The organism is Ruegeria sp. ABM4_193 (assembly GCF_056158705.1).
On sequence record NZ_JBSWTT010000003.1, the window covers coordinates 57,672 to 173,014 of the forward strand.

The following is a 115,343-nucleotide window of genomic DNA, read 5'->3' on the forward strand; positions in this document are numbered from 1 at the left end:
GTCATGGACGGCACGCGGCGCATGCCACAAAGCGCGCCACCTGAACTGGGGGCTGACAACAATGCGATCTGGTCTGAAATCGGACTGTCCAACGCAGAAATTAAAGCGTTGAACAAGGAGGGGGTCATATGAGCGATGTTTCCGATTGGTGGACGACATCTATCATCGACATGGAGCCCGGCCGGATCGATCTGCGCGGTGAACCAATCCAGAACCTGATCGGAGACCTCAGCTTCGCCGAAATGATCTGGTTCATGGTGCGCGGGGATCGTCCTTCGGACGCTCGGGCCCGATTGTTCGAGGCCGCGTTGGTCGCGGCAGTAGACCATGGGCCTCAGGCACCATCGATTGCAACTGCACGCATGGCAGTGACTTGTGGCTTACCTCTCAACAATGCGATGGCAAGCGCCGTAAATATGTTGGGCGACATTCACGGCGGGGCTGGTGAGCAAGCCGTAACTCTCTACCATTTCGCTGCGGAACATCCCGGTCGCTTGGAACAGGCATTGGACGACTGGATTGAAAGCGAAGGAAAGATATTGCCAGGTTTTGGCCACCGGTTTCACACCCCAACGGATCCGCGCGCTCCGCGTTTGATGGCAATGGTGTCAAACGCGGTACAGGACCAAGCGTGTGATGGTCGGTTCATGCGGATTGGCCAAGCGATCGAGGCAGAATTGGCACGGCGCAAAGGCAAGCCTGTTCCGATGAACATAGATGGCGCAACCGCTGTTATCTACGCCGAACTTGGTTTTGCGCCCCCGCTTGCGCGCGGTCTGTTCTGCCTGTCCCGATCTGTTGGAATTTTGGCCCATGCGTGGGAACAGATGCAGCAAGGGGGCCGGAACAAGGGCCCGACCCCACCCGCCTATCGCTGGACCTATAAGCCTACATGAACTGCCGCTAAGCGGTTTTCAGATGCGGACGGCGAGCCAACAGGTCCGCTGCAGCGCGGGCAATCATCAGTTCTTCATTCGTCGGGATCGCCATGACCACAACCCGGGACAGATCGGTTGAGATGATCAGGTCGTTATCCGCATTCGCATCCGGGTTCAGCTCGATCCCCAGCCACCCCATTCCGGAACACACCCGGTCACGTACCAGGCGAGAGTTCTCTCCGATCCCTCCGGTGAACACCAAGGCATCGATACCGCCCAAAATGGCCGCCATGGCCCCAAGTTCCCGCCGAATACGGAATGTGAAATAGCTGATCGCTTGACGGCTTTCGGGCGTGTCTGCCTTTTCCAAGGTGCGCATATCATTCGATAGCCCCGAAAGGCCCAGCAACCCCGATTTCCGGAACAGAAGGTCGGAGATTTCGTCGGCGCTTAACCCTTCCTGATCCATCAGGTACAGCACCACACCGGGATCAAGCTGGCCACAACGCGAGCCCATCGGCAGCCCATCCAAAGCCGAAAACCCCATGGTCGAACCGACAGATCGGCCCCCGATCATTGCACACATAGATGCACCGTTGCCCAGATGGGCAACGACCACTCGCCCTTCATGCAAAAGCGGTGCAGTCTTTGCCATATGATCCGAGATGTACTCATAGCTCAGCCCGTGAAAGCCATAGCGACGGACGCCCTTGTCGTAGTACTCACGCGGTAGGGCAAAGACGTCATTCTCCCAAGGATGATTGCGGTGAAAAGCTGTGTCGAAACAGGCGATCTGAACGGCATCAGGAAAACGTTCCATCGCCGCCTTCGCCCCGGCCAGATTGTGCGGTTGGTGCAAGGGTGCGAACGGAGACAGCTTGTCCAGCGCTTCTATGGCAGCTTCGGTAAGAGGCAGCGGCGCATCGATATTCGGCCCACCGTGGACAACACGATGCCCAAATGCAGTCACCTCGCTGTTTGGAAATGAACGCGCCAGCAGATTCAGCACCCAATCCAGGGCCGCAGCGTGATCATGGATTTCGCCGGCAGTGCCGGTTGCAAGAACACTACCATCTGAAGATTTCGCCTTAACCAGCGGATCGCCCTCGCCAATCCGTTCAACTGCTCCGGTGCAAACCATAATCGGATCGTCATTGGTCAACTCGAACAGACCAAATTTCATCGAAGACGATCCAGCGTTCAGTGTCACGACATGCGTCATGCGTGTGCTCCGGTTTGCGACATAGTAAATGCATCGTGCAGGGCGGCTACTGCGCAGGATGCCAGCCGCGCCTTGTCGTCATCAGCCCGGCTGGTCAGAATGATGGGCGCTTTGGCCCCCATCACCACCCCTGCCCCTTCGGCATTGGCGATATAGGTCAGTTGCTTGGCCATCATGTTTCCGGCATCCAGATTGGGCACCACCAGAATATCTGTTTTGCCCGCAACGTCCGAGACTATTCCTTTAGATCGCGCAGCGGCGAGGCTGACGGCATTGTCCATGGCCAGGGGGCCATCAACCAACCCACCTGTGATCTGACCGCGTTCTGCCATTTTCGACAGCAAGGCCGCATCCACCGAGGAACGGATCGCCGGGTTGACGGTTTCGATGGCCGACAGAATACCCGCTCTGGGATTCTCAATCCCCAGCGACCGGGCCAGATCGATAGCGTTTTGGACAATATCAATCTTGGTTTCCAGATCCGGTTCGATGTTGATCGCCGCATCCGTCACCAAAAGCGGTCTGGGCTGTCCGGGCACGTCCATGACAAAGACATGGGTGAAACGGCGACCCGTGCGTAAGCCATTTTCACGCCTTAGTGCAGCTTTTAACAATTCGTCCGTATGCAAGTGCCCTTTCATCAAGGCTTTTGCGCGACCCGCAGCCACAAGATCGACTGCAGTGTTGGCCGCACTGAAATGATTGCGCTCTGGCACAATCTCAAACCCGTCCAGTGAAACCTCGATTTCAGCGGCGGCAGCGTGAATTTTGTCCGGGTCTCCGATCAAAATGGGGGTAATGATTGTTTCATGCGACGCCAGCAACGCCCCACCCAGGGAATTCGGCTCTTCCGGGGCTACGATGGCCGTGGGCATGGGGGGAAGCGGGCGGACCTTGTCCAGCATCTCGTCAAAATGGCGATGGCGTTTGACCACAAGCCCGGGCAACTCCAGTTCCGCAAACACCAGCTCTTTGTCCGGCGCGACCACAACGGCCTGCCCACTGACTATTACGGCACCATCGGACGGGCGTGACACGATTGTATCAAAGACAACTTCGCGGTTTGGCCGCTTTTCAACAACCGTGACTTTCGAGACCAGTTCATCCCCAGCATGCGCCCGTTCCACAAAGTCAAAGCTCTGTGATTTGTAGAGCGTCCCGGCCCCCGGCAGTACGTTCCCCAAAACAGCCGAGATCAAAGCCCCCACGAACATGGCAGGCGCAACCGCTTCGTTGATATGGTCGCCGTTACCATTTTCACTGGCCAGATGCAGCGGATTGTGGTTGCCGGAATTGTTGGCGAAGACATAAAAATCGTCGACCGAGCAGGTGCGAACCAGCTCGGCAGTATCGCCGACCTGAAGCTTGTCATAGGGTTTGTTGTGATACTGCATGAAATTTCGTTTCTGTTTCGGCACTTGGGGCGGCGCAGTGAACTCTCTTGCTGATACTCAGTTCAGCACTCAATGAAAACAAATCAATATGGCCGCCCGTGTTGGTCGATACATTATGTCCGGTATGCAACGGCTTCGTGTCGTCGCGCCCGGAAACTGAGCACATTGCTGATCAGGCGCGCCTCTTTCCACCGCCGCCCTGTTTTCGCATCGTCAAACCGATCCGTTTTCTTGGCACATCCACCTCAACAACCCGGACCTTTACAACCTGCCCGGTTTTAACGACCTCATGCGGGTCTTTGACAAAGCGGTCCGCCAACTGGCTGACATGAACCAACCCATCCTGATGTACTCCCACATCCACAAATGCGCCAAACGCTGCCACGTTTGTCACGGTGCCTTCCAATACCATTCCGGGCTTCAGGTCAGTGATCTCTTCAACGCCATCGGCAAAGGAGGCGGTGACGAAACTTGGGCGGGGATCGCGCCCGGGTTTTTCCAGCTCGGCAAAGATATCCCGAACTGTCGGCAGACCGAATTCTTCAGTTACGAACTGCTCGGCCCGCAGCCCCTTCAAAGCGCCATCGTGACCCATGATGCGTCGGATATCGCGCCCACAAGCCGCGACAACGCGTCGGGCGACGTCATATGCCTCGGGATGAACCGAGGACGCATCCAGCGGTTCCGCACCGTCCCGGATACGCAGGAATCCGGCGCATTGTTCAAATGCACGCGGGCCCAGCCGTGCAACGGACAACAGATCCTTGCGAGATTGAAATGGTCCATTCAGATCACGATGGGTGACGATGGCTTCGGCCTGAGCAGTCCCGAGACCAGAAACACGCGACAACAAAGGGGCAGAGGCGGTATTCAGATCGACCCCAACCGCGTTCACCACATCTTCAATCGCGGAATCCAGTGACTGGGAAAGCCGGTGTTGATCTACGTCGTGCTGATATTGCCCAACGCCGATGGATTTGGGCTCGATTTTGACCAGCTCCGCCAATGGGTCCTGCAACCGCCGTGCGATGGAAACGGCCCCGCGCAGCGAAACATCCAGATCCGGAAACTCGCGCGCAGCCAGTTCCGAAGCGGAATAGACCGAAGCCCCGGCCTCGGACACCACCACCTTTGTCGGCGCTTTAACCGTCTTCGGCAGCAGGGAAAGTGTGTCTGCGACCAGTCGCTCGGTCTCGCGGCTGGCGGTCCCGTTCCCGATGGCGATCAGTTCGATCTGGTGGGCCGAGATCAGATTGAGAATGGCCGCCTGCGCCCCGCGCAGATCGTTCTTTGGCTGAAACGGATAAAGCGTATCGGTGGCCACCACTTTCCCGGTTGCATCAACAACGGCTGCCTTAACACCCGTACGAATACCCGGATCAAGGCCCAAAGTCGCCTTGGCCCCCGCCGGAGCGGCAAAGAGCAAATCCTTGAGATTGCGCGAAAAGACCTGAATAGCCTCGTCCTGCGCGCGACTGCGCAGATCCCCCATAAGCTCGACCATCATGGATAGCGAAAGCTTGACCCGCCATGTCCAACCGGCGACCTTGCGCAGCCATGCATCCCCCGGCCCCTTGCCGCGCGTCTGCAGATGTGCGGCGACAATTGTTTCGGCACGCGCCGCGCCGAATTCCGGTTCAGGAGCGATGTCCAACGTGACAATCCCCTCTTTTGACGCGCGCAGCATCGCCAACGCCCGATGCGACGGTACATCGGCCCAAAGCTCGGAATGGTCGAAGTAATCGCTGAATTTTGCACCTTCCTTTTCCTTGCCGTCGATAACCTTGGCACTCAGCATGGCTTCGCGCTGCATGAAGGCCCGCAGTTCCCCCAACAGGCCAGCGTTTTCCGTCAATCGCTCGGTCAGAATATCCCGAGCTCCGTTCAACGCGACGCGCTGGGTCGGTACGGCCTCGGAAAGATATGCCTCGGCTAGCATCTCGGGCTCTGCATTGCGGTCGGCCAGAATAGCATCCGCCAAAGGCTCCAGCCCGTTTTCGCGCGCAATCATCGCCTTGGTGCGCCGCTTGGGTTTGTACGGCAGGTAGATGTCTTCCAATTGCGCTTTGGTCTCGGCCCGCGCGATGGATTTGCTCAGATCCTCGGTCAGCTTTCCCTGATCTCGGATCGAGTTCAGGATGGTTTCGCGTCGCGCCTCAAGTTCGCGCATATAGGTCAGCCGATCAGAAAGTAAGCGCAATTGCGTATCGTCCAACCCGCCGGTGGCTTCTTTCCGGTAACGGGCGACAAACGGCACGGTAGCGCCATCGTCCAGCAGTTTAATCGCGGCCCCGACCTGTTCGGAACCGGCGTTGATCTCGGTAGCAATTGTGTGGGCGATACGGTCCAAGGGGGCCTCCTGAAAGGACGGTGGAAGGGTTTCTTAACCACCCGTTTCAACAAGTGAAAGACCCCAGACCTTTCAAGATCGCAATAATTCGGGCGGTTACTCGCGTCGCAAAACCGAAGCTTCCAAAGTCGCCTTCAGCAATTGCGCGTCAATGGGCTTGTAAAGCAATGGAAGGTCAGCCTGCGCGCAGTAATCGACAATATCCGGGGACCTGTTGGCCGAGATGATGCACCCCGGTAGCGAGCCAAACGCACGGACCAAAGCGTTTACAGCATCGATTCCGGTTTCATCGTTGTTCAACTGATAGTCTGCGACAATGACATCGGGCAGGATGCCTATTTCGTGCAAAAGTTGGACTGCACCCTCGCCACTTTCGGCTTCCAGAACCTCAACGCCCCAGGCCTCAATGGTCATGCGCAAGGCACTGCGCAAGTTCTCGTCGTTTTCAATCAGCAAGGTGACGGTGTTGCAAGGCAAACTGGGATTTGGTGTTTGACGTGCAGATGGAACGCGGGCCCCCGCCGGTTTTGTCTTTGCCAGAGGGGTTTCAACCGAAAAACCGGTGCCCTTACCTACCTCTGACCGCAAGTTGATCGGGTGGTGCAACAGACCGCAGGCCCGTTCGACGATCGCAAGACCCAAACCCATACCTTCCGCGGCGCTGGCATCTGAGTGTAAACGCCGGAACTCCTGAAAAACGGTGTCTCTGTGATCAGGCGCGATCCCAATACCGGTATCCCAAACTTCAAGAGACACAGTTTTCTTGCGCCGCCTGACACCGACCAGAACCTTTCCCGTTTCAGTATAACGGATCGCATTCGACAACAGGTTTTGCAGGATGCGTCGCAGATAGCTGGCATCGCTGGTCACAACGGCGCTTGTGTCCACAAAACGCAAATCCAAACCTTTGGCCTGCGCAATCGGGCGAAATGCATCTTCGATTTGAGAAAACATCTGCCCTAGTGAAACCGGCGACAAATGTACACGTGCCCGTCCCGAATCCAGCTTCGAGATGTCCAGCAAAGCCTCGAGAATGTGTTCCACGCTGTTCAAGGCGCTCTCTGCTTTTGCGGCAACCGTCTGAGCATCCACTTGGTTCAATCCACTGCCCAGTGAAGCGACGTAAAGTTTTGCAGCCGACAAAGGTTGCAGCAAATCGTGGCTGGCGGCGGCCACAAATCGCGACTTTGATGCGTTTGCTCGTTCGGCCTCGTTTAGTGCATCCGCCAGCTCCATCGTGCGCGAAGCCACGCGCTGTTCCAGCAGTTCCTTTGCCTCATAAAGCGCCTCGGCTGATTTTCGTTCTGCCGTAACGTCGGTGAACGAGATCACAAACCCTCGGTCCGGCATTTCCTGAGCAAAAACAGATAGGATTTTGGAACGACCCCGATGCATCTGAAACTGCAGCGGCCGTCGTGAGGTTCTTCGGCGAACCCAATTCAGCAGATCTTGTTCATTTATTCCCTTTTGAAAGGAAATATTCGCGCTAAGGCGTTGAGACAGCGTGTCAAAACGTGTTCCCATCTGAAACTGGGTCATTGGAATAGCCAGCAATTCGCTCGCACGATTGTTCCAACCGATCAGGCGGTGTTTGTTGTCAAAAATACAAACGCCCTGTTCGATGTGTTCCAAGGTTGCCCGGATCAGCCGGGCCTTGTCATCCAGAATCCGATCCCTCTCCTGCCGTTCGATGCGCATAATGTCGGTCACATCGGTCTGCAGGATCACAGTTCCACCATCCGGGGTGCGGTGTTCGGACACCTGCACCCAGCGATTGCCAACCAGCCGGACGTTGAAGACCACATGATCTTCGCTGTGCCGGTCCAGACGGGCTTGACCCCAATCATCTGGGGTTACCCCTTCCGGCAATGACAAGAATTTGGACTGGCTTAACAGCTGGACATAGTCAGCAAAACCGAGCCCCGGGTTCAGCCATTTTTGAATGTCAGGCATGTGCGACCCGAAACGGCTATTGCAAAGCACCAGCTGCTCATCCCGATTGAACAGGGCAAACCCTTCCTGCACCGTTTCGATTGCATTGGCGAGGTCGGCCCGCGCGGCTTCGGTTTCCTTGTTGGCTTGTGCCAACCTCGCGTTGGAGTCGTTCAACAGCTCAAGCGCGCGCTCAAGATCATCCGTTCGGGCGCGGACCTCTTGTTCCAGAACGGCCGCACGTTGGAACTGCGCATAAGCGGCCCCAGATGCGTCAGTCGACTCTTCCACGCGTCGCATTAACGCCTCGACGATTTTGCGCAGCTTCTCATTCTGACGCTCTATGGAGTCCGAAGGATCCGTAAGATGCTCGATCATGGGTTACTCTTTCTCGGGCGGATAGATCGCAACACCTGTAAGGGTCTGGTTCACATGGATCGAATTGTATTGTTCGCCGTAGGTCGAGAACCCAAACAAATGGTTGCGCGCCAGGATGTCCGAGATGTCCCGCGTTTTCTGTTTTTCCTGCGCTTCCAATCGGCGCAGGATACAGTCGCAGCCCAGAATCGTGTCGGGTTGTTGCCTTTCGGACAGCGCCCCGATTTCCTCCTCCAGATGTTCAACCATGTCCCGCGGCTCTGCCAGTGTCAGAACGAGACCTTCATCGATGGCCGAGAAAAACACCAAATCCCCATTACCCGCCACCTGCTGAATCGCACGCACATGGTGCTGCCCGCCAATTTGGACGACCACAGGATGCGCGGCAAATGTAAAGGTTGTCAGTTGCTCTGGGTCTTTGCCCAGTATGCGCGCATATTCGCGGGCGGCCGGCTCGGCGTTGATCTCTTGCACAATCCGCTTGCCCGGATCAGCCTTGGTCACGACCATGCGCCGCTGGGCAGGTACAAGGTGATCGGTTTTGAACACCCTGATCGGACAGCGCGTGCGGACCTGTGTCAGAATGGCAGCATTGCTTCGCGCGCGGCCCTCGTGCAGCACATAAGTTTGCCCAAACCGCGTGCCATCACCGGCAGAACCACCAAACAGAGGCACAGGCCCCAAGCCAACTGCAAGCTCAGAAGTCAGTGCATCCTCTTTGGTCGACAATCCATCAATCATCAGGAATGTGAACTCATGTGGCCAGTCGGGCGAGGACTCCATCATGGAATGACGGTTGTTGATCATCTGGTTGATGATGTTCTCTGCATCGAAATCGTCCAGGTCGGGAACCAGGACAGTGCGGGTTTCAAAATGACTCTTTGGCAAGGCGATTGCGACGATCTTGCCTTCACTATAGCCATCATCGGCAAGCTCTCCGGCGGTGGTGCAACCCACGACGGGTGTTGGGGCAAAAACCTCCTCAGCCTCTGATATGACGGCAGACGCATCCGCATTTGAACTCACGAAAAGAATGACAAGCGCAAAAGGCCCGTCACCCAGGTTACGTTCAAGCGTTTTGATTGCCTGAGCGCTGTCGTATTGGACGAAAGCCGTTTTGACGATGCCTGGCGCACGGGCCGGGGCCTCTGCCCACCCGAAAGCTTGGTCCATCGTGCCTCCTCCCTCAAAGCGCGACGATGGGGCGAGACTATGACGCTTAACCCTGTTCTTGCAAGACACTGGCAAAAGACGCTTTCTTGGCAATCAAAACCGCTTGCGTACGGCTTTGCACGCCCAGTTTCCGCATAATTGCAGTCACATGCGCCTTTACTGTGGTCTCAGCAATTGAAAGATCATAGGCGATTTGTTTGTTCAGCTTACCTTCGCAGATCAGTTGCAGAATACGCGATTGCTGATTTGTCAGCGTTGCCAAACGGTTGACCGCATCGCTGTGTTCATCGTCGTCTTCCGTTTCGATCAGCACGCAGCCGTCAGGTACAAAGATATTGCCGGATTGCACCGTCTCGATTGCGGTACGAAACACATCGCGTTGACTGTGCTTGGGCACATAGCCGGACGCCCCGGCCTGTATTACCTGACTGACGACGCGGCTGTCCGTCAGTGAAGATACGACAATAACCGGAACACTCGCGGCCGCTTTCAGGCGGACCAGCCCGTCCAGCCCATCCACGTCCGGCAGGTTAAGGTCCAGCATGACGGCATCCGGCTTCAACCCCTGCGCCAGCAGGTCCATGGCCCCTTCCAGCCTGTCTGCTGTGTGGATGTCGCCGATTTGCGCAACAGTTTGCAACGTCATCGAAAGCGCGTCGCAGAACAGGGGATGGTCATCAACAATCAGTACGTTCTTGAAATCTGCCCGGCGGGCGGAATCGGCAAGCATTTGGTATCGCCTTTTGTAATCGGGTTGGCTCCAGCCTAAACAATCCTAACACTCAATGAAAACCACCCCTACTGGGCGAAGGTAGTAGATGACAAATGCGTTGCCTGCGGCGCAATGGGGCGTCAGAGTGGTTAACATTGCCCCCGCGCACGGCGGTGACTACGCCCAAGGTCTTATAGGCAGGGCAGCCAACACCGCGTAGCGTAACAAAAAATGTTCGGAGACGTTCAATGGAACTCAGTGACAGTCGCGTCATAGCCGCGCCACGATCCAAGGTCTGGGATGCGCTTTTGTCGGCAGACGTTCTGAAGGAATGTGTGCCGGGGTGTCAGGAAATGACAGGCTCGGTAGAAGAAGGTTTCGAAGCGACAGTCGTGCAGAAAGTTGGACCTGTCAAAGCGACCTTCAAAGGGGCCGTTACCCTTTCTGATCTCGTGGCGCTTGAAAGCGTGAAGCTCTCGGGTGAAGGTAAGGGCGGAGCAGCAGGGTTCGCCAAAGGATCTGCAGAGGTCAGTCTGGCAGACGCCCCCGAAGGCACTTTGCTGACATACAACGTCGACGCGCGTGTTGGCGGAAAGCTGGCCCAGTTGGGAGGACGGGTCATCGACGGCGTTGCCAGAAAACTGGCTGATCAGTTTTTTGAGAACTTTCAGAACGCTGTCGAACCTCAACCAGAGCCCGAGGCGGAAACTTCGGATGACGGTGAGGAAAAGGAAGAAAAGAAAGGCTGGTTCAAACGCGTATTGGGCGATTGAACCAAAAGAATTCAGGGAGGAGAAATTCATGAAGATTTCAATGACCGTGAACGGCAAAGCCGTAAGCGGAGACGTCGAAGGGCGGACTTTGCTGTCCGGTTTTCTGCGCGAGCATCTGTCTTTGACAGGCACCCACGTGGGTTGCGACACCGCGCAATGTGGCGCTTGCGTCGTGCATGTGAACGGCGAGGCTGTAAAGTCGTGCAACATGCTGGCGGCTGAAGCCGACGGGGCCGACGTGGGCACGATCGAAGGTCAGGCCAATGCGGATGGGTCATTGAACGTGATCCAGCAAGCGTTTCAGGACCATCATGGACTTCAGTGCGGGTTCTGCACTCCGGGGATGGTAATGAGCGCTGCCGCGCTGTTGAAGGACAACCCGCGTCCCACCGAGGCTGAAATCCGGAAATATCTGGAAGGCAACCTGTGCCGCTGCACCGGCTACCACAACATTGTCAAAGCGATAATGGCCGCATCCGGCCAGGACGTTTCCAGTATCGCAGCTGAATAGCTTGAAGCGAATGAAGATCATTTTCCCTCTCTTCGTTTTTGCAGTGGTTTGCATGCTGCTTCTTCAGGGATGGACCATGTTTGTGGATTGGATCAATCCAGCTCCGCATCAGCTGCAAGCGTGGATGGTTTTGGGAAAATTGATCGTTTTGGCCTTTGCTCTCTCAGCCTTTTTCTTGGCTAGGAAGCGCACGGTCAGAAGGGGCGGGAGTGACTGACACCTCCGCCGTTCGAGATTTATGGGAGGAGAACAAGCAATGCCCAAAGACAGTGGCATCGGAGCCAGTTCCAAGCGGCGTGAGGACGTACGCTTTCTGACCGGAGCAGGTAACTACACCGACGATATCAACGTACATGGTCAGGCCTATGTACATTTCCTGCGGTCCGACATTGCGCATGGTCGGATCAAATCAATAGACACCTCTGCCGCCGAAGCCATACCCGGTGTAGTCAAGGTATTCACCGGCAAGGATTTCGAAGGCGTGGGCGGGATGCCCTGCGGTTGGGAGGTGACCGACAAGCACGGCGCACCCATGCAAGAGCCTCCGCACCCCATTCTGGCACAAGGCAAGGTGCGCCATGTGGGCGATCCGATTGCCGCAGTTGTGGCCGACAGCCTTGAGCAGGCGCGTGACGCTGCCGAAGCTATCGATCTGGACATCGAAGAACTGCCCGCTGTGATCCACATGAAGGCTGCAGCGCAGGATGGTGCAACGCTGGTTCATGACGATCTGAAGAACAACATCTGTTACGATTGGCAGTTGGGTGAAACTGACGACGCCAAGGTCGATGAAGTCTTTGCCAATGCCGCGCATGTGACAACGCTGGATCTGGTCAACAACCGTCTGGTCGCGAACCCGATGGAACCGCGCGTCGCCGTTGGTGAATACAAGCGTGGAACGGACGAATATACGCTCTATACCACGTCGCAAAACCCACATGTGATCCGCTTGTTGATGTGTGCTTTTGTTCTGGGCCTGCCCGAGCATAAGGTGCGCGTTGTAGCCCCTGATGTAGGCGGTGGTTTTGGCACGAAGATCTTCCATTATGCGGAAGAAGCGTTCTGCACCTTTGCTGCCAAGGCCTGTGGTCGTCCGGTCAAATGGACCTCCAGCCGGTCCGAAGCGTTCATGTCAGATGCCCATGGCCGTGACCATGTCAGCACTATCGAACTGGCGCTGGATGCAGATAACAATTTCATCGGTCTGCGAACCAACACCTTTGCCAATTTGGGCGCGTATCTGTCGACCTTCTCAAGCTCGGTTCCAACCTGGCTGCATGGGACACTGATGGCGGGCAACTACAAGACGCCGGTCATTCAGGTGAATGTGAAAGCAATGTTCACCAACACAGTGCCCGTGGATGCCTATCGTGGTGCAGGTCGCCCCGAAGCGACGTTCCAGTTGGAGCGCGTAGTGGATAAGGCGGCGCGCGAGTTGGGCGTCGACCCGATAGCGCTGCGTCGTCAGAACTTTGTCACTCAGTTCCCCTATGACACACCGGTGGCGCTGACCTATGACACCGGGGACTATAACGGGACGATGGACAAGCTTGAGGCTGCTGCTGATCTGGCAGGCTTTGCCGCGCGTCGCTCGCAAAGCGAAGCCAACGGCAAACTGCGGGGCTTGGGCATCAACTGCTACATCGAAGCGTGTGGCATCGCGCCATCCAACATTGTCGGGATGCTCGGGGCCCGCGCGGGTCTTTATGATGCAGCCACTGTTCGCGTGAACGCCACCGGTTCAATCAGCGTCATGGTAGGGGCACACAGCCACGGACAAGGGCACGAGACCGCCTTCCCGCAGGTTGTGGCCGACATGATCGGCATCGATGAATCGATGGTCGAAATCGTACATGGCGATACGTCGAAGATTCCGTTTGGCATGGGCACATATGGTTCTCGTTCGTTGGCTGTCTGCGGCTCGGCTATGGTCAAGGCAACTGAGAAGGTGATCGAAAAAGCCAAAAAGATCGCCGCACACCTGTTGGAAGCGTCCGAGGCCGATATCGAGCTGAAAGACGGTCAATTCAGTGTGGCAGGCACCGACAAGTCAGTGGCCTGGGGTGACGTGACCTTGACAGCGTACGTCCCGCATAACTTCCCGCTGGAAGTCGAACCAGGACTGGAAGAAACTGCCTTCTATGATCCGGCCAATTTCACCTTCCCAGCTGGTGCTTATGCTTGTGAGGTCGAGATCGATCCGGACACCGGTCAGGTCAGCATCGAGAAGTTCACGGCAGCCGATGATTTCGGCAACATCATCAACCCGATGATTGTTGACGGTCAGGTACATGGAGGCATCGGCCAGGGTATCGGTCAGGCCCTGCTTGAGAATTGCGCCTATGATGAGAACGGCCAACTGCTCAGTGCGTCCTATATGGATTATGCGATGCCACGCGCGGATGATGTACCGTTTTATGGTGTCGACCATTCCAGCCAGACACCCTGCACGCACAATCCACTTGGGGTGAAGGGTTGCGGTGAAGCTGGTGCAATTGGCTCACCACCTGCGGTGGTCAATGCGGTACTGGATGCGTTGAACTCGGGCGGCAAGGCGGTGGATCACATCGATATGCCAATGAGCCCGTCTCGCGTCTGGTCGGCGATGAACAGCTGAGGTGTTGGAGTGCGAGGGGCCAGCCCCTCGCGCTCCCCGGAGTATTTCCAAAAAGATGAAGGCCAAAGAGCGCCTTTCGGAAAGGAAAACGAAATGTACAATTTCGAGTTTGAAAAACCCTCGACCATTGCCGACGCCGTGGCTGCGTTGGGGGCTGAGGACGCGCAAGCGTTGGGAGGTGGGCAAACCCTGATCCCGACGCTGAAACAGCGGCTTGCCGCGCCGTCCAAACTGGTGTCGATGAGTGGCATTGTCGAAATGCAGGGTGTCTGCGTTGAAGATGACGGGTCTGTCTCGATCGGTGGGGCAACGACACACGCCACTGTGGCGCGCGAGGCCGCGGGGACTTATCCCGCGCTTGCGGCGTTGGCCGGGCAGATCGGTGATCCTGCGGTGCGTAACCGCGGTACCGTCGGTGGGTCGGTGGCCAACAACGATCCGGCGGCCTGTTATCCGGCCGGGGTTCTTGGGTCTGCGGCAACCATTGTGACCAACACACGCCAGATCGCGGCGGATGCGTTCTTTGAGGGCATGTTCAGCACCGCACTTGAAGAAGGTGAAATCATCACCTCGATCCGGTTCCCTGTGCCGCAGGCTGCAAGCTATCAAAAGTTCCTGCAACCTGCGTCTCGGTTTGCGCTGGTCGGCGTTTACCTTGCCCGTTTTGCCGACGGCGTGCGGGTGGCTGTCACTGGCGCAAGTGAGGATGGCGTGTTCCGTTGGTCCGAGGCCGAAGACGCATTAGGTAAGGAATTCCGCCCGGACGCGTTGATGGATCTTCGGGTCAACCCAGCCAACATGATCTCGGACTTGCATGGTAGCAAAGCGTATCGCGCGCATCTTGTATCTGTGATGACTAAACGCGCCGTTGAAGCCTGCATGTAAGTCTTTACACCTAAACCCGAAAGGCCCCGGTTCTGCCGGGGCTTTTTTCATGCCAGGCTAAAAACTTATCACCTTCGTTCTTACAAACTATCAGGCCGCCCATTTGGACGGCCTGACTAATCTGAGGATAACTGGCGTGACTATTCAGCCGCCTGCGTGCTCACTGATCCGTGTTTGTCACGCTGACTGTCGCGGAACAGGGCTTTACCCAACGCAAGGCACATAAGACCCATCACCATGGTAAACGGCAGCGCGCCGATGATCATGGCGTTGCGCAATGCGTCCAGTGGGTTGTTCGCACCGGCTGCCAGAATAAGCGCACCGATCACTGCAGTCAGGATCACGCCCCAGATTATCCGATGCTTGACGCCGGTTTCCTGGCTGCCACCAGACATGATGGTGTTCATCACCAAAATGCCTGAGTCAGCTGAAGTGACCAGAAAGGTCAGGATCAGGATCACGCACATCACGTTCAGCATGGACAGGAGCCCACCGTCGATCATGTAAGACAGCGTCACGAACAGTTTGTTGGTGTTCGAAGCGCCAATGATCGCACCTTCGGCCGCGCCAGCCAGTTCAAGGTCAATTGCCGTGCCGCCCAGAACAGTCATCCAGGCAAAGCAGACAAGCGCAGGGGCGAACACACAGCCCAAGATAAATTCACGCACGGACCGGCCTTTGGAGATACGCGCAAGGAACAGACCCACAAAGGGCGAGAACGCGATCCACCAGGCCCAGTAGAACGTGGTCCAACCGGCCTGCCAACCAAATTGACGCCCTTGTTCACCTGCAGCGTATGCCGCCTCAAGGGTTGCTTCGTCCAACTGCGCGGCAGCGCCTTCCAAGCCACTTTTGAAGCCGTCAAAGCTGCCCCAAGCGTTGGTCGCACCACCCATGAGGTCTTTTGCGTGAGCCTGCGCTTCGGCAGGCAAAGCTGCTGCAAAGGCTTCCGCCGATAGCGGGCCATAAGCGTTAAAGCTAAGCGACAGGAAGTGCAGGATGTAATCGACCATTGCCGACCCATAGGTGGTCATGGCGAAAACGAACGAGCCAAAAACGATGAACGTACCCAGCAAGATGACCGAGAGAACAAGGTTCAAGTTCGACAGATATTTGACACCGCGCCCAACGCCCGACACAGCAGACAGGATCGACAAGGTCATTATCACGACAAGCCCAGTGATCAAACCTACTTTGCTTGGGGTTGGCACCTCGCCGCTCAGGTCCATGATCCAATCCATACCAGTGATGGCGTACAGACCGTCAATGAATTGGCTGACGCCGTATCCAATGGTGACTGAAACACCAAGGATCGTAGCAACAACGCCCAGTACATCGACAACATGACCGAAAAAGCCGTTGACGAAGCGACCGAACAGCGGGGTCAGGGCCGAGCGAATAGTCAGTGGCATATCACGGGTGTAAGCGTAATAAGCCAGCGACAAGCCGGTCACGACGTAGATTGCCCAGGCATGGAAGCCATAGTGCAGGTAAGTGAAGCGGTAAGCCGATTGCAGAGCTTCGGGCGAGTTTCCTTCGACCGCGCCGGATACCACCACCGGGTTCGACCCCCATAGCCCGAGGGGTTCAGCCGTGGCAAATACCATAAGCCCCACGCCCAGACCTGCGCCAAACATCATGGAAAACCAAGAAAAGTTTGAAAACTCGGGCTTTTCACCCGGCGTTCCCATAATCCGGCGCCCCGTTGCCGGAATAATTGCGACGATGGCGAGAAAAAAGAAAAACAGGCCTACAATGATGACGTAGAAACTGTTGAAAATTTCAAGCAGCTTTCCATTCAAACTGCCCAGAGTGCTGTTTGCATTGGCAGGGAAAACCAAGGCCCACAAAACCAGGCCGACCATGATCGCCTTGCTGAGCAGAGCAATCGGGACGCTGTAGTTTTCATAGAAACCGGCATTCGCCGTTTCTATTTCAACGTCCGTAAAGGGTTCAGGTATCGACATGTTGCTTGCTCCTCCTTGCATATGCCGTTTTTTTGGTGTGTGAACTGAGAGGCGGAAGGGCACAGAGCGAAACGCTCTGTGGCACCAACCATACCATGAACGGGCTCTGCCCACTTTGGTTTGAGCTACGGTAATTTCACCACGTCTCCCGGCATGGCGTACCGTTGGATTCCTCCCGCTTTTTTCACCACTTGCGATGCTTCCGGTTCCTGGGGGCGGACTAAAAAGCCGCTGGACCAGCACTTAAAGCTGCAAGAGATTTTGCGTGTTTCGATTGGAGGACCCTATAAACGAGGTGGGAACAGGTCATTCAAAAAACCGACGCTTACGTCGATCGAAGCGACCAACACATTCACACACCCTAGTGTTAGCGGAACCAAATGGGATTGGAGCACACCGAGGTTTAGAACTGACCAAAGCGGCCGGTCTGGCGCCGGGGTGGACGCGTCATGTTCAGCCCGTGCTGGCCGCGGGTTAGTTAACGGCACATGGCACATTCAGCGTATCAAACCGGGAGAGTTTTTCCTTGTCGCGCCGTGTTGCGCTTAAGCACGCACCCGAACAGCCTCAGGCGTCTATGCCTCAGGCGCTTGGTGACCGAGCCTCATAAGCCCTTTGCTACTTCTGTCAACGCATGGTGAACCGAGATCGCGTAGCTGCGCGGTGCATAGACAGAAAAGGCCGTCCCCGCCTGATTGCAACGTAGCAGGCATCCCACGTGATGAATTGCGGTGCGGGTGAATGCGCCCGCCGACATCTCTTCGACATCAAGGACGGTAAGGCGTTGAAACAGGTCGACAACACCTTGTCCGGACACATCAATCCGAACAAAGGCATCCGTTTGATCCGTGATTGACGCGATGCCTGCCAGTGCATCTGCAAGGCGACGGGCCAAAACCAACGGGCCAGACAACGGTTCTTCACACAGATATTGATCTGCGCCAAGCCAGTGCAAACTGTTGGCTGTACCGTTTTCGCTGCATCCAGGCGCGGGGATTGCGACAGAGCACAGGCTTCCCAACTTGGCTTTCAGCGCCTCCTCCTGACCCAAACGGGCTGAGATCGACGCCAAAGCGATGTCGTCACGCTCTTGAAAGGTCAGCGCTCCAATCACGTCCTTCCGAGGTTCGGTACCGCCCAATGCGGCCTTGGCAACAAAATCACGCACGGAGCCTGTCTCCTTCAGGGTCAACGAAGTGAGCGCTGACAAGGGTTGCTTGGATGTTCACGTTGTCCACCGGGCTCACGATCTGAACCGTCTCGCCCAGACGCTCGGCGCCGCGCTGGACAAACGCAAGGCCGATGCTGCTGGACAAGTGTGGCGAATAGCCGGCCGAAGTGACATAGCCCTGATCGTTCTGCGGCAGATGTGACGCGCCTTCCGCAAAGACATGCGACCCGGCCAACACAGTATCTGAGGTATCAACGGGTTGGATGCCGACCAAAGCCAATCCATCAGGGTCAACCAAGGCCTCTCGTGCGCTGAGCGGTGCGCCGATACTGTCTTTTTTTGTCGAAACCATACGGCCCATACCCAAGTTATGAGCGCTAACAGTTCCGTTGAGCTCATTCCCTGTCACATGACCTTTTTCGATCCGCAACACACCCAGCGCTTCCATCCCGTATGGGGTGACCCCCAAAGGCTGACCAAGCTCCATCAGGTGCCGGATCAACGCATCGCCATACCGCGTGGGCACTGCAAGTTCAAAAGCCAACTCACCCGAGAACGAGATGCGGAACAACCGCGCCGGGATGCCGCCTGCAATGGTGATTTCGGCGCACCCCATGAAGGGAAAGGCCTCGTTGCTGATGTCAAAATCTCGATCAACGACCTGCTGCAACAGCTCACGAGATTTCGGGCCGGCAACGGCAAACTGCGCCCAGGCGTCGGTGGCCGAAATCAACTGCACGTCCATGTCCGGGAACAAGCATTGATGTACAAATTCCATATGACGATAGACGCCCACCGCGTTGGCTGTGGTTGTGGTGACCACAAAGTGATCCTCGGCCAGACGCGCTGCAGTGCCGTCATCCATGACAAGGCCGTCTTCTCGCAGCATGAGCCCATAGCGGGTTTTGCCCACGGGCAGCTTGGCAAAACCGTTGCAATAGACCTTGTTCAGGAAGGCGGCTGCATCTGCACCCTGAACGTCGATCTTACCCAATGTGGTGACGTCGCAGACACCCACACTGCTGCGCACGGACAAGACCTCGCGGTCCACCGATTGACGCCAATGGTTTTCACCTGGCTGGGGGAACCATTGCGCACGCAGCCACGGGCCAACTTCGACAAACACAGCGCCCTGTTCTTCAGCCCAATGGTGGCTGGGCGTCAGACGGGTGGGTTTGAAATCTTTCCCGACCGAGCGTCCTGCCCATGCGCCCATCGACACCGGCGAATACGGCGGTCGGAAGATGGTGGTGCCTGTTTCAGGTATGCTCTTGCCCGTAATCTCGGCCATAACGGCCAGCGCGCCTACGTTTGCTGTCTTGCCCTGATCGGTCGCCATACCCAGCGTGGTATAGCGTTTCAGGTGCTCGACACTTCGGAACCCTTCCTGCTCTGCCAGCTTGACGTCCTTGACTGTCACATCGTTCTGAAAATCCAGCCAGACGCGGCCCTTACCAGGCACATGCCAGAGCGGAGATATCTGGTATTCTTCGTCTTTGCTTTCCGGCAAATCGATCCGTTTGGCTTTGATCCCCAAATCTTTCAAGGCAGCAAGCGCCGCATCCTGGCCGGACGCAAGCGCGCCGGAATTGGTAAGCTCACCCGCCGCGGCCCCTGCAACACACATACCCGTTGGCAGATCTGCCGACGGCACGAAAGCTGCAAGCGTGTCTGACCATTGCGGACGACCGCGTTGGTGACACGTCAGTTGCACATTCGGGTTCCACCCACCCGACACACCCAATCCGCTTACCTCAATCGGTCGGGTCTGACCGTCGGACAATTGCACGGTGATCATTTTCAACCCTAGACGACCCTGCGCATCCGTGACCTGCGCGCCCGCCAGCAATTCACACTCGGCAATGCGTTGCACGTCATGACGAGGGTCGATCACAGCGACAACTTTTACCCCTGCGCGGATCAAGTCTTGCGCGGCAAAGTGGCCTTCGTCGTTGTTGGTGAAGATCGCAACGCGCTGACCCGGTGTAACCGCCCAACGGTTTGCATATTCGCGCATCGCACCTGCCAGCATGATGCCCGGTCGATCATTGTTGGCGAACGCGATGGGCCGTTCCGTCGCCCCGGCACACAATACCGAACGCTTGGCGTAAACGCGCCACAGAATCTGCCGCGGCTTGCCCGCTTCGGGCACCGCGAGGTGATCTGACACGCGCTCGAGCGCACCAAAGATGCCATGGTCGTACACACCAAACACAGTGGTGCGTGTCAGCAGGCGGACATTGTCCATCGACGCCAGCTCGCCCAACGTCTGGGCAACCCAATCGGCATTCGATACACCCTCGAACCGGTCACTGTCGGCCAACAAGCGACCGCCCATCTGGCTGTCTTCGTCCGCCAGAATGACTCGTGCCCCGGACCGGGCTGCCGTCAATGCGGCGATCAATCCCGATGGACCCGCCCCGATCACAAGTATATCGCAATGCAGGTAACCTTTGTCGTAGATGTCCGGATCGTCTTCTTGTGACAGACTGCCCAAACCCGCGGCCTTGCGGATCATTGGCTCGTACAGCTTTTCCCAGAACGCTTTGGGCCACATAAAGGTCTTGTAATAAAACCCTGCCGTCAGAAACGGCGACAACCGGTCGTTGACCGACATCGCATCAAACGCCAATGAGGGCCAGCGGTTCTGCGATTTCGCGTCAAGCCCATCAAACAGTTCGATCGTCGTCGCGCGCGTGTTCGGTTCCTGCCTGTTGCCCGTCCGCAATTCGACAAGCGCGTTGGGTTCTTCCGAACCCGCAGCCAGAACGCCGCGCGGACGGTGATACTTGAAGGAACGACCAACCAGCCGCACGTCATTGGCAAGAAGGGCCGAAGCCAGCGTGTCGCCCTGATAGCCTTCGTATGACTTCCCATCGAAGGTAAAACGCAGCTTTTTCGAGCGGTCGACCAAGCCCCCTTGCAAGCGGTTTTTCTGAGTCATTTCCCGCGCCCCATCTTGCGGGCAACGTCCCGCGCCAGTTCCGTTGCCAGGATTTCATGCGTCAATGTATTGCGGGTAACCACCAGCCAGGACCGGTCCCCCTGTTCATGAAACCAAAGCTCGCGATGCGTGCCCGCAGGGTTGTCCCGCAGGTAGACATAGTCGTGAAATTCGTCTTGCGCCGTTTCTGACTGCCAATCTGGCCGTTCGATCAACGAGGCGTCGCCCAGATAGGTGAACTCGGATGCATCACGCGGGCCAAGCAATGGGTGATTGATAATCATGTCCTGGCTTCCTCAGTGCAGATTCGGTTGCGCGCCTGCGCCTCTTTCGTCAATCATCCGACCGGTTTTGAAGCGGTCGAGGCGATATCCGGTGGCGACCTCATGCGGGCGATCAGTGGCCATCAAATGCGCAAAGCAAAAGCCCGAAGCGGGGGTTGCCTTGAAGCCGCCGTAGCACCAACCCCCATTGAAATAGAGGCCCTCGATGCCCGTGTGATCGATAAAGGGTGATCCGTCCATCGACATGTCCATCACACCGCCCCACATCCGAAGCAGGCGCGTTCGGCCAATCATCGGCATGACAGCCATGCCCCCTTCAACAACATCCTCTACCACCGGCAAATTGCCCCTTTGGGCATAGGTGTTGTAGCCGTCGATATCGCCACCAAACACCAGCCCGCCTTTGTCGGACTGGCTGATGTAAAAATGCCCGGCCCCATAGGTGATTACACCGTCCAAAACAGGCTTTAGACCTTCAGACACAAAAGCCTGCAAAACATGACTTTCGATAGGCAGACGCATTCCCGCCTGCCCCATCACGCGACCAGACGAACCTGCAACAGCAACGCCCACCTTTTTGGCTCCGATGTAACCTCGGGTGGTTTCAACGCCCAGAACTTTGCCGTTTTCGATACGAAACCCGGTGACTTCACAGTTCTGAATGATGTCGACGCCCCGCTGGTCCGCCGCGCGTGCATAGCCCCAGGCCACCCCGTCATGTCGCGCCGTGCCACCACGCCGATGCAGCAAACCGCCAAGGATCGGGAACCGCGCGTTGTCAAAATTCAGGAAGGGATACATCGCGCGCACGCCCTCTGCATCCAGGAGTTCGGCGCCGGAGTCGGTGAACATCATCGCGTTGCCCCGACGACGGTAAGCGTCGCGCTGCGAATCCGTGTGACAAAGGTTAAGAATACCGCGTTGGCTGACCATCGCGTTATAGTTCAGGTCCTGTTCAAGGTTTTCCCATAGCTTGAGTGAGAGCTCATAAAACGGCTGGTTGCCGTCCAGCAGATAGTTGGCCCGGATGATCGTTGTGTTCCGACCGACGTTACCACCACCGATCCAACCTTTTTCCAAGACCGCGATTTTGGCTGCACCATGCTCTTTCGCCAGATAGTAGGCCGTTGCCAGACCGTGACCGCCGCCGCCGATAACGATGAAATCATAGTCTGATTGCGGCTCGGGATCTCGCCACGCGGGGCCCCAACCCCTGTGACCATTCAGAACCTGTCGCAAAATAGCGAGAGCCGAATACCGCATCTGGATGTGTTCCTAACTGTCTGTGCACCGGCGCATATTGAGGCAGGCGAATGGCCGCGTCAGTGCTTATTCCGTCATGCACTTTAACAAGAGCGACAAATTGCAGACGAGTATGTGACTGTTCTGATGAGATGTGAATGCAAGAAGCCTTTTGTTTTTCTCAGAAGCGGGAAACTATCGAGTTGAAAATCTACCAAACCGTTCATGCCCCAGATAACGCTTAGCGGATCGTTTGCCTGACCGGCTTTACGATTCAAACTCCGGATTTCCGCACGTTTGCGGCGAAACAGTATCCGATTCCATGAACCGTCTTGATAAAAGTCGGCTGGGTCGGGTCGGGTTCGATTTTTTTGCGAAGCCGTAATACGTGGACGTCAATTGTGCGGTCGCCGACTACGGTCTCGCGCCCCCGCGCCTTGTCCAGCAACTGATCGCGTGAAAAAACCATATGCGGGCTTGTGACAAAAGCTTGCAATACGTCAAACTCAGTCGTTGTCAGGGGCGTTTGCTGTCCACTATCTTTGGAGGTCAGCGTCCGTTCATGAGGGTTCAAAACCCAATTACCGAATGTGATTAGCGCAGATTCAGACCCGTTTTCAGAGGTTGCGCTCTCTTCAGTTCGGCTTCTGCGCAGTACGGTTCTGATACGCGCCAGAACCTCACGTGCTTCAAAGGGTTTGGTGATGTAATCGTCGGCCCCGAATTCCAGGCCGACAACCCGATCAAATATGTCATCGCGGCCCGACAAAACGATAATCGGGATATTGGATTCAACGCGAAGCTCACGCGTAATGTCAAAGCCATTGCGCCCCGGCAAGCCGATATCCAGCAGGATCAGATCCACGCCCCCATGGGCCAGAACCGCATCCATTGCAGTGCCGTCCGCCGCGCATGTGACCTGGCAACCCTGTTTCTCAAGATACCTCTGCAAGAACGAGGTGATCTGTGGATCATCATCAACAACAAGAATATGTTCTTTGACCATAAGGGTTTCCGGGCGGGCGTTACTGGCTGGCGCAGACCTGTTGTAACCGCGCGCGCTTGGATCGTGCAAGCCGCGAGCGGTAACAGTTTTCAGCATAACGTGCGACATCAGAACCTTAGAAAGCCCAGCCCCTGCCCTGGGGACATTGTTTCGGTTTCGGCCGGGATGACCGCCAAGCCGTCGGCCTGCGCCAGCAACGCGACCCGCCCGCTATAGGACGGGGCCATCAGCCGCAGGCGCGGTGCGCCATCTGCCGAAAAGCCTTCGATCTGGACCGGTCGGTATTCTTGCCGGCCAGCGCGGCGTTGCAGCGGTTCCGCCAGAACCGCTTGTTCCGGCACTTGAGGTGCGCGATGCAATCCGGCTCGTCTTGCCATCATTTGCGATCCGATAATTTGCCAGGTCACATAGGCCGACACTGGATTGCCTGGCAACCCGACATAAAGAGCATCCCCGCGCCGTCCGAACATGATCGGTTTGCCGGGCTTCATCGCAACCTTCATCACTTCGGTCCGGCCGCCGATCGCCTCAAACAAGCGTGGCATGTGGTCTTCATCCCCAACCGAAACACCGCCGGTCGTGATGATCAGATCAGATGTCTCACACGCATCACGCAAAACCTGCTCCAACAAGGCCGGGTCATCTTCGACCGGGCCGTTATCGGTCAAATCGATCCAGGGCTTGTCCAACAACGCCCGTAGCATATAGCGGTTCGAGTTGTAGATCTGACCGGGCCCGAGATCGTCACCCGGCTGTTTCAACTCGCTTCCCGTTGAAAAGATCGTAACCTTCAGCTTGCGCACCACATTCACCGCACCATACCCGGCAGAGGCCAGGGCTGCGGCTTCTCGTGCAGTAATCTCGCATCCCCGACGCAGGATCGGGGCGCCTGCCTTCAGATCTTCGCCCACCCTGCGGATATGCTGCCCCGGTTTCGGCCGGCGGGCGAACCGGATGCCGTTCTCTGTGACGTCGCAATCTTCCTGCATCAACACCGCGTCGAAATCGCTTGGAACCGGCGCGCCGGTGAAGATACGCAGGGCACTGCCCAGCGGGGCCGAATGCGCACCGCTGTCTCCCGCTGCAATGCGCCCGCCAACCGGCAAATCGAACAGCGGACCGTCGCCCAGATCATGAGTCCGAACCGCATAGCCGTCCATTGCCGAATTATCGAAGGCTGGCATGTCGACCTTGCTGGTACAGTCCTCTGCCAGCACCCGTCCGATCGCTTGGATCAACGGTAATGTTTCCGTGTCGGTCAACGGATCAGAGACGGCCAAGCCGCGATTCAGTGCCTGCTCGACGGACAGGTACATATGAGCGTGGCGGTCACAAGCGCATCCATCAGCCATTTTGGTTCTCCAATTGTTCGAACAGCGCTTCAAATCCAGCCTGCTCAGCCTCACCGAGCTTGGGCAGATAGGCGCGCGCTTCTTCCAGGTTCGAGTTGGGATCGCCAACAACTAGCAGCATCACCATTCCGTGTCGGCCATGCACGCGGCAGCGAATACCATAGACGCCCTCTTTCTCGAAGGTCAGGTCCATCTCGGGCTTGCCCCTGATCTCGAAACTACGGGCTCCGACGGGGATCATTCGGATAATCGACGTTACCGTGTGACGCCCGGTCGACCCCTTGAAACGCACGGTTGCACCGGCGGGTACACGCAACAGGTTCGGCTCAAACCGAAAGGTATGCGCCGGGGTATCGGCGTTCAAATCGATGATCTGATGCACAACGGCAACCTCGGGAACATCCTCGGCCTGCGCGACAGGAGCAAATGCCAATGCCAATGCCAATATCGCTGCACATGGTTTCAGCGAAAGTGTCATGTGTCCCTCCGGGTTCAGGCCGCCCGTGAAGGTTCCCCCAACAAATCGGCCAGCGCGCTTATCATCACCGGCCATTCGGCGCGGTGGTCTTCGTCGCGCAACTCGGTCAGCAATTGGCGACCAATGGACATCACCGCAGGGGCGTCGTCTTTGACATAGGTCAGGATTCGCTGCTCGGGGTTGGCCAGAAGGAACGGCACAATGGCAGCGCCTGCCTGATCCGGTGCTGTCACCGACAAAAGACGCATCGCTGCTTGCCGTACCGGGGCCGAGATGTCATCCAGCAGGCTACGCGCCACGTCCGGGGTGCCATCCCATTGGGTTAGGACGTGCATGGCGTCGATACGAAAGGCAGTATCTCCGGTTTTTATCATCGCCCGCAACTTACCTCTCAGCGCGTCTTGCGGTGACAGATCGGCCTTTTGCAGCAATTTCAACGCTTGCAGTGAAAGGGTGGAATCTGTGTGCGAAAGCCCCTGAGTGATCAGGTCGACCAGTTGCGCTTCGCCCAGCTCTAGCCCGTTGCGCACAATTGAAACGCCAAGCGCTGCAAAGGCGTGTTGTGCTATGTCGGTTTCGGGGTCCTTGGCAATCTGAGCAAGCATGATCTGCATCCCGCGAATTTCGCCCAACAGGCGGATGGCAGACATGCGAGTTTCCCTTTCTAACGCCTCGGCATCGTCGTCCAACGCCACGCGACGGCGTTTGGGATGACGGGTCGCCTTGGCCAACAGAGCTTGTTCGCGCGGGCTAAGCGGCTGGACGTCGTCTTCCGCGGCCTCTTGTGTCATTTCAGCAGCAATAGCATCATGACCCAAGATCGCACCGAGGCTGGATGTCGGGCCATTCTCACCGCCTTCTGACACATCAAGACCCGCGTCTTGCAACGCGGCGATGTCGGTTAGCGGAGCGTCTTTTTCTTCCTCTTCTATTGCAACCGGCATAGGCGCCAATGCGTAGGACAACAGCAACTCGCGTCCCTGTTGTTGATTTACATGCGGGCGATCCATGTCAGTAACGATCAAGGCAAGAGACGCCACAGCCTTGAGCCGAACGGACCGGAAGGGCGAGCGACATGCACGCTGCAACCATTCAGCCGCTTCGCGCAGGGGCGAAGTCGCAAGAGCATCCACGATAGCCCATTGCAGGCGCTCAGCCTTGAGGTCATCGCTTTCAACAGAAAAAAGCGCATTCAGGCGATCCGCCACCAAAGTCGGCGCCAAAGCTGACAACAGGCCCAACGCCTGCGCCGAGACCTCGGGCTGTTGACCGGTGGCAAGGAAGTCCAGCACTTGCCAGCGCAAGTCTTCCTGATCCGCGATAGGCTGGCTACGATCCAGTCGATCGATCAGCGCCATTTGAACCTTGGCGCCGGGGTCACGCATCATACGATCCAGCAGTTCGGGTTCCGACAAACCGGACTGATTGAGCGCGGCAATCCGAATTTCTTCCACAGAGTCCGTCAATGCCTGCTCGACCAGAACCGGATCGTTGGGCATCAGTGACTCATAGGCAATCAAACGAACAGCGCCATCCTTATCATTCAAAGCCTTGCGCAGAAGACCTTCGGCTTCTTCACCACCAATCGTCGCCAGGGTACGTAGGGCGCGGTGGCGCAAGCGGCGGTTTGAAGACTGTGTGAAAACGCCCAGAGTTGGCACGGCTGGTACGCCAATCCGTCCCAAAGCCTCGCAGGCAACATCGCCCAACTCCTGCCCATCTTCGTCCATCAAGGCTACGACAATGGGTTCAATCGCGGCTGCATCCCCCATCTGGCCCAACGCCTTGATGGCTGCGATTTGGGTGTCCAGCCAGTCGTCCCACTCATCCTGATGCAGCTCGTCTTCGTCCCACGTGATCTCGTCGCCTCGTCCGGTTACGAGCGTACGCAGATAGGGCGCGGCATCCGCTGCCTTCAACTCGGCCAGAGCGGTAACGCAGGCCAGTTTGACCTCACCACACGGGTCGTGGATCAGGTTTTCAAGCAATTGCGGGGCTGCTTCTTTCACACCCAATGCCCCTAAGGCTTGGGCGGCATCCTGTCGGACGTCCTCATCGTCGTCCAGCAGTGCTTCGATCAGGGCCGGGCTATTGCTGGCGCCTATGGTGGTCAGGGCCTGAATCGCGCGCAGGCGAATAACGTCATATTCGGATTTTGCATATTCGGAAAACAGGCCGGTGGCCTCGTCTCTCAGGGCGGTATTGGTCTGAATGTTCATATCAAGCTGCCATGTTTGTGTTGGGAAGGTTGGGAAGTGGAAGGCAGGTTTCCCAACCGATACCTGCCTTCCAGGTGGTCCCTTCTGCAGTGGGACCGAACCAGAGGGGCGGCATGGCGTCCGCCCCCCGGCATGCTGTCATCAGGCGATGTCACGCGGTGCAAAGGACATCGTGCGGAACGACGTTTTGTAGGGGCTGGGCCCCAGTTTGCGGACTTTGGCAACACCCATCTTGTAGTTGTAGTTGCCGCTGATCCAGTCGACGATCCGGCCCTCAAGCGCGTTTGCGGGCTGCTGCATGTGCAGGAAGTCCATGTAGACCACGCTTTTCTTGATGGCGGGCGTGACCATGGCCACGGCGGTGATCGCCGCTTTGGTCAGCTCGATATGCCCGTTCTCCATCAGCTTCGAGAACTGGAAGTCATCGCCTTCCACACCCAGCAGCGTGTGTTTGTTGCCCGGAACGCGTTCCGAATACACCATCACATAGTCGCCGCTTTCGATGCCGCGCTCAGCCGCATCGTCGGGATGGATTTCGACCCAGTTTTCCGGCCAGCGCTGCACGATATACGGGCGACGGCGGTCGTCAAAACCGGATTGCCAACGCTCGTTGATCCGACCCGAGGTGGCCCAAAGCTCGCCTTCTTCCTTGTTCGGGCTGAGCCATTCCCAATAGTCCGAGAACAGGTTCCAGGGCGATTTCTGGATGTTGCACTTGCCGGTCTGGCTGTTGAAATGCGTCAGCTTTTTGTTGAACACATCCGCACCTGCCGCTCCGGTATCGGGCAACGTGCGGGTTGTGTCGTGCAAGCGCTTGGTTTCAATCAGCGTGACGCCATCGGCATCCAGCATGACCGGGCATTGTACACCATCGGTGCCGAACTCACGGACCTTCTGGTGCAGGCCTTTGCCCTCTTTCTTGGCCAAACGGTAAACAGCGTGGAAATCCTTGCGCGACCCTCGGGTAAAGCGCACGGCCTCTTCCGCTACCTCGTTCGAGTTCTGCCAGTCGAACCCGTCAAAGCCCATCCGCTGCGCCAGTTGCCCAACAATCCACCAGTCAGGTTTCGCTGAACCGGGCGCATCATAGAACTTCTGATACAGACGCAGGCGGCGTTCGCCATTGGCACGCAGAAAGTCCTCTTCACCCCAGGTCGCTGCGGGGAACACGATGTCGGCATAGCGGTTGCCGATTGGGTCCTGCAGATAGATGTCCTGGTTGATCACCACCATGCCACCGCTGTCGGCGCGGGCCTTCAGCGTGTCGATCATCTCTTGCTTGTCGAAAGAGGCGATCTGGTGCGGGTTGCGGACAGTGAGTTCTTCGAACTTGTCAGCCAGCTGCTGGCTGCCGCACATGGACTGGATCCAGGTGGTGCCAATCACGTGGGCCATACGGGTATGGCCTGCGATCAGATACCGGTCAGTATCCATGGCACGGCGACGACGACCCGGCAGTTTCTCAGGCGATTTGTTGCGCGGGTATTTCCCGCCCTTCACGCCGCCCCGCTGGTGGCCACCGGCCCGGCCAATGACCTGACCCGGACGTCCGCCACACCCACAGATGATACCCAGAGCGGAGATCGCCTGCGTGTTGCCGGTATTGTTGGACCAATAGAACCCTTTCTCGATCATGATCGAGGTTTTCGGGCGCGAACCGTCCTCTTTAGGTTTGGCGAGCCATTCGGCGGCAGTGTAAATCTTCTGCACGTCGATCTCGGCCATGGCCGCAGCGGTCTCAGGCGCGAATTCGTCCTGCGACAGCAGCCACTCTTTCCAGTCTTCAAAGCCCTTGGTCTGGAACTTGCCCCAGGTTGTCCGCCACTGCCATGGCGTGTTCCGGGTGCCCTGACCAAAGCCGGATGAGCTTTCCCATTTGTTGTTGACCCATTTCTTGATCCAGTCGCTGTCTTCCCAGCCATTTTCCACGATGACACGGGCAATGGCGTTGACGACAAGCAGGTCAGTGCCCGGCAGAACGTCGATATGCAGACCGCCCATTTTCTCGGCATGGGCAACACCGGCAGACCGGCGTGGGATCAGATAAATCTCCTTCTGACCGTTCTGCATCCCCTTCATCATCCATTGGGTATAGAGGATGGTCTTGGTCTCATACGGGTCGGTGCCGCAAACCAGCAAGGTTTCCGCATCGCGCCAGTCCTCATAGGAGGGGCCAAAGTTGTCAAAGCCCGCATCCCTGAAACCGGGGGTCGAGGTCACATCGGACGGCGTGTCGTGGAAAGTGAAGTTGGCGGTGTTGATATGGCGCAGCGCGTATTTCGAGATCGCATAGGTGTTCTCGATATACTGATAGCTGAAGGTTTTCACGCCATAAGCGTTGGTGCCGTGCTTGGCGATGACGTGGTTGCCCACCTCGGCCGCCACATCCAGCGCCAGATCCCACGGAACTGGCATCAATGTTCCATAGATCCGCATCAGCGGTGTCTTCAGACGGTCGCGTGTCGGTGTCTGCGGGTTATAGCATTTCTGCGCGATACACCCGCCTCGCAAGGAACTGTCGCCGTCAGTGTTGACGTATTGCGTGTCCTTGTCAGGAATGATCACCACATGGTGCGGCTGGCCTTTGTGCAGCACGATATTGTGCTGGTTCGGCGCAACCCAGGCACCCAGAGGTGCAACAGGGAAATCCTCGCCAAACGCGTTTTCGTCCGCAGTTGGGCCACCGGGTTCGGCCGTCACGGGCCAGCGGTAGACTTTGTAACCACAGGCCACGATGCAGTAATCGCAGGCGGTCGAGATGACCTCGGCACCTTTGGGCGGCAGCGGAACGTTGGTTTCGGGTACGTAATACGGGGTTGCCATGATACCGTCTCCCCTTATGCAATCAGGTTGTCGTAGCGGCCGTAGATCAGGCCGAACATGCCAACGGCGTAAATGTCATCACCGTCCAGTTCCAAAAGAACCTGAGGCAAAGACTGGTAGGCTTGCCCCGAAACGAGGATACCGTGCCGTGTCACGTCATAGGTGGACAGGTGCAGCGGGCATGGGCCCAGCACCTTATGTTCGGGTTTGTAGCTGTCGTACATCGACCCGCCCTGGTGGGTGCAGGTGAGGTTGAAAGCCACAACATCCTTTTGCGGACCGATGCCACCGCCGCTTTCCACGCCGGTCTTGACCAGGATCGAGTCCGAATAATCGCCCTCATCCGGGTAGTAGAATTCGACCGGAACATCCTGTTCCAGCTCGGACAGTTTGCCGATCAGCTTGCGCGGATAGGTGGATACTAGGGCGGGAACCTGTTCGGCCTGGCCGTGACGGGTGGGCATGGCCACCATCACGGCAAAGGTCGTGGCCCCCGAGGCGAACAGGAACTGACGGCGGTTCACGGTGCAGGCCTTTTTGGCCTCGCCCGAACAGCTGCATCCGGTTGCGTTATGATCTGTCATGACGCTTACTCCTCTGCTGCCGCAGGAAGCGGCTGGTAATCCGGCAGATCAGGTTCTTCGACCAGGATCTCGTCACCGGACAGGGATTTCAGGAAGGCCACCAGATCCGCCTTTTCCTGATCATTCAGGCCAAGGGGTTGGATCAGCTGGGTTTTGTTGGCCGAGAACTCATTCTCGCCACCGCCCTGGTTGTAGAATTCGACCACATCCTCAAGCGTCTCTAACATGCCATTGTGCATGTAAGGTTCGGTATAGAGGGTGTAGCGCAGGCTTGGTGTTCGGAACTTGCCCTTGTCAGCCTTTTCCTTGGTGCGGAAATAAAAGCCGGGGTCGTCCTTGGTGTGGCGATACATCTCTTCGGTCGAGCCTTTGGCATAAAGCTCATACCGGAAAGTGACTTGAGCCAAACCATCATCCTGCCAACCGTCATAGGGGGGCACGCCGGTGTTGTAATATTTCTCATCCGACAGCAGCGCACCGTTGTGGCATTCGGAACATTGCGCCTTGCCGGTGAACAACTCCAACCCGCGCTTTTGCTCGTCCGTCAGTGCCGCATCATCCCCGCGCAGATAATTGTCGAAGGGCGTGTCGGTCTGAACAATGGTGCGCTCAAACGCGGCGATGGCGCGCCATGCGTTGCTGATGCGCGGCCATTGATCACCGAAGACATCGTTAAAGCGTTCGACATATTCGGGAACAAAAGCCAGACGCGCCTCCATCATGTCGGCCTCGCCATTGCCGGCGACTGCACCGCCTGCGGCGGATTTGGCTTGGCTCTCAAGGCTCTTGGACGAACCCGCCCAGAACAGTTTCCCATAGTAAGCCGAGTTCACAACGGTCTGGCTGTTGCGCCAGTGGGTTGTACCCGGATAGCCAAACGAGATCGGTGCCTCGACATCCCAGCCCACTTCAGGCAGGTGACAGGCTGAACACGGGGTCGACGGGTTACCGCCCAGACGCGGATCGAAGAACAGCATTTTGCCCAGTTCGATCTTGGCGTCGGTCTGGGGGTTGTCCAGCGGGATGGGTGGTTCACCCAGCGCTACCAATGGCGCATCAGGGTCGGGGTCTGCCCCGCCGATACCGGCCTCAATCTCCATACTGGTTTCCGCGATGGCCTGCGAACCAAGGACGGCAAACAGGGCAGCGGTGGCGATTGTGCCTGAAAGGTAAGACTTAAGGTCTTTCATGGGTCCACTCCTCAGTTTGTTGCGTCTTGCCAGTTTTCGATCGGCGCATAGTCCGTATCGATCTCTTCGGCGACGAATTCGGGGCCGGTCAGTGGCTCGCCGGACAATGCCTTGAGGAAGGCCACCAGTTGTGCTTGCTCGGTCTCGTTCAGGTTCAGCGGTTTGATGCGCGGATCCTTGTTTTCGTCGTCACCGCCACCGGCGTTGTAGAATGCGACCACATCCTCCAGCGTCGCAATCGACCCGTTATGCATATACGGTGCCGTATAGGTCAGCTCGCGCAGCGTTGGGGTCATGAAGGTGCCGAACGTGTCAGTGGTGTGGGTGCGGATATACGCACCAGGATCGGCGCGCAGGTTCATGTAGTTCTCGACGCCGAGGAACTTCATCATGGTCACGAAAGTGATGTGACGTTCCGGAGTTGCCCAGATATCGAGATTGTCGCCAACACCGATATTGTGCGGCAGGTCATCGGTGAACCGCTCGCCCGAGTGGCACGAGTTACAGCCGCTTGCGTTGAACAACTCGTACCCCGCTTTGGCCTCATCCGACATCTCACCCGAGTCAAAAGGTGCCCCGCGCGAAATCAGCGTTTTCAGGTATTCCGGGATCGCATTGCGGACACCGCCGTTCGAAGGTTCGCCAAATCCGGCGGCTTCGAACATCTCGACGTAGACCGGGTCCTGCTTGATGCGTTCCTGCATCAGGCGCATGTCCATATTCATCGAGTATGTCTCGGTGATGCTTTCGCGGGTCACATCGTTGAGGTTGGTGCCTATGCGACCGTCGTGGAACCACGCTGCGCGCTTGGCGCTGTTTATCAGCGTCGGCACGTTGCGGAAATGCAGGCTGCCCGCATATGCGTCTGACAGCGCTTGTCCGTCGGTGAACCCGTTTTCCGGCTGGTGGCAGCTGGCACAAGACAGCTCGGTGTCGCCAGACAGTCGTGGATCAAAAAACAGTCGTTTGCCAAGGGCCGCCTTGGCTGGGTCGAACTCTATGGCTTCTACCGGGCCCGGCTCATCCGCCTGGGCCTGGTGAACCGGGAACGTGACGCCCATCGTCAGCAGCGAAACTGTCGATAGCGCCGAGAACCATGTTCTGGCTTTGGTCATCATCTAAAAGCCCCTTTTTCGCTATTCCGATCTCTCGGCTTGGCCAAGGACCGGCTAAGCAAATACTAAGGAGCAGTTGTTTCGTGAGAATTTGAGCTTTGTTAAACTATGAGAAGAGATGTTAAATTATGTTACAAGCTCAGGTCATTTGAGATCGGATGATCCGGGCAAGCGACTGAACTTCCAGTGGTTTTTGAACCATGATGGGTGAAGCTCCTGCAACCGTTACCTCGGCATCGTCGAAATAACTGCTGATCAAAATCGCAGGCAAATCAGACCGCACCGCGCGTACGGATTCGATCAGATCTGTACCCCGAAGGCCAGGCATCATCAGGTCGCTGATCAGGATGTCATAGCCGTCGGGGTTCTCGCGAAACGCATCACGCGCTTTTAGCGGATCGGAATACGCCTCGACCCGATAGCCATATCTCGTCAGCAATCGACGGGTCACGTAAAGGATATTCTCATCATCGTCGACCAACAGGACATGTTCGTCACCGGCTACGGCTTCGACCTCGGCCTGATCTTCAAGGCTGAGCGCAGGCATCAACGGATAGTACAGTCTGAAACAGGTGCCTTTGCCAGGCTCAGAATGCAGTTCAACACGACCATGGCATTCCTCAACCGTGTTGTGCACGATAGTCAGGCCCAGACCGGTGCCTTTGCCAACAGGCTTCGTGGAAAAAAAGGGTTGGAACACCTGTTCCTGCAGGTCCTGGGCAATGCCCGGGCCCGTGTCACTGACATCCAGACGGATTACGCCGATGGCGCCGTCTGGCCGGTCATCCAGCGCATCCTTTTCGGCCAAGCCTATACGCAACACAACTTCGCCGGGCTGATCGCCGATAGCTTCAAACGCATTGTGACACAGGTTCAAAAGAGTTCTGGAAGAACAGGGTGCCATCAAAATCGGAAAAAGCAGTTTCGATCTCTACATCGAAGCGTGTTTGGACACTGGGTGGTGCAGACACCCGAATAAGGTCCAGTGCTTCCTGGGTGGCTTTGACCATATCGCCACGGCGCGGGTTACGTGGTCTTTGCCGGGCGAAGGTCAACATCTTGCGGACCAACGCTTGCGCGCGGCGCGCAGCAATTCGAATATGGTTGACCGAGGTCTGGATATCGTCATTCCCATCCGCATCCAGTTCGATCAAATCGGCATTCCCGGTGATACTCATCAACACGTTGTTGAAATCATGCGCAACTGAGCCTGCCAGAATGCCCACTGCTTCCATCTTCTGCACTTGGGCAAATTGCTCATGCGTGCGCCGGGTTTCGGTGATGTCTTCGCCAATCCCAATGTAGTGGGTAACTTTGCCGTTTTGATCGACCAAAGGAAAAATCGCGGTCGACACCCAGAAATGATTGCCGTCTTTGCTGAGGTTCCGAAAGATGCCGTACCAGCTTTGCCCGCGTTGCAGTTTCTGCCTTAGATCGGTGTAAACCCCCTGCCCTGAATGTCCTGATTGCAGCATTTTGGGGGTGCGCCCATAGATCTCGTCGGCTTCGTATCCACTGAGATCAAAGAACTTGCGATTGGCATATTCGATCTTCAGTTCCGTGTCCGTGATAATGATCGAGGCCGGGCTTTGCTCGACTGCCCGTGCAAGTTTGCGCTCGGCCAGTTCCACCTGTTCACGCAACTCCAATTCGGCTTTCAGACGACGATTGGTACGTAAGATGTTGGCGATAAGCAACGTGGTCAGGATCGCGATCACGCCGACAACAACAATTAAGCCAACCAGCAGGACAGAAAAACGCCGCACCAGCTGTTCCCCTTCCGAGAACGCCTGAACCATATCTGACAAGCTTTGATCCCGCTCGGTGATCCAAAGCGCCTCGAGCTGGGACAGCGCTTCTAGTGCGTCGCTGTCATCGACCCGCACCAGAGCATCTATTTCTTCGGCACGCAGGCCGTCGGCTATGCCCGCTTCGATCTTGGGAATATTCCCGATATACTCGCGCGCCACCTTTTCGATCCGCTGCAACGCATCCAGTTCGATCTGCGAAGGAGCAGCATTCCGATAGGTCTCAATCGTTGTAAGCAGGTTCTGCGACTGCGTTTGCAAGATCGGACTGTATTCGGCGTCAAGCCGCAAGACGTAGTTCTTGAAGTTGTGGATCAGCCCACCATAGCCAAAATATCCCCGGATTTCCGATATCCAATATCCGCGTGGGGTCGTCTCGACGGAATAACCCTGCCAAACCTTTCGCATCTCGCCGATACGGTCCGTTGTTTCTCGGGACATGTACAGAAATACCGAGAGTATAAATGCAAGCGCGACACCCATCGCGATGGCCACACCAAGCGGTGCGGTCAAAGATTTTTCTGGTGGGGCACCTTTGGTTGTCGCGGGTTGGCTCTTTGTGAACACCATTGTTCCTCCGACCTGATCCTTGCCGTTTGGACTTACCCTTGGTACCCGGACGACACACTTTTTGCGAAGCGCTTTAAGCGCGGCAAATCGTGCCGTCTTTGGGATATGCGGATTTGCTTAGACAATCTTGGCTGAGTGCCAGACGTTTTTGACCGTCATGTAATTCTCAAGCCCTTCGGTTCCGCCCTCACGACCGGACCCGCTGGACTTGACCCCTCCGAAGGGTGTTTCCGGCATCGATGCTTCAAGAGTGTTAATCGACAGGTTGCCAACCTCAACCTCATCGACAAGTCGGTCGATGTAGTCTGCCCTGTTGGTATAGGCGTATCCGGCCAGACCATAGGGAACAGAATTTGCCTGTTCGATTGCTTCGTCCAACGACGACACAGGGTTGATGACGGCCACCGGACCAAATGGTTCTTCCTGCATGATCCGCGCAGTCTCAGGAACGTTCAACAAAACCGTAGGTTGGAAGAAATAACCCTGGTTTCCCAAAGGCGCACCTCCTGTAGCGACAATCGCGCCTTTGGCGCGCGCGTCTTCAACCAATTCACTCAGCGCGGGCACGCGGCGATCGTTGGCAAGCGGTCCCATCTCGACCTCAGCATCCAAACCGTCACCAACAACGGTGTCAGCGGCTCGCTGCACAAAATCATGGGCATAGGTCTCGAAAATGCTTTGATGCACAAAGAAGCGAGTGGGCGAGGTACAGACCTGCCCCGCGTTGCGCATCTTGCGCACCGCGCCAGAGATAGCTGCAGCTTGTACGTCCGTGTCTTCGCACACAATGACCGGTGCATGCCCGCCCAACTCCATCAGAACGCGTGTGTCACTTTGCGCTGCCAGAGCAGTCAGGTGTCGCCCAACAGTTGTAGATCCGGTAAATGCCACAAGGCGCACAGGGTCCTGAGGGATCAGATGCCCGGAAATTTCCGCCGGTTCCCCAAATACCAAATTCAGAACACCCGGCGGTAACCCGGCATCTTCAAACGCCTTGGCGATATGTAAGGCCCCTGCGGGGGTTTCTTCTGCGGCTTTCAAAATCACCGAACACCCCGAAGCCAATGCACCGGCAATTTTCCGGGCCGGTTGGCTCATGGGAAAATTCCACGGTGAAAACGCGGCGACAACGCCAATTGGCTGGTGATGTACGGCGAATTTGTGACCCCAGGCCGCCGGAATGATCCGCCCATAGGTTCGCATGGCCTCGCCCGCGTCCCATTCAAAAAACTCGGCCCCACGGATCACTTCAAGCCGGGCTTGCTTGAAGGGTTTGCCATGTTCCAGGGTCATTGAATGCGCAATCATGTCGATACGTTCGCGCATCAGGGCCGCAGCACGCAGGATTGTATCCGCGCGTTCGCGAGGAGACGTGCGGCTCCAGACGCGGAATCCCTTGACGGCAGCTTCCAGCGCATCGTCCAGGTCCTTGACCGACGCGCAGGGCAGCCGTCCAAGCTCTTCTTCGGTCGCCGGGTTAATCACCGGGATGTCACGTCCGGTCTTTCGCCACGCGCCATCTATGAACAGTTTAAGCTCTGGATACATGAAGCTGACACCTTTTCTTGCCTCGTTTTCAAATCGCGCGACGCCTCGTATTACATCAAGTGAATTGAACAAATACGGGTATCACTTTGGTGAATAGCTGATCGGTTTACCCTGCGCCGCCCTGTGCAATGCTGTCTTAAAGGCACGGCCGGCGGGCGACAGATCATCGTCTGCTCGGAAAGACACACCAATCGGTCCCTGCCCGAACGGAACCGCCCAGGCTAGCTGGGCAAGGTGCCCGTTTTCGATATCCTGCGCGACGACTTCTGCGGGCATAAGGCCGATCAAGTCGCGTGATTGCAACAGCGCACGGTTCGTCAGATATGACACCGACTCGATCATAACTGGCGGCACATATTGCTGCTGGCCAACAAAGAAATGATCGACCTGACGCCGCAACGTGGTCTCTTGCGGGGGAAGTATCCAGCCGAATGGTTTGGTTTGGGCAAATGTCACGTCGTCCCAAGCGGCCAGCGGGTGCTGCGGACCGACAATGGCCAATATTCGATCCTCAAACAGTTTTTCCTGCCGGATCTTGTCGCGATGCCGATGCGAGGGCAGACGGCCCACAACCATGTCGATCTCTCCTGAAAGCAGCCGGGGCATAAGGACCTCGTTGGTGCCTTCGCTGATCTTGACCGCCACATTCGGGCGGTCTTTCAGCAGCAGTTCAATGGCCGCAGGCAAAAGACTGGTCGACGCTGCAAGCAACGTGCCAACCACAACGCGACCCGAATTCCCTTCGTTTAAGTCATCAAGTTCCTGCGCAGCGTTCGAAACCTGGGCAAAGATCAGCTTCCCATGACGGATCAGGGTCTCTCCGAAAACAGTTGGGACCACCCCACGATTGGTGCGCGTGAACAGTTTAACCTCGAAGTCCAGCTCAAGATCCTGAATCATCTTGGTGGCAGCGGGTTGAGAGATTCCCAACTCGCGCGCAGCATTCTGGATGTTTCCATGCGCACCCACCGCGACCAGCAGACGCAGTTGGCGCAGCTTCAGCCGGGTCAACGCACGATCCACGATGCGGGAATGACGCCCAACCATGGCTAGAGAACAATCGGTTTGCAAAGCTGATCCAGCTTGGACAGCACGCTCATCGCCGCAAGCGCCGAGCTTCGCGGATTGTCGGGCAGAGCTGTGCCACTGATCCGAAACTGAAAGGTGCCAAAGTCGCCTTCGGCCTCGACCTCGTGAATGTTCTTCTGAATTGTCGGATCGGCGATCAACCGAACTTGTGTTTTGTCAAATCCAACACCCGCCAATGCAACGGCAGCTGCGACATTGGCATTCTTGGGATAGGCCAACGCTGCTTCTCGGGCAGGACCCTGAAAATGCGTTTCGGCCTTGCTGATATTGCCCAAATCAAGAGATTGCTCAGCAAGCGACCCTTTCCACCCCGCAGGTGGTTTGCGCCCCACATAGGTAACGGACTTAAGCGGACCAACTGCAGCAGCGCTAAGGCAGTCCAACCCTCCAATAGCGCCACTAGCCAAATGCAAGCGGCCCCCACCTTGTCGCGCGGCCCTGTCCAACCGGTCGGCAACCTGCTGATCCGCCAGCGCCCCGACTGAGACACTGATTATATCGGTACCCCGTGCCAGAATGTCTGGCCCCAAACCGGCCAAAGCCTCGTGCCCTGCGCAGTCAAGAACCATATCAACCCCATCCGGCAGATCCTCAACCGAGCCGACTGACAGGGGCGATTTTGAATCGACACGATGCGGCCTGACCATAATGGCCGCCAACTCGTGCCCATGTTCTGACAAGGCGTGCTGTACATATTGCGCTATTGCGCCGGTTCCGATGACTGCAATTTTCATGCCTGAACCCTAGACCAGCACTGAAAAAATCTGAATTGGTAAGTTTGTGATATAAATAATTCCGATAGCCATTTCCCTGAAATTGCTCTGGATCGACTGTCGCGTTGTGCTTTTCATAAGCTCAAAGCCACTGGGACTGCGCAAAAAATGAAATACTCAAAACACGACGCCAAAGCCTACGCTCGCGAAAACATGACGGGGATCTGGGCCGCGGCGTTGAATCCATTCAACGAAGACCTGACGCTGGACGAGGATGGACTGCGCGCCAACATTCGCCATTGGATCGGCGATCTGGACATTCAGGGCCTGTTCATTGCCGGAAAACAAGGCGAGTTCTTTTCGATGAGCCTTGAGGAACGCAAGCGGAACTTCGAAATTGCCGTCGAAGAATGCGCGGGCAAGGCCGGCGTGATTGTCTCGGTCTCAGATCAGAACATGAATACGGCGTTGGAGCTGGCGCATCACGCGCAGAATTGCGGAGCGGACTACATCGTGCTGCACGCGCCAGTTCTGAGCTTTGTGCAGGATCGCGGTGAGGTTTTGTATCAGTATTACAAACGCTTTTGTGACGAACTGGATATTGGCATCGCCATGTGGAGCCACCCTGACAGCGGTTATCTGATGCAGCCTGAAGAATGCGCGCGCATAGCGGACTTGCCGAATATCGTGGCCATCAAATACTCGGTCCCACGCGAGATGTATGTGAAACTGACACATATGGTCGGAGACAAGATCCATGTCTCGACCTCGGCCGAGCATGAATGGCTGGACAATATCCTGGAACTCGACTGGAAGCTCTATCTCTGTTCCTCCCCGCCTTATCAGCTGCAAAGCAAGGTCGATCAGCGGATGAACGAATACACGCAACTGGCCTTTGCCGGAAAGGCGGATGAAGCGCGACGTGTGTTTGACAGCCTGAACCCTGTTCGGGATGCCATGAAACGCGCGCGTCCGGCGGGCAAGCCCACCGCATTTGGAAAACATTGGCAGGAGTTACTGGGTCAGGTCGGTGGCCATGTGCGTCCACCGATGCTGGAACTAACCGAGGCTGAAAAGACGATCATTCGCAAAGCCTTCGACGAATGCGGCCTGCGCGTCTAAAACGGTTACGCGCTGAGCTTTATAAAGAAATCTGATAGCTAGATGCTGATAATTTCTTTGCTGTTATGGAAAAACGCGCCAAACTTTCGGGGATAGGGATTGGGACATGTCAAAACTGAAAGCATTCAACTTCAAAGCCTGGATCGACGAACACCGCCATCTGCTCAAGCCACCTGTAGGCAACCGACAGGTCTGGGAAGATGCCGATCTGATGGTCACGGTTGTTGGTGGGCCGAACAAGCGGACCGATTATCATGACGATCCTGTGGAAGAGTTTTTCTATCAGCTGGAAGGCGACATGGTTCTGAAAATCTTTGACGGCGAGGAATTCTATGACGTTCCGATCCGCGAAGGTGAAGTGTTCCTGCTGCCACCGCATGTGCGCCATTCTCCGCAACGCCCACAGGAAGGCTCGATTGGGCTTGTGATCGAACCAAAACGCCAGACGGGTGAGCTGGATGCCATCGAATGGTACTGCTTCGAATGCGGATCACTGGTGCATCGTGCGGAAATGCAGCTAAAGTCCATCGTTGATGACCTGCCTCCGGTTTATCAGAAGTTCTATACCTCGGAAGAAGATCGTACTTGCCCGAACTGTCAGGCTGTGCATCCAGGCAAAGAACCGCCCGAGGGCTGGGTTACATTGTGAAATAAGATCAAAACAGGGGAAGTCATGAAACATATCGCAAAAATTGCCGCCTCTGCGGCTGTGCTGGCAATGTCATCCGTCGCCGCTCAGGCCGAAGAGTTCCGGTTGGGCCTGATCACGCCGCCACCGCATATCTGGACCAAAGCCGCCGATGCGTTTGGGGCTGAATTGAATGAGGCCAGTGGTGGCGCGCATTCAGTGTCGGTTTTCCCCGCGCGCCAGCTGGGGAACGAAGCTGAAATGTTGCAGCAATTGCAAACCGGTGCTTTAGACATGGCTTTCATGACGGTGGCCGAGGTTTCTAACCGCGCGCCCGAGTTAGGGGCATTTTACGCTCCCTATCTGGCAGATGACATTGGTCACGCGGGTCGCATCCTGCGATCCGACACGGCTAAATCCATGCTGGAACCGCTGCCGGGACAAGTCGGCGTCGTGGGCTTGGGATATGGTATGGCCGGGCTGCGCCAGATCGTCAGCCGCGGCGATGTTTCATCCGCCGAAGATCTGTCAGGCCTCAAGCTGCGGATCACGCCATTCACGCCTATCCTCGACTTCTACAACGCAGTAGGTGCCGCGCCTACACCAATGCCCTTGCCAGCGGTCTATGATGCGCTGGCCAACGGCCAGGTCGACGCCATCGACATGGATGCCGAGCTGATCTGGGTTCTGAAGTATTATGAACACGCTGACACCATCGTGCAGTCGGATCATATGATGTTCCCGATGGTTGGTCTGGTATCGGCCAAGGTCTGGGCGAGTTTGTCCGAAGAAGACCGAGCGATGATTTCTGAACTGATGGCCAAACATGTCGACAGCACCATCGACGCCTATGTCGAAAACGATTCTAAATGGCTGGAGCAGATCGAAGGCACGGGCAAAGCCTACAAAAAGGTTGACGCTGCGTTCTTTGGCGACGCGATTGAAGAGTGGAACGGGATCTGGTCCGAGAAGACCTCCTCCCTTGACGCTTTGCGGCAGACTGCGGCAGAAACAAAATAACGCAAACGGCATGACGAAAAGGGCGCAGGTCGAACCTGCGCCCTTTCTTACGGGAGAACAGCGATGTTGTATCGGCTGTCGGCTGGCTTGGCGCGGGTCGAATTGTGGTGCGCTGCCTTTCTGGCGGTCTGCATAACCGTTCTGATTTTGCTGAATGTCGTTACACGTACAGCGGGCAACGCGCTGTTCTGGGTCGATGAACTGGCAATTTATGCCATGGTTTGGATGACGTTTTTGGGGGCATCTGCAGCGTTGCATCATCGCAGTTCGGTGTCGATTTCCATTCTCTCCGACAATGTGCCGGATCACGCTAAACGGGTAATCCGCAAGACGGTCGATGTGGTTGTGTTTGCCTTCTCCGTTGCGATGCTGTGGTTCTGTTGGCGCTGGTTTCTGCCGCTGGACATCGCGCGCAGCGGCTTTGACACCCTCGCTTTTCAGGGTCAGACCTTCAATTTCATCTATGCCGAGCCGACACTGACCCTGGGCCTGCCAAAATACCTGTTCTGGCTTGTCATGTGGCTGTTTGCGCTTGGTGCAACTTTGCATTCCACCATGCACTTGCTGCACGCTCCGGCGAAGGGATCGCACCCATGAGTCCCATCGTCTTTCTGGCCACCCTTCTTCTGTCTGTTCCTGTGGCGATCGTACTGGCCATCACGGCCATCTGGTACATTTGGGAAAGCGGAAACACGGTCCTTTACGACAGCTTCGCGCAGAAAATGTTCGGGGGCCTTGAGAACTATGGCCTTCTGGCTATTCCGCTGTTCATGCTGACCGGCGAGCTTATGAATGAGGGCGGCATGACCCGACGCCTTGTCGCGCTGGCGCGGGTATTTGTTGGCGGATTTCGTGGCGGGTTGGCTTATATCAACCTGCTGGCCAATATGTTCATGGCGGCGATCATTGGCTCTGCCACAGCGCAGATCGCGGTGATGTCGCGCGCCATGGTCCCTGCGATGGATGAAGAAGGCTATGACAAAGGCTTTGCCGCCGCGACCACAGCCGCTGGTGGCCTATTGGCCCCGGTCATTCCGCCATCGATGATGTTTGTGATCTTTGGTGTGCTGGCCCAGATCCCCATAGGTGATATGTTCATTGCGGGTATTTTGCCGGGCTTAATTCTGGCTGGTGCTTTCGCGCTGGTCATCACTTTGATCGGTTGGAAGCAACAGTTTCCCAAAGGCCGCTGGATGACGCGGGCCGAGGCTTTCAGGTCCCTGATCAGCGCAGCTCCGGCCCTGCTGATCCCGCTTTCGATCATCGGCGGCATCCTGTTCGGGATCGCCACCCCGACCGAGTCCGCCGCGGTTGCCTCCTTGATCGCCTTTCTTGTGGGCTGGCTGGTTTATGGCGACCTGAAGCCGCAAAACCTGGCCGAGATGTTCAAACGCACCGCTGCTAATGCCTCGATGATCCTGTTCATGATTGCGGCCGCCAGTGTGTTTGGTTGGGTCATCATCTACGAAGAGATACCGCAGCATCTGGCCGGGTTGATCACATCCGTCACCTCGAACCCCTTTGTATTTCTGCTGATTGTAAATCTGGCTTTGTTGCTGGTTGGAATGGTGATTGATGGCATTGCAGCGATTATCCTGATCACGCCTATCCTGCTGCCCATTGCAACCGGGTCCTATGACATCAGCCCGTATCAATTCGGCATCGTCGCCTGCCTGAACCTTGTGCTTGGTTTGCTGACCCCGCCTGTGGGGATCGGATTGTACATCGCCTCATCCATGAGTGGCACAACACCCGGTTCGATCCTCAGATCGCTGTGGCCTTTCCTGATCGCGGTGGCGTTGGTTCTGCTTTTGCTCAGCTATTTCCCCAGCCTGTCGACGGTGTTGATCTAAGGTTGATCCCAAAAGCCCACCAACCCAAGCAAATTGACAGGAAACATCCTGTCCTCGCACCACGCTCTTGACCCGCCCTGTCCTGTCGTTCTTGATGAGATCAAATACTCTTGTCGGCTCGCAAGCCGAGCTTAAGGGTTAAACGAAAAAGCGGAGAGCGTGGCACCGCATCGACGATGTCACGCGCAAGGTCAAATGGCTGATATTGCAAACTGGCTGAGCGAACATGGCTTGTCCAAATATGCAGATGCCTTTGCCAGGCATGAGATCGAGTTGGGTGATCTCTCGGAACTCAGCGATGATGACCTTGTAACCATTGGCCTGCCCCTTGGGCCAAGACGCCGTTTCCTGAAAGCTGTTCGCCAAGGTGCTCAAGGTCGATCCGGCACAGAGGCCAATATCATTGCTGAACGCAGACAGCTGACAGTGATGTTTATTGACCTCGTGGGCTCTACACCGCTGTCGCAACAGCTAGACCCCGAAGATCTGGCCGAAGTTCTGAGATTGTTCAAAGAAACTTGCGCAGCAGCCGTTGCAGCCTATGACGGCCACATCGCCAGCTATTATGGCGATGGCATCATGGTGTTTTTTGGATTTCCGCACGCGCACGAAGATGATCCCGAACGTGCCATACACGCAGGTCTTCGAATTATTCGCGAAATCCCTGCCTTGCGAACGCATGCCCAGCTTCAGGTGCGGATCGGCATCGCAACCGGATTGGTCGTTGTGGGCGATTTGCGTGGCGAAAAGATGTTCGAGGATGGCACGGCAATGGGGGAAACTCCCAACCTTGCCGCGCGGCTGCAGTCCATGGCGGATCCGGGCACGCTTATTGTCGCGCCGACAACCCACGAACTTGCGGGTGACACGTTTGAATATGTGCGTCGTGGGACGTTTCAGCTGAAAGGCTTCGCCAAGGAAGTCGAAGCTTGGCAAGTCACCGGAACGCGCCAAACCCTAAGTCGGTTCATAGCGTCCGGTGACATCGCGATGAACTCTCTTGTTGGCAGAACGCTAGAGTTCAAAACGCTGCACAGCAAATGGGATTTGGCCCGCCAGGGGCATGGTCAGGTGGCGTTGGTGTCAGGCGAGGCGGGTATCGGTAAATCGCGTCTGATTGAAGAGCTGAGCCGAACGATCCCCGAAGCCTCTTTCCGGCAAATCCGTTTCCAATGCTCACCTTACCATGATGCAAGTGCGTTGTATCCCGTTATTCGCCAACTTGAGTCCGCCGCAGGGTTACGAGCGGACGACAGCGCGACCCAGAAATTGGACAAGCTAAAACGCGTTTTGGGCACACAGTCCGAAAGTGCGTTGAAATTGGCCGCGTCGCTTCTGTCAGTTCCGTTTGAGCATCAGTTGGGCCCGCTAGATCTGACCCCTGAGCAGGTCATGAAACAGACCCTGGATATGCTGGTGGACCATCTGGTCACAATGTCCCGAAAGGCCCCGATTTTGGTGCTTTTTGAAGACGCGCATTGGGTCGACCCGACGACAAAGACGCTGCTGGACCTTTTTGTCGATCAGATCGGTGACGCATCAGTTCTTATGGTGATGAGTTTTCGCACAGGTTTTGACCCGGATTGGTCATTTACCTCAAATCTCACTCATATTGATTTGAAGCAGTTGGGCTTTGCAGAGATCAAGGAGATTGTAGACGAAGTCGCCTTCGGCACAACCGTTCCAAATGCAGCCTATGACCTGATCGCGGCGCGCTCGAATGGGGTTCCGCTTTATGTTGAAGAAGTCACCAAGGATCTGCTGGAAGCCAGTTTCCGGCCAGATAGCACGGATGACTATGTGCCTGACCAAACCTCAGCGTCGTCATCAGTCCCGAAAACTCTTCATGACGCCTTAATGGCCCGACTTGATCGATTGAGCTCGGCCAAGGAGGTCGCCCAGATCGGAGCGGTCATTGGCCCGCAATTCTCGTATCCATTAATCGCGCAGGTTTCGCGTTTTGATGAAACGGCCTTGCGGGCAGGTCTGGATTTGTTGGTGGACGCAGGGATCATGACGCTGTCGGGAACAGAATACGAAGAAACCTTTAGTTATCGGCACGCGCTGATCCGCGACACAGCGTACAATAGCCTTTTAAAGCGAGAGCGCCGAACGCTGCACGCCCGCGTGGTTGAAACACTGAACGAGGCGGAACACCAAGACACCGCTGTTGGACCTGAAATTCTGGCCCATCACTACACGATGGCGGAAATGCCAGAACAGGCGATCGATCACTGGTATCTGGCGGGTCAACGCTCTGTGGAACGATCAGCGGGGGTGGAAGCTGTGACACAGCTGGGCAGAGCTATCTCTTTACTGGAAAAGCTGGATGAATCCGTTGACAGGGATCGCAAAGAAACGCGGATACAAATTTTGCAGGCTGGCGTTCTTCGTTCAACCGCAGGCATAGCGGCGGATGAAACAGGGGCGGCTTACGCACGAATTCGCGACCTGTGCAACCGGCTAGGTGAAACCGAGCAGCTGTTTCCCGTACTAAACGGCCTTTACGCGTATCACCTTGTAAGGGGCGAGTACAATTTGGCCAGAGACACGGCTTCACAATTGCTGGACCTGGCACAGCTGACCAAGGAAACGCACCATATCATGATCGCCCATCGGGCCATGGGTGCGGTCTTGCTGCACATCGGGGATTTGGAACCGGCCTGCGATCACCTGAAACAGGCGCTGGAGTTATATGAACCGGAACAACACGGCCGCCTTGCTTATGTGTATGGCACCGATCACGCAGCCATCACATCGTGTTTTCTGAGCATCGCAGTCTGGATGCGCGGCGAACCGGATCGCGCGCTCGAGATTCAACAGCAAGCGGTTTCGGCAGCGCAAGAGTTGAACCATGCGCACAGCCTGGCGCAGTCTTTGACCTATCTTTGCATGCTGCACCTGCTCCGGCGCGAGCCTGAACAGGTTTATGATGTTGTGGCGCGGCTGGAAGCTCTGGCCATAAAGCACGCTTTTCCGTTCATGACGTTGACGGCAAATGTCTGGCGCAGCTGGGCGGATGCGTTGCTTCATCCGGACCAGAAAACTTTCGGCGCATTCCGCAACGCTGCCGAAGCGTGGTGGGCCAGTGGGGCGGGAAATTACAAACCCCTGTTCCTGACTGCATTGGCCGAGGTCTCATTGAACGCAGAGGATGTAAAAACAGCGCAAGATCTTCTGGGCGAGGCACGCATGCAGCAAGATTTGACCAACGAAGGGTGGGCGCAGGCTGAAACTGACCGAGTCGAGGCAATGGTGCAGTCTTCGGATCAACCTGCCGACGCCCTTTTTGCGCGCGCTCTGAAAACAGCGCGCGAACAGCAAGCCAGAATGTTGGAACTGCGAACTGCGGTGGAGTATTTGCGGACCTGCGAGCGCTGCGATTTTGCACCACAGTTTCCACCAGACGTGGACGGCATTCTAAGCACGATCACGGGGGGGGCACAGAACCGAGATATCGCAGACGCTTTGGCCGTGCTCGAACATGCGAAAACGTCGTAAGTGTATTTTCAAGCTGGAGGGTAAGTGGACCAGTTCAAAGTCTTCCAGGCTGAATTTTTACCGTTCAATTTGTCTATACGTGCCTTCGACTTACGAGTCTCCGAGGTTATCTCTCGCTCGGGTCGCTTTCCGCATAATCGCGCAAAACGTCAATATCCGCGATATCGGCATGATTTCTGTTAATCTTGACACCGACAGACTTCAAACGTGAAAACGCGCGGCTCAGGCTTTCGGGTTTCATTCCCAGACGGCCAGCAATCAACATCTTGTCGTAGGGCAGCTCTACTTCGCACGCACCGCTTTCGATTTCACAAAGATTAAGCAGGAACTCTGCAACGCGCTGCGCGCCCGTTTGCGCCTTGAGCTGCTCGAGCTGCGCAACAAGTGAATGCAGGTGTGTAAAGGTAGACGCCAGGATCGATACACCTATTTCCGCGTCTTCCCGCATCAGCGCCAACAGTACGGGGCTGGGAATGTGCATCACTTCGCAAGGTGACACTGCTTCGGCCGAGACTGGGTACGGTACATCCCGAAGGGCCACGGCCTCACCAAAACTATCGCCGCGCGTGAAAACACTGACGACCGCTTCCGCACCCGTAGGTGTAACCCGAAACAGCTTGACCCAACCGGCCAGAACGACGTGAACGGCTTTAGCTTCTTCCTCTTGAAGAAAAATCGTCTCGCCCCGGTCATATTTTCGCCAGACGGCCTGACGCAACAAAGTATCGACATGCTGCTCGGGCAAGCTGCGCAATAGCAGTGATTGGCGTGCGATTGCCTTTTGTGCCTCATGCGACATGCAGGCATCCCCCTGTTAGTCCGTTCCGGGCCGACCCCGGGTTATCATCCCTGGGCAAAGCTATGCCAAAGCACGCTTAGTGTTGCCAGCCCTATTCTTGCGCCGAAACTTGACAATTGTCATGTCACGACCAAGTCGACTGCCTTAAATTCAGCTCAAAGCCAGTTATCCGGGGAGTACGTCAGATGGACTTCGAGCGTTTTTTCAGCCAGAGCCTCGACACTTTGAAAGATGAAGGCAATTATCGCGTTTTCATCGATTTGCAACGACGTTGTGGGGCGTTTCCGAATGCGCGGCAGACGGATGGACCGGTTCAGCGGGACGTTCGAATCTGGTGTTCGAACGATTATCTGGGCATGGGTCAGCACCCCTCGGTGATCGCCGCCATGCACGATGCGCTGGAGCGCTGCGGTGCTGGAGCAGGTGGAACCCGCAACATTTCAGGCACCACCCATGACCATGTGGTACTGGAGGCTGAACTGGCTGATCTGCATGGCAAAGAAGCGGCGCTACTGTTTACCTCGGGTTATGTTTCAAATTGGGCCGCGTTGGGGACGCTGGCTGCGAAGATTCCGGGTCTGATAGTTTTCTCTGATGCGTTGAACCATGCCTCGATGATCGAAGGCATCCGCCACTCACGGGCGCAGAAGGTGATCTGGAAACACAACGACCTTGCGGATCTGGAAGCCAAACTGGCCGCTGCTGACCCCAACGCGCCCAAGATGATCGCATTCGAGTCTGTCTATTCGATGGATGGCGACATTGCTCCGATCAAAGAGATTTGCGATCTGGCCGACAAATTCGGCGCAATGACCTATCTGGACGAAGTCCACGCCGTCGGTCTTTACGGCCCACGCGGAGGCGGTATTGCCGAACGTGAAGGGCTTATGGATCGTCTGACAGTTATTGAAGGTACGCTGGGTAAGGCTTTTGGTGTGGTGGGTGGGTATATCGCTGCCTCTGCCGCACTGTGCGATTTCGTGCGCAGCTTTGCCAGCGGGTTCATTTTCACCACCGCGTTGCCCCCATCAATCGCGGCGGGCGCTGCGGCTTCGATTCAGCATCTGAAACAATCGACCACGGAACGTGACTTGCAAAAACAACGGGTAGCACAGGTTCGGGCCCGGCTGGACGCCGAAGGCATTCCGCATTTGCCCAACCCCAGCCACATCATCCCGGTGATGGTTGGCGATCCGGTGAAATGCAAGTTCATCTCGGACACCCTGCTGGAAGAATTCGGCATCTACATCCAACCCATCAACTATCCCACCGTTCCCAAAGGCACCGAGCGGTTGCGGATTACGCCGTCTCCGGTTCATACGGACGAAGATATCGACCACCTGGTCGGTGCGCTGTCAGCCCTATGGCAGCGCTGTCAGATCGCGCGCATGCCAATGGCCGCACAATAGTTCAAAGCACCCCTTTGCTTGAAAAACTGCCGCCCTTCGGGGCGGCACATTTTTGTTCAGAGCAGATAGAGGACGAAGACGATCAGTGCAAAGCCTGTCAGCGCAACGGAAAACCCTCGCAGCCAGGCCGGGCTGGTTGCAAGGTCGAGGTACTGCGCCAGGATGATGCGGCATTTGAGAAGCGCAAGGACCAGAATACCTGCACCAACGATTGTAGGTCCAAGCGGTAACATGGTCAGCAGCGCCGACGTTATGCTGAGCGCCAACAGGTTGAACCACGCGCGTGTAAGTGCGTTCGGGAGCCTCCGGCGGGAGTATTTGTGAAAAGATGAAGACGCGGGCATCTTTTTATCCCAACAGGTAGATCACGGGGAACAACATGATCCAGACCAGATCGACCATGTGCCAGAACTGCGCGCCTGCCTCGATGTTGCGCGGGTCGTCGCGCCAGGCCACCAAGAGAAGGAGTCCGACCCCGGCCAAGACATGGGCGGCGTGGAAGCCAGTCAAAAGGTAATAGAACAGAAAGAAGGGATGGGTTTCATACGTGATGACTTGTTCAGCCTTTCCAGCGTATTCCGCGCCTTTGATAACAAGGAATACAACCCCCAGCGCAGCCGCGAACACAAGTGCAAACCGTGCTTTGAACCGTTCCGCAGCGCGGCGCCAGTGCAGAGCTTGCGCGGCAAGGTAACCTGACGTAACCAGCACCGCAGTGTTGAAGGCAGCTCCGGTGCGGTAGAGATGCGATTGCGCCTCGGCAAAGCCCACAGGATCGGTCAGCCGCACGCCCATAAAGGCAATAAGGCCCGTACCGAAGACCAGCAGTTCCGATATGATCAGAACCCACATCAGCAACTCGCCGGGAAGCTCGTCGATCAAGGAAGCGTCGCTCATGCCCCGACCAGTTGGCGGTAGATCTGTGGCAGAGCCATGGTCAGGCGGTGTGGATCGGGAATGACGGCGAAACCGCCCTGACCGAACATGCGTGGGAACCAGCTTTTGCCAGTTTTGTCGATGGTGACGCCAAAAACCGATTGCCCGGCGCGGCGCGCCTCACGTACCGCCATGCAGGTGTCTTCAATACCGTGGCGACCTTCGTAATGGTCGAGATCGTTGGGTTTGCCGTCTGTAATAACCAGCAGCAAACGGCGCTTGCGGGATTGGCTGGCCAGATCGGCAGAGCAATGGCGGATCGCCGCGCCGAGCCGGGTGTAGTGACCGGGTCGCAGTGAGGCAATGCGTTGCTCGACCTTAGCCCCCATTGGTTCATCGAACCGTTTGCAGCGTTGTACATAGACACGTTGACGTTTCAGCGAACTGAACGCGTGGATGGAGAAGTCGTCGCCACAGGCGTTCAGACCCCAGGCAAGCGCGGCCAAAGCTTCGCGTTCGATGTCAATCACGGCGCGACCTGTGACCGCGCTTTCGGTCGAGCGGCTGACATCCAACAGAATCGACACCGCCAGATCACGGGCTTCGGGGCGCGATTGCATCCAGATGCGTTCGTTTCCTTCACCGCTCGCCCTTCGCTCGGTCTCGGCGCGTACCGCAGCCTCAATGTCCAGCTGGTCTCCGTCCAGATGGCCGCGGGTCATCACCCGTCCGGGGCGGAGAGCCTCGAACTGGCGTTTCACAGCTCGGATACGGCGGGCCGTGGCGGGATCCTTGCCAAACTCAGCCGCGTCTTCTCGGATGTCGGCATCTGAAAGCAGGACATTGACGTGATCCGGCAGGTATTGCCCGGTCCGCACGTCCCATTCAGGGTACAGGATCCGACCTGACAAGCGTTCGCGGTTCACATCCTCGGGCGCAAGGTCCAGATGCAATTTCAATTTGGTCGGCGTCGCTTTTGAGATCTGGCCCAAGCCGATCTCTTCCTGATCGTCAGCGGCTTTCTTGGCATTGTCAGGATCGTCGTCATCGATGCGGCGGTTGATATTCAGGAACTCGGCCCAGCTGAGGATCGCTTCGAATTTGTGCAGGATGAAACTGTCGCTGCGCTCGGCCTGATCGGATTTTCGGCGGCGGGCCCGATGGGTTTTCTCACCAGATTCTTCAGGTTCGCCCTCGGTCTCGGGGTTTTCCACCTCGTTATGTTCTGAAAACCCAACCGCCCGCAATTCGGGCCACAGGGGAACCGGTCGGAAGTGTTGATAGCCCCGCGGCGCAGCCAGTTCGTCATCATCCAGCGCCAGAAGATGCTCTGCCCTTGAAGACAGAAGGGCAGGATCGCCAAGCATATGACGGACAAGCTCTTCCACTGCTGCTTCATCGGGCGGCAGGTCGGGAACGTCACGGTGATGCAGAACGCCTTTGCACAGCTCGATATAAAGCGGACGTAGTCCGGGCGCATTTCCCAGTGTTGCCTCCACCATGTGGCGGGCTGCGATCAGGGCGCGCAGGTCAGCGCGTAATGGGTCATCTTCGTCGATGCGGGTTCCGGCATGAGCCGCAGCCGCGGCCAGCCAGACATAAAGTGCGCCATTTGCTTCACGCGCAGGGAACACAGCCAGGCGATCCGGTAGCCGAAGCACTTCACCGTCAAACGATGCGCGGGGCATTAGTTCGGCCTCAGTCGCCAATCGGCGCCGCCAACTTAAACGGTGGTGCGAAACCTCGGGTGAGACCGGGCGCAATTCAACGCCCGGACTACCCCCAAGTCCTCGAAAGAGGACAGCCAGCCGCCCCGCGACCTGAGACAGATCGACCGCGGCTCCTTCATGCACCTGGGGTGCATCGAGGCGGCTGGCAAGGGTGTGCCACAGTTTCCCGATCGTTTCTTCGGGTTCCCATGGCTCAAAGTCGATCTTGACCATCGGCCGGCCTCACCCAAAGACAGCCGTGACAAGATCGAGGAGCCCGCGTTTGATGTCCTCGTCATCTGTCAGAGGTTCAACCATAGCGGCGAGGATGGCGCGGTCGGTGGACATGCCTTGCGCGATCAGCGTCGCGGCATAAACGACCAGACGGGTGGAAACGCCTTCCTCAAGGTCCTGACCCTTGAGCCCGCGCAGCTTGTTCGCCAGTCGCACCAGTGGTTTGCAGCGTTCCAGCGGCAAACCACTTTCCTGAGCGACGACTTGCGCTTCCATTTCAGGCGAAGGGAAGTCGAACTCGAGCGAGATAAACCTCTGACGGGTCGAGGGTTTCAGGGTTTTCAGGATATTCTGGTATCCGGGGTTGTAAGAGGCGACGAGCATAAAGCCGGGCACGGCCTCAAGCTCTTCACCTGTGCGGTCAATCGGCAGGATGCGCCGGTCGTCGGTCAGCGGGTGTAGGACGACGGTGACGTCCTTACGGGCCTCGACCACCTCATCAAGATAGCAGATCGCGCCTTCGCGCACCGCCCGGGTCAGGGGGCCATCGACCCAGACGGTTTCGCCACCTTTCAGCAAGTAGCGCCCGATCAGGTCGGCTGCGGCCAAATCATCATGACAGGCCACGGTGTAAAGCGGGCGGCCGAGTTTAGCCGCCATGTGGGCCACAAAGCGGGTCTTTCCGCATCCTGTCGGACCTTTCAGCAGAACCGGCAGGTCGTTGTTATACGCGGCGCAGAACACATCGCATTCATCGCCTTGGGGCAGGTAGAAGGGGGCGTTCGCCGCCCCCTCATTCAGTTTCATGGAGCCGTCCATATCCATCACTCCGCAGGGGTTTCGGCTGCGCCGGGTTCAATGACCTCTTTCCGGGGCACCCAGATCGAGTAAATGAACAACAGTGCTCCAAGAACAACAACCACACCGGAACCAAGACGCATCCAGTAGAAGACTGCGATTTGGTCCTGCACATCCATGAAGTAGTCACCAACCACGCGCTGCATGTGCGTTTGCACGGTACCACCGAAGGTCAGCACGAAGGTCATGAAGACCATGCCGCTGGTCATCAGCCAGAACGAGCCCATGTTCAGCACCTGGTTATACGGATCCCGGTTTTTAAGGATTGGCATCGCGTAGGTGAAGATCGCCAGGTTGAGGCAGACATAGGCGCCGTAGAAGGCCAGGTGACCGTGTGCGGCAGTGATCTGCGTGCCGTGGGTATAATAGTTCACCCCGTGCAGCGTGTGCAGGAAGCCCCAGACACCGGCACCAAAGAAGGCAAGCGTGGCACAGCCCAGCGACCACAGCAGCGCAGCCTTGTTGGGGTGGTCGCGGCGGCCCTTCCAAACCATGACGAAGGCAAAGGCCATCATTGCAAAGAACGGGATCACCTCAAGGCTGGAGAAGATCGACCCGATCCACTGCCAGTATGCAGGTGTACCGATCCAGTAATAGTGGTGCCCTGTGCCAAGGATGCCCGAGAACAGCGCGGCGGCGACGATGACATACAGCCATTTTTCGACGATCTCACGGTCCACACCGGTCAGCTTCAGCATCAGGTAGGCCAGGATCGAAGCCATGATAAGCTCCCAGACGCCTTCCACCCACAGGTGGACAACATACCACCAGTACTGCTTGTCCAGGGACAGGTTGCCGGGGTTGTAGAAGGCAAACAGGAACAGCAAAGCCAGCCCCCAAAGGCCCAACAGAAGGATGTTGGAGATGGCCGTCTTTTTGCCCTTCAAAACGGTCATCGACACGTTGTAGAGGAACATCAGCGCGGCCACGACGATGCCCGCCTTGACCCATTTGGGTTGTTCAAGGAACTCGCGCCCCTCTTTGCCCAGAAGCCAGTTGCCTTCAAACAGGTTGAAGACATAAGTTACGACCACACCTAATGTACCGACCACAAGAATGATCAGCTGAAGGTAGGCCAGCGTTGGCGAATGGATTTCGCGCTCGGTCTCTTCCGGGATCAGGAAGTACGCCGCACCGAAGAAGCCCAGCAACAACCAGACGATCAGAGAGTTGGTGTGCAGCATCCGAACGATGTTGAATGGCAGAAGCTCACTCAGGAAGTTTGGGAATACATAGATGAAACCGGCCAGCAGGCCGCCGATCACCTGTATTGCGAACAAGGCCATGGCTACCGCAAAGTAGGCATAGGCGATTTTTTGGGATTCGTATTTCATTGCTCCGTTCCCTTTCTCAGCCTGCCTCGTTGGGCGGCCAGTCCTGAGCGTCGATATTGTCCGTCCAGATCAGGAAGTTGGTCAGGTCGCGGATTTCTTCGTCGCTGAGGTTGAAATTGGGCATCTGCCGGCGGCCGGGAATGCCGGTCGGTTGTGCTTCCATCCAGCCTTTGAGGGATTCAAAGGCTGATTCCGGGTCATCCAGCACACCCCAGCGGGTCATCACATTGCCCACTTCGGGGGCATAGTAAGCACCTTCCCCAAGGATCGTATGGCAGTTGATACAGGCGTGTTTTTCCCAGACATGCTTGCCGCGGATCACGCTTTCATCAAGTTTGGCGGCGTTTTCCGAATTAACGATATACAGGTGCGAATGGGCCGACAGGGCCAGAAAGATGAGGATGAAGAACAGTGACCCGCCATAGAATATGTTGCGAGCCATGCTCTTTGTCATGACTTCTCGCATCGCGCTCTCCTTTGCGCAGATTAGCTAGTGTTGTCAGCATGGCGGGCGGCGCGCATCCATGCCTTAACGAAAGTCAAGACATTGGATGTGACGCGATGATGTCTCTAAAGTTCTTTATGAGCACCCAAATCGCGCCCAGAAATTGACTTAAAATCACACGATGTTAACTGATATCGCGTGAGAGTAGCCGGAGAGTGTGCCAACGCTTCGGATCAGCAGTAAAATAGTGACGGGTTAATCGATGGCGAACTATTCATATATCGGCTACGAGCCGGGGGTTATTTCACTAAACTTCACTGGGTTTAACACCGGCAATATCACGCTTTCGGGGACTTACGATGCCGCGACAGATCGACGGGTCTTTGATGTAACTGACGCGGCCGGGGGTACGCTGGTCAATGGCGCCCCCGACAATGGGACAGACTTTAACGGCGATCGGTTCAATAACGAATTTGGCGATGACCTGACCCAGACCGGTGTTGTGACCAACCTTGATGGTTCTGTCACGATCGACTCAGGTGCGATCTATCTCGAGGAATCGTACAGCCTCAGCAAGCCGGGTGGCGGCACCATAGACGTATTCCGTGTCGAGGTTGAAGGTAATCTGGTCGGATACATCACCTCAGAACCTCTGGTGGCAGGAACGACTTATTCCTTTGTCAGGTCAAACGTAACACCGACCAACGCACCAGACACATCAGACCCTACCGCAATTATCGATGTTCCCTGCTTCGTGGCCGGAACACGGATCACGACACCAGATGGCCCTGTTTCCATAGAAGATCTGCGTGTCGGGGATTTTGTTGTGACAGCCGATAACGGGCCGCAAGAAATACGCTGGATTGGTTCGCGTCTGTTGGATGCGACCGACTTGGCCGCGCGCCCAAAACTTCTGCCCATTCGGATAGCAGCCGGAAGCCTTGGCAAAGGGCTGCCGGAACGGGACCTCTTGGTCTCGCCTCAACATCGGATGATGCTTCGTTCGCCCATCGCCGTTCGTATGTTCGACAGCGCAGAAGTTCTGGTTCCGGCGCACAAACTGGTTGGCATTCCGGGCATAAATGTGGACGTGATGGCGCAAGACGTCGTCTATTTTCATATTCTGTTCGACCAGCACGAGATCATCTATTCCGAAGGCGCCCCATCCGAGAGCCTGTTCACCGGTGCCCAGGCCATGGCCAGTATCCACTCGGACGCGCGCGCTGAAATCCTCGAACTATTTCCAGAGCTTGCGCAACCAAACTACATCCCACAGCCAGCAAGACAAATCCCGGATAAGGGCAGGCGCGCACGCGCTCTAGTCTCTCGGCATATCAAGAATGAGCGCCCGCTGATTTCCGAATGCTAGGTCTCGGAGAGCCAGTTGGGCTCAAAGCGCCTTTGCCACCCGAGGTCCTGTCAAAGCAGGCCACATTGCGAAGACATACAGCCCAACAGCTGCAATCCAAAGGCCGTCAGCCATCAACATGGCGGTCATATAGCCGCCTGTCAGCTCTGACCCCAACCAACGCACCAAAGCCGCAGCGGCCATCAACCCATAAGCAATCACCATCGGAGACGGTGCAACAATCGGGCGGCCACTGTGACCCAGAGCAGCGCGGCTCATGACCGCGAGGGTCATGCCGCCCACGCAACCGATCCCCAGCAGGTGAATCGCACCAACCTCGTTGCCAAACCCAATAGCTGCCAGCCCCCAAAGAATCAGTCCAAGAGCCAACATTCCGAGACCTAAAAACAAAGCCAGAAGGATTGGCTGGCGCATAGCCCATCGTGCTCTCCAACGGGCCATGCGCGATAGTTGCACGCAGCCCAACACCAGAGCAACAACACCTGCCACCGGGCTTGTTTGCAGCGTCAGCACAAGCAAAGGCAGAAGCAGCGCCAGAAACATCGCCGCCTTGTCTAGCTGCGGCACCGAAACAGGCCAGGACGCCTCTGGCTGACCCGCGCGTTTCATTGCATTGCGGGTAAAAGCTGGTGTGATCCGGCCGCCCAGAATCGCGATCATCGAGCAAAGAGCAAGCAACCCCGCCCGGACCCCTGTGTTCAACGTATCAGCGGTTACTCCGATCCATTCCAGATGGACCATCAGATTGGCGATCCAGATCAAACCCAGAAGATACACAAACACCATGTTTTGCGGCTTGGGTCGACGGAACAACTGACTCGCAACTTTAAGTGCCAGAATTGGCACAAAAATCAGATCCAAAAAGGCCACGAGCAAGGGCGACAATGAACCTGAAAACCAGACGGCCACCCGCCCGGCAATCCACAGAAACGCGACAACAGTAATAAAGCGTGCCCGCGCCTCGGGGGCACCGGTCCAATTTGGAACAGCGGTCAGGAAAAACCCACCCAAGGCCGCTGTCGCATAGCCAAATATCATTTCATGGGCGTGCCACATAACCGGTGGCATGGCATAGCTTTGATCCCAAAATGGCAACAGACCGTCCAGCGAAGCCAACCATGCGCCCCAAGCTAACCCTGCGAACACACCATAAAGACCCGCCAAGAGGAAAAAGACACGAAATCCCTCACTGAAAACGCGTTTTATCACAGATGCCATGACCGCTCTCCATAGCCTCACCAGTGGTTACGCAAGCTCTATCGCGGCGGGTCTTACGCGGCCTTAACCGAAATCAAGCATCGCTTAAACATGTGCGAAATTCTCAAGTTTTATTGGTGTTTCAACAGTTGAATTATTGCCTTTAAGTCTCAGTTTGCGCCCCTGCCGTTGACTTTGGTCAAGGATGACATCTCCGTGATGGCTCAGTCTCTGCCTTGCCTCACCACGCAAATGGAGAGTGATCATGTCACTTGGAATCAGCTACAACAAAACTGGCCGCGCATTGGGGGTCGGATTGGCAATGTTGTTGGGCAGCGTCGCTGCTCCAACCTTCGCCGAAGAGCCAACTCTCAGCAAGGAAGCCTTTGAATCATCCAAACAACTGTACTTTGAACGCTGCGCCGGCTGTCACGGCGTGCTGCGCAAAGGGGCAACAGGTAAAAGCCTTGAGCCATTGGTGGAAACCAAAAACGCCGACGGTACCGTAACCGAATCCGGCACCCTGAAGCTGGGTCAGGAACGGCTTGAAAAGATCATCGCCTGGGGGACCGAAGGCGGGATGAACAACTTCTCGGACGTTATGTCCGAAGAAGAAATCCGCGATATGGCAACCTACATCCAGATGGAGCCGCCCCAGCCACCGGAAATGTCGCTTGAACAGATGATGGCGACACGCAAGGTCTATGTTGAACCCGAGGACTACCCGACCGAGCCACTACATGGCCGCAACTGGGAAAACTTCTTCGTTGTCATCGAGCGTGACGTGGGCAAGGTGGCCGTGATCGACGGTGACACCAAGGAAGTCCTGGCGCACATCCCGACGGGTTACGCCGTGCACGTTCTGAAAGCCTCCGAACACCATAAACTGGAAGAACCCGAAAACCCGGGCCGCTTCTGGTACACGATGGGTCGCGACGGCAAGATGACCAAGATCGACCTGTGGCAGAACCCCGAGAACATGTTGGTGGCCGAAGTGACCATTGGCTATGACGCCCGCGATGTGGCCGTTTCGGGCGACGGTAAATACGTGATCGGTGGGGCCTATTGGCCGCCGCACTTCGCCATTGTCGACGCCGAAACCATGGAGCCTAAGAAGGTTGTCTCGACCCGCGGCTACAACGTCGATGGGGACTATGTGGAAGAGGCCCGCGTGGCTGCGATCTACACTACGCCAAACGAACCCACCTGGATCGTTGCCGTGAAAGAACTGGGTCAGTTGTGGCAGGTCGATTACACTGATCTGGAAAACCTGCGGATCGACAAGATCGACAGCGCCAAGTTCCTGCATGACGGTTTCTTTGACCCGACCGGCCGTTACTTCCAGATCGCCGCAAACGCGTCGAACAAGATGGTTGTGGTCGACACCGAAACCCACAAGCTGGAAGCTCTGATCGACACCGCGCCGCTGCCGCACCCCGGCCCGGGCGCCAACTGGGATGATCCAAATTGCGGCCCTGTTGCCGGTACAACCCACTTGGGTGAAGGCACCGTGACCGTTTGGAGCAACGACCCCGAAGGTCGCCCGGATGATGCCTGGAAGGTCTGCTACGAAGTCGAAACTGACGGACCCGGTCTGTTCATCCGGACACACCCGGAATCAGACTACATCTGGGCTGACCAGACCAAGCACCCCGAGCCTGAGATCCAGCAATCGGTGCAGGTCATCGACAAGGCATCCGGTGAGATCGTGAAAACGATCCAGATCACTGAAGAGGAAGGCAACGTCGCCGTCCACTTCGAGTTCAACCAGGATGGGTCCGAGGTCTGGGTTTCCAAGTGGAACCGTTCGACCTCGAAAGAACCAAACGGTGAGATTGTGATCTTCGACGCCAAGACGCTGGAAGAGATCGGTCGCGTGAAGGGACTGTTTGCGCCCACCGGCAAGTTCAACGTCTACAACCGGTCGAACCACGTCACCTGACGGGTTTGACACTAGAACCAGAAAGGGCGGGCCCCTCGCCCGCCCTTTCTTCGTTTTCCCCATCAGCTAATCGCGTCGGCCTGACACGCCGCGCCAGTCAAGACAGCCAAGACGGAGCCCGGATATGACCTCCGAACCTGATAAAAAACCACCGATCTGGCGCCGGTATTTCCTATGGGGGATGCCCGTGGCCGGCATTGCCGCAGCCTTTGCTGCCGGTATCATCTTCTGGGGTGGGTTCAACACCGCCATGGAAGCCACAAACACCAAGGAATTCTGCGTCTCGTGCCACGAGATGCGCGATTTCGTCTACGAGGAATACACCGGCACGATCCACGATGTGAACCGGTCCGGCGTAGGGGCTGTCTGTTCAGATTGCCACGTTCCCAAAGACTGGACCCACAAGATGATCCGCAAGATAAAGGCGTCCAGAGAACTGTACGGCAAGATGGTCGGATCCATCAACACCCGCGAGAAGTTCGAGGCCAAACGTGTTCATCTGGCCATGAACGAATGGGAACGGATGAAAGCCACCGACTCGCGCGAATGCCGCAACTGTCACGATTTTGAATCGATGATGCCCGAGTTTCAGAAACCCCGCGCGCGTCAGCAGCACCTGAACGCAATGACGGTCGGTCAAACCTGTATCGACTGTCACAAGGGGATTGCGCATTCGGACGCCCGTGATCGGGCTGACGAGGAATATTTGGAAGAGCTTGAAGCCCCAAACCCAGCGTTCATTCGCGAGATCCCCGCCGAGTATCTGGCAAGCCTCGAGAAGATTGAAACTCAGGAAGCTGCAGAAGCCGAAGCAGAAAAAGCTGCCAAAAAAGTACAGCAAGAGGCCGTTCAGGCTCAGATCGCAGCCGCTGTTGACGCTGCTGTCGCAGAAGAACGAGCTAAAGCAGCTGGAGAAGAAGCCGCGGCCCCTTCAGGCGGTGGTGGAGATGTCGCAACCAACATCGACTGGAACGCGGTTGCCAGTGCAGATCTGAAACTGTTCTACCCCGGTCAGGCTTCGTTTGAGTGGGTACAGAACGGCAAGTTCCACGGCGGGGCGCGGCCCCTGACCAAAGGTGGCGATCAGTGCACCACATGCCACGCCAAGGAACTGGACGCGATCGGCAACAAGATCGTTGCAGGCGGCGATCTTGAACCAACTCCAATCCCCGGAAAACGCGGTGTGATCGACGCAACTGTTCAGGCGGCGCATGACGACGAAAACCTGTATATCCGCCTGCAATGGCCGGATGCGGGCCACAACCCTGCCCCGTTTGTGGACGGCGGCAAGATGGATCCCGACAACCAGATCAAGGTCGCCATGATGATCACCGGCACAGGTATCGAACTGGGCGAACAAGTGGGCTGCTGGGCGTCTTGCCACGCGGACAACTCTTATATGCCGTTTGATCCCGGTGCCGAGGCAATCGCCGCCAATGGTGACGTGGCCGGTCGTCTAAATACGCAGGACACTGTGACCAAATACATAAGCGAAAGCCGCACGGATGTCGAAATCAAAGGTCGACGTGGCAAGGCACTGGGCGGTTGGGACAAGCTGAAGGCTGCGGAACAGATCGAGCAGTATCTGGCCGATGGCACCTATCTTGACCTGATGCGCGTCTATGCAGATGGCAGCGCCACTAACGGCTATCTGCTGGAACAGCGCGTGGTCAATGACGGTGAAATCGCCGCGTCGGCTGAATTGTCCGGCGGTATGTGGACGGTGGTCTTCACTCGCCCGCTGAACTCTGGCGCGCCCGGTGATGTACCGCTGGAAGCAGGTCAGACTTATACCGTTGGCTTTGCGATCCACGACGACTTCAGCGCTGCCCGGTTCCACCATGTGACGCTGAACACCAGTCTCGCGCTGGACGACGACAGTGCATTCATCAACGTGGTTAAACAATAACGGATCGGGGCCGGGTCATCCGGCCCCCGTCACTTTGGAAGGGAGACATGGACTATGAAACCCCAACGCCTTCTTCCCGCGCTGCTGCTTTTGGCCGCGCCCGCCTGGGCGGATGAAACCGCCGAACTGTGTGCCGAGGCGGAAGACCGTTATGTCGAGCTGTTTGGTCAGCCTTCATCCGCCGTCGAGGATGCCGAAGTGGTGCTGATGTATAAATATAATTTCTGCCCGTTTGAGCTGACCGTGAAGGCAGGCACAACTGTCCGCTGGGTGAATGTCGACAAACGCACCAGCCATTCGGTTCTTTTGAAAGACGGCAGCGAACCCGAAAGCGACCGTTTGTTCCCTGAGGAAACGGTCGACCTGACGTTTCTCACACCCGGCCCGCAGGAATATCTGTGCGGCCCACACTGGGAAACACAGAACATGATCGGAATGATCACCGTCGAACCCTAAAGCAATAAAATACAGGCAAGAAAACAGGAGCGCGGGCGCAAATCCCGCGCTCCTTAACTTATGTCAAGGAGGTCGGTTTGCGATTGCGCCACCTTGCTCTCATGACACGCCCGGCAGGCCCAGCGACGTCCCGTTTACGCAAGGCTGATCCGGGTTTCGATGACATTCAGACCAAGCGAGTTTGCACATGAGCGGTAAGGTTTTTCTGATTGGCGCAGGCCCTGGCGATCCCGAGCTGATGACCCTGCGCGCATTGCGGATGCTGCAAGAAGCAGATGTAGTGGTCTATGATCGGCTGGTGTCTGCCGACATTCTAAATTTGCACACCGAGGGGGCACGGCTGATCCCGGTTGGCAAAGCACCTAAATGCCACACGGTTCCACAAGACCGCATCAACGAAATTCTGCTGGAAGAGTCCAGTGCGGGTCACACGGTTGCCCGTCTCAAAGGCGGCGATCCGATGATATTTGGCCGCGGCTCAGAGGAGGCCGCTTATCTGATGGCCCACGGTGTCGCTGTCGAATATGCGCCGGGCATTACGGCGGCACAGGGTGCGTCCGCTTCAACCGGCGTTCCGCTGACCCATCGCGGGTTGGCGACCTCGGTGCAGTATGTCACTGGGCACCGCCAGGCCGACAAGGTGCTGGACCTCGACTGGAAACGTCTAGCCGATCCGGACTCGACGCTGGTGGTCTATATGGGTGTCGCCAACATAGGCCAGATCGCCATGGGTCTGATGACGGAAAATCTGCCGGGGTCTACCCCGGTTCTTGCCGTCGGCAAAGCGACCACACCGGATGAAAGCCGCATGGTATCTCGGTTGGACCAATTAGCCACTGACGTGCGCGAGGCCGGGTTAAAAGCACCCACGCTCTTTATAATTGGCAAGGTCGTATCGCTTTATGCCGAACGGCCCGTGGCCGAGCTTTTGGAGCAAGCCAATGGCTAAGCTGGGACGCAGAACAGTTGCGACAGGATGTAGCGCGCAGCGCCCTGTCGCGCGACGGCATTCGATGCCGTCGGTGTTGCTGACAACGGCTGTGCTCATCGCAACATCCGCCTTCGCCGCTGACACCCTCGACCCCAACGCCCTGAAACGCCTTGTCCATCAGGATTGCGGATCTTGCCACGGTTTGTCGCTTAAAGGCGGTCTCGGCCCCGATCTGCGCAGCGAGACGTTGAAGCATTATGATGCGGACGTCCTGACCGGCGTCATCCTTGATGGCATCCCAGACACCGCGATGCCCCCATGGCGACCTCTGATCAGCGAGGAAGAGGCCGAATGGATTGCCCGCTACCTGCTGGAACAGGAGGCACAATGAAACACCTCATACTCGGCCTTGCAGCCTCATTGATGTTGACCACCGCACACGCCGAACCCACAGCGACCGGCGATCTTGGTCTTGTGATCGAACGCGCCAATGGATCGGTCCTGTTGGTCGATCAATCGGACCGGGCAGCTCTGGCTCGTATCGAAGGTTTGGGCGATTTGTCCCATGCCTCGCTGGTCTATTCGCCTGATGAACGCTTTGCCTATGTCTTTGGCCGTGACGGCGGGCTGACCAAGGTTGACATCGTCACGCGCCAGATCGTGAACCGCGTTGTTCAAGCGGGGAACGCCATTGGCGGTGCCATCTCGGACGACGGTACACTTGTTGCCGTGTCGAATTATGAGCCCGGTGGTGTGCGGGTGTTTGATGCTGACACGTTGGAAATGGTTGCGGACATCCCCACCGACAGCAAAACCATCGGTCTTGTGGACGCGCCAGGACGTCGGTTTGTCTTCACCATGTGGGATACAGGCGAGACCTGGATTGCCAACTTCGCCGAAGGCGAACCCGCGATCACCAAGATACCTGACATGGGCAAGAACCCCTATGACGCGCTGATCACCGCCAATGGCCGCACCTATATCACGGGCCTGTTTGGCGAAGACGGTCTGACCGCGCTTGATTTATGGGCCGACACTCCGGAGCCCATCCGTGTGCTGCCCAACTATGGGCGCGGGCAAGAAGAAATGCCGGTCTACAAGATGCCCCATCTGGAAGGCTGGGCGCTGACGGGGCGCGAATTCGTGCTGCCCGCGGTTGGTCATCACCAGGTGCTCTGGGTCGATGCCGACACTTTGTCCGAAACCGGGCGCACCAAAACGCACGGCCAGCCGGTTTTTGCCATGGCGCGCCCGGACGGGCGACAGGTTTGGGTCAATTTCGCCCACCCGCTGAACGACACCATTCAAGTGATCGATAGCGTCAGCAAAGAGATCATTCACGAATTCAAGCCCGGCCCTGCGGTACTGCATATGGAATTCACACCACGCGGGCATGAAGTCTGGATCAGCGTGCGCGACGCCAACAAGGTGATGGTCTACGACACGCAAACGTTTGAGAAATTGCGCGAAATCGACGCCGACAGCCCTTCGGGCATCTTCTTCACGGCCCGCGCGCACAAAACGGGGCTTTGATGGATGCAGCATATCACCGACCCGATTGATTGCCGCCTGTTGGACGACTTTCAGCGCGATTTCCCGATCACAGAGCGCCCATTTCAAGTGCTGGGAGACGCGCTTGGGCTGGACGAAACCGAAGTACTTGACCGTCTGACCCGGATGCGTGCCACCGGTCGCATCACGCGGGTTGGTGCAACCATCACGCCCGGCGCGGTGACAGCCAGCACTCTGGCAGCTGTGTCTGCACCGGAAAATCGGTTGGAAGAAGTTGCCGCCCTGATCGATGCCGAACCTGGGGTGAACCACAATTATCAGCGTGAAGATGTATGGAACCTCTGGTTTGTCGCAACAGGCCCGGACCGCGCACACGTCAACGAGACACTGGCCCGGATCAGCCGGACCTCGGGGTTGCGGGTGCTGGATCTGCGCCTGGTCCGACCGTTCAACGTGGACCTTGGGTTTCGCATGACTGCTGGCGCCAAGAACGTTCCTGGTGCGCGCAAAGTAGACGCATCAGCCATGCGCGATGGGGATCGTTGTTTGCTGCAGACACTCAGCTCGGGCCTTTCACTGGTCGCAGAGCCCTATGAGGCTCTGGCTCGTTCCTTGAACCGGAACGTGGATGACGTGATGGCACGGATCGCCGCCTTGCACACTGCCGGTATCATTTCTCGGCTCGGCGTTATCGTGCGCCACCGGGCACTGGGTTGGTCTGCCAATGCGATGGTTGTTTGGGACTTGCCTGCGGAACAAATTGACACTGCCGGTCCGGCGCTGGCCGCCTATCCCGGTGTCACGCTGTGTTATGAGCGCAATCCGGTTGAAGATGTCTGGCCCTATCGCCTCTATTCGATGATCCACGCCCGGACCCGGAACGAGGCTATGGACGTGCTGGCCGGTGCAATGGAGCTGCCCGAACTGGCTGGCGCGCGGAACAAGGTGCTGTTTTCGACCCGTTGCTTCAAGCAGACCGGAGCCTTGATTCAAGCGCGGGAGGTTGCCGCATGACTCTGGACGACAAAGACCGCGCGATCCTGAACCGGATGCAGGACGATCTGCCGCTCACCTCTCATCCTTTTGCGGCAGTGGCCGACGAGCTTGGCCTGTCCGAAACCGAGCTGCTGGAGCGTCTGACACGGCTGAAGAAAGACCGCGTTATCACGCGCTTTGGCCCGTTTTTCGACGCAGCCGCCATGGGCGGGGCCTTCTGCTTGTGCGCCATGGCTGTTCCGACTGAAAATTTCGAAACCGTCCTGACCAAAGTCAATGCGCACCCTGAGGTCGCCCATAATTATGAACGTACGCACCGGCTGAACATGTGGTTCGTGCTGGCCACCGAAACACCTGAGGGGATCGAGGCCGCCGCCGATGCCATCGAACGGGAAACGGGGATCGATGTTCTCCGTTTCCCCAAACTCCAGGAATTTTTCATTGGCTTCCGGGTGGCAGCATGATCGATGCAACCGACAGACAGATTATCGAGGCGTTGCAAGGGGGCTTACCCTTGTCGCCGACCCCGTATGCGCGGGTTGCCAAGGATCTTGGGCTTCAGGAAACCGATCTGCTTGAACGGCTGACAGCCCTGAAAGCACGCGGTGTGATCCGTCGCATTGCTGCGGCCCCAAATCACTACAAACTTGGCATGACATCGAACGGCATGACTGTTTGGGATGTAGACGATGCCAGCATCACCAAGTTGGGTGCACAGATCGGCGCCCTGCCCTTTGTGACCCATTGTTATGAACGGCCCCGCGCCCTGCCCGACTGGCCCTATAACTTGTTTGCCATGGTGCATGGTGCCAACCCTGATGAGGTTGAACAAAAGCGCGCCGAAATCGCTGCAATTCTGGGCGATGCCTGCCGGGCCAAGGACATCCTCTATTCCACGCGCATCCTGAAAAAGACCGGTCTGCGCCTGAAAAAGAAAGGCTGAGACATGTTCCGCCTGACAGAATACATGCACCAACTCGTCACCCCGACTCCGGTGCGCAAACGCCGCCCTGGCCCAGTGAAACCTGTGGTGATCTGGAACCTGACGCGACGCTGCAACCTGAAATGCCGCCATTGCTATACCGTCTCGGCGGATGTGGCGTTCCCCGGTGAGCTCAGCCATGAGCAAGCCATGGTAACCCTTGAGGATCTTGGCCAGTTTCGCGTCCCGGCCTTGATCCTCTCGGGTGGGGAGCCGCTGGACCGGTTCGATTTCTTTGACATCGCGAAACGCGCCCGTGATCTGGTGCCGATGCTGGCTTTGTCGACCAACGGCACGCGGGTTTATGATGAAACCGCCGACATGATTGCCGATGTGGGTTTCAACTACGTCGGCATATCGCTGGATGGAATTGGAGCGACGAATGACTGGTTTCGTGGCGTCGAGGGCGCTTTTGCCGACGCCTTGCGCGGCGTGCGAGAGTGCAAAAAGCGCGGCATCAAGGTCGGCCTGCGGTTCTGCCTGACCGAAGGCACGCAGCATCACTTGCCTGACTTGCTAAAGCTCTGTGATGATGAAGGGGTCGATAAGTTCTACTTGTCTCACCTCGTCTATGCTGGGCGGGGAGACAAGAACCGGGGCGAAGACGCCGAACACCAGCGCACGCGCAAGGGATTGGACCTGCTGCTGGAGCGCGCGTGGGAGGCCGCGTCAGGCGGGCGACCGTTGGATATCGTGACCGGCAACAATGACGCCGATGCAGGGTATTTCCTGAACTGGATCCGCGCGCATTTCGATGCCGAAAAGGCCGCGCATGTCCGCGAGCATCTGGCCGCATGGGGTGGAAACTCCAGCGGTTTAGGCGTCGCCAATATCGACAATCTGGGTCGGGTTCATCCGGACACATATTGGTCCGACTACACGGTCGGCAATGTAAAAACCAAACCGTTTTCAGAGCTTTGGACCAGCAATGACCCGATGCTGGCCATGTTACGAACTCGCCCACGCCCCTTAAAAGGTCGCTGCGGTGCGTGTGAGCTGAAGGACGTCTGCGGTGGCAACACGCGCATTCGCGCCTTGCAACTGACCGGCGATCCCTGGGCCGAAGATCCGGCCTGTTACCTGTCCAATGAAGAAATCGGCGTGGATGACGCGGGAGAGCGCCTGCAGGTCACGCCTTTCCGGGGGAAAAGCCATGATCCGGCGCATCAGTTCTTTGGATAACCCCTCCCTGTTCCGGCAAATCGTGCCACCTGTGGAGCCTGCGGGAGCCTCCGGCGGGAGTATTTGGAAAAAGATGAAGATCGGACTGTTGTGTTCCGTTCTGACGGCTGGTTCGGCATGGGCCGACGCGCCAGCGGATTACGCTGAGCACTGCGCGTCATGCCATGGCGAGAACCGCTTGGGCGGCGTTGGGCCAGCTTTGATCCCCGAGACGTTAAAGCGAATGCGGGGGCCGCGGGTTGCAGCGGTGATCGCCGAGGGCCGCACCGCGACACAGATGCCTGCGTTTTCACATGAGCTCGACGCTTTGCAGATCGAAGAACTGGCGGGGTGGCTAAAATCTCCGCTTGAGAGCGACCCGGAATGGGGTAAAGCTGACATCATGGCCAGCCGTATTCTGGACGAGGATTACACCCCGGTCGAAGCACCCGTGTGGGATAGTGACCCGATGAACATCACGCTGGCGGTGGAGACCGGTGATCATCACGTCAGCGTTCTGGATGGCGACACGTTTGAAGTGCTGGACCGGTTCGAGACCCCTTTTGCCGTTCATGGCGGGCCAAAATTCAGCCCAGATGGCCGATACGTTTTCATCATGTCCCGCGATGGCTGGGTTCAGAAATACGACATCTGGGCGTTGAAGCAGGTTGGACGCGTTCGCGCGGGCCTCAACAGTCGCAACATCGCCATGTCAGGCGACGGAAAATGGGTGGCCGTTGCAAATTACTTGCCCAACAGCCTGTCCCTGCTGTCGACCGCGGACCTCTCGGTTGCCACTGTCATTGAAGTCAAAAGCAAGAAAGGCGTGCCCAGCAGGGTGTCTGCCGTCTATCAGGCCCCACCGCGGGAGAGCTTTGTTTTGGCCCTGAAGGACGTGCCCGAAATTTGGGAGGTGTTCTACGGGGCCAACCCGCCACAATTTGGTATCGGGCATGATTTCCGCATTGAAGGTCAGTTCAAGAATCCCAACCCCTTCCCCGTGCGCAAGATCACCACGCCCGACTATCTGGACGATTTCTTTTTCGACCAGAGCTATGAGTTTGTCATGGGGGCGTCACGTGATGGCAAAGGCGGTCAGGTGATTGATCTGGTGATCGGTCACAAGGTGGCCGATCTTGACCTGCCGGGGATGCCGCATCTTGGGTCCGGTATTACATGGAAGCATGGCGATACGACCGTGATGGCCACGCCCCATCTGACCGATGGTACCGTATCCGTGATCGACATGGAAAGCTGGGAAACCATCCAGCGGATCAAGACGGAAGGACCGGGGTTCTTCATGCGCAGTCATGAAAATTCACCTTATGTCTGGGCCGACGTGTTCTTTGGCCCGAACAAGGATGCGATGCATGTGATCGACAAGCAGAGCCTTGAAATCGTGAAAACTCTGCGCCCCGCGCCAGGCAAAACCGTGGCTCATGTGGAGTTCACCAAAGATGGTAGCCACGCGCTGGTTTCGATCTGGGAAGATGATGGCGCGGTGATCGTCTATGACGCGCAAACGCTGGAAGAAGTCCGTCGCCTGCCGATGCGAAAACCATCTGGAAAGTACAATGTCTGGAACAAAATCACCTTCTCGGAAGGCACCAGCCACTGACGGCAAATGGCCGGTTTGGAAGCTGGCCATTCTGCTTTATCCCGCCACGGCACTGACCGTGGCTATCAATCTGTTTTTGCTGGGTTTAATTTTACACAGCGCCGGGTTTGGAGCGATTGAACCTGTTCCCGCACTTCTGTGGTCCGTCCCTTTGGGCATTCCAGCGACATGGCTGGCAGGGCGCTGGATACGCGGATTGATGGACGAGGCAGACGGCTAAGCAAAGAATCTGTCTGCCTAACCAAAGTCAAGTATCGGCTAGTAGGAATCCCATACGGTTCAGGAAAGACTTCCGAGTTGGATTCTCCATGTCCGCCTTTCACTTTCTCCACATCCTCCCTGACCGCGTCTTGCGTGCGGCATGTGGAGTGGCGGGCATCCTTCTTCTGTTGTTGCAAATGCTTGCTCCGGCGCTGGCGAGTCCCGGACAAAGCATGTGGGTGGAGATCTGCTCGGAGGCAGGCGCGGTTTGGGTTGAGGTCGACCTTGAGGAGGAAAGCACCGATCCAACCGCGCCCTGCCCGAAATGCGCCGACTGTGCGCTATGCGCGGTAACGACGGCAGGACCTGTGCCAGACACTCCGCTGCTGATCGCGGACCGCACCCTGCAAATTGCACGCCCTGGGATTGGTGATCCGTGTATTTACTATAACTCGAAACGACTGTGGCCCGAAACCCGAGGCCCCCCGTTTGCGACCGAAGAAGAATCTGAACGCGCCCTGCGCGCGTCCATGGCGTCCACCCAAATAATCGGAGGTGCGCCGTGGTCGTAAGTCGCGCAATCCATTTTCTGCTGGCGTTCTCCCTGTCCTGCCTGATTGCGATCAGCGCCCATGCCGACAGTCTGGCCAGTTTCCTGCGTGAGATTGAACCCGCCGATCTGGCCCCCGGTGCCGATGCATTTGGTCCGGTGCGCGATGACATTCCGGTCGCGCCGATCACGAAGGATGGCGAGACCATTGCCTGGGCATTCCTGACGTCTGATTTTGTGGGCACGACGGGATATTCCGGCAAACCCATCCATGTGGTTGCCGGAATCGATGAGAATGCGGTGCTGACGGGCGTGCAACTGGTCAAGCATTCGGAACCCATCGTTCTGATCGGGATCCCCAATTCCCGCATGGTCGAGCTGACCGAAGGCTATGCCGGTCTGGACCTGAAGGTCGAGGCCGAAACCGGTGGCGAGGGGCATGACCTCGACATCATCTCGGGCGCGACGGTCACGATCATGGTCATCGACGACAGCCTTGTGCGCGGCGGCATTAAGGTGGCGCGCGCGCTGGGGTTGGGCGGGCTGTCTCCGCTACAAGCTGATGGGCCGAAACGCGAAGTCGATATGGCACAGGACGAGGTCTTTGACTGGACCACCCTGTCCGGGGACGGATCGGTACGGCGGTTGACGCTGGATATCGGGCAGGTCAACGCAGCGTTTGAAGCAACCGGCGATCAACGGGCGATCAAACGCCCAGAACCGGGCGAACCCGATGACACCTTCATCGACATGCATATGGCGCTGGTTTCGGTCCCATCGATCGGCAAGTCGCTGCTGGGTGCGGCAGAATACCAGAACCTTGTAAACTGGCTGGAAGAAGGCGAGCAGGCCATTCTGGTGCTGGGTCGCGGAGCTTACAGCTTCAAGGGTTCAGGCTATGTGCGGGGCGGTATATTTGACCGAATCCAGCTGATCCAGGACGACAGCTCGGTTCGGTTCTTTGACAAGCAACAGCGCCGTTTGGGCACAGTTGCCGCGTCGGATGCGCCGAGTTTCACGGAATTGGACATCTTCAAAATCCCTGCTGATGCCGAGTTTGATCCGGCTGAGCCGTTCCGCCTTCAACTGCTGGTACAGCGCGCGATTGGTGCTGTCGAAAAGACGTTCTTAACCTTTGACCTGGGCTACAAGCTGCCGGAACAGTACCTGCTGCCGGTCGCCGCGCCCGTGGTGGTCGATGACGCCACCGGCGAAGCTGCCGCCAAAGCTGCCCTGTGGCAGCGCATCTGGAAGGACCGCACAATCGAGATCGCGGTTCTGGGTGCAATGCTTCTGGTGCTGACTGCGACATTCTTCTTCCAGTTCCACGCCACTATGAACGCGCGCGTCTTCTACTGGTTCCGCATCGGATACCTGACCCTAACGCTGTTCTTCATCGGCTGGTACGCCAATGCGCAGCTGAGCGTGGTCAACCTGATGGCACTGGCAGGCAGCCTGCGTACCGGTTTCAGCTGGGATGCCTTCCTTCTGGACCCACTGGTTTTCATCCAATGGTTCGCCGTTGCCGCAGCGCTGCTGTTTTGGGGGCGCGGTGCCTATTGCGGCTGGCTGTGCCCGTTCGGCGCGCTGCAGGAACTGACCAACAAGATCGCGAGGGCGCTGAAGGTCCCGCAATGGACCCTGCCCTGGGGCCTGAACGAACGGTTATGGCCCGCGAAATACATGATCTTCCTTGGCCTCTTTGGCCTAAGCTTTGTGTCGATCCCGCTGGCAGAAACCTATGCCGAGATTGAACCGTTCAAGACCGCGATCATTCTGAAATTCATGCGCGACTGGCCTTTTGTGGTCTTTGCACTGGCTCTGCTGGGGATCGGGCTGTTCATCGAACGGTTTTACTGCCGCTACCTCTGCCCGCTGGGCGGGGCGCTCGCGATCCCCGCTCGTATCCGCATGTTCGACTGGCTGCGCCGTTACAAGGATTGCGGCACCCCTTGTCAGACCTGCGCCAACGAATGCCCCGTTCAGGCGATCCACCCCACAGGCGAGATCAATCCGAACGAGTGCGTCACCTGCCTGCATTGTCAGGTGCTCTACCAGTCCGAGGACAAATGTCCCGTCGTTATCCGCCAGTTGAAACGGCGGGCCAAGACAGGGTCGGTCACACCTAAGGCCCCCCTCGGGCAACCACCGGCGAACCATCCGAACGCCAAACCGCAATCCGTTTCCTAAAAGGAGGAACGATCATGTCGGAACACGATAAGAAACTGAACATCACACGCCGCGGGATGCTGGGGGCAACCGCCACCGGCGCGGTGATTGCCGGGACCGGTCTGGGATCAACCCTGATGACCGCGCGCGAGGCAAGTGCTGCTGCGAACGCGCATCTGGAACCGGGCGAGCTGGACGAATATTACGGCTTCTGGTCCTCGGGCCAGACCGGTGAGCTGCGTATCCTCGGTGTGCCGTCCATGCGCGAACTGATGCGCGTTCCGGTGTTCAACCGCTGCTCGGCCACCGGCTGGGGCCAGACCAATGAATTGCTGAAAATCCTGACCGAGGGCCTGCTGCCCGAAACCAAGGAATATCTGGCCGCAAACGGCAAAGTCACTTATGACAACGGCGACCTGCACCACCCGCATATGTCTTTCACCGATGGCACCTATGACGGTCGCTATTTGTTCATGAACGACAAGGCGAACACCCGTGTTGCCCGTGTGCGCTGTGACGTGATGAAATGCGACAAGATCATCGAGATCCCGAACGCACATGACATCCACGGCCTGCGCCCGCAGAAATACCCGCGCACCGGCTACATCTTCGCTAACGGTGAGCACGAAGCACCACTGGTTAATGACGGCCAGATTCTCGACGATCCGTCGCAATACGTGAACATCTTCACCGCCATCGACGGTGATACGATGGAAATCGCATGGCAGGTGATGGTGTCGGGCAACCTCGACAACACCGATTGCGACTATCAGGGCAAATATGCCTTCTCGACCTCATATAACTCTGAAATGGGGATGAACCTGGCCGAGATGACCGAGAACGAGTTGGACCACGTGGTCGTGTTCAACCTCAAAGGCATCGAAGAGGCTGTGGCTGCCGGGAACTATCAGGAACTGAACGGCGTCAAGGTCGTGGACGGGCGCAAAGAGGCCGGTGGCAACCTGACCCGCTATATCCCGATCCCGAACTCGCCACACGGTGTGAACGCAGCACCCGACAAGAAACACATCATGATCAACGGGAAACTGTCGCCGACCGTGTCCGTGATTGATGTGGAAAAAGTCGACGCTCTGTTTGCTGACAACGCTGATCCACGCTCGGCCATCGTTGCGGAACCGCAGCTGGGTCTTGGCCCGCTTCACACTGCGTTCGACGGTAAGGGCAACGCCTATACCACCCTGTTCCTGGACAGCCAGGTGGTGAAATGGGACATCGCCAAGGCCATCGAAGCCTATGGTGGTTCGGACGTTGATCCGATCCTCGACAAAGTGGATGTGCAGTATCAGCCCGGCCACAACTCGACATCGATGGGTGAGACCGCCGAAGCAGATGGCAAGTGGCTGATTTCGATGAACAAGTTCTCGAAGGACCGCTTCCTGAACGTAGGTCCGCTGAAGCCGGAAAACGAGCAGTTGATCGACATCTCAGGTGACAAGATGAAGGTGGTTCATGATGGCCCGACCTTCGCGGAACCGCACGACTCGATCCTCGTGCACCGGTCCAAGGTGAACCCCGTCAATGTCTGGGATCGCAATGATCCGATGTGGGAAGATGCCCGCAAACAGGCCGAGGCAGATGGTGTCGATCTGGACGAAGGTGCCGAAGAACCCATCCGGGACGGCAACAAGGTCCGCGTCTACATGACCTCGACCGCACCCGTGTTCAGCATGGAGAAGTTCACCGTCAAACAGGGTGACGAGGTTACGATCTATGTCACCAACCTGGATGATGTGGACGACGTGACCCACGGGCTGTGTCTGTCGAACTTTGGCATCGCGATGGAGATCGGGCCGCAGGCCACCGCCTCGGTCACCTTCATCGCCGACCGTCCAGGTGTGCACTGGTACTATTGCCAGTGGTTCTGCCACGCGCTGCACATGGAAATGCGCGGCCGGATGTTTGTTGAACCCCGGAGTGCATAAAATGCGTTGGTCCCTGCTCATACCGCTCCTGCTCGGCTCGCCTCTTTGGGCGGCGGATTGGGATGTGCCCAACCGGGCGGGGGCCATCAACGAGATACTGGCGCAGGCGGCGGATGGAGATACCCTCCGCCTGCGCCCCGGTGTCTACACTGAAACGCTGGTTCTAGACCGGCCCGTTACCCTTGACGGGCTGGGACAAGCCACCATTGACGGTCAAGGCGAAGGCAGCGTCATCACCGTGACCGGGCCTGGCGTGACAGTGCGCGGACTAACGGTGATCGGCTCAGGCTCGAACCATGACGGGATCGACAGCGGCATTCAGTTGACCAAGACGGCCTACGCGCCGGTGGTCGAGGATAACGTGCTGTTGGGCAATCTCTACGGGATCGACATCCACGGGGCAAAGGACAGCATCGTGCGCAGCAACCGCATCGAAGGGCGGCAGGACCAGCGTATGAACGAACGCGGCAACGGGGTTTATGTCTGGAATGCGCCGGGTGCGCGGGTCGAAGACAATGACATCCGGTACGGTCGCGACGGAATCTTTGTGAACTCGTCCAAGAAGAACACCTTTACAGGAAACCTGTTTCGCGACCTGCGTTTTGCCGTGCATTACATGTATGCCGACAATTCGGTGGTCAGTGACAATGTCTCGATCGGTAACGATCTGGGCTTCGCGGTGATGTTCACGACCAATGTGACCGTGGCCAACAATGTCTCGATTGGTGATCGCGAACACGGGGTGATGCTGAACTATGCCAACAAGAGCGTCATCACCGGCAACGTTGTGAAAGGCGCGAAAGAGAAATGCACCTTCTTGTATAACTCGAACAAGAACGAATTCACCGACAACTGGTTCCAGGGATGCGGCATCGGCATCCATTTCACCGCTGGCAGCGAGCGCAACCGCATCGTTGGCAATTCTTTCATCGGAAACCGGACGCAGGTAAAATACGTCTCGACCAAATGGGTCGAGTGGTCTGAAGACGGGCGCGGAAATTACTGGTCCGATTTCGCTGCCTATGATGTGGATGGCAACGGCATCGCCGATGCCCCTTATCGCCCCAATGACTCGATGGACCATGTGCTGTGGACCCAACCCGCAGCCAAATTGTTGCTCGGCTCACCCGCCGTGCAGCTGGTGCGCTGGTCTCAATCGGCCTTCCCGGCACTGCTGCCGGGGGGTGTGATGGACAGCAATCCACTGATGCAAGCCCCTGAACCCCCAGCTATGAAAAAGGTGCCTCATGACGGATAAGGCCCTGACGATTGACCATGTTCTCAAGGATCGAGGGAAAACCCGCGTTCTTGACGATATCACCCTGTCTCTTGCCCCCGGTCAGCGCGTCGCGCTGCTGGGCCACAACGGCGCGGGCAAGTCGACTCTGATCAAATCCATCCTCGGCCTGACTCCGATCAACGGTGGAACAATCCGGATTGGAGAAGCCGCCCCCGGTAGCGCCCAAGCGCGGCGCGAGACGGCGTATCTGCCCGAGGCGGTGTCGTTTCACCCGGCCCTGACAGGCCGCGAGCAACTGACTCTGTTTGCGAAACTGTCCGGCGCAAAAGCTGATGTGCCCGGCCTTCTGGAACGCGTTGGCCTGAGCGACGCGCTGGACCAGCGGATCGGAGCCTATTCCAAAGGCATGCGGCAGCGTCTGGGCCTGGCGCAGGTGCTACTGGGCCAGCCAAAAGTGGCGTTGCTGGATGAGCCGACAAGCGGGCTGGACCCGATTTCTCGGCAGGACCTTTATGCCATCATCGACGAGCTGGCTGCCCAAGGCACCGCCGTGCTGATCGCATCCCACGCGCTGACCGAGGTCGAGGCTCGCACCGACCGGATCGCCATCATGCGCAAAGGCCGGATGGTGGCTGACGACACGCTGAACAACCTTTCGGCGCTGGCCGGTCTACCGATCCGCTTGAAAGTACGCGCCAGCGTCAATGCTGATGCCTTGGCCGCCGAATTGAGCGGCAGCCGCATCAACGGCGCGTCGGTGGAACTACTCTGTAGCCCAGCCGACAAGATGGAAGCCCTGCGCCGCATCGCTGGTATGGGCGACGCGGTGGCGGATGTCGAGATGACACCGCCGAAACTGGAAGACCTCTATCGCCATTACGCACAGGAGGAATTGAAATGACCCGTTTCCTCGCCATCACCCGCACCGAAATGTTGATCCTGCGCCGCAACCGCTGGCTGCTGGTCGCCACACTGATCATGGTGCTGTTCGCTTTGGCGCTGACTTTCGCAGGCAGCGCTCCAACTGGCACACTGGGCGTTGACATGCTGACCGTCTCGGTCGCGTCTATGACTACGCTGTCGGTCTATCTTGCCCCCTTGCTGGCGCTTATGATCTCGTTCGACGCCATTGCGGGCGACGTGGACCGGGGCAGCCTGTCGCTGCTTTTGTCCTACCCGGCAGGACGTGGAGAAATCCTGTTGGGTAAGTTCACAGCACATCTGGCCGCATTGTCCTTTGCCATGGCCGTAGGCTTCGGCACCGCTGGCGCTGTAGCCGCGTTCTTTGGTGGCGCTGGGCCAGAAAGCCTATTGGCTCTGGCGCGTCTGATCCTCACATCCATCCTGCTGGGCGCTGTCTTTCTGGCGCTGGGATACCTGCTGTCCGCCCTGGCAAAAGGGGCCACGGCGGCGGCGGGTCTGTCGGCCGGGCTTTGGCTGGTTTTTGTCGTCCTCTATGATCTGGGCCTGTTGGGGGCTGTCGTCATGGACAAGGGCGGCAGCTTCACCCAATCCGTCTTTCCATGGGTGATGGTGGCCAACCCGGCGGACGCATTCCGACTGTGGAACATCGCCGCGACTGAGGGCGTGGCCATGGCATCCGGCATGACCGGGGCTGCGCAGGCCCTTCCCGTCTGGGCAGCACCTGCGTCACTGCTGATCTGGCCCGTGGTGGCTTTCGCCCTCGCGCGGCTTGCATTTCGGAGGGTTGAACCATGAAACATCTCGCCCTAATCGCGCTGGTCGCGCTGGCGGCCTGCAAAGAAGAGGTCGCAGAGGCCCCCAATCCGGTTGATCTGACACCAGACGCGCTGAGCTATTTCTGCCAGATGAACATTGCCAAGCATGGCGGCCCTAAGGGTCAGATCCATCTGGAAGGCTACCCCGCTCCGCTGTTTTTTGCGCAGGTGCGTGACATGGTGGCATACCTCAAAAGCCCCGAACGTGATGCAGAAATAACGGCTGTATACGTCAGCGACATGGGCGTCGCGCCAAGCTGGCGTCAGCCTGGAATTTCGAACTGGATCGCCGCAGATGGTGCGACCTTTGTTGTCGGTGCCAATGTCGCTGGCGGCATGGGTGCGCGAGAGGTGGTGCCGTTTGCCAGTCCTACAGACGCCGAATCCTTCATCACTATTTACGGCGGCGCGGCAATGAGCCTGTCAGACATCCCGGATGCCGAAGTGCTTGGTCCTGTTGATCTTGATCTACCGCTGGAGACACCCGTATGACTGCCCTGACACGCCGCCGGTTTTTGTTCATCTCAGCTGCCTGTTCTGTGTCCGGCCCGGCGTGGGCGTCGGATGCACGGTGGAATGGAACTGCGCTTGGTGCCGCCGCAAGTCTGCGGCTGGTCGGACTGTCTCATACCGACGCTGCGCCAATCATTAAGGCCGTGGAATCCGAGATAACTCGGTTAGAGGACATCTTCAGCCTCTATCGTCCTGACTCGCAGATCTACCAATTAAACAGGCATGGTGTACTGAACGCACCGGCTCCTGAGTTTTTGAGTGTACTGGGCTTATGCACAGCTTTGCATCGGGCTTCGGAAGGTGCGTTTGATCCAAGCGTACAACCTCTGTGGTCGGCAATGGCGACGCAGCCCCCTTCTGAAAATCTGGATGAAGTTCAACAGCTAATCGGTTGGGAAAAAGTCTATTTCGATACTTCAGTAGTGCGCCTGCCTGTACCCGGTCAGTCAGCGCTGACGCTGAACGGCATCGCACAGGGCGCAATTACAGATCGGATCGCAGCACTTCTGCGTGGATTTGGTTTGCGCGATGTTCTGGTAAACATGGGAGAGGTCGCCGCTTTGGGCACGCGAGGCGATGGCACCCCCTGGAACGTCGGTATCGCCGCACCGGATCAAAGAGTGTTGAAACGCATTTCGTTGCAGAACCGTGCAGTTGCCACATCGTCGTCCTTAAGCTCAGAACTGGGCCCTGGACTTGGCCACATCATCACCCCAAACGGGCCAGCGCGCGACAACAGGACGGTTTCGATTTCTGCCCCGGACGCCAGTCTGGCGGATGGTCTATCGACCGCACTTTGTGCCGCTCCATACCGGCAAGCGAACAAAATCGCGCGGCAGTTTCCAGGCGCCCGGATCGAATTAGACGCATGAAAATCCCCCTTCAAGTCTCAAAGTGATCAATAAAATTTCTGAACAAATATGACTTAGGTCAAATCGCGACCACGATGGGGCGGTTATGAAAACAAACACGCGAACGAAATTATCCAACTTCGAGTCACCAGCAATGAGCCAGATGACGAGTAGACGCGCTTTCCTAAGCGCGCGCATCCTTCTGGAAGATCGCAACGCGATCCGACCGCCGGGCGCTGCCGTGTCGGACTTTGCGGAACTGTGCACACGGTGTGAGGATTGCGCCGAAGCCTGCCCCGAAGACGTCATCACTTTCGACGACAGTGGTTTTCCGGTTCTGGATCTTTCCGCAGGCGGCTGCACCCTGTGTGGTGAATGCGCTGGCGCGTGCCCGACACCGGCGCTTTTGCCCGAGCTTGTCGCCGAGTGGCCTTGGCGCGCGCAGATTGAGGCCGAAAACTGCCTGTCTATGAACGGGGTGAGCTGCCGTTTGTGCCAGGACAATTGCGAGCAAGACGCCATCCGCTTTCGCCTACAACTGGGCGGACGTGCGGAACCTGCGCTTGATACCGAAGTCTGTATCGGTTGCGGCAGCTGTTCCGCCGCATGTCCCGCCGGGGCCATAGCGCTTCACCGTCCCACCCCACAACACCCGGAGGTGACCCAATGAACATCTGTGGCTGTCTCGTCCACATCGCCCCCGATCACACCGACGCCGCGCGCGCGGCCATGACCGGCACCCAAGGCGTCGAGGTTCATGCCGAAGCCGAAGATGGTCGGTTTGTGGTGGTTGTCGAGGATACCGCCGACCGGCTGGCCTCGGAAACCATCATGGATCTGCATCAGATTCCCGGCGTTATCTCACTGTCGCTGACCTATCACCATTTCGAAGATCTCGCGGAGGCATCTCCGCAATCCAATGCCCAAAGCCAACCGACCAGCAGGAGGCCCATGCAATGACTGTTTCTGAATCCCGCCGCACTTTCCTGAAGGCATCTGCCGCTGCCGCAACGGCATCGGCCGCCGGCATTCCCATGGCGGCCGGCCAGGCCAATGCTCAGACCGGTGCACCCGATATTCGCTGGGATAAGGCCGCCTGCCGGTTCTGCGGCACAGGCTGCTCGGTTCTGGTCGGCACAAAAGATGGCCGTGTGGTCGCCACCCAAGGGGACCCGGACGCGCCGGTGAACCGGGGTCTGAACTGTATCAAGGGCTACTTCCTCTCCAAGATCATGTACGGCAAGGATCGCCTGACCACCCCACTGCTGCGCAAAACCAACGGCGAATACGACAAGAACGGTGAATTCGAGCCCGTCAGCTGGGATGAAGCCTTTGATGTCATGGCCGCCAAATGGAAAGAGGCCCTGGCCAAGAAAGGCCCGACCAGCGTCGGCATGTTCGGCTCAGGTCAGTGGACGGTGTGGGAAGGCTATGCCGCCGCCAAGATGATGAAGGCGGGCTTCCGTTCGAACAACATCGACCCCAACGCACGTCACTGCATGGCCTCGGCCGTTGTGGGTTTCATGCGCACATTCGGCATCGATGAGCCGATGGGCTGCTATGACGACCTCGAACACGCGGACACCTTCGTGCTGTGGGGTTCGAACATGGCTGAGATGCACCCGATCCTGTGGTCGCGCCTGACAGATACCCGCCTGACCAAGCCGGGATGCGAGGTGCATGTGCTGTCGACCTTCGAGCATCGCTCGTTCGAATTGGCCGATAACGGCATGGTGTTCGAGCCACAGACAGACCTGGCAATCCTGAATTATATCGCCAACTACATCATTCAGAATGGTGCGGTGAACGAGTATTTCGTGCGAAACCACGTCAATATCACCAAAACCGCAACGGATATCGGCTATGGCCTGCGTGAAACCAATGCGTTGCAGCAGGAAGCCGCGAACCCGAACTCGGGCAAGCTGGAAACCATCAGTTTCGAGGAATACGCCGAGGCTGTCGCGCCCTACACGCTGGAATACACTTCTGAATTGTCGGGCGTCCCTGCCGACAAGCTGGAGAAACTGGCGCAGCAATATGCAGACCCAACCCGCAAGGTCATGAGCCTGTGGACCATGGGCTTCAACCAGCACACACGCGGGTCCTGGGTGAACTCGCTTATGTACAACGTTCACCTGCTGGTGGGTAAGATATCGGAACCCGGAAACTCGCCCTTCTCGCTGACCGGCCAGCCCTCGGCTTGTGGTACCGCGCGCGAGGTCGGCACCTTTGCCCATCGCCTACCCGCCGACATGGTCGTCGCAAATGATGAGCACCGGAAGATTTGCGAGACTGCTTGGAACATCCCGGAAGGGACAATTCCTCCCAAGCCCGGCTTCCACGCCGTGCTGCAGCACCGCAAGCTAAAAGATGGTGAGCTGAACGCTTACTGGGTTCAGTGCAACAACAACATGCAAGCCGCACCCAACATCAACGAAGAAGGTTATCCCGGTTACCGCAACCCGGAAAACTTCATCACCGTGTCTGATCCCTATCCGACAGTTACAGCGGTGTCCGCCGACCTGATCTTGCCCACCGCGATGTGGGTCGAGAAGGAAGGCGCGTATGGCAATGCAGAACGCCGCACACAGTTCTGGCGGCAACAAGTACCAGCACCGGGTGAGGCCAAATCAGACCTGTGGCAGTTGATGGAGTTTTCGAAACGCTTCACCGTCGAAGAGGTTTGGGGCGAAGAGCTGTTGGCCAAGATGCCCGAACATCGCGGCAAGACCATGTATGACGTGCTGTTCGCCAATGGCAAGGTTGACCAATTCCCGCTGTCCGAAACCGCGGAAGGCTTCGACAACGACGATGCCGAGCATTTCGGTTACTACGTCCAGAAAGGCTTGTTCGAGGAATATGCCGATTTCGGACGTGGCCACGCGCACGATTTGGCTCCGTTCGACATGTACCATCAGGCGCGCGGCATGCGTTGGCCGGTCGTGGACGGTAAGGAAACGCTCTATCGCTTCCGCGAAGGCTATGACCCCTACGTACCCGAAGGCGCGGATGTGAAGTTCTACGGTCACAAAGACGGCAAGGCCAAGATCATCTTTGCACCGTACGAACCTGCCGCCGAAGTGCCCGATGAGGAGTACGATCTGTGGCTGTCAACGGGTCGCGTTTTGGAGCATTGGCACTCGGGCTCGATGACACGCCGGGTTCCCGAACTGCACCGCGCTTATCCGTCGGCTGTGGTGTATATGCACCCTGAAGACGCCAAGGATCGCGGTTTGCGCCGTGGGCAAGAAATTGTTCTGTCTACCCGCCGAGGCGAGGTCACCAGCCGCGTCGAAACACGGGGTCGGAACAAAGTGCCGCGTGGTCTGGTGTTCATGCCCTGGTTCGATGAACACCAGCTGACCAACAAGCTGACGCTGGACGCGACCTGCCCGCTGTCGAAAGAGACCGACTTCAAGAAGTGCGCCTGCAAGGTCGAGCGTGCGTAACCAGCAAGGATTGTACGGGTAATTCCCATGCCTCTTGTCGACACACCCCTTTCGCCGCAACGGCGCCGGTTCCTGCAGGACTCGGCCCGCGCGGCGGGCGGCTGCGTTGTCGCCGGGTCGGTGCTGGCCTATCTGGCCCGCGACGCCCGCGCGCTGCCAGCCGAGGCTTTGCGCCCGCCCGGCGCATTGCCGGAAAAGGAGTTTCTGTCGGCCTGCATCCGCTGCGGTCTGTGTGTGCGGGATTGCCCCTACGACACCCTGAAACTGGCCGAGCTTGGATCGGATGCGGTAGCAACCGGGACGCCGTTTTTCACCGCGCGGGATATTCCCTGCGAAATGTGCGACGACATTCCTTGCGTCGCCGCATGCCCAACAGGGGCATTGGACCCCGGGTTGGACAATATCGACGATGCCAAAATGGGCGTCGCGGTGCTGGTCGATCAGGAGAACTGCCTGAACTTCCTCGGCCTGCGTTGCGATGTCTGTTACCGCGTTTGTCCAGTGATTGATGAGGCGATCACGCTCGAGACCGAGCATAATACTCGATCCGGTCATCACGCGCTGTTCATTCCGACCGTCCATTCCGATCGCTGCACTGGCTGCGGCATGTGCGAAAAAAGCTGCGTTCTACCCGAAGCCGCCATAAAGGTTCTGCCTACGCGCCTGGCGCGTGGTCGTTCGGCAGAACACTACCGCAAAGGCTGGGAAGAAAAGGCTACCAAGGGCGCGCCGGTGGTCGAAGGGATCATCGATCTACCCGACCGCTTGCCAGGACCCGGTACCGACAACTTAGTCGCTCCGGGCGGGTTTGCACCCGGCTATGATTTGCCCGGGGTCGGGCAATGAGTACCCGTACACATATGCCTGTCGGTCAGGAGGCTGTCGACAGCAAAGGCTGGATCGGCGCACATCGCCATCTGTTATTGCGCCGCGCAAGTCAGCTGTTCTTTCTGATCCTATTTCTGCTGGGCCCATGGTTTGGCATCTGGATCGTGGAAGGAAACCTGGCGGGATCACTGACGCTGGGCGTGTTACCTCTGACTGACCCATTCATCCTGTTACAAAGCTTCATTGCGGGTCATTGGCCCGAGATGACTGCGTTGATTGGCGGGCTGATCGTCCTGGCCATTTATGGGCTGATTGGTGGCAGGGTCTATTGTTCCTGGGTCTGCCCTATCAACCCTGTGACCGATGCCGCGAACTGGCTGCATCGAAAGCTGGACCTGCCCAAAGGTTGGCAGCCCAAGCGCAGCACGCGCCTGTGGATCCTTGCGACTGTCCTGCTTGTGTCGGGCCTGAGCGGTGTGATCGCGTGGGAGCTGGTAAACCCAATCACCATGCTCCATCGCGGGCTGGTTTTCGGCATGGGCTTTGTTTGGGCCATGATTGCCGCGATCTTTATCTTTGACGTGATTGTCTCACGTCATGGCTGGTGTGGTCATCTGTGCCCAGTCGGTGCGTTCTATGGCCTGATCGGGTCAAAAAGCCTGCTACGTGTCAGCGCCACCAATCGCGCCGCCTGTGACGACTGCATGGATTGCTATGCGGTCTGTCCGGAAAATCAGGTGATCTCACCGGCGCTGAAGGGCAAGCCCGGAAGTACGCCAGTAATCCTATCGCCCGACTGCACAAACTGCGGACGCTGCATCGATGTCTGCGCAGTCGACGTCTTTAACTTTACTCACCGGTTCGACGACCACCTCGTCCAACCTTCCGATCCAGTTGCCGCGCCTGAGACGCGCGCTGCCAGACCTATCTAGGGGAGTGCCAAGATGAAAAGATCAATCGTTACAGGCGGAATTGCCCTTCTACCCGTATTGTTGCTAAGCGGATGGGCCCTTGCCCAATCCGCTCAGGTCGAAACTCTGCGAGGTGCGGAAGTCGATGAGCCAATCCCGCTGGATCAAATACACAAAACTGTGGAAGGGCGCATGCAGCGCAACTATCGTCAGCAGCCGCCTTTGATTCCGCACTCGATCGAGCAATATCAGATCGACGTGCGAACCAATCAATGCCTGTCCTGCCATGACTGGTCCAAGGCGGGTGAGCGTAACGCGCCGACACTTTCAATGACCCATTATCTGGATCGCGAAGGGCGCGAATTGGATCGCATCGCCGGGACCCGTTACTTCTGCAACCAATGCCACGTCCCACAAGCTGACGCGCCACCGCTGGTCGAAAACGTGTTCCAGCCCTCCACCGGCAACTGATCCAACGCAAGACTGAAAGGAGCACCAACATGGCAGACTCCCCTGAAAAACGCGGCATGCTGGGTCGCCTGTGGAACGCGATATGGACACCGGCAGTAATGTTCAGCTCGGGTTTTCTGATCCTGGCCGGCTTTCTGGCCGGTATCCTGTTCTGGGGTGGATTTCACTGGACGCTGGAACTGACCAACACTGAAGAGTTCTGTGTCTCGTGCCACACGATGGAAACCAACCTGGGCGAATACCGCGAAACGATCCACTACAACAACCACTCTGGTGTGCGTGCGATCTGTTCCGATTGCCACGTTCCGGATGAGTGGAACCACAAGATCAAAGCCAAGATCATGGCCGTGAAAGACGTTTATCACGAGTTGGCTGGCACCATCAGCACGCCCGAGAAATACGAGGATCACCGTCTGGCAATGGCCTCTGCCGTGTGGAAAAAGATGAAGGCGTCCGACAGCCGCGAATGCCGAAACTGCCACAACTTCGACTATATGGACTTTACCATTCAGGAAACCCGCGCCGCATCAGAACACCAGCGCGCCATCGATACCGGCATGACCTGCATCGATTGCCATCAGGGCATTGCGCACAGCCTGCCGCCGAACTACCTGGAAACATATGAGAATGTGACCGCGGGACTTGAAGGCGAAGTTCTGGAAGAACATGCGAATGCGTCGGGTGACGATATCCGCGACTTCCTGAACAACAGCTCGAATTGATGGGGGAGCGGAGATGCTAGAAATACTGGGAACCATTGGCGGCAACATTCTGAGCCTGCCCGGCATTCTGGGGCTGGCCCTTGGCATGATGACCCGCAAATTGTGGCTTGGGGCGGCATTGGGCGGTGCGGTTGGTGTGTTTGAAACGCTGGTTTTTGCTGGCTTTCAATTCGCGCACGTCGAAGCGTTGGAACTGATGATCGCTATTGTGGTCGGCCTCTGCGCAGGCAGTTTGGGCACAGCCATTCGTCTCAAGGGAGCTACGGCCTGACACTGGTCCGGTTCCGCCACTCTGGCGGGACCGACGCACGCAAGGTTCAATCAGGTTTCAATGCAAAGAAGTTAAAAAGGTCGGGAAACGGAAAATCCTGCCTGTCGGCATCAGCCCCAAAAGCAAGAATGCCGGATTGGCGATCCGCAAAAGTACCGTCTGAAAAGTAGGGCAAGCTTTTGTCGTATCTGGACAGGGTGTTTCCTGAAATACCATGTGTTCTTTTCATGTAATGCGTCAGGCGTTTCTTCGGATAATTCTCGACCGTCATCGCATTGTGTACATCTTCCAGTCCGAAATGCTTTAGAAAGGCCAATAGGGACAGGGTATAGATCTCTTCTATTTCTCGGGTCGTGTTAGCCCAGGGTTTGACCGGTCCCGTAAAGTGGACATAGCGAGGGTTCAGTAAGGCTATGATCTTGCCCGGCAGGTATGAGTGCTGCCAATTCCACGATGGTGACAACTCCAGCCAGTTTCCGTCCACAGCAATGTTAAGTGCGCTTTGATCGGCCAAAGGCAAAGGATCAGCCGCATTGGTTAACGCTTCAAGCGCCTTTTCAAAGGTGTTTTCCGCGATCAAAGCCATGCTGTTGACGAACAACATACCGGCATTGAAATACTTTTGCTGCGCGCCTGCAGGTAACACGTTGAAATCCGCATTTTTCCAGAACCTACCCTGCGTCCAGCGTGTGTTATCGGCCACGGCCGCAATGGGCTGTTCGAAACCCTTCAACCGCATCAGATCAGCCGGCGACCCCCAGCGCTGCACGATGTCGTTATCGAGATACAGCACAAATTCGTGCAATTGAGACAGATCGCCCAGTGCTTTTAGCCTGAGCAAAGTCGCCTGGGACACATAACCATGCGATTTGAATTTTTCGGGTGGGACAATGTCGTCCAGACAATAGACGATCCTAAAATATCTTGAAAACAGGGCGTCCAACCGCGGATCGACCTGAGCCGAGACATAAAGGTAATGCTGAATCTCGTTGGTGGTGTCGAGCAAGAAAGATCGCACCAACGCATAGGCCGCCTGCCAAATCTGGTTTTCGTCCGTGCACAGCACCACGGCCATTTTTTTATCGCTGATCATCGGGAACAATCCCGTGGGCCACAACTTGAACGCACAATCGGGCCGGACTCTACCGCAAGCGGTGGGTTATCAGTCATACTGGCCAAGAATTTTTTGCATCGCCAGAATTTTGGGTGCGCCGCGTCGCTTGAACTTGTCGGGGAAGACGAAGGCAAATCCAATTTCATCCGCAAGGGCGTTCAGGTCGCGCTCGATCTCCTGATCCGAATGCGCAAACCTGCGGGTGCGTTGGAAGTCATGGAATAGATCTCCCGTCTTGGGAAAATCCGGGTTCTCGAACGTGCCCGGTTGCCAGTGGAGGTCCTCGATGATGTAAATCCCACCATCCTTGAGTTTTGGCCACATCTCCAATAGCGCGAATTGCTGATGATGCGAGGCGTGCGAAGCGTCGTCGATGATCACGTCAAAGGGCTGTTCAAACTGAGCGGCCGCAGCTTGGATGTTTTCACGTTTGTCCATATCGCATTGGACGAACTCAAACCTAGGCCCTCTGCGCCAGGAAAAATCCGAGATATCCAGACCCGTGATATGCGCATGTTCAAAATACTCCAGCCACATATCGACCGATGGTACGCGGTCCGTTTGACGGTCTGCCTGCCTTCCACGCACCTCTGGGCCACCACGCAACAACCCCATTTCCAAAAGCCGAATTGGTTTATCCCGAAGCGGGTGAAATAGAAGCTGGTACAGCCGTGTGTAACCATGAGCCAGATCTGTCAGCCCTTTGTCAGTACCGTGTTTTTTGGCCAGTTGGGTGAGATTGGGCATTTTGGGGCCGCGCTCCGTGAATTCAGACTTGCGATCATCCCTACCGCATTGAGCGAGGGTTATGAAATTGTCAATTGGCGAAACTGCTGGTTTTGAACGCAATCAAGGTGGATCATCAACAGCGACGGGTAGAGCGCGCATGCAGCCTTCTTTCCGTGCAATCAGGCAGGATGAGTTCATTTCTTAATCTGAACCCTTTTGGGAAGCCAAGAAGTTAAAACTGGATAGAAGAAAGTGATATGAACCTCGAAAGATCACATTGAAACTTAAATTCAGGGTTTCTACGCAAAGCAAACCAAAGAGTATTGAAATCTCAAAAGGAATTCTTCAAACAAGGTAACACGTTAACGAATGCGCCGCCGCGTAAGATGGATTCCATAAAAATTCCTCTCTATTTTTGCCTATGCAAATACAATATATACGTGTGGAGCGATGAGGGGAAAAATATGAGCAGGATCGCAAAACAATGACGCGGGTCCTTGAGGCAAAACGTATATCCAAAATACTTAATCTGGCCGGCCTGAAGGATCATCTTTCGATGTTCCGGCAAGAAGGTGTCGACGACCTGCTTCTGGACGAATTGACAGACCCGGAACTGCGCGACCTTGGATTAAGTGTTGGGGAAAGAAAACGGTTTCGCAAAGCGCAAGCGGAACTAAGAAGCAAAGACACTTCGAATAAAGATGGTGTTCGGTCCGAGGCTGAACGCAGGCAACTGACGCTGGTGTTTTGTGATCTCGTAGGTTCCACCCAACTGGCCCAACGGTACGACCCCGAAGACCTGATGCAGATTATGAACCTGTATCTGGATACGGCGATCGGCACATTGAAACAGCATGGCTGTCATTTGGCCTATCGTCAGGGCGATGGAATCATGGTGTATTTTGGTTATCCGAAAGCCATGGAAGACGACGCAGAACGCGCCGTGCGTGCAGTTCTGGAGACGATCGAGGCAGTTCAGAACCTCGAGAATAAGTTCGGCGAAAAGCTGAATCTGCGCGCGGGAATCGCAACCGGCATGGTTGTTGTGGGCGTCGTGTCCTCGAAAAGTCTGGGGTCAGAGGAATTCTTGGTCGGCGAGACCGCGAATCTGGCGTCCCGGCTACAAGGGTTGGCCGAACCCGGCGAGGTAATTGTATCCTCAGAAACCATGCGCCTTACGCAAGGCACATTCGAGTTCGAACCGCGTGGCAGCCACGATCTTAAAGGCTTCGAAAACCAGCGCAAAGTTTATTGCGTGTTAAAGGAAACTGTATCCACCAGCCGTTTTGACGCCCGAACAGGGCGAACTGCTGTCAAGCTTGTAGCCCGGAACGACGATCTGTCGGCCCTGAGGCAGCTCTGGTCTGAAGTACAGGACGGGTCAGGCCGAATGGCCCTTGTCGGCGGCGCAGCGGGTATAGGCAAGTCGCGGCTCATCAAGTCGCTGTCGGAAGCAATTGGGGTCAGGCCCCTGACACTGCAATGCACACCGCATCTGGCCAGCCTTCCCCTGCACCCCGTGGTCAGTGAACTAAGGCGCGTGTCTGGGAACCAGACGGACGACAATATCCGGGCTGCAATATCTGGTTTCGTTCAGTCCGCCCCACGAGTCAACGAAACAGACTTGCCTGTCCTATTGGATTTGGCAGGCATCGACTCTGGTGCTCCTGCCGAACCGGATCCTCTTAAAAAAGCACGCAAATCCATGGACGTGCTGCTGCGCAGCCTCGGCAGCATTTGCGACAGGCGTGGCACGTTGCTGTTGGTGGTCGAAGATCTACACTGGGCCGATGCAACCACTCTGGATCTGCTGGACGCGCTTGCGAACAATCTGGTTGGCTTCCCCGTTCTAGTGGTTCTGTCACATCGACCTGAATACGAACCGCCCGAGCATTTTCAGGACAAGGCGACAAGCGTTGATCTTTCACCGCTAGCACGCACCGAAGCGTCCGAACTGGTTCGCCGCGTGGCCGAACCCTATAGCCTTCCCGTTATTCTGATCCGTCAGATCATCGAAAAAGCGGATGGGGTGCCTCTGTATATCGAAGAAATGACCAAAGCGGTTCTGGACCAATTGCCCGCCGACGCACCTATCAATGCCGAGGTTCTGGACGCACTCAGCGTGCCATCCACCCTTCAGGATTTGTTGATGTCGCGCCTTGACCGGATGGAAAACGCCAAACCGGTTGCGCAGCTGGGTTCCGTCATCGGGCGCAGCTTTTCCGCCCATATGATCAAGGCGGTCGCGCAGGCTGACATGGATGTCGAGCGCGCCTTGCTGCAATTGATTGCGGCCGGTGTTTTGTTAGCCACCAGCGATGAAGGATCGGCCACCTATACGTTCAACCACGCTCTGGTTCAGGACACAGCCTATAACTCGTTGCTGCGGGAAGACCGGCAAAAACTGCATCTGAAAATTGCCAAGGCTCTGCTGGATGGGAACAAGGCCTTTGGCAGCCCTGCCCCTGATACCATCGCGCATCACTGCGATTTGGGAGGGCTAAAGAACGAGGCCGTCACCCACTGGTTCACGGCTGGAGAACTGGCCCTGTCCCGACTGGCAAACCTTCCTGCGATATCGGCATTTCGGGCGGCACTGCGTAATCTCGGAACAATGCCCGCAACTGCCGAACGTGATGGATTCGAATTGCGGGTTCAGATGAACATTCTACCCGCCTATATGGCGATTTATGGCTGGTCTGCGGATCAGGTCGGGGAAACAGCCGCCCGTGCGATGGAACTTGCCCAGGCTCTGGGCGATGGAGAGACGCTTTTTGCGGCTACCTTCTGTCGCTGGACCAACTTCTTTGTCGGCGGTCATATGAACCATGCCATGGAGATGGGACAAGCGCTAAATGTAATGGCCGGAATGACCGAAGATCCGGTCGCCAACGTTCTGACGGCCCGAGCCCTTAGCTTTACTCACTACTTCCGAGGTGAATTCGCTGATTGTGAACACCAGATCGACCGCGCCTTTGCCCTCATCACGCCCGAACTTGATATGGCGATGATGCCGATGACCCAGTCCTCGACCTTGGCCTCATTGCTGGCAATCCAGGGTTGCCTGTTGTGGCAGCAAGGCAAGTTCGACGACGCCGAAGCCGCACGCCTTCAGTCTATCGAGGTAAGCAAAGCGCTGAACCATGCGCCTAACCTTGTCTATATTATGGGGGCTTGTTGTATGTTCCTGCCCTATGCGGGTGAATGGGACAGAATGGACGCCACAATGAAGGAAGCCCGCAAAATCGCGGATGAAGAAGGGTTCCTGTATCTGCATGCCATGCAGGACATCTATATGGGCCTTGCACAGGCCGGAAAAGGTAACCTTGCTGGCGTTCCGGAACAAATCGAAGCGCGCATGAACCTGATCTCCAAATCGGGCGGTAACTTCACATTCCCGCAGAATCAGATCGTGCTGTCGGAAATCATGATCGACCATGGTGACATCGATAAAGCTCTGGACCGTCTTGAGGCGGTCTGCACCCCGGGCTGGGAACGCGGAGAAACACTGAACAAACCGGAATATCACCGAGTGCGAGCCAAAGCCTTTGCCGCACGCGGAGAATTAGGCGCCGCCCGGGATGAAGCAGAATTGGCGCTGAAGTTGGCCAATAGCATCGGCGCTGTTGTCCAAGAAGATCGGGCCAAGCGACTTCTGGATCGACTGAACGAAGCAAATTGAACAAAAACCAAGTGCCTCACCGATGAAGGCAGCACAACCAAGAGGGATTTGAAATGACCGACGCATTGGACTGGGGCGACGACCAGTGGAACGCTGTAAACAAAGCCGTCCATGATGAAGCGCTGCGTGCTCGGGTGGCCGCAAGTTTTCTGCCACTGTACGGGCCGTTGCCGGCTGACACGCAATCTGTCCCGCTGAATCGGCTTGAGTTGATCGACAACGAAAACGGCACCGCAAAACGTCTTGGTGTCAACGACTTTGACACCACGCGCCTGACCACAGTTTCAGTAAACGTCTACTTGAAAAGTGCGCAAATGGCCGACCCCGAATTGTCGGCAGCCATGATCATGTTCCGCCGTGCTGCCGCAATTGTGGCCCGGGTCGAAGATGACATCATTTTCAACGGTCAACCCGGTACAGGAGAAGGTCCCAAACCCGCCACTGGCGCGCCAGCCTCGTTGCCGCCGATTTACACCGTCACCGGAGGCGGCAAATATGAAGGCTTGCTGGAAGCAGGCGAGAAATCTTCTGGGTCGTCGTCTTCCAAGAAGAAAACCTACACCGGACCTGAAGTATTCGAAGCCGTGGTTGCGGGTATCAACGAATTGGAATCGCGCGGGTATCTAGGCCCATACGCTTGTGTGATGGGCAATGGCCTGTTCCAGGCTGTTACAACGCCGATGGACAACTCGATGGTCCTGCCACGCGACAGCATTCTGCCGTTTCTGGATGGTCCATTGCTGCGTTCGGGTACATTACCCGCAAACAAAGCGGCGCTTGTGTCACTGCAAGGGGCGCCGGTTGAAATCGTTGTGCCATCCGAAATCTCGGTCAAGTATCTGCAAACGTCGGCCGAAGGCGAGCATGTCTTCCGCGTGCAACAAAAATTCCGCCTGCGGATCAAGGAAGAACAGGCAATCCACACTCTCACCTGCTGACCGAGGATCTGGTCGTGCGCGAGTTTACAGACCGCGGTGTCACCCTGCGCTGGTCAGAAACGATCAGTGCGGCCGGAGACAAACGCGCCTTGATCGAGGCCGGACCATCCGTATCGCCTCATGACACTGTGCGGCTGATCTGTTCGCAAGTTGGCGGCCCCGAGCGGGCCATTCGCGGCTGGCCTCTGCACCGCGATCCCAAAACAGGTCTTCAGCACTTTGCGGCCACCTTGCCATCGGTGATGCAGGGCAAATCGCTCAACTGGCGTCCGGTTTTGACGTCCGGGGGTTGCGAATATGACCCGGGACCTGACACGGCTCCGAGTGCGGCACCTGCGCAACAGCCAAAGCCAGCGCAGCAGTCACCGGTTCTGGAGCATATCGCCAAATTCACTGTGCCCTTCACCGGCGACTTTCATATCTCGGGCGAGACACCAGACGGTATCTGGCTGCATTTTGCGATCAAAGAAGGCGGAACAGTCGAAGGCCCGCACCTGAAAGGGATGATTGAACCGGTTGGCGGCGATTGGATGCGCGTGCGCCCTGACGGCGTGGGGCTGCTACATGCCAGAGCGTTGATAAAGCCAACCGAAGGGGGTGCGCCGATCCTGTTTGAAGATACCGGCGTGTGTGAATTCGGTCCCGACGGTTACGCCGCAGTGTTGAAGGGTAACCTGCCCGCCACGGCCCCTGTGCGGCTCGCGCCGCGTTACCTGACATCGAACCCGAATTATAGCTGGATGAACCGGGTGCAGGGTTTTGGCATCGGCGAAGCCAGCCTGTCGGACATCACCTTGCGCTTTGACGTCTATTCCGCGAAAGGAACATCAGATGGCTGAAAAAGTTGTCATTCTTGGCGGTGGCGTGGCCGGCATGAGCGCCGCGCACGAACTGATTGAACGCGGGTTCGAGGTTGAGATCCACGAACGTCAAATGATCCCCGGCGGCAAGGCACGCAGCATTCCGGTGATGAAAGGTGAAGGTGATCACGGCTCGAAGGCGAAGCACATCAAGGCGCTGGAAAAATGGGCCGAGATGGACGGGGCCAGCTATCCGCCCGGCGTAAAACGCCCATGGTTGCCCGGCGAGCACGGGTTCCGGTTCTTCCCAAACTTCTATCGGCACATCACCGACACGATGGCCCGCACGCCTTATTACGACAAGGGCACGTGCTTTGATAATCTGGTGCCGACCACTCAGGTTCTGGTCAGTCAGTTTGACAAGCCCGGCATTATTGTGCCCGAGCGATTTCCTCGCACCCTTAAGGACGTGGCAGATGCGTTCAAGACAATTGCCTTCGCGCTCTCGCCACGGGACCAGATCGCATATGAGGATGTCGAGCACTTCGTTGCCTGCATGTGGCGAATAGCGACATCCTGCAAAGAACGCCGGTTCGACGAATACGAACGGATCGGATGGTGGGATTTCATCGGGGCGGAAGACCGCTCGGAAGCATATCAAAAGTTCCTTGCCATTGGCCTGACCCGGTCTTTGGTGGCCGCCAAAGCCACAACTGCCAGCACCAAGACCGTGGGCGACATTGCTGTACAGTTGCAGTTGGGCATCGCCACCCCTGAACCGCAGTGCAACAGGTTGCTGAACGGGCCCACAAACCTTGTCTGGATTCAACCCTGGCTGGATTACCTCAAAAGCAAGGGGGTCGTTTACAAGTTCGACTCCAAGGTGACAAGCATCGAATGCCAAAATGGGCGGATCACCGGAGCGACGGTCGAACAGGATGGCAAAGAGCAGAAAGTCACAGGCGACTGGTTCGTCAGCGCCATGCCGATCGAACGTATCGCGCCACTTCTGACGCCCGAGATGATGGCGGCCGATCCGGCGCTTGCCAAACTGCCGCTTCTTGCGAACGACGTGCAGTGGATGAACGGCATTCAGTTTTATTTGACCAAAGAGGTCACGCTGACCAACGGCCACGTCATCTTCATCGATAGCCCGTGGGCTTTGACCGCCGTGTCGCAAAAACAGTTCTGGCCGGGGATCAACTTTGACAACTGGGCTGAAGGCAAAACCAAGGGTCTGCTTTCAATTGATATTTCGGAATGGGACAAGCCGGGTCTAAACGGCAAGACCGCGCGCAATTGCACCCGGGAAGAGATTGCAAAAGAAGTTTGGGAGCAGCTCAAGCGCAGCCTCAATGTGGATGGCGCGACTGTGCTGCGGGATGAGGATATGCACTATTGGTTCCTCGACCCCGACATCGTGCAGGACCCCGAAGATCCCAAACGACAAAGCAATGTGGAACCTCTGCTGGTCAACCGCATCAACAGTTGGCGGCTGCGGCCAGATGCGGCCACATTGATCCCGAACTTCTTTCTGGCCTCCGATTATGTGCGCACCTTCACTGACCTTGCCACAATGGAAGGAGCGAATGAGGCCGCGCGCCGGGCGGTCAACGCGATCCTGCAACGCAGCGGGTCGGATGCCGAGCCCTGCCAGATCTGGGACCTGCACGAGCCTGATATACTGAAACCGCTGCGCGCCTATGACTACGCGCGTTATCAAGCGGGTCTGCCTTGGGACAACAGGTTCGCGGTTGCGGTTGAGGCTGCACTCAAAATGGGTCAGGACACGACAGGGGTTGATCGCGGCGGCGACGGACCTTTGGCGGTCATTGGGGAACCGACTGCTGAATACTCCAAGCCCGGCGGGATCATCGAAGACCCGGCCATTGCCGAAGCGCTGCGCATGATTTGTCCGCCGAAAGAGCTTTTTGATCTGATGGCTAGCTATGAGCCCACCGCTGATCTTCCGATCCCCGGAGATGAGGTGGCCGAAGATCTAGCCTATGATCTGGGTCGCGACAGCGGTCAGTCTGATGTTCTGTCCAGGGCTCTGCCAATGACGGATGGACCCTTCGCCTCCGACCGTGCACAGAACAGCAAACCCCGCGTGATCATCACGCAGAAGGGTTAACCATTGAAACCCGGAACCGCGCATCTGGACCCTGCGGCACAGCAGGAGTTTCTGAAACAGCTGACCTCTTACGGGGATCGCGCGCGTGAAACTCTGTTGGGGCTTTTGCCAACGGGCGAACCCCAGGCTTATCTGTATGGTCCGATACGGGATTATATCCAAACATCAGGCAAAGGACTACGGCCCGCACTATTGCTGGCCACCTGCGAAGCCTTTGGCGGCAATGCCGAGGAAGCACGGGTGTCCGCAGCTGTGCTGGAGCTTTTGCACAATGCCTTTCTGATCCACGACGATATCGAAGACCAAAGCGATTTCAGGCGTGGGCGGGCATGTATGCACCAGCGGCTTGGTGTCCCTTTGGCCATAAATACAGGCGACGGGATGCAAGCGCTGGCCCTGCGGCTGTTGCGGCAAAATCTGGGTTCGCTCGGGCTGGAAACCGGAATGCGCGTTGTGGATGAGTTCGACCATCTGCTGCAGCAATCCATTGAAGGTCAGGCGTTGGAGCTGGGTTGGATACGGGACAATCGGCTGAATGTGGACGCGTCGGACTATTTGCGGATGTGTCTGAAAAAGACTTGTTGGTACAGTTTCATTCACCCCATGCGGATCGGGGCATTGATTGCGCGGCCGCAGGATGTAGCGTCTGGCGCGTTGAATCTGGATGATTTCAACGCGTTCGGCTTTTTTCTGGGCGCAGCGTTTCAAATTCAGGACGATGTTCTGAACCTTGTTGGTTCACAGGACAAATACGGCAAGGAAATTGGTGGCGACATCTATGAGGGCAAACGCACGCTGATGTTGGGTCAGCTTGGTCTGCACGCCGATGAACCGGAACAGAAGCGATTGACCGAGATGCTGTCAAACCCGCGTGAAAACCGGTCAAATCAGGATGTTGAATGGGTGCTTGAGCGTATGGGCCACTATGGCAGCATCCGATTTGCGCAAGATGCGGCCAACGATCTGCTTGCATCTGCCCGTCAGGAATTTGCGCAGGTATTTGCAGGCACCCAAGACGCCCCGCGTGCATTTCTGGCGCAGTTCATGGATTACCTCGTGACCCGTCAGGTCTGAGCACCTGCAACCTCAAACACCACAACGATCGAAGTTTGCTCGGTCCCGGTGCAGGCGATCCGGCCATGATAAGCGCCCGGTTCCGTCAAATCCGGCACGGTGACTACAATCGCTACATCTGTGGTCTCTCCGGCAACCAGTTGGATTTGGGGTGGAACAACGTTTACGCGGTTTGCAGGCAGAATATCCCCATTCGGATTGGTTAGATCACCAGGTTCGAATTGCATTTCAACCGGCTCGTCACCTTCAGCCGCAGCAAAGGACAACAAGATTGTAGCCGTACCGCCAGGGTGGCAGATCTTGCGACAGGTAAAAGGCCCTTCGAGATGTTTTTGGTTGCCGCGCTCTGTCTCAAGCACGCGGCGCGCGATATCCGAAATCGGTTGAGTGTCCGGCTGCGATGCAACAGAGCTAATTGCGCGTGACGGGTTTTCGTAGGGTTTACGCTCGAAGTAAGGCATAACTTAATTTGCACCCGCGGCGTGGATCAGTAAATGGAAAATCCACCTACTGATCGCCGGGTTTGTTTATTTCCCTTTCCAAACCGGATCGCGTTTTTCGGCAAAGGCGCGGGCACCTTCCAGTTGATCTTCACTGGCATAGAGTACGTCCACAGTGCGCAGCTGACGTTTGGTGATGTGGTTCATCGCATCCTGGAATTTGGTATCCTCGGCGTCGCGCACGATCTCCTTGATTGCCGCATAAACCAGAGGCGGCCCCGAGGCCAGAAGGCGGGCAAGTTCCCAGGCACGGTCCATGAGTTGATCAGCAGCGACGATCTCATTCACCAGCCCCCAACGATTGGCTTCTTCCGCATCGAACCAACGCCCGGTCAGCAGCAGTTCCATGGCAATGTGATATGGAATGCGTTTGGGCAGCTTGACGCTGGCAGCATCTGCCACAGTGCCCGAGCGGATTTCCGGCAGGGCGAAAGTGGCGTGATCAGCGGCAAGGATCATATCCGCTGAAAGGGCAAGCTCAAGCCCGCCCCCACAGGCGATGCCGTTCACGGCTGCGATCACGGGCTTGTTCAGGTCGCGCAGCTCTTGCAGACCTCCAAACCCGCCAACACCATAATCTCCGTCCACAGCGTCACCATCGGCGGCAGCTTTCAGGTCCCAGCCCGGGCAAAAGAATTTATCGCCCGCGCCGGTCAGAATGGCTACGCGAAGCTCTGGGTCGTCGCGAAATGCGGCAAAGACCTCGCCCATGATTCTGCTGGTGGCAAGGTCAATGGCATTGGCCTTGGGGCGGTCCAGCGTCACCTCGAGGATCGTTCCGTCGCGGCGGGTTTTGATTGGGTCCATTTTTCAGGCCTTCCTTATAAGTGCATCCACCGCAACCGCGTCGTCCCGCGTGCAGAGGAGAGGGTTAATCTCGACCTCGCCGAGCGTGTCGGCGTTTTGCAAAACATAAGCCTGAACAGCATCGACTGCGGCAATGATCGAATCCATATCAGCCCCCGGTTGGCCGCGATAGCCTGCAAGCAAAGGCGCAATTTTCAGCTGACCAAGCGCCGTGCGGATGTCTTCAGGCGCGCTGGGCACCAGCAGAGAAACTGTGTCACGCATGACTTCGGTCAGCACGCCCCCTGCCCCAATGGTCAATACAAACCCATGCGCCGGATCACGAACAACACCAACCAAAAGTTCCGCAACGGTCCCCGTGATCATCTCTTCTATCAGAATGGCTTCGGTGCCGATTTCGGCCGCTACATCGGCCACGTCTTCGGCCTGGATGCCCAGCCGAACGGCGGCGTGTTCTGATTTGTGCGCAAGACCCACGCCTTTAACTGCAAAAGGTGCTTGCATGTCCTGCAACGCTTTGCGGATTTCTTCTTCGCCACTGACTGTGCGGTTTTGAGGGATGCGCAAACCGCATTCAGCCAGCGCCTGTTTAGACACACCCTCGGTAAGGGTTCCGAACGCCTCGACGCTGCCTGGCAGCAAAACGGGCTGCAAACAGGGGGCACGGACCTGACCCGCCGCGCGCGTGGCGGCAAGCGCTTCACGGATACCCATAAAAGGCACGACGCCGCCTGTCATCAGGTCTTTCGCTACATCTTCAGGCAGTAACTCTGGCAGGGTCGCGACAATGGCAAACCGTGCCCCAGTGTCCGCACGAACTTGCAAGGCCGCCCGCGTTGCACAGGTCCAATCTGTGGCGTCGGTGGTCGGATAATCGACGATAGAAAACGTCAGGTCGATATCCTCACCCGTCATACCGGACCATGCCTGCGACATCGCGCGTTCATCGCGCCAGATATAGGTGTGATAATCCAGCGGATTGTTCAGCGCCACCATAGGACCAAGCGCATTGCGTAGATGGGTCTTTTTTTCGTCGCTTAGCGGTGGGAAGGTCAAACCCGTGCCGACCGCCATGTCTGCAATCAGGCTCGCCTCGCCCCCCGAACAGCTGATCGAGGCTATGTTACCGCCGGGTAATGGACCGTAGCAGTGCAGCAGTTTCAACGTTTCGAGGAAATCCGGTAGCGACGAAAGACGCGGGATACCAAGCCGGTCCAACAACGCCTGCGCGCCCGCATCACTTCCTGCCAGAGACGCTGTATGAGACACCGTCGCTGCCTGCGCCTGTTCCGAAGCGCCGACCTTTAGGGCAACCAGCGGAATGCCCTTTGCATGGGCCTTTGCGGCCAGCGCCTCCCATTCGCGGATGTCCTTGAAACCTTCGACGTGCAGACCCAGGGCTGTCACGCGCGGATCATCAAGCAAGGCCGCAGCGATCTGCGCTTGACTGGTTTGCGCCATGTTTCCGCAAGCCACCATATAGGCAATCGGCAAGCCGCGTTTCTGCATGGTCAGGTTGATCGAGATATTCGAACTTTGAGTCAGGATCGCGACGCCTTTGTCCACCGGCGTCGCCCCGTGCTGATCCGGCCACAACAGCGCACCGTCCAACGCATTGATATAGCCATAACAGTTGGGGCCAAGAATGGGCATGTCACCGGCTGCGGCGATCAGCTGCGCCTGCAAGTCCCCGCCGGTGTCGTCTTCAGCGACGGCTTCGGAAAAACCCGAGGCAAAACAGACCGCCCCGCCCGCGCCCATGCTAGAGAGGACCTGAACCGCCTCAATAGTGGCGTGGCGGTTGATACCAATGAACACCGCATCCGGGGCTTCAGGCAGGTCTTCTATCTGCCCAAAAACCTTGTGTCCCGCGATCTCGTTGGCTTTGGGATGCACCGGCCAAATCTGCCCGGCATAGCCCATACGTTCGGATTGCAGAATAACCTGCTGACACCAGGCACCACCGCCAATGACAGCGATAGTTTTCGGGCGCAAAAGCCGGGTCAGGTCTTTGTTCATGGTCAGGCGCCCAGTGGACGCAGAAGATCACGGCTGATGATGTGGCGCTGAATTTCACTGGTGCCGTCCCAGATGCGTTCAACGCGTGCATCGCGCCAGAAACGCTCGATCGGGAAGTCGTCCATCAGACCCATACCACCATAGATTTGCAGCGTCGCATCCGTCACTCGCGCCAACGTTTCAGAAGCATAAAGCTTGGCCGAGGCAATCTCACGGTTCGAAGGCAGGTTTTGGTCCAGACGCCAGGCGGCGGCAAGGGTCAGCCAGTCGGCGGCGTCGATCTCGGTAATCATGTCTGCGATCTGGAAGCCGACGCCCTGAAACTTTCCGATAGGCTGGCCGAACTGCTTGCGCTCGGCCGCATAGTTCAACGCATAGTCAAAGCAGCGCCGCGCGCGCCCAACCGAGAACGCCGCAACCGTCAGGCGGGTTGCGTAGAGCCATTCGTTCATAACGGCAAAACCACCATCGACTTCGCCCAGCACCTGCGCATCCGGCAGACGGCAATTGTCGAAATAAAGGATATAATTCTTGTAGCCCTTGTGGCTGACCGAATTGTACCCTTCGCGCACTTCAAAGCCCGGGGTGCCGCGATCTACTAGGAAAGTGGTGATGCGCTTTTTGGGGCCTTTGGGGGTTTCGTCCACGCCGGTTGCGATGAAGACAATGAAGAAATCCGCGTGTTCCGCACCAGAAATGAAGTGTTTCGAACCCTTGACTACCCAGTCGCCCCCATCGCGCACTGCCTGACATTTCATGCCGCGCACGTCCGACCCGGCATCCGGTTCGGTCATCGCCAAAGCATCCATCTTTTCGCCGCGTACGGCAGGCAGCAAATAGCGTTTGCGCTGCTCATCATTGCAGGCCATCAGGATGTTTTGCGGGCGTCCAAAGAAATGCGTCAACGCCATCGAGCCGCGGCCAAGCTCACGCTCAACGAGGGTGAAATCCAGATGGGACAAGCCCGCGCCACCAACCTCTTCAGGAAAGTTACAAGCATAAAATCCCAGATCGATGCATTTCTGCTTGATCTCGTTGCCCAACTCGAGCGGGACGGTACCGCTGCGCTCGACCGCCTCTTCATGCGGGTAGATTTCGTTTTCAACAAAGCTGCGGACCGTCGAGACGATCATTTCTTGTTCTTCGGACAAACCGAATTGCATGGCGCGTATCCCTTGGATCAGTAGTTGACCAAAAGAACGTCATCCCTCAAATTCTCGACATGCAGTTTTAGGCGTACATCATGCAGAATTCGAAATTTTTGCTACGGCGATACAACATTCTGCTCTTCAATGGGTTTTCGAACCATTGCCTAGCAAACATGGTCGAACCGCTGCGAGCGGCGAACAACATGTCACGGCACACGCTCTATGAGTGGAGGTTCTGCTCGCCGGACGGAACACAGGTCCAAAGCTCAAGCGGGCTGAGTGTCACCCCGGACGGAGCGATTGCGGATCAAAGGGGCGATGTCCTTGTGGTCATGCCGTCTTATGGTTTTCTAAAACTCGATACCCGGGCAACCATTCGGGTCGTGCTGGCAGCGGCAAAACGGCATACGCAGATCGCAGGATTGGATACCGGCAGCTGGCTTTTGGCGCGGGCGGGATTGCTGGACGAGCATCGGGCAACCATTCACTGGGACGAGTTATCTCGGTTCGAAGAACAGTTTCCGGCGGTTGAAACCGTGCGTGAACGCTTTGTCATCGATGGCAATCGGCTGACCTGTTCCGGGGCGATGGCGGCGTTCGATCTCGCCTCAGCACTTATTCGGCAGGATCATGGCCCGCTATTGTCTCTGGAGGTGGCGCAATTACTGATGGGGCGAAACGGGCGCAATCCCTATTCTTTGCCATTGAAATCCGAAGACAAGCTGGTCAATCGGGCGTTGGACTTGATGCAGGCAAATATCGAAACCCCATTGTCAATCACACAGGTCGCCCGGCGCATCGGATGTTCGCAAAAACGGATTGAAACCCGCATACGTGCCGAACTGAAAACCACACCGCAGGCACTTTATAGGCGTTTGCGACTGACGCTAGCGCGTAATCTGGCAGAGGAAACAGAACAATCCATCGCCGAGATCGCTGGGCGTTGCGGGTACGAAAACGCCAGCGCGATGACCCGTGCGTTCAAAGCAGAATTCGGTCAGACCCCGACCGCGTTTCGGTCAAGCTGACCCTGTATCCGATGGCTCACCCTCAGACCCGCGCGTCACGCTTTTCCTGTTCGATCTGGCGACGAATATGGATGTAGTCGATGATTCCATAGACCAAAATCAGAACCGACACAGGCAGAACAGCCATTCCAACCCAGACAAAAACCGAATCCGCATCCGCAAACTGCATTAATCCAAATCCTGCAATCGCCACTCCCAAGGCGGTTTTTACATAGGCCAGCAAGGTGCGCCGGTTGGCCAACTCGGTTCGTAGAAAGGCCAGCACCGTATTGTCCAGTGCGCGTCGGGACTTGAGATCGGAAGGAGGGGTTGGGTCAGCCATGCCTTATGGATGCGAAATTCGCAGCCGGACTCAAGTGAAAACCTCACCACATCGCTTGAAGGCCGAACCAGAACGCAATCCAGCACATAGCCACGCTCAGCAAAATGTTTCCTGCTGCCATCAGGATGGTACGCTCGCGGTGGAGTTGCAGGGACTGATAGGCAAAGCTGGAAAACGTGGTGAAGCCTCCGCAGAAACCAAAGACCAAACGGCGTTCTTCCTCGGGCATTAAGTGGGGTTCACCCAGATAACCCGCCCACAAACCCAGAAACAGGCAACCCACCACATTCACCACGAGTGTCGAAAGCGGCAGTTCATGCGTGATCATACGGTTGAGCATATGCCGAGCGACCGCGCCCAGACCGCCGCCCAAAGCAAATGCTGCGTGCAAATAGAGATCACTCATCCGGGTGCTCTCCTGCGTGATACTTGCGCCCGATCGCTTCACCCAGGATGGCGGCGGCAAGACCAAAAACAACTTCAAGGGCCAGAGCTGCGACCATATAGGCGATATCTGCTTGGGACAGCCGGTCGAGCTCGGCTACGAATGAGGAAAAGGTCGACAACCCACCGCAAAACCCAACCGCGCCTAGATGGATGACATGGGCATGAACCCTGTGCCGCACCGCATAGAGCCAGCCGATGAACAGACAGGCTGCAATATTGATCCCGAAGGTTGCAGTCACGAAGGGCACGCCGGGTATTTCAAGCGACAGCATTTCGCGCAGCACCGACCCAAGCGCGCCGCCGACAAAGACGGCGAGATACATGAGTTTTCGCTGCAAGTCCTTGGCCCCCTGATCAGAATCGCATTCTTCGATCTACGTCCATACAGGCTTGGGGATTAAACGCCAATGATCGACCCGTCGGTGATTCAGAACCGTTGGGCCGATGCGCGCTCCCAATCGCTTGCAAATCCCGCAGGGACACTGTCTGACAGCAACCCACCTTCGGGAAGCCGTTCATAAAGGTCCGCATATGTGAACTCTTTTTCGTCTGTTGAGCGGCGCAGAATATCCGAAGGGTGCAAGTCCGTTACCTTTTCGTAGCCCATTGCACCCAGAATTTCGCGGAAGCTTTCCAGCGTGGCATCATGATAGCGATGCACCCGCTGACGCTTTTGCGGCACATTCACGGCCTTTGCACGTTCCTGATCCTGAGTAGCGATGCCCGTGGGACAGCGGTTGGTATTACAATGCAGCGACTGGATACAGCCCACGGCAAACAGCATCGCGCGGGCCGAATTGCACATATCTGCGCCCAAGGCGAGTTTTTCGATCATGTCATAGCCTGTTGCGACCTTACCGGAACAGATGACTCGGACCTTGTTGCGCACACCGATGCCACGCAAGCAGTTATCGACAAAGATCAACCCTTCGTTCAACGGCATCCCCAACCTGTTGGAATATTCCACTGGCGCAGCGCCGGTGCCGCCTTCGGCTCCGTCGACTGTGACGAAATCAGGCAAAATCCCGGTATCCAGCATTGCCTTGCAGATACTCATGAATTCGGACCGTTTACCGATACACAGCTTGAAACCCACTGGCTTGCCGTCCGACATCTCACGCAGATGCTGCACAAACTCCATCAGCCCGGTGGGGGTATCAAAGGCCGAATGTGCAGGGGGTGAGATCACATCCTTATGGGGTTCAACACCGCGAATTTCAGCGATTTCCTCGTCGACTTTGACCGCAGGTAGAACCCCGCCATGGGCAGGTTTCGCACCTTGGCTCAGCTTGATCTCAATGGCTTTGACCACGTCCTTTTGGGCTTTCTCTGCAAACTTGTCCTTGTCAAACCCACCTTCGGGGGTGCGGCAGCCGAAATAGCCCGTGCCAATCTGCCAAATGAGATCACCGCCTTCCGCCAAATGATGCGGGCTAATACCACCCTCTCCTGTGTTATGGGCAAACCCACCGTCTTTGGCGCCACCATTCAACGCCCGGATCGCGGTATGGCTCAGCGCTCCGAAGCTCATCGCTGAAACGTTCAGGCGCGACGCATCGTAAGGCTTGGAACATTGCGGGCCGCCCAGCGTAACACGCTTCTCGCTTTCCTCCACCTCCTTTGGCACCAGCGAATGATTGGTGCGGTGATAGCCCACCTGCGTGATGTCGTACTGGGTGCCAAACGCCTGTGTATCCTGTTGGCCTTTGGCACGAGCATAGACCAGACTGCGCGTGATCCGGTTGAAGGGCCGTCCGCTTTCGTTGGTTTCAACAAAGTACTGGCGTATTTCTGGGCTGACGAATTCCAGCATGTAACGAAAATGGCCCAGAACCGGATAGTTATTAAGCACATTGTGCTTGGTCGTCATCAGGTCATAAGCCCCGATTGCGATATAGGGCAGCACGATCACCAACAGCCACAGTGCTGGGGTCCAAAACCAGCCAAGAAGCAAAGTCAGGGGCAGGCCGAAAAAGGCCACCGCGTAGTATATGTTGCGTACAATCATGCGTCCGATCTCCGGTTTCTAAATTGGATTGGCACCCGCGTTACAGCTGCGCCTTGAGCTCTTTGACCCAATTGTCCCACTGGGCGTGGTCGCCCTTCGCCAGCAGGATTCCTTCTTTCAGTTTGGACATACCAAAGCCCCAGGCCATCTTGGTGTCCACATGTGGGGGCATCACCAGCTCACCCGGCGTGACCATGGCGTCGATGATGAACGGCTTGGTGCTGGCTTTGGCCTGCGCTATGGCATCTTTGATGTCAGCGGCGTGTTCCACACGCACGCCATCCCCACCGCAGACCTTTGCGTATTCGGCAAAATCCGGGTTCACCAGATCCGTGGCCATCGGGTTCACGGCATAGCCCGCAACCTCCATCTCCATCTTCACGAAACCCAGTGTCTGGTTGTTGAACACAATCACCTTGATCGGCCAGTCGTAGCGCACCGCGGTCACGAAATCCTGCATGGACATACCAAAGCCGCCGTCGCCGCAGAACGTCCAGACCTCACGCGAGGGATCGAGCGCCGCTGCTCCAAGCGCCGAAGGCAAGCCAGAGCCCAGAGAGGAATGGTTGAATGAACCCACCATACGCCGCCCACCCTTCATTCGGGTCTGCCGCGCCACCCAGACGGTGCATTCACCAATATCCATGGCAAAAACCGCATCCTCTTCGGCCTGATTGGAAATTTCGCGGGCGAATAACTGCGGGTGCAGCGGTTCGCTGGCACGTTCGAGGCTGGCCTCTTTGTCCTGTTGCGCCAGCCACTTGTTGCAGAGTTTAACCTGGTGATCGGCGAAGTTTCGGTCTTCTTTCTCCGCTATTTGAGGCAGCAGCCGGTCCAGCGTCGCTCCGACATCCCCCAACAGGCCCGATGCGACAGGCGCACGGCGACCCAGATTTTCGACGCTGCGGTCGATCTGCACGATCTTGGCCGTCTCTGGCAGGAACCATTCATAGGGAAAGTCGGTGCCCAGCATCACAAGCACATCGCAATCGCGTACCGCGTGATAGCCGCCGGGGTTGCCGATGAGACCAGTCATGCCAACCACATTCGGGTCGTCGTAGTCGAAGATATCCTTGCCCTTCAACGTATGCGCAAGCGGAGCGTTGAGCTTTTGCGACAGGGCCAAAACCTGATCTTTTGCCTCGCGGCAACCTACACCGGCAAAAAGCGCCACCTTCTTGCCTGCGTTTATGATCTGCGCAGCACGGGCAATCTCATCTTCGGGTGGGATCAGGGTAGAAGGCTGTTTCAAAAGCGGGTGGAACTGGTGCAGGCTGGGCACCTTTTGTTCGGATACATCGATGGGCAGTTCAATCCGCACCACCTCGCGGTTGATGAGCGCACGTTGCACGGCGATCTGGGCAAGACGCGGCATCTGATCCGGCGTGTGGATCACCGCCTGATAGTCGCACACATCATCAAACGCCTTTTCCAGGTTCACTTCCTGATGATAACCTGTGCCGCGTTCCCGGTGGGCGACCTGGCCAGTGATTGCCACCACGCCCGCGGCTTCGCGTTTGGCGTTGTAGAGCCCATTGATAAGATGCAGAGCACCGGGTCCAACCGTGCCGGCACAAATCCCGATACCGCCTGTCAGATGTGACTGGGCATAAGCCGCATAAGCTGCGTTTTCTTCGTGCCGCAGCCCTTTCCACTCAAACCTGTCATCCCCGCGCATGGCTTCGAGGAAAGGGTTCAGCGCGTCGCCAACCACGCCAAAGATCTGACGACCACCTGCATCTGCCAATATGTCCAGCAGGACTTCACACACGTTTTTCGCCATGTCTCTCTTCTCTCGTTTCGAGCAAATTCAACAAGATGTAGCCAACATCGTGTCTGCCTTTAATTCAATAGCCATCCTAAAAATCAAAGTCGCTTCACCGACTTTTCAAATCACACAAGGGTCAATTGGATGTGACGTACACAAACACAGCATGGTCCTGTAGGCCCATAAAGTGCCACAAGTTCAAAGTGTTTTTGACAGTTAGCCAGGCGATGCAGGCGAAAGCTGGCACAAAGCCGCACATATATTCAAAAAAGAACGCGTTGCGGTTCTGGAATCGACACCGCAACGCGTGCTTGAAAAACTATTGGCAGTGTATCGGACTATTCCCGACCCACAGCTTGACCATCTTCATCGAAAAAGTGCAGCTTGCTGGTCGGGAAATGCAAACCGATCTGTGCGCCTGGTTTGAGGTCAGTGTCTCCATTCAAACGCACAGTGACGTTTTCTTCAGCACCGACATCGACAATTAGGAACGTATCGGCACCCAGGTATTCGATCACCTCGATCACGCCGTCGGTCTGGCCCTCGCCCGCTGTAACCACTTCGATGTGTTCAGGGCGCACACCCAATCGGTTGGCTTCGCCGGAAAACGCAAATTGGCCCCCTCTGCCGTGTGCCAGCGTATAGCTGCCGCCTTGAGCGGAACAGGGCAACACGTTCATTTTAGGGCTTCCAATGAACTGCGCCACAAACAGATTGGCCGGACGTTCATAGAGCTCGCGGGGCGTACCGACCTGTGCGATCTTGCCGTATTCCAGAACCACGATCCGGTCGGCCAGCGTCATGGCTTCGACCTGATCATGGGTCACATAGATCATCGTGCGCTTGAGGCTTTGGTGCAGCTTGGCGATCTCGTACCGCATCTCGACCCGTAAGGCCGCGTCGAGGTTCGAAAGCGGCTCGTCGAACAAAAAGGCGGTGGGATCACGCACGATGGATCGGCCGATGGCAACGCGCTGGCGCTGTCCACCTGACAAGTCTTTTGGCCGGCGTTCCAAAAACGGTCCAAGCTTCAAAACCTCTGCCGCTGTGTTGACCTGCTCTGCGATCTCAGCTTTTGGCACCCCGGCCACTTTCAGCGAGAACCCCATGTTTTCGGCAACCGTCAGATGCGGGTAAAGCGCATAAGATTGGAACACCATTGTCAGCCCGCGTTTCGAGGGCGGATGATCGGTGACGTCAGTGTCATTGATCAGAAGTGACCCGCGCGAAATATCCTCGAGCCCACCAATCATGCGCAACAAGGTGGATTTGCCACAGCCGGAGGGGCCGACAAAAACAATGAATTCACCCTCTTCGATTTTGAGGTCCACGCCCTTGATGACCTGGGCTGACCCAAACCACTTTTCGACGGACTTTAGTTCAATGCTTCCCATTAGCTTCTCCCTGCCCAGTGAAGCCAAACGGCGGCTGTCCAGGTGAACGCAGTGCCACCGGCTGGGCTGCCGGTCTTTGGATCAAAATATTCAGCAAATCCGTAGTTCGAGATCAGCTTTGCAGTTTTCCGACGCAGATCTTCTGCCTGCCGCGAGTGGCCCATGTCTTCCAGCCCAAATCCGATCATCATATTCATGATGGCCCAGGTCGGACCGCGCCAATACCGGCGCGCATCAAAGTTCGGCATCGATGTATCGTAGCTTGGAACTGGATAAGGAACGGTCTCCAAAACCGAATTCAAACGCCCCAACATCTTTTCTGAATCGATACCAGCATACCAGCACATGTATGACGCGTTTGAGATGCTGCCCGCCCACTCGCCTGTATGCGCGTCACGGGAATCAAAGCTGCCCAGGTCTTCATTCCATAAAGACCGCGCACCGTTTTCGAGCCGATCGACATCCGCACGCAATCCTTCGGCCTCAAGACCAAGTTCTTCGCTTATGGCCAACAGATCTCTTGCCGCGCGCAACGCCGTGAATGTCATCGTTGGGTCGGCAACCCGAAATGGGTTCTTTTCCAGCAGGATCTGCTGATCCCATTCGGCCTCACGACCAATCTGAACCAGCTTGATGTACCGGTCATAGTCAAACTTGGTAGGCCGGTCGTCGCTGTTTACGTGTGTGGTGTCTCGGCGCTGATACTCACCGACATCTGAAGCGTCCATGCGCGCCATCGATTTGTCCCAGTCGGGAGCGTTGTCGCGCCCGGCTTCCCATGGATGCGTCGTGCAGACCGCATCCCGGTCATCCAGACGCCACTTCATGATCCATCGATGCCAAGCCAGTAACTTTGGAAACAGATCGCGCAAGCGTTGCTCGCCAGCGACGCGGTCCTGCTCCCAAATCTTGCGGACCATTGTCGCCGCAATGGGGGGTTGAATTATCCCCGACGACAAAATCGGGCCGTTGCACCCCCAAACGTCCGGGCCAGGGAAATATCCGTCATCCTGCTGGTGGAACAGGATGTGCGGCACCATGCCGTCCGTCCATTGGCCCGAGAACAGCGTTTCGACCTCGGTCCAGGCGCGGTCAATGTCGAATTCTGCAAATCCCAGGGCAGCAATCGCGCTGTCCCAGTTCCATTGATAAGGGTACAGCCCCTCGGTCGGGATTGTGTAACCACCGCGATCATTGGCAATCAGAATATTGCGCGCTTCGCGGTCCGGGTTTGTATGTTGGTTCATCTCAGTCATCCTTTGACGGACCCCGCAGTCAGGCCCTTGGTCATGAAACGTTCAAGTCCCAGAAACAACGCCATGATCGGCAGAGTGGCGATCACCGCACCAGCCATCAGATGTTGTCGGGGAATTTCCGAGGAATTCAGCATTGTAACGCCTCGGGTCAGAGTGAATTTCGACGGATCGTCCAGCAGCATGAAAGCAAGCAGGAACTCGTTCCACGCAATCATGAAGACATAGAGCGACACCGAGGCCAGCGCAGGCAGGCTGAGCGGCAGGGTGATCTTCCAAATCACAGCCAAACGCGACAGACCATCCATCAGACCAGCCTCTTCCACTTCGGTGGGCAAGCCACGGAAATAGCCTTGCAGCATATAGAGTGCGACGGGGATCGTCGTGACCGGGTAGATCATGACAATGCCAAGGATCGAGTTTCGCAGGCCCGTCAGCGAAAACGCGATGTAAATCGGCAGCGCCAGAACGATCATCGGAACCATGTAGATCAGCAGGATCGACCGCGAAAACGCCTTTTGCCCTTTGAACCGGAACCGCGCCACCGCATAGGCACCGGGGACGCTGAACAGCAACGTGATGAACACAGTCAGGACCGAAACATAGAAGGACGTCCAGAGATAAGTGCCGAAATTGAAGTCGCGAAACAGTTCGGTATAGCTGCGGAACAACGCGGTGCCCTGGCTCAGGTCAACTGAGAAATCCAGGGGGTTCTGCAACAGCGCCTGCTGCGATTTCAGGCTGGTCATCACCATCACATAAAATGGGATGACAACAATGGCCGTGAAAAAGATATACCCGAATCCGGTGCAAAAGCGGATCACCGCCTCTTCGAATTCATGGCGTGTCAGTTCGGTGAAGGGCAGTTCCTTAAGGATCTCGGCCAATGACAGGTGCATCACAACCGCAACCGCGATGACAGTGATTAGGCTTGCCTGCAGCGTCGTATCCGGACCAATCAGAACGGGGCCCAAACCGCTTAGGCAGGACAAACCCAGCAGCACAGAAATCGCCAGGCGCGCCGGGGCGTGACGCGCAGGAAACGCAACATAGGTAAGACCTGCCACTGCGCCCCAGATCAGGCTCAAACCCACCTGCGGGCGAAACGCTGCGCCCGTGGCGAAGGACATGGTGACGGAAACGGTGGTTGCAATGATGACCAACCAGAGTGCGCCCAGAACCGGGCCAGTGATGAAACCTTTGCGCATCACAAACCCTCCTCACGGCTGATGAAGCGGAAGAAGACAAAGCTGAAGGCGATCAGGCACAGCAGGATGACCACGGCCACCGCCGCGCCTGCCCCGATGTTTGAGATCGCAAACGCCTGCTCATAGACATTCACAGTCAGTGTGCGGGTACCTGCATTACCACCGGTCAGCAGGAAAATGTCGTCGAACTTGTTGAACGTCCAGATAAAGCGCAGAAGGAACAGTACCGACAGGATGCCCAACAATTGCGGGATGCTCAGCAACCAGAACTTCTGGAAGGGCGACGCTCCATCCATATCAGCGGCTTCATACATGCTGCTATCAATGGATTGCATCCGCGCCAGAATGAACAGGAAGGACAGCGGGAAATAGCGCCAGATTTCGAACACCGTGACCATGATAAGCGCCAGAGGGCGTTCGCCGAAAAAGTTGATCGGTGCACTGGTCAGACCCATTTGGATCAAAAGCGCATTGGCTGAGCCCGAAAACGGATCAAACAGCGTGACCCAGGTAAAGGCCACCGCAATGACAGGAGCGACATAGGGAAACAGGTAAAGGCCCCGGATGAACCCCTGCCCTTTGAAGCTTTTGTTCAGCAAAAGCGCCGCGAACAAGCCCATGACCAAAGCGCCAATGGTCCCGAACACCGTGTAAAACAGTGTAACCCAAAGAACGCCCCAGAACTCAGACCCGTCAAAGACGCGAGCATAGTTTTCGAGGCTGAATTCAAAGTTGGTCAGAACGTTCGGCCCACTTCCAGTTACACGCGGTTCTGACGCTTCGACCACGTCTTCAAACGCATCGGGGTCGCCGTCCACGTCAACGGGAATGCGGATACGCTCGCGCTGCCCCCCTTCCAGAGTGCCGAAGTCACAAAACAGGTCCTGCCCGTCCAAAACGCAGGGGGCGGCAACGTCCCCCGCGACGACACCGTCGGGCAGAACGTCGCTAAGGGTGACGCCGTCGATTGCGATCTCCTGACTGGAGTTGCGCAGACGGTATTCAATCCGCAGATCGTCGCCCGATCCGCGCAGGCTTTCACGCACAACCGGTGCGGGTGGGCGGAGATCGGACAGGGTAAACGGCTTGAAGCTGATCCAGAAGATTGCCAGCAAAGGCAAGATCACCACAAGCGATACACTGATCACGGTCGGAGCCAGCAGCGTCCAGGCCAGACGCGCCTCGCGTTTAGCTAACGCCCCGGTTCCGGTCGGTGGGGTGGCCGAAGTCATGGGGTACCTCGAAGGGTTGGGTGCAGCGGCGCGCACGCCGCTGCAGTTGCCACTAGATTACTGAACCTTCGCCAGCTCTTCGTTCATGGCTGCAACCGCTGCGGCTGCGTCGATCTCGTCATCAATGTACTGACGTACAACACGATTGATGGCCTGAGAGTTGATCATTTTCGACGCCAGCGCCAATTGGCCTTCGGCTACGCCCCAGCGCTGCGCCACGTCCAGACCACCAACAATCTCGTCGATCATGGCCTGTTCATACAGCTCGCCCAGAGGGGCCTTGCGATCGACACCGACGGGCAGTTCCGCCCAGGCTTCAGAGAACGCGGTCGGATTGTCTGCATTACCACGGCGCACGGGGAACTTTCCCTCAGGCGCAATAGCCAGCGTCTGGGTATAGCCGTCATCCATGGCAAACTTTACGAATTCCATCGCCGCGTCGGTGTCAGCATCGTTGGTGATACCGAAATACCGCACATCACCCCAGGCCGCGCCATCGGGGTTCGACGGGCCGGACAGTTTGGTAACGATACCAGTCTTGCTGGCCAGATCGCGCGAGGTCGGGTCGTCGTTGATGGTCGGCGGGGCGCTGTCGCGCAGACCAGCCAATTCGTCCAGAATAAATGGCGACCATATGATCATGGCGGCTTTACCATCAAAATACAGCTCGCGCGATTGCTTCCAGAACAGCTCACCCGGAGGCGAAGCTTTGGAAATAGCCTTGTAGAAATCCAGAACTTCGGTGGTCTTGGCCTCATCAAGCGGCTGGAACCCATCGGGGCCAACAGGGCTGACACCGTTTGCCAGGAAAACATGCTCCAGCACCTGGCTCATGAAGTTCTCGTCAACTTTGGTGGCCGAAACAAAACCATACATTTCTGGCGGGTTATGCAACGCCTCAAGTGCGGCCTGAATATCTGCAAAACTGTCAGGCGCCTCCAAGCCGGCCTCTTCGAACAGGTCCTTGCGATAGACAACCATTTGCGTCCAGCCATCCACCGGAACCGAGGCGGTTTCACCATTGAACGCTGCCATGCCCAAGGCACCCGGAGCGAAAGTATCAGCGCCCAGTTCTTCGATCACTTCGGTCGCAGCTTCGGTGTCCAGAATGCCCGCTTCGGCCCACGGCAGGGCGTACTGCAACGGGTGGTAGACCACATCTGGCAAGTCACCTGCGGCAAAGGCTGCGGTTGCGCGGGTGCCCAAATCCGTTTCTGTGACAGGTATCACCTCAACGGTTGTACCGGTCTCAGCTTTGAACTGGTCAGCCATTTCCTGCTGTTTCGCCAGACGCTCGGGCTGCTCTTCGGTCGTCCAGAAACGGATCGTGTCCGCCTGTACCGACATGGCCGTCAGCGCCAGTGCCAACGAAGAGCCGAGCATCAGCCTGGCTGCTTTTGGTGTAAGTTTCATGGTCGGTTTCCTCCCCGATTGTCTTCCATGGATTGTTTGATTTTTTTCGCCAACTCGTTCGACGTCAGCAGTGGCGGCCCGTCAGAGTCGCGTTCGATCAGCACCGCCTGGCTAAGCTCGCGCAAAGTTGCGGGTTCTTCCCCGCGGGTCTGACGTATAAGCATCGTTGCAAGGCGTTCGCCTGCCCGTTTGGAGTCGACGCTGAACGTCGTCAGCCCGGGGCTGGCGTATTGGCATTCCGGGACCCCGTCATATCCAAGAACCGAGACATCGCGCCCGATCTCAAGGCCAAATTCTGCGCAAACAGAGTAGCTTCCCAGTGCCGCTTGGTCTGTCGCAAATACTATCGCGGTAGGCGGGACAGGAAGACGCAATACAGCGCGCGCTTCAGCGGCCCCTTCTTCGCGGGTGCGGGCCCCTTCGCGGATCAATTCGGGATCGACTGGCAATCCTGCAGCCCTAAGCCCGTCGACATAGCCATCCCGACGCAGGTGGCTGTAGTTGAACTTTGGATCACTGCCGACAAACCCGATACGGCTGTGACCAAAACGGACCAGACGTTCGACCGCGCCGCTCATGGCTTTTTCACCGGAAATATCAAACCACGACGTATCGTCCTGATAGCCGGTTCGACCATATCCTGTCCGACCATAAAGGATGAAAGGCACCTGCAGGTCGCTGAGGTACCCAACTCGCGCGTCATCTACTTCGGTACGCGGCAGGATAAATCCATCGGCCTTTCGTTCTTCGACCAAACGGCCCAAAACATTTAACATGTCCTGCTTCGACTTCGCGGTCGAAATTGTCATCGTCCAGTCAGACGCACTTGCAGCTTCACAAGCCCCTGCCAGAAAGTCCTGAAAAAACGGATTGTGCCGGTCCGGTTCTTCACTGTTGATGACCATGGCAATGGCACGCACGCGCCCTGTTCGAATAGCCTGAGCATGGCTGAGCGGGCGATACCCCATCTTGCGCGCCGTCACCTCAACACGCTTTCGCGTTGATTCTGAAATGTCGGAATACCCGTTCAATGCACGCGACACGGTGCTTTTCGAAAGGCCAAGGTGATGTGCCAATTCGTCAAGCTTCACCCGCCCACCGGACGCGGCGCGCTGGGATCGGATTTGTCGCTGTTGCAATTCGGGATTCGCCATCATTCTTTCATTTAACTGCTTCGAAACCGGTTTCGGCAATCAAAAAATTAATTCCAGCACCCCGCGACGGACAATCACTCCCAATCAACGAACAGGTCACAACACCAACACTTAGACATCACCGCAGCCGATGAGTTTAAAGCGGAACACCTCTGGAATTCGCAGATGACCCTCCCAATGCCGCAATCGGGAGTTGACCATGATCAAGTTTTTCTGTCATCAACGCGCCATGTTCGGTTCCGGGGAGTCACCCGGAGGCAATAGGGAATGCAGTGCGGCACATTCTTGGCCAATTCTGCAACTGCCCCCGCAACTGTAAGCGGCGAGCGAGACTGATTACGCCACTGGGTCACACCCGGGAAGGCCAGTTTAGCGTTAAGACCCGCAAGTCAGGAGACCTGCCGAACATGCGCCCTCGGAAAGGGTGCTCATCATCGGCGACGGGGTGTGCGCCGGATCTGTTTGCCTGTTGGGGCAGATAGTTTCGCATTCCCCTATGTCAAAAACCAATGCGTGCCGGGGAAGGCGCGACGTGAGAAGGACGTATTTGTGAAACACTTTTTGTTGGCCGCGGCCGCTACTGCGGCGCTGCCCGCGCTGGCTCAGGCTCATTTCTTGCTGGAATACACCGAGGATACCATGATCGAGCGTCCGGGCGACGTTCCGGTCAAGTTGGTCTTCTGGCATCCGTTTGAAGCCGGGCACGTGATGACCCTGGAAAAGCCAGAAGAATTCTATGTGATCCACAACGGCGAAAAGACCGATCTGTTGGGTACATTGGAAGAAACCACATTCGAAGGCCCCGAGAACAGCGCCAAAGCCTTTCTCGGTTCGGTCCCGGTGAAACGTTCCGGCGACTATGTGCTGGTGACGGTACCTGCGCCTTACTACGAAGAATCCGAGGATATCTATATCCAGCAGATCACTAAGGCTTACCTGAACCGCAATGAACTGCCCACCGACTGGGATCAACCGCAAGGTCTGGCGACCGAAATTCTGCCGTTGAACAAGCCCTATAACGTCATTGCAGGTTCCACCTTCACCGGCCGTGTACTGAGCGAAGGCGAACCGGTTGCCGGTGCTGAGATCGAAATCGAATACATGGCAGCCGAGCCCGATCTGGCGGGAAACGGTGCCAAAGACGCCACAGCATCCCCACTACCGGGCGGCGCATTGGCCGCGATTTCAGATGAGAACGGCTATTTCACCTTTGGCGTACCGAAAGCGGGTTACTGGGGTTTTGCCGCTTTGGGTGCGGGCCCAAAAACCGAACATGAAGGCAAAGAACTGAGCCAGGATGCTGTGATCTGGATCCGCGCCTGGGATCTGGAGTAACCCCTATGCACATCGTGGACGGAGCCCTTTCGAACCCAGTTGTGATCGGCGGCGCAATCGCAGCGGCTGGCGGCATTGCCATAGGGCTGAAATCGCTGGACCTCGACCGCATTCCCACCGCGGGCGTGCTGTCGGCCAGCTTTTTTGTAGCCTCGCTGATCCATGTGCCGATCGGCCCGTCCTCTGTGCATTTGATACTGAACGGTCTGGCCGGGCTTTTGCTCGGCTGGGCCGCTTTTCCTGCGCTTTTTGTTGGCCTGTTGCTTCAAGCCGTGTTTTTCGGCTTTGGCGGTTTGACTGTGCTTGGGATTAACACGGTCAACATCGCACTTCCGGCGGTGCTGACATGGATGATCTTTGGCCGTCTGATCGCACGCGGCTCTCCGGTGCAGGGCGCTGTTTGGGGCGGCATCGGAGGAGCGTTTTCGATTGCAGCCACGACGGCCCTTGTCGCTGTCTCTCTGGCTCTGTCTGGTGACGAATTCCTACCAGCCGCGAAACTGGTCTTTTTTGCACACATTCCCGTCATGGCAATCGAAGCGGTACTTACCGGTTTTGCTATTCTATTGGCCCGCCAGGTCAAGCCTGAACTCTTTCTGAGGGGTGCCCCCGTATGAGACAGCTAATTTTTGTTGTTGCGATATGGCTTACCCCGCTTCCTGCGCTGGCCCATAAAGTTATCGCCGGGGTCTTTCCTGCAGGCGACGCGATTGAAGGGGAATTGGGCTTTTCCAACGGCGACATGGCTGAAAACCAAGAAGTTGTTGTTTACGGCCCCGATGGCGCTGAACTGGGGCGAACAGTCACAGATACCGATGGTTTCTTCCTCTACACCCCCACCGAACTTGTCGCGCACACTTTCAAAGCAGATCTGGGCGCTGGTCATCTAGCCGAGGTCACCATGCCCGCCGAGGAAGTGGCTGAGATTTTGGGCGTGGATGCCGAGCTTGTAAAACCTGTTACGCAGGTTGAAAACGCAAACGACACCGCGACGACTGTCGCGTCATTAACCGACGAGGAGCGCGCGGCCATTGCCCAAGCGGTGCGAGACGAAACCCGCCCTCTGCGTCGTGAGATTGCAGCCTATCGCGAACACAACGACTTGCAGACCGTTCTTGGTGGGATCGGCTACATCATCGGTCTATTCGGCATCGGCTTTTATGTCGCTGCACGCCGGAAAATGGCCGCC

General features: G+C 57.0%; 100 protein-coding genes and 1 riboswitch (2 of these 101 cut by a window edge). Of the genes, 51 read left to right on the forward strand and 49 right to left on the reverse strand.

Translation table 11 applies throughout. From position 1 onward, the window contains the following. On the forward strand, positions 1 to 132 hold the end of the coding sequence (locus tag ACXADZ_RS18650) for a CaiB/BaiF CoA transferase family protein (RefSeq protein WP_475198771.1). The gene continues 1,053 nt to the left of window position 1, outside the view; 132 of the gene's 1,185 nt are visible here — the last part of the coding sequence; its start codon lies beyond the left edge, outside the window; the stop codon is at positions 130 to 132. Then, positions 129 to 896, forward strand: coding sequence for a citryl-CoA lyase (locus tag ACXADZ_RS18655; RefSeq protein ID WP_475198772.1), 768 nt, complete (start codon positions 129 to 131; stop codon positions 894 to 896). Before ACXADZ_RS18650 ends, ACXADZ_RS18655 begins: the two co-directional genes overlap by 4 nt. A 7-nt stretch (positions 897 to 903) precedes the next feature. On the opposite strand, the gene ACXADZ_RS18660 is transcribed toward ACXADZ_RS18655, so the two are convergent. From ACXADZ_RS18660 to ACXADZ_RS18685, 6 genes are all read right to left on the reverse strand, one after another. Then, positions 904 to 2,100 carry an acetate/propionate family kinase gene (locus ACXADZ_RS18660; protein ID WP_171094690.1) on the reverse strand — a complete coding sequence of 399 codons (1,197 nt, stop codon included), beginning with the start codon at positions 2,098 to 2,100 and terminating at the stop codon, positions 904 to 906. Beyond that, positions 2,097 to 3,494 carry a bifunctional enoyl-CoA hydratase/phosphate acetyltransferase gene (locus ACXADZ_RS18665; RefSeq protein ID WP_475198774.1) on the reverse strand — a complete coding sequence of 466 codons (1,398 nt, stop codon included), beginning with the start codon at positions 3,492 to 3,494 and terminating at the stop codon, positions 2,097 to 2,099. Before ACXADZ_RS18665 ends, ACXADZ_RS18660 begins: the two co-directional genes overlap by 4 nt. A 172-nt stretch (positions 3,495 to 3,666) precedes the next feature. Further along, positions 3,667 to 5,844 carry a Tex family protein gene (locus ACXADZ_RS18670; protein ID WP_475198776.1) on the reverse strand — a complete coding sequence of 726 codons (2,178 nt, stop codon included), beginning with the start codon at positions 5,842 to 5,844 and terminating at the stop codon, positions 3,667 to 3,669. Between the two features lie 96 nt (positions 5,845 to 5,940). Continuing rightward, the gene (locus ACXADZ_RS18675; protein ID WP_475198778.1) at positions 5,941 to 8,154 is read right to left on the reverse strand and encodes a hybrid sensor histidine kinase/response regulator; all 2,214 of its coding nucleotides are present in this window, start codon (positions 8,152 to 8,154) and stop codon (positions 5,941 to 5,943) included. A 3-nt stretch (positions 8,155 to 8,157) separates the two neighbouring features. Beyond that, on the reverse strand, positions 8,158 to 9,327 hold the full coding sequence (locus tag ACXADZ_RS18680) for an FIST N-terminal domain-containing protein (RefSeq protein ID WP_475198780.1): 1,170 nt from the start codon (positions 9,325 to 9,327) through the stop codon (positions 8,158 to 8,160). Between the two features lie 46 nt (positions 9,328 to 9,373). Continuing rightward, positions 9,374 to 10,057 carry a response regulator gene (locus tag ACXADZ_RS18685; protein ID WP_475198782.1) on the reverse strand — a complete coding sequence of 228 codons (684 nt, stop codon included), beginning with the start codon at positions 10,055 to 10,057 and terminating at the stop codon, positions 9,374 to 9,376. Positions 10,058 to 10,287: 230 nt separating this feature from the next. On the opposite strand from ACXADZ_RS18685, the gene ACXADZ_RS18690 reads away from it, so the two are divergent. The 4 genes from ACXADZ_RS18690 (at position 10,288) to ACXADZ_RS18705 (ending at position 14,825) form a co-directional block, all read left to right on the forward strand. Further along, the gene (locus ACXADZ_RS18690) at positions 10,288 to 10,812 is read left to right on the forward strand and encodes a CoxG family protein (protein ID WP_475198783.1); all 525 of its coding nucleotides are present in this window, start codon (positions 10,288 to 10,290) and stop codon (positions 10,810 to 10,812) included. 28 nt (positions 10,813 to 10,840) lie between these two features. Continuing rightward, positions 10,841 to 11,323: a (2Fe-2S)-binding protein gene (locus tag ACXADZ_RS18695; protein WP_171094676.1), complete on the forward strand. Its 483-nt coding sequence runs from the start codon at positions 10,841 to 10,843 to the stop codon at positions 11,321 to 11,323. A gap of 256 nt (positions 11,324 to 11,579) precedes the next feature. Beyond that, entirely contained in the window at positions 11,580 to 13,940 is a 2,361-nt protein-coding gene (locus ACXADZ_RS18700) for a xanthine dehydrogenase family protein molybdopterin-binding subunit (protein ID WP_475198785.1), read from the forward strand. Between the two features lie 93 nt (positions 13,941 to 14,033). Continuing rightward, the gene (locus ACXADZ_RS18705; protein WP_475198787.1) at positions 14,034 to 14,825 is read left to right on the forward strand and encodes an FAD binding domain-containing protein; all 792 of its coding nucleotides are present in this window, start codon (positions 14,034 to 14,036) and stop codon (positions 14,823 to 14,825) included. Positions 14,826 to 14,965: 140 nt separating this feature from the next. On the opposite strand, the gene ACXADZ_RS18710 is transcribed toward ACXADZ_RS18705, so the two are convergent. From ACXADZ_RS18710 to ACXADZ_RS18795, 18 genes are all read right to left on the reverse strand, one after another. Continuing rightward, positions 14,966 to 16,792 (reverse strand): BCCT family transporter, encoded by a 1,827-nt coding sequence (locus ACXADZ_RS18710; RefSeq protein ID WP_171185560.1) that lies wholly within the window; start codon positions 16,790 to 16,792, stop codon positions 14,966 to 14,968. A 604-nt stretch (positions 16,793 to 17,396) separates the two neighbouring features. Then, complete coding sequence (locus ACXADZ_RS18715; protein ID WP_475198789.1) at positions 17,397 to 17,960, reverse strand: sarcosine oxidase subunit gamma; 564 nt, start codon at positions 17,958 to 17,960, stop codon at positions 17,397 to 17,399. Continuing rightward, positions 17,953 to 20,907: a sarcosine oxidase subunit alpha family protein gene (locus ACXADZ_RS18720; RefSeq protein WP_475198791.1), complete on the reverse strand. Its 2,955-nt coding sequence runs from the start codon at positions 20,905 to 20,907 to the stop codon at positions 17,953 to 17,955. The genes ACXADZ_RS18715 and ACXADZ_RS18720 overlap by 8 nt, the downstream gene beginning before the upstream one ends. After that, a complete protein-coding gene (locus ACXADZ_RS18725; RefSeq protein WP_171671459.1) occupies positions 20,904 to 21,191 on the reverse strand; it encodes a sarcosine oxidase subunit delta in 288 nt (95 codons plus the stop codon). Before ACXADZ_RS18725 ends, ACXADZ_RS18720 begins: the two co-directional genes overlap by 4 nt. A 12-nt stretch (positions 21,192 to 21,203) precedes the next feature. Further along, positions 21,204 to 22,454 (reverse strand): sarcosine oxidase subunit beta family protein, encoded by a 1,251-nt coding sequence (locus ACXADZ_RS18730; protein WP_475198794.1) that lies wholly within the window; start codon positions 22,452 to 22,454, stop codon positions 21,204 to 21,206. Between the two features lie 253 nt (positions 22,455 to 22,707). Then, a complete protein-coding gene (locus tag ACXADZ_RS18735) occupies positions 22,708 to 23,547 on the reverse strand; it encodes a response regulator (protein WP_253746466.1) in 840 nt (279 codons plus the stop codon). Further along, entirely contained in the window at positions 23,547 to 24,791 is a 1,245-nt protein-coding gene (locus ACXADZ_RS18740; RefSeq protein WP_475198797.1) for a molybdopterin molybdotransferase MoeA, read from the reverse strand. The genes ACXADZ_RS18735 and ACXADZ_RS18740 overlap by 1 nt, the downstream gene beginning before the upstream one ends. Next, positions 24,784 to 25,269 carry a plastocyanin/azurin family copper-binding protein gene (locus tag ACXADZ_RS18745; RefSeq protein WP_171671451.1) on the reverse strand — a complete coding sequence of 162 codons (486 nt, stop codon included), beginning with the start codon at positions 25,267 to 25,269 and terminating at the stop codon, positions 24,784 to 24,786. The genes ACXADZ_RS18740 and ACXADZ_RS18745 overlap by 8 nt, the downstream gene beginning before the upstream one ends. Before the next feature lie 14 nt (positions 25,270 to 25,283). Further along, positions 25,284 to 27,488 (reverse strand): HEAT repeat domain-containing protein, encoded by a 2,205-nt coding sequence (locus ACXADZ_RS18750; protein WP_475198800.1) that lies wholly within the window; start codon positions 27,486 to 27,488, stop codon positions 25,284 to 25,286. A 141-nt stretch (positions 27,489 to 27,629) separates the two neighbouring features. After that, entirely contained in the window at positions 27,630 to 30,311 is a 2,682-nt protein-coding gene (locus ACXADZ_RS18755) for an arsenate reductase (azurin) large subunit (RefSeq protein WP_475198802.1), read from the reverse strand. Between the two features lie 14 nt (positions 30,312 to 30,325). After that, positions 30,326 to 30,895: an arsenate reductase (azurin) small subunit gene (locus ACXADZ_RS18760; RefSeq protein WP_170675639.1), complete on the reverse strand. Its 570-nt coding sequence runs from the start codon at positions 30,893 to 30,895 to the stop codon at positions 30,326 to 30,328. 5 nt (positions 30,896 to 30,900) lie between these two features. Next, positions 30,901 to 32,085, reverse strand: a complete 1,185-nt coding sequence (locus ACXADZ_RS18765) for a cytochrome-c peroxidase (RefSeq protein WP_171094650.1) — start codon at positions 32,083 to 32,085, stop codon at positions 30,901 to 30,903. An 11-nt stretch (positions 32,086 to 32,096) separates the two neighbouring features. Further along, positions 32,097 to 33,203, reverse strand: coding sequence for a cytochrome-c peroxidase (locus ACXADZ_RS18770; RefSeq protein WP_475198806.1), 1,107 nt, complete (start codon positions 33,201 to 33,203; stop codon positions 32,097 to 32,099). Between the two features lie 136 nt (positions 33,204 to 33,339). Beyond that, entirely contained in the window at positions 33,340 to 34,077 is a 738-nt protein-coding gene (locus ACXADZ_RS18775) for an ATP-binding protein (protein WP_475198808.1), read from the reverse strand. After that, a complete protein-coding gene (locus tag ACXADZ_RS18780; RefSeq protein ID WP_475198810.1) occupies positions 34,052 to 35,578 on the reverse strand; it encodes a PAS domain S-box protein in 1,527 nt (508 codons plus the stop codon). The genes ACXADZ_RS18775 and ACXADZ_RS18780 overlap by 26 nt, the downstream gene beginning before the upstream one ends. Before the next feature lie 117 nt (positions 35,579 to 35,695). Then, the gene (locus ACXADZ_RS18785) at positions 35,696 to 37,126 is read right to left on the reverse strand and encodes an NAD-dependent succinate-semialdehyde dehydrogenase (protein ID WP_475198812.1); all 1,431 of its coding nucleotides are present in this window, start codon (positions 37,124 to 37,126) and stop codon (positions 35,696 to 35,698) included. An 81-nt stretch (positions 37,127 to 37,207) separates the two neighbouring features. Continuing rightward, on the reverse strand, positions 37,208 to 38,173 hold the full coding sequence (locus ACXADZ_RS18790; RefSeq protein ID WP_475198813.1) for a LysR substrate-binding domain-containing protein: 966 nt from the start codon (positions 38,171 to 38,173) through the stop codon (positions 37,208 to 37,210). A gap of 2 nt (positions 38,174 to 38,175) precedes the next feature. Next, positions 38,176 to 38,949, reverse strand: coding sequence for an aspartate dehydrogenase (locus ACXADZ_RS18795; RefSeq protein ID WP_171094643.1), 774 nt, complete (start codon positions 38,947 to 38,949; stop codon positions 38,176 to 38,178). 147 nt (positions 38,950 to 39,096) lie between these two features. On the opposite strand from ACXADZ_RS18795, the gene ACXADZ_RS18800 reads away from it, so the two are divergent. The 6 genes from ACXADZ_RS18800 (at position 39,097) to ACXADZ_RS18825 (ending at position 47,052) form a co-directional block, all read left to right on the forward strand. Continuing rightward, a complete protein-coding gene (locus ACXADZ_RS18800; RefSeq protein ID WP_475198815.1) occupies positions 39,097 to 40,050 on the forward strand; it encodes a dihydrodipicolinate synthase family protein in 954 nt (317 codons plus the stop codon). A 106-nt stretch (positions 40,051 to 40,156) separates the two neighbouring features. Beyond that, positions 40,157 to 40,699, forward strand: a complete 543-nt coding sequence (locus ACXADZ_RS18805) for a 3-hydroxyanthranilate 3,4-dioxygenase (protein ID WP_475198817.1) — start codon at positions 40,157 to 40,159, stop codon at positions 40,697 to 40,699. A 24-nt stretch (positions 40,700 to 40,723) separates the two neighbouring features. Then, positions 40,724 to 41,698 (forward strand): TRAP transporter substrate-binding protein, encoded by a 975-nt coding sequence (locus tag ACXADZ_RS18810; protein ID WP_475198818.1) that lies wholly within the window; start codon positions 40,724 to 40,726, stop codon positions 41,696 to 41,698. Between the two features lie 63 nt (positions 41,699 to 41,761). Continuing rightward, entirely contained in the window at positions 41,762 to 42,295 is a 534-nt protein-coding gene (locus tag ACXADZ_RS18815; protein WP_475198820.1) for a TRAP transporter small permease, read from the forward strand. After that, positions 42,292 to 43,551: a TRAP transporter large permease gene (locus ACXADZ_RS18820; protein ID WP_475198822.1), complete on the forward strand. Its 1,260-nt coding sequence runs from the start codon at positions 42,292 to 42,294 to the stop codon at positions 43,549 to 43,551. The genes ACXADZ_RS18815 and ACXADZ_RS18820 overlap by 4 nt, the downstream gene beginning before the upstream one ends. Before the next feature lie 195 nt (positions 43,552 to 43,746). Continuing rightward, positions 43,747 to 47,052, forward strand: a complete 3,306-nt coding sequence (locus ACXADZ_RS18825; RefSeq protein ID WP_475198824.1) for an ATP-binding protein — start codon at positions 43,747 to 43,749, stop codon at positions 47,050 to 47,052. A gap of 106 nt (positions 47,053 to 47,158) precedes the next feature. Here ACXADZ_RS18825 and ACXADZ_RS18830 read toward each other — a convergent pair whose 3' ends face one another. Next, positions 47,159 to 47,851 (reverse strand): Crp/Fnr family transcriptional regulator, encoded by a 693-nt coding sequence (locus ACXADZ_RS18830; RefSeq protein WP_171094622.1) that lies wholly within the window; start codon positions 47,849 to 47,851, stop codon positions 47,159 to 47,161. A 185-nt stretch (positions 47,852 to 48,036) separates the two neighbouring features. On the opposite strand from ACXADZ_RS18830, the gene hemA reads away from it, so the two are divergent. Continuing rightward, positions 48,037 to 49,260, forward strand: coding sequence for a 5-aminolevulinate synthase (gene hemA, locus ACXADZ_RS18835; RefSeq protein ID WP_475198826.1), 1,224 nt, complete (start codon positions 48,037 to 48,039; stop codon positions 49,258 to 49,260). Between the two features lie 56 nt (positions 49,261 to 49,316). On the opposite strand, the gene ACXADZ_RS18840 is transcribed toward hemA, so the two are convergent. The 6 genes from ACXADZ_RS18840 to ACXADZ_RS18865 are packed head-to-tail and all read right to left on the reverse strand — an operon-like array spanning position 49,317 to position 54,737. Then, entirely contained in the window at positions 49,317 to 49,604 is a 288-nt protein-coding gene (locus ACXADZ_RS18840; protein WP_475198828.1) for a cytochrome C oxidase subunit IV family protein, read from the reverse strand. A gap of 4 nt (positions 49,605 to 49,608) precedes the next feature. Next, positions 49,609 to 50,157 carry a cytochrome c oxidase subunit 3 gene (locus ACXADZ_RS18845; protein WP_475198832.1) on the reverse strand — a complete coding sequence of 183 codons (549 nt, stop codon included), beginning with the start codon at positions 50,155 to 50,157 and terminating at the stop codon, positions 49,609 to 49,611. Further along, a complete protein-coding gene (locus tag ACXADZ_RS18850) occupies positions 50,154 to 52,079 on the reverse strand; it encodes a nitric oxide reductase activation protein NorD (protein ID WP_475198835.1) in 1,926 nt (641 codons plus the stop codon). The genes ACXADZ_RS18845 and ACXADZ_RS18850 overlap by 4 nt, the downstream gene beginning before the upstream one ends. 9 nt (positions 52,080 to 52,088) lie before the next feature. Then, positions 52,089 to 52,904, reverse strand: coding sequence for an AAA family ATPase (locus tag ACXADZ_RS18855; RefSeq protein WP_475198838.1), 816 nt, complete (start codon positions 52,902 to 52,904; stop codon positions 52,089 to 52,091). Beyond that, positions 52,904 to 54,271, reverse strand: a complete 1,368-nt coding sequence (locus ACXADZ_RS18860; RefSeq protein WP_171094611.1) for a cbb3-type cytochrome c oxidase subunit I — start codon at positions 54,269 to 54,271, stop codon at positions 52,904 to 52,906. Before ACXADZ_RS18860 ends, ACXADZ_RS18855 begins: the two co-directional genes overlap by 1 nt. Before the next feature lie 16 nt (positions 54,272 to 54,287). After that, complete coding sequence (locus ACXADZ_RS18865) at positions 54,288 to 54,737, reverse strand: c-type cytochrome (protein ID WP_171094608.1); 450 nt, start codon at positions 54,735 to 54,737, stop codon at positions 54,288 to 54,290. Positions 54,738 to 54,978: 241 nt separating this feature from the next. Here ACXADZ_RS18865 and ACXADZ_RS18870 point away from each other — a divergent pair, with 241 nt between their 5' ends. Further along, complete coding sequence (locus ACXADZ_RS18870) at positions 54,979 to 56,085, forward strand: Hint domain-containing protein (protein ID WP_475198845.1); 1,107 nt, start codon at positions 54,979 to 54,981, stop codon at positions 56,083 to 56,085. Positions 56,086 to 56,106: 21 nt separating this feature from the next. On the opposite strand, the gene ACXADZ_RS18875 is transcribed toward ACXADZ_RS18870, so the two are convergent. Beyond that, positions 56,107 to 57,303: an NnrS family protein gene (locus tag ACXADZ_RS18875; RefSeq protein WP_475198848.1), complete on the reverse strand. Its 1,197-nt coding sequence runs from the start codon at positions 57,301 to 57,303 to the stop codon at positions 56,107 to 56,109. Positions 57,304 to 57,547: 244 nt separating this feature from the next. Here ACXADZ_RS18875 and ACXADZ_RS18880 point away from each other — a divergent pair, with 244 nt between their 5' ends. The 28 genes from ACXADZ_RS18880 (at position 57,548) to ACXADZ_RS19015 (ending at position 84,647) form a co-directional block, all read left to right on the forward strand. Further along, positions 57,548 to 59,224 carry a cytochrome D1 domain-containing protein gene (locus tag ACXADZ_RS18880; RefSeq protein WP_475198851.1) on the forward strand — a complete coding sequence of 559 codons (1,677 nt, stop codon included), beginning with the start codon at positions 57,548 to 57,550 and terminating at the stop codon, positions 59,222 to 59,224. 124 nt (positions 59,225 to 59,348) lie between these two features. Continuing rightward, positions 59,349 to 61,133: a NapC/NirT family cytochrome c gene (locus tag ACXADZ_RS18885; RefSeq protein WP_475198853.1), complete on the forward strand. Its 1,785-nt coding sequence runs from the start codon at positions 59,349 to 59,351 to the stop codon at positions 61,131 to 61,133. A 54-nt stretch (positions 61,134 to 61,187) separates the two neighbouring features. Beyond that, the gene (locus tag ACXADZ_RS18890; RefSeq protein WP_475198855.1) at positions 61,188 to 61,589 is read left to right on the forward strand and encodes a cupredoxin domain-containing protein; all 402 of its coding nucleotides are present in this window, start codon (positions 61,188 to 61,190) and stop codon (positions 61,587 to 61,589) included. A 187-nt stretch (positions 61,590 to 61,776) separates the two neighbouring features. Continuing rightward, entirely contained in the window at positions 61,777 to 62,538 is a 762-nt protein-coding gene (gene cobA / locus ACXADZ_RS18895; RefSeq protein ID WP_475198858.1) for a uroporphyrinogen-III C-methyltransferase, read from the forward strand. A 64-nt stretch (positions 62,539 to 62,602) separates the two neighbouring features. Next, on the forward strand, positions 62,603 to 62,911 hold the full coding sequence (locus tag ACXADZ_RS18900; protein ID WP_171094961.1) for a c-type cytochrome: 309 nt from the start codon (positions 62,603 to 62,605) through the stop codon (positions 62,909 to 62,911). Next, entirely contained in the window at positions 62,908 to 64,053 is a 1,146-nt protein-coding gene (locus tag ACXADZ_RS18905; protein WP_475198862.1) for a cytochrome D1 domain-containing protein, read from the forward strand. Before ACXADZ_RS18900 ends, ACXADZ_RS18905 begins: the two co-directional genes overlap by 4 nt. Positions 64,054 to 64,056: 3 nt before the next feature. Next, positions 64,057 to 65,046 (forward strand): siroheme decarboxylase subunit beta, encoded by a 990-nt coding sequence (ahbB, locus tag ACXADZ_RS18910; RefSeq protein ID WP_475198865.1) that lies wholly within the window; start codon positions 64,057 to 64,059, stop codon positions 65,044 to 65,046. Continuing rightward, on the forward strand, positions 65,043 to 65,492 hold the full coding sequence (locus ACXADZ_RS18915) for an Lrp/AsnC family transcriptional regulator (RefSeq protein WP_171185622.1): 450 nt from the start codon (positions 65,043 to 65,045) through the stop codon (positions 65,490 to 65,492). The genes ahbB (ACXADZ_RS18910) and ACXADZ_RS18915 overlap by 4 nt, the downstream gene beginning before the upstream one ends. Then, on the forward strand, positions 65,489 to 65,971 hold the full coding sequence (ahbB, locus tag ACXADZ_RS18920; protein WP_475198870.1) for a siroheme decarboxylase subunit beta: 483 nt from the start codon (positions 65,489 to 65,491) through the stop codon (positions 65,969 to 65,971). Before ACXADZ_RS18915 ends, ahbB (ACXADZ_RS18920) begins: the two co-directional genes overlap by 4 nt. Before the next feature lie 3 nt (positions 65,972 to 65,974). Further along, entirely contained in the window at positions 65,975 to 67,192 is a 1,218-nt protein-coding gene (gene nirJ / locus ACXADZ_RS18925) for a heme d1 biosynthesis radical SAM protein NirJ (protein WP_475198872.1), read from the forward strand. A gap of 73 nt (positions 67,193 to 67,265) precedes the next feature. Further along, positions 67,266 to 68,789 (forward strand): cytochrome D1 domain-containing protein, encoded by a 1,524-nt coding sequence (locus tag ACXADZ_RS18930; protein WP_475198876.1) that lies wholly within the window; start codon positions 67,266 to 67,268, stop codon positions 68,787 to 68,789. Further along, positions 68,746 to 69,009: a hypothetical protein gene (locus ACXADZ_RS18935; RefSeq protein ID WP_171094584.1), complete on the forward strand. Its 264-nt coding sequence runs from the start codon at positions 68,746 to 68,748 to the stop codon at positions 69,007 to 69,009. Before ACXADZ_RS18930 ends, ACXADZ_RS18935 begins: the two co-directional genes overlap by 44 nt. An 88-nt stretch (positions 69,010 to 69,097) precedes the next feature. Then, positions 69,098 to 69,562: a DUF2946 family protein gene (locus ACXADZ_RS18940; protein ID WP_475198878.1), complete on the forward strand. Its 465-nt coding sequence runs from the start codon at positions 69,098 to 69,100 to the stop codon at positions 69,560 to 69,562. Beyond that, positions 69,553 to 71,730 (forward strand): 4Fe-4S binding protein, encoded by a 2,178-nt coding sequence (locus tag ACXADZ_RS18945; protein ID WP_475198880.1) that lies wholly within the window; start codon positions 69,553 to 69,555, stop codon positions 71,728 to 71,730. The genes ACXADZ_RS18940 and ACXADZ_RS18945 overlap by 10 nt, the downstream gene beginning before the upstream one ends. 14 nt (positions 71,731 to 71,744) lie before the next feature. Beyond that, entirely contained in the window at positions 71,745 to 73,652 is a 1,908-nt protein-coding gene (nosZ, locus tag ACXADZ_RS18950; RefSeq protein WP_475198883.1) for a TAT-dependent nitrous-oxide reductase, read from the forward strand. Between the two features lies 1 nt (position 73,653). After that, the gene (locus tag ACXADZ_RS18955; RefSeq protein ID WP_475198886.1) at positions 73,654 to 74,910 is read left to right on the forward strand and encodes a nitrous oxide reductase family maturation protein NosD; all 1,257 of its coding nucleotides are present in this window, start codon (positions 73,654 to 73,656) and stop codon (positions 74,908 to 74,910) included. Then, the gene (locus ACXADZ_RS18960; protein WP_475198889.1) at positions 74,900 to 75,793 is read left to right on the forward strand and encodes an ABC transporter ATP-binding protein; all 894 of its coding nucleotides are present in this window, start codon (positions 74,900 to 74,902) and stop codon (positions 75,791 to 75,793) included. The genes ACXADZ_RS18955 and ACXADZ_RS18960 overlap by 11 nt, the downstream gene beginning before the upstream one ends. Next, a complete protein-coding gene (locus ACXADZ_RS18965) occupies positions 75,790 to 76,611 on the forward strand; it encodes an ABC transporter permease (protein ID WP_171094574.1) in 822 nt (273 codons plus the stop codon). The genes ACXADZ_RS18960 and ACXADZ_RS18965 overlap by 4 nt, the downstream gene beginning before the upstream one ends. Then, positions 76,608 to 77,123, forward strand: a complete 516-nt coding sequence (locus ACXADZ_RS18970; RefSeq protein ID WP_475198893.1) for a nitrous oxide reductase accessory protein NosL — start codon at positions 76,608 to 76,610, stop codon at positions 77,121 to 77,123. The genes ACXADZ_RS18965 and ACXADZ_RS18970 overlap by 4 nt, the downstream gene beginning before the upstream one ends. After that, entirely contained in the window at positions 77,120 to 78,016 is an 897-nt protein-coding gene (locus tag ACXADZ_RS18975; RefSeq protein WP_475198896.1) for an FAD:protein FMN transferase, read from the forward strand. The genes ACXADZ_RS18970 and ACXADZ_RS18975 overlap by 4 nt, the downstream gene beginning before the upstream one ends. A gap of 133 nt (positions 78,017 to 78,149) precedes the next feature. After that, entirely contained in the window at positions 78,150 to 78,665 is a 516-nt protein-coding gene (napF, locus tag ACXADZ_RS18980) for a ferredoxin-type protein NapF (protein WP_475198898.1), read from the forward strand. Continuing rightward, entirely contained in the window at positions 78,662 to 78,955 is a 294-nt protein-coding gene (locus ACXADZ_RS18985) for a chaperone NapD (protein ID WP_171094567.1), read from the forward strand. Before napF ends, ACXADZ_RS18985 begins: the two co-directional genes overlap by 4 nt. After that, entirely contained in the window at positions 78,952 to 81,444 is a 2,493-nt protein-coding gene (gene napA / locus ACXADZ_RS18990) for a nitrate reductase catalytic subunit NapA (RefSeq protein ID WP_171094565.1), read from the forward strand. The genes ACXADZ_RS18985 and napA overlap by 4 nt, the downstream gene beginning before the upstream one ends. A 27-nt stretch (positions 81,445 to 81,471) precedes the next feature. Further along, a complete protein-coding gene (gene napG / locus ACXADZ_RS18995; protein WP_171185649.1) occupies positions 81,472 to 82,290 on the forward strand; it encodes a ferredoxin-type protein NapG in 819 nt (272 codons plus the stop codon). Next, positions 82,287 to 83,204 carry a quinol dehydrogenase ferredoxin subunit NapH gene (gene napH, locus ACXADZ_RS19000; RefSeq protein WP_475198901.1) on the forward strand — a complete coding sequence of 306 codons (918 nt, stop codon included), beginning with the start codon at positions 82,287 to 82,289 and terminating at the stop codon, positions 83,202 to 83,204. Before napG ends, napH begins: the two co-directional genes overlap by 4 nt. 12 nt (positions 83,205 to 83,216) lie before the next feature. Continuing rightward, entirely contained in the window at positions 83,217 to 83,654 is a 438-nt protein-coding gene (locus ACXADZ_RS19005) for a nitrate reductase cytochrome c-type subunit (protein ID WP_171094559.1), read from the forward strand. Positions 83,655 to 83,683: 29 nt separating this feature from the next. Then, positions 83,684 to 84,376 carry a NapC/NirT family cytochrome c gene (locus ACXADZ_RS19010; RefSeq protein ID WP_171185653.1) on the forward strand — a complete coding sequence of 231 codons (693 nt, stop codon included), beginning with the start codon at positions 83,684 to 83,686 and terminating at the stop codon, positions 84,374 to 84,376. 13 nt (positions 84,377 to 84,389) lie between these two features. Further along, complete coding sequence (locus ACXADZ_RS19015; protein ID WP_171185655.1) at positions 84,390 to 84,647, forward strand: hypothetical protein; 258 nt, start codon at positions 84,390 to 84,392, stop codon at positions 84,645 to 84,647. 46 nt (positions 84,648 to 84,693) lie between these two features. Here the strand turns inward: ACXADZ_RS19015 and ACXADZ_RS19020 are convergent, their stop codons facing one another. Together ACXADZ_RS19020 and ACXADZ_RS19025 are read right to left on the reverse strand one after the other, a co-directional pair. Continuing rightward, positions 84,694 to 85,740 (reverse strand): glycosyltransferase family 8 protein, encoded by a 1,047-nt coding sequence (locus ACXADZ_RS19020; RefSeq protein ID WP_475198907.1) that lies wholly within the window; start codon positions 85,738 to 85,740, stop codon positions 84,694 to 84,696. Between the two features lie 69 nt (positions 85,741 to 85,809). Continuing rightward, positions 85,810 to 86,508, reverse strand: coding sequence for a class I SAM-dependent methyltransferase (locus tag ACXADZ_RS19025; protein ID WP_475198910.1), 699 nt, complete (start codon positions 86,506 to 86,508; stop codon positions 85,810 to 85,812). A gap of 466 nt (positions 86,509 to 86,974) precedes the next feature. Between ACXADZ_RS19025 and ACXADZ_RS19030 the strand changes: the two genes are divergently transcribed. From ACXADZ_RS19030 to ACXADZ_RS19050, 5 genes are read left to right on the forward strand one after another with little or no spacing between them, the layout of a single operon-like run. After that, positions 86,975 to 90,172, forward strand: coding sequence for an adenylate/guanylate cyclase domain-containing protein (locus tag ACXADZ_RS19030; protein ID WP_475198913.1), 3,198 nt, complete (start codon positions 86,975 to 86,977; stop codon positions 90,170 to 90,172). 53 nt (positions 90,173 to 90,225) lie between these two features. Further along, a complete protein-coding gene (locus ACXADZ_RS19035) occupies positions 90,226 to 91,110 on the forward strand; it encodes an encapsulin (RefSeq protein WP_475198917.1) in 885 nt (294 codons plus the stop codon). Positions 91,111 to 91,124: 14 nt separating this feature from the next. Next, positions 91,125 to 91,949 carry a DUF3237 domain-containing protein gene (locus ACXADZ_RS19040; RefSeq protein WP_475198918.1) on the forward strand — a complete coding sequence of 275 codons (825 nt, stop codon included), beginning with the start codon at positions 91,125 to 91,127 and terminating at the stop codon, positions 91,947 to 91,949. Then, positions 91,942 to 94,044 (forward strand): hydroxysqualene dehydroxylase, encoded by a 2,103-nt coding sequence (locus ACXADZ_RS19045; protein ID WP_475198920.1) that lies wholly within the window; start codon positions 91,942 to 91,944, stop codon positions 94,042 to 94,044. Before ACXADZ_RS19040 ends, ACXADZ_RS19045 begins: the two co-directional genes overlap by 8 nt. Before the next feature lie 3 nt (positions 94,045 to 94,047). Next, positions 94,048 to 95,118, forward strand: a complete 1,071-nt coding sequence (locus ACXADZ_RS19050) for a polyprenyl synthetase family protein (protein ID WP_475198923.1) — start codon at positions 94,048 to 94,050, stop codon at positions 95,116 to 95,118. Here the strand turns inward: ACXADZ_RS19050 and ACXADZ_RS19055 are convergent. The 4 genes from ACXADZ_RS19055 to ACXADZ_RS19070 form a co-directional block, all read right to left on the reverse strand. Further along, on the reverse strand, positions 95,109 to 95,579 hold the full coding sequence (locus ACXADZ_RS19055) for a hypothetical protein (RefSeq protein WP_171671355.1): 471 nt from the start codon (positions 95,577 to 95,579) through the stop codon (positions 95,109 to 95,111). The genes ACXADZ_RS19050 and ACXADZ_RS19055 overlap by 10 nt on opposite strands. A gap of 66 nt (positions 95,580 to 95,645) precedes the next feature. Beyond that, positions 95,646 to 96,425 (reverse strand): carnitinyl-CoA dehydratase, encoded by a 780-nt coding sequence (locus ACXADZ_RS19060; protein WP_171094540.1) that lies wholly within the window; start codon positions 96,423 to 96,425, stop codon positions 95,646 to 95,648. 3 nt (positions 96,426 to 96,428) lie between these two features. Continuing rightward, the gene (locus tag ACXADZ_RS19065; RefSeq protein ID WP_475198924.1) at positions 96,429 to 98,444 is read right to left on the reverse strand and encodes an acetate--CoA ligase family protein; all 2,016 of its coding nucleotides are present in this window, start codon (positions 98,442 to 98,444) and stop codon (positions 96,429 to 96,431) included. A gap of 2 nt (positions 98,445 to 98,446) precedes the next feature. Next, positions 98,447 to 99,607, reverse strand: coding sequence for an acyl-CoA dehydrogenase family protein (locus ACXADZ_RS19070; RefSeq protein ID WP_475198925.1), 1,161 nt, complete (start codon positions 99,605 to 99,607; stop codon positions 98,447 to 98,449). Between the two features lie 80 nt (positions 99,608 to 99,687). On the opposite strand from ACXADZ_RS19070, the gene ACXADZ_RS19075 reads away from it, so the two are divergent. Further along, a complete protein-coding gene (locus ACXADZ_RS19075; protein WP_475198927.1) occupies positions 99,688 to 100,620 on the forward strand; it encodes a GlxA family transcriptional regulator in 933 nt (310 codons plus the stop codon). Between the two features lie 22 nt (positions 100,621 to 100,642). Here the strand turns inward: ACXADZ_RS19075 and ACXADZ_RS19080 are convergent, their stop codons facing one another. The 11 genes from ACXADZ_RS19080 to ACXADZ_RS19130 all read right to left on the reverse strand — a co-directional run bounded on the left by ACXADZ_RS19080 (position 100,643) and on the right by ACXADZ_RS19130 (position 112,819). Beyond that, positions 100,643 to 100,942 carry a DUF202 domain-containing protein gene (locus ACXADZ_RS19080; RefSeq protein WP_171094531.1) on the reverse strand — a complete coding sequence of 100 codons (300 nt, stop codon included), beginning with the start codon at positions 100,940 to 100,942 and terminating at the stop codon, positions 100,643 to 100,645. Between the two features lie 43 nt (positions 100,943 to 100,985). Further along, positions 100,986 to 101,348 carry a fluoride efflux transporter CrcB gene (crcB, locus tag ACXADZ_RS19085; protein WP_171105422.1) on the reverse strand — a complete coding sequence of 121 codons (363 nt, stop codon included), beginning with the start codon at positions 101,346 to 101,348 and terminating at the stop codon, positions 100,986 to 100,988. Next, complete coding sequence (locus ACXADZ_RS19090; RefSeq protein WP_475198934.1) at positions 101,341 to 101,727, reverse strand: fluoride efflux transporter FluC; 387 nt, start codon at positions 101,725 to 101,727, stop codon at positions 101,341 to 101,343. The genes crcB and ACXADZ_RS19090 overlap by 8 nt, the downstream gene beginning before the upstream one ends. A gap of 89 nt (positions 101,728 to 101,816) precedes the next feature. Beyond that, positions 101,817 to 103,397 carry an FMN-binding glutamate synthase family protein gene (locus ACXADZ_RS19095; RefSeq protein ID WP_475198937.1) on the reverse strand — a complete coding sequence of 527 codons (1,581 nt, stop codon included), beginning with the start codon at positions 103,395 to 103,397 and terminating at the stop codon, positions 101,817 to 101,819. 40 nt (positions 103,398 to 103,437) lie between these two features. Next, the gene (locus ACXADZ_RS19100) at positions 103,438 to 105,180 is read right to left on the reverse strand and encodes a thiamine pyrophosphate-dependent enzyme (RefSeq protein ID WP_475198940.1); all 1,743 of its coding nucleotides are present in this window, start codon (positions 105,178 to 105,180) and stop codon (positions 103,438 to 103,440) included. 323 nt (positions 105,181 to 105,503) lie between these two features. After that, positions 105,504 to 106,559, reverse strand: a complete 1,056-nt coding sequence (locus ACXADZ_RS19105) for an ABC transporter ATP-binding protein (RefSeq protein ID WP_475198942.1) — start codon at positions 106,557 to 106,559, stop codon at positions 105,504 to 105,506. Beyond that, entirely contained in the window at positions 106,559 to 107,806 is a 1,248-nt protein-coding gene (locus tag ACXADZ_RS19110) for an MGH1-like glycoside hydrolase domain-containing protein (RefSeq protein WP_475198943.1), read from the reverse strand. The genes ACXADZ_RS19105 and ACXADZ_RS19110 overlap by 1 nt, the downstream gene beginning before the upstream one ends. Positions 107,807 to 107,811: 5 nt before the next feature. Further along, positions 107,812 to 109,020: a carbohydrate ABC transporter permease gene (locus ACXADZ_RS19115; RefSeq protein WP_475198945.1), complete on the reverse strand. Its 1,209-nt coding sequence runs from the start codon at positions 109,018 to 109,020 to the stop codon at positions 107,812 to 107,814. Further along, positions 109,020 to 110,252, reverse strand: coding sequence for a carbohydrate ABC transporter permease (locus tag ACXADZ_RS19120; protein ID WP_475198946.1), 1,233 nt, complete (start codon positions 110,250 to 110,252; stop codon positions 109,020 to 109,022). Before ACXADZ_RS19120 ends, ACXADZ_RS19115 begins: the two co-directional genes overlap by 1 nt. 57 nt (positions 110,253 to 110,309) lie before the next feature. Continuing rightward, positions 110,310 to 111,665 (reverse strand): ABC transporter substrate-binding protein, encoded by a 1,356-nt coding sequence (locus ACXADZ_RS19125; RefSeq protein WP_171185692.1) that lies wholly within the window; start codon positions 111,663 to 111,665, stop codon positions 110,310 to 110,312. Beyond that, the gene (locus tag ACXADZ_RS19130; protein ID WP_171671333.1) at positions 111,662 to 112,819 is read right to left on the reverse strand and encodes a LacI family DNA-binding transcriptional regulator; all 1,158 of its coding nucleotides are present in this window, start codon (positions 112,817 to 112,819) and stop codon (positions 111,662 to 111,664) included. The genes ACXADZ_RS19125 and ACXADZ_RS19130 overlap by 4 nt, the downstream gene beginning before the upstream one ends. Positions 112,820 to 113,036: 217 nt before the next feature. Beyond that, a riboswitch (cobalamin riboswitch) is annotated at positions 113,037 to 113,239 on the forward strand. A 129-nt stretch (positions 113,240 to 113,368) separates the two neighbouring features. On the opposite strand from ACXADZ_RS19130, the gene ACXADZ_RS19135 reads away from it, so the two are divergent. The 3 genes in view from ACXADZ_RS19135 to ACXADZ_RS19145 are tightly spaced (at most 5 nt apart) and all read left to right on the forward strand, a layout consistent with a single transcriptional unit that may run on beyond the window. Further along, positions 113,369 to 114,154 (forward strand): DUF4198 domain-containing protein, encoded by a 786-nt coding sequence (locus tag ACXADZ_RS19135; RefSeq protein WP_475198950.1) that lies wholly within the window; start codon positions 113,369 to 113,371, stop codon positions 114,152 to 114,154. Positions 114,155 to 114,159: 5 nt separating this feature from the next. Further along, on the forward strand, positions 114,160 to 114,771 hold the full coding sequence (gene cbiM / locus ACXADZ_RS19140) for a cobalt transporter CbiM (RefSeq protein WP_475198951.1): 612 nt from the start codon (positions 114,160 to 114,162) through the stop codon (positions 114,769 to 114,771). Next, on the forward strand, positions 114,768 to 115,343 hold the 5' portion of the coding sequence (locus ACXADZ_RS19145) for a cobalt ABC transporter permease (protein ID WP_475198953.1). The gene runs 3 nt beyond the window's last position; 576 of the gene's 579 nt are visible here — the first part of the coding sequence; the start codon lies at positions 114,768 to 114,770; its stop codon lies off the right edge, out of view. The genes cbiM and ACXADZ_RS19145 overlap by 4 nt, the downstream gene beginning before the upstream one ends.

Bases quoted from the DNA above. Each gene is read 5' to 3' on its own strand.
- ACXADZ_RS18820 (WP_475198822.1), top strand. From the start codon at position 42,292: ATGAGTCCCATCGTCTTTCTGGCCACCCTTCTTCTGTCTGTTCCTGTG.
- ACXADZ_RS18930 (WP_475198876.1), top strand. From the start codon at position 67,266: ATGAAGATCGGACTGTTGTGTTCCGTTCTGACGGCTGGTTCGGCATGG.
- ACXADZ_RS18785 (WP_475198812.1), bottom strand. From the start codon at position 37,126: ATGTATCCAGAGCTTAAACTGTTCATAGATGGCGCGTGGCGAAAGACC.
- ACXADZ_RS19005 (WP_171094559.1), top strand. From the start codon at position 83,217: ATGAAAAGATCAATCGTTACAGGCGGAATTGCCCTTCTACCCGTATTG.
- ACXADZ_RS18810 (WP_475198818.1), top strand. From the start codon at position 40,724: ATGAAACATATCGCAAAAATTGCCGCCTCTGCGGCTGTGCTGGCAATG.
- ACXADZ_RS18875 (WP_475198848.1), bottom strand. From the start codon at position 57,303: ATGGCATCTGTGATAAAACGCGTTTTCAGTGAGGGATTTCGTGTCTTT.
- ACXADZ_RS18940 (WP_475198878.1), top strand. From the start codon at position 69,098: ATGTCCGCCTTTCACTTTCTCCACATCCTCCCTGACCGCGTCTTGCGT.
- ACXADZ_RS19080 (WP_171094531.1), bottom strand. From the start codon at position 100,942: ATGGCTGACCCAACCCCTCCTTCCGATCTCAAGTCCCGACGCGCACTG.
- ACXADZ_RS19130 (WP_171671333.1), bottom strand. From the start codon at position 112,819: ATGGCGAATCCCGAATTGCAACAGCGACAAATCCGATCCCAGCGCGCC.
- ACXADZ_RS18745 (WP_171671451.1), bottom strand. From the start codon at position 25,269: ATGACACTTTCGCTGAAACCATGTGCAGCGATATTGGCATTGGCATTG.
- ACXADZ_RS19015 (WP_171185655.1), top strand. From the start codon at position 84,390: ATGCTAGAAATACTGGGAACCATTGGCGGCAACATTCTGAGCCTGCCC.
- ACXADZ_RS18935 (WP_171094584.1), top strand. From the start codon at position 68,746: ATGTCTGGAACAAAATCACCTTCTCGGAAGGCACCAGCCACTGACGGC.
- ACXADZ_RS18905 (WP_475198862.1), top strand. From the start codon at position 62,908: ATGAAACACCTCATACTCGGCCTTGCAGCCTCATTGATGTTGACCACC.
- ACXADZ_RS19025 (WP_475198910.1), bottom strand. From the start codon at position 86,508: ATGCCCAATCTCACCCAACTGGCCAAAAAACACGGTACTGACAAAGGG.
- ACXADZ_RS18870 (WP_475198845.1), top strand. From the start codon at position 54,979: ATGGCGAACTATTCATATATCGGCTACGAGCCGGGGGTTATTTCACTA.
- ACXADZ_RS19045 (WP_475198920.1), top strand. From the start codon at position 91,942: ATGGCTGAAAAAGTTGTCATTCTTGGCGGTGGCGTGGCCGGCATGAGC.
- napA (WP_171094565.1), top strand. From the start codon at position 78,952: ATGACTGTTTCTGAATCCCGCCGCACTTTCCTGAAGGCATCTGCCGCT.
- ACXADZ_RS18805 (WP_475198817.1), top strand. From the start codon at position 40,157: ATGTCAAAACTGAAAGCATTCAACTTCAAAGCCTGGATCGACGAACAC.
- ACXADZ_RS18815 (WP_475198820.1), top strand. From the start codon at position 41,762: ATGTTGTATCGGCTGTCGGCTGGCTTGGCGCGGGTCGAATTGTGGTGC.
- ACXADZ_RS18800 (WP_475198815.1), top strand. From the start codon at position 39,097: ATGAAATACTCAAAACACGACGCCAAAGCCTACGCTCGCGAAAACATG.
- ACXADZ_RS18885 (WP_475198853.1), top strand. From the start codon at position 59,349: ATGACCTCCGAACCTGATAAAAAACCACCGATCTGGCGCCGGTATTTC.
- ACXADZ_RS18915 (WP_171185622.1), top strand. From the start codon at position 65,043: ATGACTCTGGACGACAAAGACCGCGCGATCCTGAACCGGATGCAGGAC.
- ACXADZ_RS18845 (WP_475198832.1), bottom strand. From the start codon at position 50,157: ATGAGCGACGCTTCCTTGATCGACGAGCTTCCCGGCGAGTTGCTGATG.
- ACXADZ_RS19115 (WP_475198945.1), bottom strand. From the start codon at position 109,020: ATGCGCAAAGGTTTCATCACTGGCCCGGTTCTGGGCGCACTCTGGTTG.
- ACXADZ_RS18840 (WP_475198828.1), bottom strand. From the start codon at position 49,604: ATGCCCGCGTCTTCATCTTTTCACAAATACTCCCGCCGGAGGCTCCCG.
- ACXADZ_RS18720 (WP_475198791.1), bottom strand. From the start codon at position 20,907: ATGACTCAGAAAAACCGCTTGCAAGGGGGCTTGGTCGACCGCTCGAAA.
- ACXADZ_RS18850 (WP_475198835.1), bottom strand. From the start codon at position 52,079: ATGGTCAAGATCGACTTTGAGCCATGGGAACCCGAAGAAACGATCGGG.
- ACXADZ_RS18900 (WP_171094961.1), top strand. From the start codon at position 62,603: ATGCCGTCGGTGTTGCTGACAACGGCTGTGCTCATCGCAACATCCGCC.
- ACXADZ_RS18685 (WP_475198782.1), bottom strand. From the start codon at position 10,057: ATGCTTGCCGATTCCGCCCGCCGGGCAGATTTCAAGAACGTACTGATT.
- ACXADZ_RS18725 (WP_171671459.1), bottom strand. From the start codon at position 21,191: ATGATTATCAATCACCCATTGCTTGGCCCGCGTGATGCATCCGAGTTC.
- ACXADZ_RS18825 (WP_475198824.1), top strand. From the start codon at position 43,747: ATGGCTGATATTGCAAACTGGCTGAGCGAACATGGCTTGTCCAAATAT.
- ACXADZ_RS18770 (WP_475198806.1), bottom strand. From the start codon at position 33,203: ATGATGACCAAAGCCAGAACATGGTTCTCGGCGCTATCGACAGTTTCG.
- napF (WP_475198898.1), top strand. From the start codon at position 78,150: ATGAGCCAGATGACGAGTAGACGCGCTTTCCTAAGCGCGCGCATCCTT.
- ACXADZ_RS18755 (WP_475198802.1), bottom strand. From the start codon at position 30,311: ATGGCAACCCCGTATTACGTACCCGAAACCAACGTTCCGCTGCCGCCC.
- ACXADZ_RS19030 (WP_475198913.1), top strand. From the start codon at position 86,975: ATGACGCGGGTCCTTGAGGCAAAACGTATATCCAAAATACTTAATCTG.
- ACXADZ_RS18730 (WP_475198794.1), bottom strand. From the start codon at position 22,454: ATGCGGTATTCGGCTCTCGCTATTTTGCGACAGGTTCTGAATGGTCAC.
- ACXADZ_RS18765 (WP_171094650.1), bottom strand. From the start codon at position 32,085: ATGAAAGACCTTAAGTCTTACCTTTCAGGCACAATCGCCACCGCTGCC.
- ACXADZ_RS19020 (WP_475198907.1), bottom strand. From the start codon at position 85,740: ATGATCAGCGATAAAAAAATGGCCGTGGTGCTGTGCACGGACGAAAAC.
- ACXADZ_RS18700 (WP_475198785.1), top strand. From the start codon at position 11,580: ATGCCCAAAGACAGTGGCATCGGAGCCAGTTCCAAGCGGCGTGAGGAC.
- ACXADZ_RS18760 (WP_170675639.1), bottom strand. From the start codon at position 30,895: ATGACAGATCATAACGCAACCGGATGCAGCTGTTCGGGCGAGGCCAAA.
- ACXADZ_RS19055 (WP_171671355.1), bottom strand. From the start codon at position 95,579: ATGCCTTACTTCGAGCGTAAACCCTACGAAAACCCGTCACGCGCAATT.
- ACXADZ_RS19065 (WP_475198924.1), bottom strand. From the start codon at position 98,444: ATGAACAAAGACCTGACCCGGCTTTTGCGCCCGAAAACTATCGCTGTC.
- napH (WP_475198901.1), top strand. From the start codon at position 82,287: ATGAGTACCCGTACACATATGCCTGTCGGTCAGGAGGCTGTCGACAGC.
- ACXADZ_RS18855 (WP_475198838.1), bottom strand. From the start codon at position 52,904: ATGGATATGGACGGCTCCATGAAACTGAATGAGGGGGCGGCGAACGCC.
- ACXADZ_RS19035 (WP_475198917.1), top strand. From the start codon at position 90,226: ATGACCGACGCATTGGACTGGGGCGACGACCAGTGGAACGCTGTAAAC.
- ACXADZ_RS18780 (WP_475198810.1), bottom strand. From the start codon at position 35,578: ATGGTGTTCACAAAGAGCCAACCCGCGACAACCAAAGGTGCCCCACCA.
- ACXADZ_RS18705 (WP_475198787.1), top strand. From the start codon at position 14,034: ATGTACAATTTCGAGTTTGAAAAACCCTCGACCATTGCCGACGCCGTG.
- ACXADZ_RS18890 (WP_475198855.1), top strand. From the start codon at position 61,188: ATGAAACCCCAACGCCTTCTTCCCGCGCTGCTGCTTTTGGCCGCGCCC.
- ACXADZ_RS18665 (WP_475198774.1), bottom strand. From the start codon at position 3,494: ATGCAGTATCACAACAAACCCTATGACAAGCTTCAGGTCGGCGATACT.
- ACXADZ_RS18680 (WP_475198780.1), bottom strand. From the start codon at position 9,327: ATGGACCAAGCTTTCGGGTGGGCAGAGGCCCCGGCCCGTGCGCCAGGC.
- ACXADZ_RS19075 (WP_475198927.1), top strand. From the start codon at position 99,688: ATGCAGAATTCGAAATTTTTGCTACGGCGATACAACATTCTGCTCTTC.
- ACXADZ_RS18865 (WP_171094608.1), bottom strand. From the start codon at position 54,737: ATGCGAGAAGTCATGACAAAGAGCATGGCTCGCAACATATTCTATGGC.
- ACXADZ_RS18695 (WP_171094676.1), top strand. From the start codon at position 10,841: ATGAAGATTTCAATGACCGTGAACGGCAAAGCCGTAAGCGGAGACGTC.
- ACXADZ_RS19105 (WP_475198942.1), bottom strand. From the start codon at position 106,559: ATGGGAAGCATTGAACTAAAGTCCGTCGAAAAGTGGTTTGGGTCAGCC.
- ACXADZ_RS18795 (WP_171094643.1), bottom strand. From the start codon at position 38,949: ATGAAAATTGCAGTCATCGGAACCGGCGCAATAGCGCAATATGTACAG.
- ACXADZ_RS18655 (WP_475198772.1), top strand. From the start codon at position 129: ATGAGCGATGTTTCCGATTGGTGGACGACATCTATCATCGACATGGAG.
- ACXADZ_RS19125 (WP_171185692.1), bottom strand. From the start codon at position 111,665: ATGAAACTTACACCAAAAGCAGCCAGGCTGATGCTCGGCTCTTCGTTG.
- ACXADZ_RS18735 (WP_253746466.1), bottom strand. From the start codon at position 23,547: ATGTCGCACGTTATGCTGAAAACTGTTACCGCTCGCGGCTTGCACGAT.
- crcB (WP_171105422.1), bottom strand. From the start codon at position 101,348: ATGAGTGATCTCTATTTGCACGCAGCATTTGCTTTGGGCGGCGGTCTG.
- ACXADZ_RS18710 (WP_171185560.1), bottom strand. From the start codon at position 16,792: ATGTCGATACCTGAACCCTTTACGGACGTTGAAATAGAAACGGCGAAT.
- ACXADZ_RS18675 (WP_475198778.1), bottom strand. From the start codon at position 8,154: ATGATCGAGCATCTTACGGATCCTTCGGACTCCATAGAGCGTCAGAAT.
- ahbB (WP_475198865.1), top strand. From the start codon at position 64,057: ATGCAGCATATCACCGACCCGATTGATTGCCGCCTGTTGGACGACTTT.
- ACXADZ_RS18955 (WP_475198886.1), top strand. From the start codon at position 73,654: ATGCGTTGGTCCCTGCTCATACCGCTCCTGCTCGGCTCGCCTCTTTGG.
- ACXADZ_RS18860 (WP_171094611.1), bottom strand. From the start codon at position 54,271: ATGAAATACGAATCCCAAAAAATCGCCTATGCCTACTTTGCGGTAGCC.
- ACXADZ_RS18740 (WP_475198797.1), bottom strand. From the start codon at position 24,791: ATGGCTGATGGATGCGCTTGTGACCGCCACGCTCATATGTACCTGTCC.
- ACXADZ_RS18830 (WP_171094622.1), bottom strand. From the start codon at position 47,851: ATGTCGCATGAGGCACAAAAGGCAATCGCACGCCAATCACTGCTATTG.
- ACXADZ_RS19095 (WP_475198937.1), bottom strand. From the start codon at position 103,397: ATGATTGTACGCAACATATACTACGCGGTGGCCTTTTTCGGCCTGCCC.
- cbiM (WP_475198951.1), top strand. From the start codon at position 114,160: ATGCACATCGTGGACGGAGCCCTTTCGAACCCAGTTGTGATCGGCGGC.
- ACXADZ_RS19120 (WP_475198946.1), bottom strand. From the start codon at position 110,252: ATGACTTCGGCCACCCCACCGACCGGAACCGGGGCGTTAGCTAAACGC.
- ahbB (WP_475198870.1), top strand. From the start codon at position 65,489: ATGATCGATGCAACCGACAGACAGATTATCGAGGCGTTGCAAGGGGGC.
- ACXADZ_RS19060 (WP_171094540.1), bottom strand. From the start codon at position 96,425: ATGGACCCAATCAAAACCCGCCGCGACGGAACGATCCTCGAGGTGACG.
- ACXADZ_RS19110 (WP_475198943.1), bottom strand. From the start codon at position 107,806: ATGAACCAACATACAAACCCGGACCGCGAAGCGCGCAATATTCTGATT.
- ACXADZ_RS18975 (WP_475198896.1), top strand. From the start codon at position 77,120: ATGACTGCCCTGACACGCCGCCGGTTTTTGTTCATCTCAGCTGCCTGT.
- ACXADZ_RS18960 (WP_475198889.1), top strand. From the start codon at position 74,900: ATGACGGATAAGGCCCTGACGATTGACCATGTTCTCAAGGATCGAGGG.
- ACXADZ_RS19010 (WP_171185653.1), top strand. From the start codon at position 83,684: ATGGCAGACTCCCCTGAAAAACGCGGCATGCTGGGTCGCCTGTGGAAC.
- nosZ (WP_475198883.1), top strand. From the start codon at position 71,745: ATGTCGGAACACGATAAGAAACTGAACATCACACGCCGCGGGATGCTG.
- ACXADZ_RS18660 (WP_171094690.1), bottom strand. From the start codon at position 2,100: ATGACGCATGTCGTGACACTGAACGCTGGATCGTCTTCGATGAAATTT.
- ACXADZ_RS18690 (WP_475198783.1), top strand. From the start codon at position 10,288: ATGGAACTCAGTGACAGTCGCGTCATAGCCGCGCCACGATCCAAGGTC.
- ACXADZ_RS19100 (WP_475198940.1), bottom strand. From the start codon at position 105,180: ATGGCGAAAAACGTGTGTGAAGTCCTGCTGGACATATTGGCAGATGCA.
- ACXADZ_RS18965 (WP_171094574.1), top strand. From the start codon at position 75,790: ATGACCCGTTTCCTCGCCATCACCCGCACCGAAATGTTGATCCTGCGC.
- ACXADZ_RS18750 (WP_475198800.1), bottom strand. From the start codon at position 27,488: ATGAACATTCAGACCAATACCGCCCTGAGAGACGAGGCCACCGGCCTG.
- ACXADZ_RS18970 (WP_475198893.1), top strand. From the start codon at position 76,608: ATGAAACATCTCGCCCTAATCGCGCTGGTCGCGCTGGCGGCCTGCAAA.
- ACXADZ_RS18790 (WP_475198813.1), bottom strand. From the start codon at position 38,173: ATGGTTGGGCGTCATTCCCGCATCGTGGATCGTGCGTTGACCCGGCTG.
- ACXADZ_RS18880 (WP_475198851.1), top strand. From the start codon at position 57,548: ATGTCACTTGGAATCAGCTACAACAAAACTGGCCGCGCATTGGGGGTC.
- ACXADZ_RS18985 (WP_171094567.1), top strand. From the start codon at position 78,662: ATGAACATCTGTGGCTGTCTCGTCCACATCGCCCCCGATCACACCGAC.
- nirJ (WP_475198872.1), top strand. From the start codon at position 65,975: ATGTTCCGCCTGACAGAATACATGCACCAACTCGTCACCCCGACTCCG.
- cobA (WP_475198858.1), top strand. From the start codon at position 61,777: ATGAGCGGTAAGGTTTTTCTGATTGGCGCAGGCCCTGGCGATCCCGAG.
- napG (WP_171185649.1), top strand. From the start codon at position 81,472: ATGCCTCTTGTCGACACACCCCTTTCGCCGCAACGGCGCCGGTTCCTG.
- hemA (WP_475198826.1), top strand. From the start codon at position 48,037: ATGGACTTCGAGCGTTTTTTCAGCCAGAGCCTCGACACTTTGAAAGAT.
- ACXADZ_RS19070 (WP_475198925.1), bottom strand. From the start codon at position 99,607: ATGCAATTCGGTTTGTCCGAAGAACAAGAAATGATCGTCTCGACGGTC.